The organism is Streptomyces sp. NBC_01092 (assembly GCF_045039535.1).
In the GTDB taxonomy this organism is placed as follows: domain Bacteria; phylum Actinomycetota; class Actinomycetes; order Streptomycetales; family Streptomycetaceae; genus Streptomyces.
In genome coordinates, this window is record NZ_CP108659.1 from 9229691 (window position 1) to 9345033 (window position 115343).

96 protein-coding genes and 3 pseudogenes (2 of these 99 running past the window's edge) are annotated in these 115343 nt (G+C 70.7%); 40 read left to right on the top strand and 59 right to left on the bottom strand.

Annotated elements, in window-relative coordinates:
- On the bottom strand, positions 1-1766 hold the 5' portion of the coding sequence (gene tkt / locus OG254_RS41740) for a transketolase (RefSeq protein ID WP_405592711.1). 310 nt of this gene lie to the left of the window's left edge; the window shows 1766 of its 2076 coding nt (coding positions 1-1766); it begins with the start codon at positions 1764-1766; its stop codon lies beyond the left edge, outside the window.
- A gap of 195 nt (positions 1767-1961) precedes the next feature.
- On the opposite strand from tkt, the gene OG254_RS41745 reads away from it, so the two are divergent.
- Positions 1962-2852 carry an AraC family transcriptional regulator gene (locus OG254_RS41745; protein WP_405595512.1) on the top strand — a complete coding sequence of 297 codons (891 nt, stop codon included), beginning with the start codon at positions 1962-1964 and terminating at the stop codon, positions 2850-2852.
- Between the two features lie 63 nt (positions 2853-2915).
- Positions 2916-3353, top strand: a complete 438-nt coding sequence (locus OG254_RS41750) for a spore germination protein GerW family protein (protein WP_405592713.1) — start codon at positions 2916-2918, stop codon at positions 3351-3353.
- A gap of 54 nt (positions 3354-3407) precedes the next feature.
- Here OG254_RS41750 and OG254_RS41755 read toward each other — a convergent pair whose 3' ends face one another.
- Both OG254_RS41755 and OG254_RS41760 read right to left on the bottom strand, forming a co-directional pair.
- Complete coding sequence (locus tag OG254_RS41755; RefSeq protein WP_405592715.1) at positions 3408-4802, bottom strand: glycoside hydrolase family 16 protein; 1395 nt, start codon at positions 4800-4802, stop codon at positions 3408-3410.
- 163 nt (positions 4803-4965) lie between these two features.
- Entirely contained in the window at positions 4966-6219 is a 1254-nt protein-coding gene (locus OG254_RS41760; protein WP_405592717.1) for an Ig-like domain-containing protein, read from the bottom strand.
- A 135-nt stretch (positions 6220-6354) separates the two neighbouring features.
- Between OG254_RS41760 and OG254_RS41765 the strand changes: the two genes are divergently transcribed.
- A complete protein-coding gene (locus tag OG254_RS41765) occupies positions 6355-6642 on the top strand; it encodes a DUF1905 domain-containing protein (RefSeq protein ID WP_405592719.1) in 288 nt (95 codons plus the stop codon).
- Positions 6643-6662: 20 nt separating this feature from the next.
- On the opposite strand, the gene OG254_RS41770 is transcribed toward OG254_RS41765, so the two are convergent.
- The 5 genes from OG254_RS41770 to OG254_RS41790 all read right to left on the bottom strand — a co-directional run bounded on the left by OG254_RS41770 (position 6663) and on the right by OG254_RS41790 (position 12059).
- A complete protein-coding gene (locus OG254_RS41770; RefSeq protein WP_405592721.1) occupies positions 6663-8768 on the bottom strand; it encodes an MMPL family transporter in 2106 nt (701 codons plus the stop codon).
- Positions 8769-8899: 131 nt separating this feature from the next.
- Positions 8900-9568 carry a response regulator gene (locus OG254_RS41775; RefSeq protein WP_405592723.1) on the bottom strand — a complete coding sequence of 223 codons (669 nt, stop codon included), beginning with the start codon at positions 9566-9568 and terminating at the stop codon, positions 8900-8902.
- Positions 9565-10758: a sensor histidine kinase gene (locus tag OG254_RS41780; protein ID WP_405592725.1), complete on the bottom strand. Its 1194-nt coding sequence runs from the start codon at positions 10756-10758 to the stop codon at positions 9565-9567. Before OG254_RS41780 ends, OG254_RS41775 begins: the two co-directional genes overlap by 4 nt.
- 97 nt (positions 10759-10855) lie before the next feature.
- Entirely contained in the window at positions 10856-11629 is a 774-nt protein-coding gene (locus OG254_RS41785; RefSeq protein WP_405592727.1) for an IclR family transcriptional regulator, read from the bottom strand.
- A 4-nt stretch (positions 11630-11633) separates the two neighbouring features.
- Positions 11634-12059, bottom strand: a complete 426-nt coding sequence (locus OG254_RS41790) for a MarR family winged helix-turn-helix transcriptional regulator (RefSeq protein ID WP_405592729.1) — start codon at positions 12057-12059, stop codon at positions 11634-11636.
- 231 nt (positions 12060-12290) lie between these two features.
- On the opposite strand from OG254_RS41790, the gene OG254_RS41795 reads away from it, so the two are divergent.
- From OG254_RS41795 to OG254_RS41810, 4 genes are read left to right on the top strand one after another with little or no spacing between them, the layout of a single operon-like run.
- Positions 12291-13208 carry an SDR family NAD(P)-dependent oxidoreductase gene (locus OG254_RS41795; protein WP_405592731.1) on the top strand — a complete coding sequence of 306 codons (918 nt, stop codon included), beginning with the start codon at positions 12291-12293 and terminating at the stop codon, positions 13206-13208.
- Between the two features lie 23 nt (positions 13209-13231).
- A complete protein-coding gene (locus OG254_RS41800; protein WP_405595514.1) occupies positions 13232-14107 on the top strand; it encodes an amidohydrolase family protein in 876 nt (291 codons plus the stop codon).
- A gap of 10 nt (positions 14108-14117) precedes the next feature.
- Positions 14118-15632 carry an o-succinylbenzoate--CoA ligase gene (gene menE, locus OG254_RS41805; RefSeq protein ID WP_405592733.1) on the top strand — a complete coding sequence of 505 codons (1515 nt, stop codon included), beginning with the start codon at positions 14118-14120 and terminating at the stop codon, positions 15630-15632.
- Positions 15629-16084: a MaoC family dehydratase gene (locus OG254_RS41810; RefSeq protein WP_405592735.1), complete on the top strand. Its 456-nt coding sequence runs from the start codon at positions 15629-15631 to the stop codon at positions 16082-16084. The genes menE and OG254_RS41810 overlap by 4 nt, the downstream gene beginning before the upstream one ends.
- Before the next feature lie 23 nt (positions 16085-16107).
- On the opposite strand, the gene fxsT (OG254_RS41815) is transcribed toward OG254_RS41810, so the two are convergent.
- The 4 genes from fxsT (OG254_RS41815) to OG254_RS41830 are packed head-to-tail and all read right to left on the bottom strand — an operon-like array spanning position 16108 to position 22863.
- Complete coding sequence (fxsT, locus tag OG254_RS41815; protein ID WP_405592737.1) at positions 16108-19956, bottom strand: FxSxx-COOH system tetratricopeptide repeat protein; 3849 nt, start codon at positions 19954-19956, stop codon at positions 16108-16110.
- The gene (locus tag OG254_RS41820) at positions 19940-21217 is read right to left on the bottom strand and encodes a TIR-like protein FxsC (RefSeq protein WP_405592739.1); all 1278 of its coding nucleotides are present in this window, start codon (positions 21215-21217) and stop codon (positions 19940-19942) included. Before OG254_RS41820 ends, fxsT (OG254_RS41815) begins: the two co-directional genes overlap by 17 nt.
- A 27-nt stretch (positions 21218-21244) precedes the next feature.
- Positions 21245-22120, bottom strand: coding sequence for a macro domain-containing protein (locus OG254_RS41825; protein WP_405592741.1), 876 nt, complete (start codon positions 22118-22120; stop codon positions 21245-21247).
- A complete protein-coding gene (locus tag OG254_RS41830) occupies positions 22117-22863 on the bottom strand; it encodes a TIR domain-containing protein (RefSeq protein WP_405592743.1) in 747 nt (248 codons plus the stop codon). The genes OG254_RS41825 and OG254_RS41830 overlap by 4 nt, the downstream gene beginning before the upstream one ends.
- Before the next feature lie 167 nt (positions 22864-23030).
- Between OG254_RS41830 and fxsT (OG254_RS41835) the strand changes: the two genes are divergently transcribed.
- A complete protein-coding gene (fxsT, locus tag OG254_RS41835; protein WP_405592745.1) occupies positions 23031-27086 on the top strand; it encodes an FxSxx-COOH system tetratricopeptide repeat protein in 4056 nt (1351 codons plus the stop codon).
- A 69-nt stretch (positions 27087-27155) separates the two neighbouring features.
- On the opposite strand, the gene OG254_RS41840 is transcribed toward fxsT (OG254_RS41835), so the two are convergent.
- The 8 genes from OG254_RS41840 to OG254_RS41875 are packed head-to-tail and all read right to left on the bottom strand — an operon-like array spanning position 27156 to position 38717.
- Positions 27156-28004 (bottom strand): hypothetical protein, encoded by an 849-nt coding sequence (locus tag OG254_RS41840; RefSeq protein ID WP_405592747.1) that lies wholly within the window; start codon positions 28002-28004, stop codon positions 27156-27158.
- Positions 28004-29677: a PHP domain-containing protein gene (locus OG254_RS41845; RefSeq protein WP_405592749.1), complete on the bottom strand. Its 1674-nt coding sequence runs from the start codon at positions 29675-29677 to the stop codon at positions 28004-28006. Before OG254_RS41845 ends, OG254_RS41840 begins: the two co-directional genes overlap by 1 nt.
- Positions 29678-29695: 18 nt before the next feature.
- On the bottom strand, positions 29696-31531 hold the full coding sequence (locus OG254_RS41850; RefSeq protein ID WP_405592751.1) for a LamG-like jellyroll fold domain-containing protein: 1836 nt from the start codon (positions 31529-31531) through the stop codon (positions 29696-29698).
- 45 nt (positions 31532-31576) lie between these two features.
- Positions 31577-34546, bottom strand: a complete 2970-nt coding sequence (locus OG254_RS41855) for a glycoside hydrolase family 2 TIM barrel-domain containing protein (RefSeq protein WP_405592754.1) — start codon at positions 34544-34546, stop codon at positions 31577-31579.
- A complete protein-coding gene (locus tag OG254_RS41860) occupies positions 34546-35382 on the bottom strand; it encodes a carbohydrate ABC transporter permease (protein ID WP_405592756.1) in 837 nt (278 codons plus the stop codon). The genes OG254_RS41855 and OG254_RS41860 overlap by 1 nt, the downstream gene beginning before the upstream one ends.
- Positions 35383-35397: 15 nt before the next feature.
- Positions 35398-36354 carry a carbohydrate ABC transporter permease gene (locus tag OG254_RS41865; protein ID WP_405592758.1) on the bottom strand — a complete coding sequence of 319 codons (957 nt, stop codon included), beginning with the start codon at positions 36352-36354 and terminating at the stop codon, positions 35398-35400.
- On the bottom strand, positions 36354-37640 hold the full coding sequence (locus OG254_RS41870; RefSeq protein ID WP_405592760.1) for an ABC transporter substrate-binding protein: 1287 nt from the start codon (positions 37638-37640) through the stop codon (positions 36354-36356). The genes OG254_RS41865 and OG254_RS41870 overlap by 1 nt, the downstream gene beginning before the upstream one ends.
- A 57-nt stretch (positions 37641-37697) precedes the next feature.
- Positions 37698-38717, bottom strand: coding sequence for a carbohydrate kinase family protein (locus tag OG254_RS41875; RefSeq protein WP_405592762.1), 1020 nt, complete (start codon positions 38715-38717; stop codon positions 37698-37700).
- 151 nt (positions 38718-38868) lie between these two features.
- On the opposite strand from OG254_RS41875, the gene OG254_RS41880 reads away from it, so the two are divergent.
- The 4 genes from OG254_RS41880 to OG254_RS41895 all read left to right on the top strand — a co-directional run bounded on the left by OG254_RS41880 (position 38869) and on the right by OG254_RS41895 (position 45543).
- Entirely contained in the window at positions 38869-39633 is a 765-nt protein-coding gene (locus OG254_RS41880; RefSeq protein WP_405595517.1) for a DeoR/GlpR family DNA-binding transcription regulator, read from the top strand.
- Between the two features lie 190 nt (positions 39634-39823).
- Positions 39824-41164: a 6-phospho-beta-glucosidase gene (locus OG254_RS41885; protein ID WP_405592764.1), complete on the top strand. Its 1341-nt coding sequence runs from the start codon at positions 39824-39826 to the stop codon at positions 41162-41164.
- An 81-nt stretch (positions 41165-41245) separates the two neighbouring features.
- On the top strand, positions 41246-44293 hold the full coding sequence (locus OG254_RS41890) for an alpha-mannosidase (RefSeq protein WP_405592766.1): 3048 nt from the start codon (positions 41246-41248) through the stop codon (positions 44291-44293).
- The gene (locus tag OG254_RS41895; protein WP_405592768.1) at positions 44293-45543 is read left to right on the top strand and encodes an alpha-L-fucosidase; all 1251 of its coding nucleotides are present in this window, start codon (positions 44293-44295) and stop codon (positions 45541-45543) included. Before OG254_RS41890 ends, OG254_RS41895 begins: the two co-directional genes overlap by 1 nt.
- A gap of 205 nt (positions 45544-45748) precedes the next feature.
- On the opposite strand, the gene OG254_RS41900 is transcribed toward OG254_RS41895, so the two are convergent.
- Positions 45749-47431 carry a carbohydrate binding domain-containing protein gene (locus tag OG254_RS41900; RefSeq protein WP_405592770.1) on the bottom strand — a complete coding sequence of 561 codons (1683 nt, stop codon included), beginning with the start codon at positions 47429-47431 and terminating at the stop codon, positions 45749-45751.
- Between the two features lie 144 nt (positions 47432-47575).
- Positions 47576-48709, bottom strand: a complete 1134-nt coding sequence (locus OG254_RS41905) for an ATP-grasp domain-containing protein (RefSeq protein WP_405592772.1) — start codon at positions 48707-48709, stop codon at positions 47576-47578.
- A 310-nt stretch (positions 48710-49019) separates the two neighbouring features.
- On the opposite strand from OG254_RS41905, the gene OG254_RS41910 reads away from it, so the two are divergent.
- Together OG254_RS41910 and OG254_RS41915 are read left to right on the top strand one after the other, a co-directional pair.
- Positions 49020-49880, top strand: coding sequence for a metallophosphoesterase (locus tag OG254_RS41910; protein WP_351192393.1), 861 nt, complete (start codon positions 49020-49022; stop codon positions 49878-49880).
- Positions 49877-50557, top strand: a complete 681-nt coding sequence (locus tag OG254_RS41915; protein ID WP_405592774.1) for a 4'-phosphopantetheinyl transferase — start codon at positions 49877-49879, stop codon at positions 50555-50557. The genes OG254_RS41910 and OG254_RS41915 overlap by 4 nt, the downstream gene beginning before the upstream one ends.
- A gap of 26 nt (positions 50558-50583) precedes the next feature.
- Here the strand turns inward: OG254_RS41915 and OG254_RS41920 are convergent, their stop codons facing one another.
- A complete protein-coding gene (locus OG254_RS41920; RefSeq protein WP_147992980.1) occupies positions 50584-50814 on the bottom strand; it encodes a hypothetical protein in 231 nt (76 codons plus the stop codon).
- Positions 50815-51045: 231 nt separating this feature from the next.
- Between OG254_RS41920 and OG254_RS41925 the strand changes: the two genes are divergently transcribed.
- Positions 51046-52089 carry an alpha/beta fold hydrolase gene (locus OG254_RS41925; RefSeq protein ID WP_405592776.1) on the top strand — a complete coding sequence of 348 codons (1044 nt, stop codon included), beginning with the start codon at positions 51046-51048 and terminating at the stop codon, positions 52087-52089.
- A 35-nt stretch (positions 52090-52124) separates the two neighbouring features.
- Here the strand turns inward: OG254_RS41925 and OG254_RS41930 are convergent, their stop codons facing one another.
- Together OG254_RS41930 and OG254_RS41935 are read right to left on the bottom strand one after the other, a co-directional pair.
- Positions 52125-52649, bottom strand: a complete 525-nt coding sequence (locus tag OG254_RS41930) for a toxin-antitoxin system, toxin component (RefSeq protein ID WP_351192683.1) — start codon at positions 52647-52649, stop codon at positions 52125-52127.
- A 39-nt stretch (positions 52650-52688) separates the two neighbouring features.
- Positions 52689-53339: a helix-turn-helix transcriptional regulator gene (locus OG254_RS41935; protein WP_147992983.1), complete on the bottom strand. Its 651-nt coding sequence runs from the start codon at positions 53337-53339 to the stop codon at positions 52689-52691.
- Between the two features lie 223 nt (positions 53340-53562).
- On the opposite strand from OG254_RS41935, the gene OG254_RS41940 reads away from it, so the two are divergent.
- From OG254_RS41940 to OG254_RS41970, 7 genes are all read left to right on the top strand, one after another.
- Positions 53563-54225, top strand: coding sequence for a hypothetical protein (locus tag OG254_RS41940; protein WP_405592778.1), 663 nt, complete (start codon positions 53563-53565; stop codon positions 54223-54225).
- A gap of 119 nt (positions 54226-54344) precedes the next feature.
- Complete coding sequence (locus OG254_RS41945; protein ID WP_405592780.1) at positions 54345-55496, top strand: NAD(P)/FAD-dependent oxidoreductase; 1152 nt, start codon at positions 54345-54347, stop codon at positions 55494-55496.
- Positions 55493-55795 (top strand): (2Fe-2S)-binding protein, encoded by a 303-nt coding sequence (locus OG254_RS41950; protein ID WP_405592782.1) that lies wholly within the window; start codon positions 55493-55495, stop codon positions 55793-55795. The genes OG254_RS41945 and OG254_RS41950 overlap by 4 nt, the downstream gene beginning before the upstream one ends.
- Positions 55788-57215 (top strand): FAD-dependent oxidoreductase, encoded by a 1428-nt coding sequence (locus tag OG254_RS41955; protein ID WP_405592784.1) that lies wholly within the window; start codon positions 55788-55790, stop codon positions 57213-57215. The genes OG254_RS41950 and OG254_RS41955 overlap by 8 nt, the downstream gene beginning before the upstream one ends.
- A 75-nt stretch (positions 57216-57290) precedes the next feature.
- A complete protein-coding gene (locus tag OG254_RS41960; protein ID WP_405592786.1) occupies positions 57291-58187 on the top strand; it encodes a dihydrodipicolinate synthase family protein in 897 nt (298 codons plus the stop codon).
- A gap of 14 nt (positions 58188-58201) precedes the next feature.
- Positions 58202-59203, top strand: a complete 1002-nt coding sequence (locus OG254_RS41965) for a proline racemase family protein (RefSeq protein WP_405592788.1) — start codon at positions 58202-58204, stop codon at positions 59201-59203.
- Between the two features lie 78 nt (positions 59204-59281).
- Positions 59282-59977 carry a GntR family transcriptional regulator gene (locus OG254_RS41970; protein ID WP_147992990.1) on the top strand — a complete coding sequence of 232 codons (696 nt, stop codon included), beginning with the start codon at positions 59282-59284 and terminating at the stop codon, positions 59975-59977.
- On the opposite strand, the pseudogene OG254_RS41975 reads toward OG254_RS41970, so the two are convergent.
- Together OG254_RS41975 and OG254_RS41980 are read right to left on the bottom strand one after the other, a co-directional pair.
- A pseudogene (locus tag OG254_RS41975) lies at positions 59928-60756 on the bottom strand (MerR family transcriptional regulator). The gene OG254_RS41970 and the pseudogene OG254_RS41975 overlap by 50 nt on opposite strands.
- A gap of 22 nt (positions 60757-60778) precedes the next feature.
- Positions 60779-61642: an alpha/beta fold hydrolase gene (locus tag OG254_RS41980; protein WP_405592790.1), complete on the bottom strand. Its 864-nt coding sequence runs from the start codon at positions 61640-61642 to the stop codon at positions 60779-60781.
- 90 nt (positions 61643-61732) lie between these two features.
- On the opposite strand from OG254_RS41980, the gene OG254_RS41985 reads away from it, so the two are divergent.
- The 6 genes from OG254_RS41985 (at position 61733) to OG254_RS42010 (ending at position 69905) form a co-directional block, all read left to right on the top strand.
- The gene (locus OG254_RS41985; RefSeq protein WP_405592792.1) at positions 61733-62731 is read left to right on the top strand and encodes a LacI family DNA-binding transcriptional regulator; all 999 of its coding nucleotides are present in this window, start codon (positions 61733-61735) and stop codon (positions 62729-62731) included.
- 131 nt (positions 62732-62862) lie between these two features.
- The gene (locus tag OG254_RS41990; RefSeq protein ID WP_351192363.1) at positions 62863-64212 is read left to right on the top strand and encodes a sugar ABC transporter substrate-binding protein; all 1350 of its coding nucleotides are present in this window, start codon (positions 62863-62865) and stop codon (positions 64210-64212) included.
- 6 nt (positions 64213-64218) lie between these two features.
- Complete coding sequence (locus OG254_RS41995) at positions 64219-65175, top strand: carbohydrate ABC transporter permease (protein WP_405592795.1); 957 nt, start codon at positions 64219-64221, stop codon at positions 65173-65175.
- The gene (locus tag OG254_RS42000) at positions 65172-66032 is read left to right on the top strand and encodes a carbohydrate ABC transporter permease (RefSeq protein ID WP_405592797.1); all 861 of its coding nucleotides are present in this window, start codon (positions 65172-65174) and stop codon (positions 66030-66032) included. Before OG254_RS41995 ends, OG254_RS42000 begins: the two co-directional genes overlap by 4 nt.
- 54 nt (positions 66033-66086) lie before the next feature.
- Positions 66087-67688: a glycoside hydrolase family 13 protein gene (locus tag OG254_RS42005; protein WP_405592799.1), complete on the top strand. Its 1602-nt coding sequence runs from the start codon at positions 66087-66089 to the stop codon at positions 67686-67688.
- A 75-nt stretch (positions 67689-67763) separates the two neighbouring features.
- Complete coding sequence (locus OG254_RS42010) at positions 67764-69905, top strand: discoidin domain-containing protein (RefSeq protein ID WP_405592801.1); 2142 nt, start codon at positions 67764-67766, stop codon at positions 69903-69905.
- Here OG254_RS42010 and OG254_RS42015 read toward each other — a convergent pair.
- From OG254_RS42015 to OG254_RS42030, 4 genes are read right to left on the bottom strand one after another with little or no spacing between them, the layout of a single operon-like run.
- Positions 69874-70701: an ABC transporter ATP-binding protein gene (locus OG254_RS42015; RefSeq protein ID WP_405592803.1), complete on the bottom strand. Its 828-nt coding sequence runs from the start codon at positions 70699-70701 to the stop codon at positions 69874-69876. The genes OG254_RS42010 and OG254_RS42015 overlap by 32 nt on opposite strands.
- A 24-nt stretch (positions 70702-70725) precedes the next feature.
- A complete protein-coding gene (locus OG254_RS42020; protein WP_405595519.1) occupies positions 70726-71502 on the bottom strand; it encodes an ABC transporter permease in 777 nt (258 codons plus the stop codon).
- A complete protein-coding gene (locus OG254_RS42025; protein WP_405592805.1) occupies positions 71502-72269 on the bottom strand; it encodes an ABC transporter permease in 768 nt (255 codons plus the stop codon). Before OG254_RS42025 ends, OG254_RS42020 begins: the two co-directional genes overlap by 1 nt.
- Positions 72266-73234, bottom strand: coding sequence for an ABC transporter substrate-binding protein (locus OG254_RS42030; RefSeq protein ID WP_405592807.1), 969 nt, complete (start codon positions 73232-73234; stop codon positions 72266-72268). The genes OG254_RS42025 and OG254_RS42030 overlap by 4 nt, the downstream gene beginning before the upstream one ends.
- A 166-nt stretch (positions 73235-73400) precedes the next feature.
- On the opposite strand from OG254_RS42030, the gene OG254_RS42035 reads away from it, so the two are divergent.
- Positions 73401-74252 (top strand): IclR family transcriptional regulator C-terminal domain-containing protein, encoded by an 852-nt coding sequence (locus OG254_RS42035; protein ID WP_405592809.1) that lies wholly within the window; start codon positions 73401-73403, stop codon positions 74250-74252.
- Here the strand turns inward: OG254_RS42035 and OG254_RS42040 are convergent.
- From OG254_RS42040 to OG254_RS42050, 3 genes are read right to left on the bottom strand one after another with little or no spacing between them, the layout of a single operon-like run.
- On the bottom strand, positions 74167-75105 hold the full coding sequence (locus OG254_RS42040) for a PDR/VanB family oxidoreductase (RefSeq protein ID WP_405592811.1): 939 nt from the start codon (positions 75103-75105) through the stop codon (positions 74167-74169). The two genes, OG254_RS42035 and OG254_RS42040, sit on opposite strands and share 86 nt — an antisense overlap.
- Entirely contained in the window at positions 75102-75305 is a 204-nt protein-coding gene (locus tag OG254_RS42045; RefSeq protein ID WP_405592813.1) for a hypothetical protein, read from the bottom strand. The genes OG254_RS42040 and OG254_RS42045 overlap by 4 nt, the downstream gene beginning before the upstream one ends.
- A complete protein-coding gene (locus tag OG254_RS42050) occupies positions 75302-76372 on the bottom strand; it encodes a Rieske 2Fe-2S domain-containing protein (protein ID WP_405592815.1) in 1071 nt (356 codons plus the stop codon). The genes OG254_RS42045 and OG254_RS42050 overlap by 4 nt, the downstream gene beginning before the upstream one ends.
- Before the next feature lie 283 nt (positions 76373-76655).
- On the opposite strand from OG254_RS42050, the gene OG254_RS42055 reads away from it, so the two are divergent.
- From OG254_RS42055 to OG254_RS42065, 3 genes are all read left to right on the top strand, one after another.
- On the top strand, positions 76656-77174 hold the full coding sequence (locus OG254_RS42055; protein ID WP_405592817.1) for a hypothetical protein: 519 nt from the start codon (positions 76656-76658) through the stop codon (positions 77172-77174).
- Between the two features lie 51 nt (positions 77175-77225).
- Positions 77226-80144 (top strand): M48 family metalloprotease, encoded by a 2919-nt coding sequence (locus OG254_RS42060; protein WP_405592819.1) that lies wholly within the window; start codon positions 77226-77228, stop codon positions 80142-80144.
- 100 nt (positions 80145-80244) lie between these two features.
- Positions 80245-80811, top strand: coding sequence for a hypothetical protein (locus tag OG254_RS42065; protein ID WP_405592821.1), 567 nt, complete (start codon positions 80245-80247; stop codon positions 80809-80811).
- A gap of 79 nt (positions 80812-80890) precedes the next feature.
- Here the strand turns inward: OG254_RS42065 and OG254_RS42070 are convergent, their stop codons facing one another.
- The 3 genes and pseudogenes from OG254_RS42070 to OG254_RS42080 all read right to left on the bottom strand — a co-directional run.
- Entirely contained in the window at positions 80891-81274 is a 384-nt protein-coding gene (locus OG254_RS42070) for an SRPBCC domain-containing protein (RefSeq protein ID WP_405592823.1), read from the bottom strand.
- Between the two features lie 36 nt (positions 81275-81310).
- Entirely contained in the window at positions 81311-82309 is a 999-nt protein-coding gene (locus tag OG254_RS42075) for a pyridoxal-phosphate dependent enzyme (RefSeq protein WP_405592825.1), read from the bottom strand.
- Between the two features lie 28 nt (positions 82310-82337).
- Positions 82338-82818 (bottom strand): annotated as a pseudogene (locus OG254_RS42080) (BtrH N-terminal domain-containing protein); the annotation flags it as partial.
- Positions 82819-82981: 163 nt separating this feature from the next.
- Here OG254_RS42080 and OG254_RS42085 point away from each other — a divergent pair.
- Positions 82982-83503, top strand: coding sequence for an ATP-binding protein (locus OG254_RS42085; protein WP_405592827.1), 522 nt, complete (start codon positions 82982-82984; stop codon positions 83501-83503).
- Positions 83504-83603: 100 nt separating this feature from the next.
- Here OG254_RS42085 and OG254_RS42090 read toward each other — a convergent pair whose 3' ends face one another.
- From OG254_RS42090 to OG254_RS42105, 4 genes are all read right to left on the bottom strand, one after another.
- Positions 83604-84128 carry a hypothetical protein gene (locus OG254_RS42090; RefSeq protein WP_405592829.1) on the bottom strand — a complete coding sequence of 175 codons (525 nt, stop codon included), beginning with the start codon at positions 84126-84128 and terminating at the stop codon, positions 83604-83606.
- Between the two features lie 62 nt (positions 84129-84190).
- Complete coding sequence (locus OG254_RS42095) at positions 84191-84574, bottom strand: PPOX class F420-dependent oxidoreductase (protein ID WP_405592831.1); 384 nt, start codon at positions 84572-84574, stop codon at positions 84191-84193.
- A gap of 17 nt (positions 84575-84591) precedes the next feature.
- Positions 84592-85881, bottom strand: a complete 1290-nt coding sequence (locus tag OG254_RS42100; RefSeq protein WP_405595521.1) for an aldehyde dehydrogenase family protein — start codon at positions 85879-85881, stop codon at positions 84592-84594.
- A 144-nt stretch (positions 85882-86025) separates the two neighbouring features.
- The gene (locus tag OG254_RS42105) at positions 86026-87672 is read right to left on the bottom strand and encodes an MFS transporter (RefSeq protein ID WP_405595524.1); all 1647 of its coding nucleotides are present in this window, start codon (positions 87670-87672) and stop codon (positions 86026-86028) included.
- Between the two features lie 115 nt (positions 87673-87787).
- Between OG254_RS42105 and OG254_RS42110 the strand changes: the two genes are divergently transcribed.
- Both OG254_RS42110 and OG254_RS42115 read left to right on the top strand, forming a co-directional pair.
- Entirely contained in the window at positions 87788-88204 is a 417-nt protein-coding gene (locus OG254_RS42110) for a MarR family winged helix-turn-helix transcriptional regulator (RefSeq protein ID WP_405592833.1), read from the top strand.
- Positions 88205-89234: 1030 nt separating this feature from the next.
- Positions 89235-89885 (top strand): class I SAM-dependent methyltransferase, encoded by a 651-nt coding sequence (locus OG254_RS42115; RefSeq protein WP_405592835.1) that lies wholly within the window; start codon positions 89235-89237, stop codon positions 89883-89885.
- Between the two features lie 334 nt (positions 89886-90219).
- Here the strand turns inward: OG254_RS42115 and OG254_RS42120 are convergent, their stop codons facing one another.
- The 3 genes from OG254_RS42120 to OG254_RS42130 all read right to left on the bottom strand — a co-directional run bounded on the left by OG254_RS42120 (position 90220) and on the right by OG254_RS42130 (position 93032).
- Positions 90220-91194: an NAD(P)H-quinone oxidoreductase gene (locus OG254_RS42120; RefSeq protein WP_405592837.1), complete on the bottom strand. Its 975-nt coding sequence runs from the start codon at positions 91192-91194 to the stop codon at positions 90220-90222.
- Between the two features lie 372 nt (positions 91195-91566).
- Positions 91567-92262: a type 1 glutamine amidotransferase domain-containing protein gene (locus OG254_RS42125; RefSeq protein WP_405592839.1), complete on the bottom strand. Its 696-nt coding sequence runs from the start codon at positions 92260-92262 to the stop codon at positions 91567-91569.
- A 71-nt stretch (positions 92263-92333) separates the two neighbouring features.
- Entirely contained in the window at positions 92334-93032 is a 699-nt protein-coding gene (locus OG254_RS42130; RefSeq protein WP_405592841.1) for a type 1 glutamine amidotransferase domain-containing protein, read from the bottom strand.
- A gap of 166 nt (positions 93033-93198) precedes the next feature.
- Here OG254_RS42130 and OG254_RS42135 point away from each other — a divergent pair, with 166 nt between their 5' ends.
- On the top strand, positions 93199-94116 hold the full coding sequence (locus tag OG254_RS42135) for a LysR family transcriptional regulator (RefSeq protein ID WP_405592843.1): 918 nt from the start codon (positions 93199-93201) through the stop codon (positions 94114-94116).
- A 66-nt stretch (positions 94117-94182) separates the two neighbouring features.
- Here OG254_RS42135 and OG254_RS42140 read toward each other — a convergent pair whose 3' ends face one another.
- Positions 94183-94596 (bottom strand): DUF4345 domain-containing protein, encoded by a 414-nt coding sequence (locus OG254_RS42140; protein WP_405592845.1) that lies wholly within the window; start codon positions 94594-94596, stop codon positions 94183-94185.
- Positions 94597-94638: 42 nt separating this feature from the next.
- The gene (locus OG254_RS42145; protein WP_405592847.1) at positions 94639-95400 is read right to left on the bottom strand and encodes an SDR family NAD(P)-dependent oxidoreductase; all 762 of its coding nucleotides are present in this window, start codon (positions 95398-95400) and stop codon (positions 94639-94641) included.
- A gap of 132 nt (positions 95401-95532) precedes the next feature.
- Between OG254_RS42145 and OG254_RS42150 the strand changes: the two genes are divergently transcribed.
- Entirely contained in the window at positions 95533-96141 is a 609-nt protein-coding gene (locus OG254_RS42150; protein ID WP_405592849.1) for a TetR/AcrR family transcriptional regulator, read from the top strand.
- Between the two features lie 634 nt (positions 96142-96775).
- The gene (locus OG254_RS42155) at positions 96776-98827 is read left to right on the top strand and encodes a phosphocholine-specific phospholipase C (RefSeq protein ID WP_405592851.1); all 2052 of its coding nucleotides are present in this window, start codon (positions 96776-96778) and stop codon (positions 98825-98827) included.
- 39 nt (positions 98828-98866) lie between these two features.
- On the opposite strand, the gene OG254_RS42160 is transcribed toward OG254_RS42155, so the two are convergent.
- Together OG254_RS42160 and OG254_RS42165 are read right to left on the bottom strand one after the other, a co-directional pair.
- Entirely contained in the window at positions 98867-99832 is a 966-nt protein-coding gene (locus OG254_RS42160) for a DMT family transporter (RefSeq protein WP_405592853.1), read from the bottom strand.
- Complete coding sequence (locus OG254_RS42165; protein ID WP_405592855.1) at positions 99829-100647, bottom strand: phosphatase PAP2 family protein; 819 nt, start codon at positions 100645-100647, stop codon at positions 99829-99831. Before OG254_RS42165 ends, OG254_RS42160 begins: the two co-directional genes overlap by 4 nt.
- Before the next feature lie 235 nt (positions 100648-100882).
- On the opposite strand from OG254_RS42165, the gene OG254_RS42170 reads away from it, so the two are divergent.
- Positions 100883-101497 carry a TetR/AcrR family transcriptional regulator C-terminal ligand-binding domain-containing protein gene (locus OG254_RS42170; RefSeq protein ID WP_351192286.1) on the top strand — a complete coding sequence of 205 codons (615 nt, stop codon included), beginning with the start codon at positions 100883-100885 and terminating at the stop codon, positions 101495-101497.
- Positions 101498-101645: 148 nt separating this feature from the next.
- On the opposite strand, the gene OG254_RS42175 is transcribed toward OG254_RS42170, so the two are convergent.
- The 3 genes from OG254_RS42175 to OG254_RS42185 form a co-directional block, all read right to left on the bottom strand.
- Positions 101646-102689: a DUF2510 domain-containing protein gene (locus OG254_RS42175; protein WP_405592857.1), complete on the bottom strand. Its 1044-nt coding sequence runs from the start codon at positions 102687-102689 to the stop codon at positions 101646-101648.
- 97 nt (positions 102690-102786) lie between these two features.
- Entirely contained in the window at positions 102787-103941 is a 1155-nt protein-coding gene (locus OG254_RS42180; protein WP_405592859.1) for an anhydro-N-acetylmuramic acid kinase, read from the bottom strand.
- Positions 103941-105236: an MFS transporter gene (locus tag OG254_RS42185; protein ID WP_405592861.1), complete on the bottom strand. Its 1296-nt coding sequence runs from the start codon at positions 105234-105236 to the stop codon at positions 103941-103943. Before OG254_RS42185 ends, OG254_RS42180 begins: the two co-directional genes overlap by 1 nt.
- Positions 105237-105498: 262 nt before the next feature.
- Between OG254_RS42185 and OG254_RS42190 the strand changes: the two genes are divergently transcribed.
- On the top strand, positions 105499-108168 hold the full coding sequence (locus OG254_RS42190) for an ATP-binding protein (protein WP_405592863.1): 2670 nt from the start codon (positions 105499-105501) through the stop codon (positions 108166-108168).
- Positions 108169-108271: 103 nt separating this feature from the next.
- Here OG254_RS42190 and OG254_RS42195 read toward each other — a convergent pair whose 3' ends face one another.
- From OG254_RS42195 to OG254_RS42230, 8 genes and pseudogenes are all read right to left on the bottom strand, one after another.
- Entirely contained in the window at positions 108272-109063 is a 792-nt protein-coding gene (locus OG254_RS42195) for an SDR family NAD(P)-dependent oxidoreductase (protein ID WP_405592865.1), read from the bottom strand.
- Positions 109064-109127: 64 nt separating this feature from the next.
- Positions 109128-110261 (bottom strand): 3-oxoadipate enol-lactonase, encoded by a 1134-nt coding sequence (gene pcaD / locus OG254_RS42200; protein ID WP_405592867.1) that lies wholly within the window; start codon positions 110259-110261, stop codon positions 109128-109130.
- Positions 110258-111556 (bottom strand): 3-carboxy-cis,cis-muconate cycloisomerase, encoded by a 1299-nt coding sequence (pcaB, locus tag OG254_RS42205; RefSeq protein ID WP_405592869.1) that lies wholly within the window; start codon positions 111554-111556, stop codon positions 110258-110260. Before pcaB ends, pcaD begins: the two co-directional genes overlap by 4 nt.
- Complete coding sequence (gene pcaG, locus OG254_RS42210) at positions 111553-112158, bottom strand: protocatechuate 3,4-dioxygenase subunit alpha (protein ID WP_405592871.1); 606 nt, start codon at positions 112156-112158, stop codon at positions 111553-111555. Before pcaG ends, pcaB begins: the two co-directional genes overlap by 4 nt.
- Positions 112159-112164: 6 nt before the next feature.
- Positions 112165-112938: a protocatechuate 3,4-dioxygenase subunit beta gene (gene pcaH / locus OG254_RS42215; protein ID WP_405592873.1), complete on the bottom strand. Its 774-nt coding sequence runs from the start codon at positions 112936-112938 to the stop codon at positions 112165-112167.
- An 18-nt stretch (positions 112939-112956) separates the two neighbouring features.
- A pseudogene (locus tag OG254_RS42220) lies at positions 112957-114160 on the bottom strand (thiolase family protein).
- Positions 114157-114801, bottom strand: a complete 645-nt coding sequence (locus OG254_RS42225; protein WP_405592875.1) for a CoA transferase subunit B — start codon at positions 114799-114801, stop codon at positions 114157-114159. The pseudogene OG254_RS42220 and the gene OG254_RS42225 overlap by 4 nt, the downstream one beginning before the upstream one ends.
- A 1-nt stretch (position 114802) precedes the next feature.
- Positions 114803-115343, bottom strand: the 3' portion of a protein-coding gene (locus OG254_RS42230) for a CoA transferase subunit A (RefSeq protein WP_405592877.1). The gene runs 239 nt beyond the window's last position; the window shows 541 of its 780 coding nt (coding positions 240-780); its start codon lies beyond the right edge, outside the window — the gene reads right to left on this strand; its stop codon occupies positions 114803-114805.

The following is a 115343-nucleotide window of genomic DNA, read 5'->3' on the forward strand; positions in this document are numbered from 1 at the left end:
GCGACGGCGAGGTGGACCTCGGAGCCGGTCGCGATGAGGACGACCTCGGGGGCCTCGGTGGACGAGTCCTGAAGCACGTAGCCGCCCTTCGCCGCCTCGGAGTCGGGCGCGTACGTCGGAACACCCTGGCGGGTCAGCGCGAGGCCGTGCGGGGCCGGGTCGGTGGAGTGCCGACGCAGGATCTCGGCCCAGACGATCGCGGTCTCGTTGGCGTCGGCCGGGCGGACGATGTTCAGGCCCGGGATGGCGCGCAGCGCGGCCAGGTGCTCGACCGGCTGGTGCGTCGGGCCGTCCTCGCCGAGGCCGATGGAGTCGTGCGTCCAGACGTACGTCACCGGCAGCTGCATCAGCGCGGACATGCGCACGGCGTTGCGCATGTAGTCGGAGAACACGAGGAACGTGCCGCCGTAGACACGGGTGTTGCCGTGCAGCGCGATGCCGTTCATCTCGGCGGCCATCGAGAACTCTCGGATGCCGAAGTGGACGGTGCGGCCGTAAGGGTCGGCCTCGGGCAGCGGGTTGCCCTTCGGCAGGAACGAACTCGCCTTGTCGATGGTGGTGTTGTTCGACCCGGCGAGGTCGGCGGAGCCGCCCCACAGCTCGGGGAGGACCCTGCCCAGGGCCTGGAGCACCTTGCCGGAGGCGGCGCGGGTGGCGACCGACTTGCCCTCCTCGAAGACCGGGAGGGAGGACTCCCAGCCCTCGGGCAGCTGACCGGCGACGATCCGGTCGAACAGCAGGGCGCGCTCGGGGTGGGCGGTGCGCCAGGTGCCGAGCTGCTTGTCCCAGGCCGCGTGCGCCTCGGCGCCCCGGTCGAGGGCGCGGCGGGAGTGGGCGAGGACTTCGCCCGCGACCTCGAAGGACTGCTCCGGGTCGAAGCCGAGGATGCGCTTCGTGGCGGCGATCTCGTCGGCGCCGAGCGCGGAGCCGTGCGAGGCCTCGGTGTTCTGCGCATTGGGGGCGGGCCAGGCGATGATCGTGCGCATCGCGATGATCGAGGGGCGCTCGGTCTCGGCCTGCGCGGCCTTGAGCGACGCGTACAGCGCGTGGACGTCGATGTCGCCGCCGAGCTCCGGCTCGATCCGCTGCACATGCCAGCCGTAGGCCTCGTAGCGCCCCAGCACGTCCTCGGAGAACGCGGTCGCGGTGTCGCCCTCGATGGAGATGTGGTTGTCGTCGTAGAGGAAGACGAGGTTGCCGAGCTTTTGATGGCCGGCCAGCGAGGACGCCTCGGCGGAGACGCCCTCCTGCAGGTCACCGTCGGAGACGATCGCCCAGATGGTGTGGTCGAACGGGGACTCGCCCTCGGGAGCCTCCGGGTCGAACAGACCGCGCTCGTAGCGGGCGGCCATCGCCATGCCGACGGCGTTGGCGACACCCTGCCCCAGCGGCCCGGTCGTCGTCTCGACCCCTGCCGTGTGGCCGTACTCGGGGTGACCCGGCGTCTTCGAACCATGGGTCCTGAACGCCTGGAGGTCGTCGAGCTCCAGCTCGTACCCGGCGAGGAACAGCTGGGTGTAGAGGGTCAGCGAGGTGTGCCCGGGGGAGAGGACGAAGCGATCCCGCCCGGTCCACTCGGGGTCGGCGGGATCGTGCCGCATCACCTTCTGAAAGATCGTGTACGCGGCGGGCGCGAGGCTCATGGCGGTGCCCGGGTGGCCGTTACCGACCCGCTGCACGGCATCGGCCGCGAGAAGACGGGCCGTGTCGACGGCACGCCGGTCGAGTTCGGTCCATTCGAAACTGTCCGGAGTCTGCGTGCTCATCTTCAAAAAGTCCTCGATCGGAGCGAAGTAGCTGGTCCAACGCGTTCAAAAGTAAAAGTCTGACTTTTACGAGGGAAGGTCGCCGTGTGTCAGGCTGTGGTGAAAGTGGGACACCGCGACGAGCGCCGCGCACGCCTGAGCGGGAGCCACGCACGAGTGAGACGGCACGAGACGGACATGGCGGGCATGGCGGATATGGCGGACGCGAGGGTTCAACGCGGCGATGCGATACGGACGTTTCCGTTCCCGGTCGATCTGAGCGTCCTCGGCGTCGGCATGCAGGTCGGCCCGATGGGCGCCGGCCGCACCTGGCACGCCGCCGACGCACCGCTGGAACGCGTCCACCGCATCGACTTCCACGTCGTGATGCTCTTCAGCGAGGGCCCCGTACGCCACATGATCGACTTCGCCGAGTACGAGGCGCGGGCCGGCGACCTGCTGTGGATCCGCCCCGGCCAGGTCCACCGCTTCTCCGGAACCGGCGCCTACCGGGGCACCGTCCTGACCATGCAGCCCGGCTTCCTGCCCCGCGCCACCGTCGAGGCCACCGGCCTCTACCGCTACGACCTCCCGCCCCTGCTTCACCCCGAGGAAGGCCAGCTCACCGCCCTGCGCTCGGCGCTCGCCCAGCTCCAACGTGAATACGAGGACACGACGACCCTTCCGCTGAGCCTGCACACCGCAGTCCTACGGCACTCGCTGACGGCGTTCTTGCTGCGCCTGGCCCATCTCGCCGCGAGCTCGGCGGAGGCGGCGCGCCATCAGGGCGACACGACGTTCACCCTCTTCCGGGACGCGGTGGAGCAGGGCTTCGCCACCAACCACAGCGTCAGCGCGTATGCCGATCAGCTCGGTTACTCCCGGCGCACCCTGGTGCGCGCCGTCCGCGCCGCGACCGGCGAGACACCCAAGGGGTTCATCGACAAGCGGGTGATCCTGGAGGCGAAGCGGCTTCTGGCCCACACGGACATGCCGATCGGCCGGGTCGGAGTGGCGGTCGGGTTTCCGGACGCCGCGAACTTCTCCAAGTTCTTCCATCAGCACACGGAGATGACACCGGCGGCGTTCCGGGCGGAGCTTCGTTGACATGACCTCGGAGTTGCGGCGAGGTCCCTTGACAGGGGAATCCCGTGTGCCTACGAAACCTGTATGACAGCCGATAAAGAAGACAATCCGGACTCCACTTCCGTGTCCCTGCCGCATCCGGACGCCCCGGCGGCCGACGCCTCCGCCACCCTCCTGGAACGCCTGGCCGACAAGCTCGGTGGTCGAGCCTCCGAGGCGGTCGCCGCCGTCTACGGCAAGCCCGTCACCGTCGACGGCGTCACCGTCATCCCGGTCGCCAAGGTCTCTTTCGGCTTCGGCGGCGGTGCGGGGCGGGCGGTCGAGGCCGGCAGGACCGGGGACGGTGGAGGCGGCGGGGGAGGGGCCGAGGCCAGGCCCCTCGGCTACATCGAGATGCGCGGTGGCGTCGCCACGTACAAACCGATCCGGGACCCCTGGAGCGACGTCGTCCTTCCCCTGACCGCTCTCCTCCTCGGCACGGCCCTGCCGAAGGTCGTCCGCGCGCTGCGACGCAGGCACTGAGCGCACCGGTGCCCCGCGAGGACCTCCCTCGCGGGGCACCGGCCGACACGGCCGTCAGTGGCCGAAGTTGAACCAGTTGACGTTCACGAAGTCCGCCGGCTGGCCGCTGGTGAAGGTGAGATAGACGTCGTGCGTGCCGCTCACCCCGCTGATGTTCGCCGGGACCGTCCGCCACGACTGCCAGCCACCTGTGTTGCCCACCGCGAAACTGCCGACGGGCGCATTGCTGCGGCTGTCCAGGCGCACCTCCACCAGTCCGCTGACGCCGCCCGCCGCACCGCTCGCCACCCGGCCGACGAACTGAGTGGCCGCCGAGGAACCGAAGTTGACGCCCCGGTACAGCGCCCAGTCGCCGCCCGCGAGAGCCCCGAGGTTCTGGCCGCCGCCCGAGTCGGAGGTGGACTCGGTGCTCACCCCGCCCTGGCTGTCGTAGGACTCGGCCTGGATGGCGCTGTAGGCGTCACGGTTGCCCGTCGGCGGGGGAGTCGTACCGCCCCCGCTGGACAGCACCTGGACGTAGTCGACGACCATGGAGTGGCCGGGCACGGTCGCGCCGTCCGGGCCGCCGCCGAACGCGTCGACGAAACCGCCGCCCATCGCCACGTTCAGGATGATGTAGAAGCCGTGGTTGGTGGCGTTGTTCCAGGTCGTCGCGTCGACCTGATCGGCCCGCACGGTGTGGTAGTTGATGTCGTCGACGTAGAAGCGGATCTGCTCCGGGCTCGTCGAGCGGTCCCATTCCACCGCGTAGGTGTGGAAGCCCGCCTGGCAGGTGCTGCCGGGACAGGCGCGGGAACCGCCGATGCCCGTCGTCTCGTTGCACGGCCCGCCGGGGCTCGTGCCGCAGTGCATCGTCGACCACACGGTGTTGAGGCCCTGGACGTTCTCCATGATGTCCAGCTCGCCGACGCTCGGCCAGTTCCAGTAGTTGCCGCGGTAGGGCGCGCCCAGCATCCAGAACGCCGGCCAGTAGCCGCGTGCGGCCGCGCCGGTGACGTTCGGCATCTGGATGCGGGACTGGACCCGCAGCTTGCCGCCCGCCGGGGGCTGGAAGTCGGTGCGGTTGGTCTCGATACGACCGGAGGTCCAGTTGCCGGAGCCGTCCCGGCGCGGGGTGATGCGGAGGTTGCCGCTGCCGTCGAGCGAGACGTTGTCCGTGCTGTTCGTCATCGTCTCGATCTCGCCGGTGCCCCAGTTGGAGGGGCCGCCGGGATAGCCCTTGCCGGTCGCGTACTGCCAGTTGGAGGTGTTCACGCCGGAGCCCGCGGCGCCGTCGAAGTCGTCCAGGAAGACCTGCGTCCAGCCCGACGGGGGCGTGGGCGCGGAGGCGTTGGCGGACGGGACGGCGACGGTGGCGGCGGCCGCCACCAGGCCGAGCGTGCCGAGCACGGCGAGGAGCGCGCGCCTTGGGGAGCGGCGTCTGAGGTGTATGCCGGAGGGGTCACTCATGGGGGTGCTGCCTCTCGGTGTACGGAGTGGGGAGTGGGTGAGTGCGCTGTCGAGGGCGCTTGGAGACGGTTCTGAGAGCGCTCTCAAAGTGTCGCCAATGTGCTCCCCGGCACTCCGGTCGTCAAGAGGTGAAGCAGAGAAATCCCTTGCATCACAAGGAAGTTCACTCTGTGAAGGCGGACAGGTCCTGGAGCGCGCTGCCCGCCTTCCACTGCGCCCAGGACAGGTTCCAGCCGTTCAGCCCGCCCGCCGGATCGACGGTCCGCTCGCCCGAGTTCTCGACGACGACCACGTCGCCGAGCATGGAGCTCTCGTAGAACCTGTAGCCGTCGGCCGATGCGTCGCTCGCGCCCTTCGCGTCGTGCAGGCCCACACAGCCATGGCTGGTGTTCTCGTTGCCGAACACCGAGGCGGACGCCCAGTAGTTGCCGTGGACGAAGGTGCCGGACGTGGTCAGCCGCTGGGCGTGCGGGACGTCGGAGATGTCGTACTCGTCGCCGAGACCGACCGTGGAGGACTCCATCCGCGTCTGCTCGAACCGCTCGCTGATCACCATGATCCCGGACCAGGTGGTGTGCTCGGCGTCGCCGCCGCTGACCGGGTAGGTGGCGACGGCCGCGCCGTCCCGGACGACCGTCATCTCCTTGGCCGCGAGGTCTACCGTGCTGATCTGCTCGCGGCCGATGTGGAAGGTGACGTCCTTGGACTGCACGCCGTAGACCTCGTCCGAACCCTCGACGTCCTTCAGCCGCAGGCTGACCGTGGTCCCCGCCGCCCAGTACGACTCCGGCCGGAAGTCCAGCCGGGTGTCGCCGAACCAGTGCCCGACGACCTCGACCGCGGGCTCGGCGGTCACCGTGATCGCTTTCTCGACGGCAGCCTTGTCGGCGACGGCGTGCGTGAAGTCGATCGACACGGGCATGCCGACGCCGGAGGTGGAGTCGGCCTCGGGGGTGAAGTAGCCGACGAAGGTGTCGGCGGGGGAGTCGGTGGTGAAGGTCGTCGTCCGCGCGTCCGTGCCCTTCGCCCGGGCCGTGACGGTGTACTTGGTGCCGGAGTACGGGTTCGTCGCCGAAGTCCACTTCGTACGGGTCTCGTTGAAGGCCCCGTCGAGTGCGGAGCCGTCGCTCCCGGTGACCTTGACGGAGGTGAGCGTGCCGTCGGTCACGGTGACCTCCACGGGACTGGTGAAGTCGGCCTTCTCGGTGCCGTCGGCGGGGGTGACCGAGATCGACGGCTCCGGCGCGGACGAGGCCGGTTTCGCGTCCGCCGAGTTGTCCGGGGATGCCGCGTCCGCCGACCCACCGCACCCGGTCAGTACCGCGGCCGGCACCACCCCGAGGACCGCGAGCACGCCCCGCCGGGACCACCGTCCCGGCTGCGGCTCGGACGGGTTCGATATGTGCGGGACGCCCACGGCACGCCTTCATGAGTTCTGTTGCGGTACGCGTGCATCGTGCGTTTTCTTCCTGGGGCGATCCTTTGAAACCAGGCAGGGCAGTCTGAGATTTTTGTGAGGGACGACTCGGCGGACAGAAGGAGCCCGGACCGTATGGAACTCGCCTTCACCGGCTCGGTGATCGAATGGCGCGGACCGGCGCCGTACTACTTCGTCCCGGTCCCGGACCAGGAGTGCGCCGACATCCGGGAGGTGGCCGCGATGGCCACCTACGGCTGGGGCGTGATCCCGGTCGAGGCGACGGTCGGCGAGGTCGCCTTCGCGACCTCGCTCTTCCCCAAGGACGGCGGCTATCTGCTGCCGCTCAAGAACGCGGTGCGGGGGCCGCAGGGTCTCGGGTCCGGTGACGAGGTGACCGTGAGGATGACCGTCCGCCTCTAGAGCGACGCACTGCGCAGGCGTCAGGCCTTCGTCGTCACCGGGGGCGCGGGCGCGGGGGCCTGCTCGTGCAGCCCGAACCGGTCGTGCGCCCGGCGCAGCGGCTTCGGCGCCCACCAGGCACGCCGGCCGAGCAGCGCCATCGTCGCCGGGACCAGCAGCATCCGTACGACCGTCGCGTCGATCAGCACCGCCAGGGTCAGCCCCAGACCGATCTGGAGGATGGGCGCGAAGCCACCCGTCATGAAGGCGCCGAACACCACCGCGAGGAGCAGCGCCGCACAGGTGACCACACGGCCGGAGCGGCGCAGACCCGTGACCACGGCCTCCTGGTCGTCCCCGGAGAGCTGCCGGGCCTCGCGCATCCGGGCCAGGATGAACAGCTCGTAGTCCATCGCGAGCCCGAAGGCGATCGCCACGATCAGCGGCGGCGCGGTCAGGCTCAGCGCGTCCAGGCCCTCGCCGCCCAGCAGCCCGGCCAGGTGCCCGTCCTGGAAGACCCACACCACCACGCCGAGCGCGGCACCCAGGCTGAGCAGCGTGGTGAGGATCGTGCGCAGCGGGATCAGCAGCGAGCCCGTGAAGGCGAAGAGCAGGGCGAAGATGCCGGCCAGGACGGTGATCGCCGCCCAGGGCGCCCGCTCGGCGAGCATCTCCCGGAAGTCCACCAGCCGCGCTGCAGCTCCGGTGACCTCGACCGGCTGGTCGCCGCGCACGTCCCGTATCCGCTCGACCAGGGCGGTGGCCTCCGCGCCGTCGACGCTGCCCGGCGGTTGGACGCGGACGACGGTGGCGCCGCCGGGCAGCTCGTGGGACTCGGCCGTCGGCGACAGGGCCCGGATGCGCTCGGCGGTCGCGGTGTCCGTCCCAGGCTTCATCACGACGGTGATCGGGGAGACGCCGGTGCCGGGCGGGAAGTGCGCGTCGACGGTGTCGTACAACTGCCGTGCCTCGGTGCTCGCGGGCAGCTGCTTGGCGTCGCCGAGGTTGATCGTCATGCCGGTGACGGGCAGCGCCAGCACCAGCAGGACCGGGACGACGGTGGCCACGACGGCGACCCGGCGACGGGCCGAGAAGCGGGCCAGGCGCGCGAAGACACGGCCCTCCTCGCCGTCCGGCCGGACCTTCGCCGGCGGGATCTTCCCGCCGAACCTGGCGAGCAGGGCGGGCAGCAGCGTGAGCGCGGCCAGCATGTCGACGACCACCACGGCGGCGACGGCCAGGCCCATGCTGCGCAGGAAGACACTCGGGAACACCAGCAGCCCGGTCAGACTGACGGCCACCGTGACCCCGGAGAACAGCACGGTGCGGCCGGCCGCCGCGACCGTACGGTGCACGGCTTCCGTCACGTCCTCGGTGTTCCGGCGTTCCTCACGGAAGCGGACCACCATCAACAGGGCGTAGTCCACGGCGAGTCCGAGCCCCAGCATGGTGGTCACCTGGATCGCGTACACCGAGATGTCGGTGACCTCGCTGAACAGGAACAGCGCGAGGAACGCCCCCGCGATCCCGCTCACCGCGATCACCAGCGGCAGCGCCGCCGCACGCAGCCCGCCGAACACCACCAACAGCAGGGCGAGGACGACCGGCAGCGAGATCAGCTCCGCGTTCCGTACGTCCTCCTGGGCCCGCTCGGCGATCTGCGTGCCGAGCAACGGGCCGCCACTGACATGGACTTCGGGCGCGTCGATCTGCCGGATCCGCTCGGCAGCCGCGTCCACGGCGTCCTCCTCGGCGGCGTCGTCGAGGCCGCCTTCGAGGGTGACGGGGATGATCAGGGCCCGCCCGTCCTCGGCGGTCAGGCCACGGGTGGCGTACGGGTCGGGTACGGCAGCCACCCCGTCGACGGCCCGCACATCGGCGACGGCCCGCTCGACCTGGGCCCGCAGGGCGGGGGCGGAGACGGCGGTGCCCTCGACGACGCCGGTGATCGACTCCCCGGCGGGGTCGGCGCGGGCCAGATACTGCGCGGCGGCCTCGGACTCGGTGCCCGGGATGTCGGCCACGTTGTCCGAGAGGCGGCTGAAGACGCCCGTCCCGAGCCCGAAGCCGAGCAGCAGGAAGAGCACCCACAGAGCGATGACGGTGAGCGGGCGGCGGGTCGCCGCCCGGGCGAGTGTGGAGAGCACGGTCCCTCCCGGCAGGACGGTCGGTTGCGATCGCCCTCAGACTCGCGCCGCGGGGGTGGTCACCGGAATCGCCGGTGGGAGCGGTTTGCGGGCCTCCGTCGCACGGGGGAGAGGCGCCGGCAACTCCCTCGCTAGGGGGATCCCGGAGCGACGAGCCCCGTCTCGTAGGCGCAGATCACCGCCTGTACCCGGTCCCTGAGAGCGAGCTTGCTCAGCACGTTGCTGACATGGGTCTTCACCGTGTGCTCGCTGACGAACAGGGTGGTGGCGATCTCCGCGTTGGACAGCCCGCGCGCCAGCAGCCGCAGGGTCTCCACCTCGCGCGCCGTCAGCACGTCCAGGCGCTGCGGGGTGACCTCGGCCGCGGCCTCCTCGCGGCGCCGGCGCACGATGTCCGCGACCAGCCGCCGGGTCACCGTCGGCGCGAGCAGCGAGTCACCGGCCGCGACGACCCGCACGGCGTGCACGAGGTCGTCGCGCCGCACGTCCTTCAGCAGGAAGCCGCTCGCGCCCGCGCACAGCGCCTCGTACACGTACTCGTCCAGGTCGAACGTGGTCAGCATGACCACCTTGCAGCTCGACTGCCCGCACACCCGCCGGGCCGCGTCCAGGCCGTCCATGACCGGCATGCGGATGTCGAGCAGCAGCACGTCGGGCGTGTGCCGCTGCACCGCCGCGACCGCCTCGGCGCCGTCCCCGGCCTCGGCGACCACCTCGATGTCCGGCTGCGCCTCCAGGATCATGCTGAACCCGGCCCGCACCAGTTCCTGGTCGTCGGCGACGACCACCCGGATGCTCATCCCAGAGCCGCCTGACGATCGCCGGCCGCCGGCAGCCGTACGACGACCCGGAAGCCGCCCTCCGGCCCGCGCCCGACCCGCGCGCTGCCCCCGCAGGCGGCGGCCCGCTCCCGGATGCCGATCAGACCGTGCCCGCCCTGACCGGACCCCGGTCCCCGTCCGTCGTCCGTGATCGTCAGCGTCAACTCGTCCTCCGTCCAGTCGAGTTCGACGGTAGCGGAGGTGGCGTGCGCGTGCTTGACGGTGTTGGTCAGAGCCTCCTGGACCACCCGGAAGGCGGCGACCTCGGTGTCCGGGGGCAGCGGGCGGGGCGTGCCGGAGGTGCGCAGCTGTACGCGCAGACCGGTGGACTCGCCGACCTGGCGGACCAGACCGGGCAGCTCGGCGACGCCCGGCTGCGGCAACCGCCACGAACCGCCCTTGCCCTGCGGCTCCTTGAGCACGCCGAGGATCCGGCGCAGCTGGGCCATCGCGTCCCGCCCCGCTGCCGCGATTGCGTCGAACGCGGCCTCCGCGCGCGCCGGATCACTGCGCACCACCACCGGTCCGGCCTCGGCCTGCACCACCATCAGGCTTACCGCGTGGGCGAGGATGTCGTGCATGTCCCGGGCGATCCGGGAGCGCTCCTGGGCGATGGCCCGCGCGGTGTCGGCGGCCCGCTCCCGCTCCAGGCGCCGGGCCCGGTCCTCCAGCTCGGCGGTGTAGGCCCGCTGCACCCGGGCGAGCACGCCGAAGCCGTACGCGCACACCACGCTGAGCAGATGGAAGGCGTACTCGAAGGGCCGGGGGTCCTCCTTGTGCAGCATCGTCAGCGATACGCCGACCAGCCAGCCGACCAGCATCACCCGCCGCTGCCAGGGCTTGCCCAGGGTGGCCATCGTGTACAGGACGACCATGCCGCCGTACATCACGTCCGGCGGCGGCGCGTGGTAGACGGCCTGCGCGGGGGTGGCGACGGACACCGCCCACGCGGTCGCGAACGGCGCCCTGCGCCGCCACACCAGCGGCACCGCGGTCGCGGCGCCGATCAGCCAGCCCTGCCAGGTCAGCCGAACGTCGCCGTCGTCGGGGAAGATCCACTGGAGCGAGACGGCGAACAGCACCAGCGCGGCGAGCGCCGAGTCGACGGCGTAGGGGTTGGCCGTGCGCAGGCGTTCGACCACGGGGGCGATCCAGGAACGGGCGGACACGGGCGGCTCCTCGGGGCAAGGGCTCTTTCAGTATCGCCAGGCCACTCGGGGCTCGTCCTCACCGGTGAGAGGGATATCCGCATGGCCGGGCCGCTGTCTACGCCCGCTTCTCCGGCTGCCACCCCAGCCCCCGCGATATCCCCCGGGCCGCCAGCCGCACCGCAGGCACCAGCACCGGCACCTGGGCGTCCGCCTGGGGTACGACGACCGACACGGCGGCGACGACCGCCCCGCCCGGACCGCGCACCGGGGCGGCGACGGACAGCGCGTCGTCGGTGACCTGTCGGCTGCTCACCGCCACCCCCGTGCGCCGGACGTCGGCCAGGATGCGGCGCAGCCGGGCCGGATCGGTGACGGTGTACGGCGTGAAGGAGGTGAGCGGCCCGCCGCCGCAGTACGCCTCCTGTGAGTCCGCGTCGCTGTGTGCGAGCAGCGCGAGCCCGACCCCCGTGGCGTGCAGCGGCCAGCGCGCCCCGACGCGGATGTGCACCCCGACCGCCGAGCGCCCCGAAAGCCACTCGATGTAGACGACCTCGGGCCCGTCCTGGACCGCCAACTGCACGTTCTCGTGCGTCGCCTCGTACAGGTCCTCCAGATACGGCAGCGCGATCTGCCGCAGCGCCAGCCCGCGCGGCGCCAGGGCCGCGAGCTCCCACAGCCGTAGCCCCACGTGGTAGAGCCCGGAGTCGTCCCGCTCCAGAGCGCCCCACTCGGTGAGCGCGGCCACGAGCCGGTGCGCGGTGCTCAGGCTCAGCCCGGCGCGGCGGCTGATGTCCGTCAGGCACAGCGCCGGGTGCTCCAGATCGAAGGCCCCGAGCACGGACAACAGCCGGTCCGGCGCGGAGCGCGCATGCCTGGCCGGTATCGGCATCCCGTCACCCCAGCCCGGACTCGGCGACTCTCTGCAGCAGCGTGTGCAGCTGCTCGCGCTCGTCGGCGTCGAGCGGCCCGACCAGCTCGTTGGTGACGCGCTGCCCGGCCTCGTCGGTGTCCCGCAGGAACGCCCGGCCGCCCTCGGTCAGCACGATGATCCGGCTGCGCCGGTCGTCGGGGGCGGGACGCCGCTCGGCGAAGCCCAGCTTCTCCAGGTCGTCGACCAGGCCGACGATCGCGCTCGGGTCGTAGCCGAGGGACGCGCTCAGCTCGCGCTGGAGCGCGCCCGGGGTGGTGGCGAGGAACCGCAGCAGCGCGTAGTGGCGCAGGCGAAGGCCGGACTCCTGGAGGAAGGAGTTGAACAGCTGACCGGAGCGCAGGCCGAGGCGGTACAGCAGATAGCCCGTGTCCGCGTGCAGTCCGCGCATCCACGGCTCGTCGGCGTCGATCGGTGCGGGGTTCGTGGTCTGCCGGCTGGCGATGGCGGGCTCCCTGGTCGAGGCCCCGGGTGGGGCGTGCGGACGTACCGCCCCAGCATGACGCAAGGACGAGTCAGCAACAACTATTGACGTCAACAACTATTGTTCTTACCTTCGATCTCGCACCGCTCCTACATCGACTCGCACCCCACTCGAACCCCCATCCGAAGGGACCCGCCCGTGCCCAGCATCGATCTCACCGGCAAGGCCGCCGTCGTCACCGGCAGCGGCCGGGGCCTCGGCCTCGCCTACGCCCATGCCCTGGCCGCCCACGGCGCCCGCGTGGTCGTCAACGACGTCGACGAGGCCGTGGCCGAGGCGGCCGTGAAGTCCATCAGCGAGGCGGGCGGCACCGCCGTGGCCGAGGTCGTCCCGGTCGGAACGAGCGAGGCAGCGGACCGCCTGATCAGCAGGGCCGTCGAAGAGTTCGGCCGACTGGACATCCTCGTCACCAACGCGGGCATCCTGCGCGACAAGGTCCTGTGGAAGATGACCGACGACGACTTCGACGCGGTGCTCACCACCCACCTCAAGGGCACCTTCACCTGCGCCCGCGCCGCCGCGGTCCGCATGCGCGAGCAGGGCGAGGGCGGCACCCTGATCCTGGTCGGCTCCCCGGCCGGGCAGCGCGGCAACTTCGGGCAGACGAACTACGCCGCCGCCAAGGCCGGTATCGCCGCCTTCGCCCGCACCTGGTCGATGGAGCTGGGCCGCGCGAACATCACCGTCAACGCGATCGTGCCGGTCGCCGCGACCGCGATGACCGAGACCATCCCCGCCTTCGCCCCGTACGTCGAGGCGATGAAGAACGGCGAGCCGCTGCCGGACTTCCTGCGCAAGGGCGAGGGCTTCGGCACCCCCGAGGACTGCGCCGCCCTCGTCCCCTTCCTCGCCTCCCAGGCCGCCCGCGGCATCACCGGCCAGGCCATCGGCATCGGCGGTGACAAGGTGGCACTCTGGTCGCATCCGCAGGAGATTTCGGCGGCCTTCGCGGACGGCGGCTGGACCCCCGACACCCTGGCCGACGTCTGGCCCACCTCGGTCGGCGCCGAACTCCAGTCGGTCGGCATTCCGGCCCCCAAGTTCCCGGAGGCGTGATGGCCACCTCCGTGCCCCCCTCCATGAACCCCGACGAGCTGGTCGCGATCGACGTCCACACCCACGCGGAGGTCTCCTCCAACGGCCGCTCCTCCCTGGACGACGACCTCCATGACGCCTCCTCCGCCTACTTCAAGGTCGAGGGCAAGCGCAAGCCGACCCTGGAGGAGACCGCCGCCTACTACCGCGAGCGGAAGATGGCAGCGGTGATCTTCACGGTCGACGCCGAGTCCGCGACGGGCACGCCACCCGTCCCGAACGAGGAGGTCGCCGAGGCGGCCGCCGCCAACGCCGACGTCCTCATCCCCTTCGCCTCCATCGACCCCTTCCGGGGCAAGGCGGGCGTGAAGCAGGCCCGCCGCCTGGTCGAGGAGTACGGCGTGCGGGGCTTCAAGTTCCACCCCAGCATCCAGGGCTTCTTCCCCAACGACCGCTCGGTGGCGTACGCCCTCTACGAGGTGATCGAGGAGACGGGCACCATCGCCCTGTTCCACACGGGCCAGACGGGCATCGGTGCGGGAGTCCCGGGAGGCGGCGGCATCCGCCTCAAATACTCCAACCCGCTCCACGTGGACGACGTGGCGGCCGACTTCCCGCACCTGAAGATCATCCTGGCGCACCCGTCCTTCCCCTGGCAGGACGAGGCCCTCGCGGTCGCGACCCACAAGCCGGGCGTGCACATCGACCTGTCCGGCTGGTCGCCGAAGTACTTCCCGCCGCAGTTGGTGCAGTACGCCAACACCCTGCTGAAGGACAAGGTCCTCTTCGGTTCCGACTTCCCCGTCCTCACCCCCGACCGCTGGCTCGCCGACTTCGCGAAGCTGTCGATCAAGGACGAGGTCAGGCCGAGGATCCTCAAGGAGAACGCCGCCCGACTGCTCGGGCTGACGAAACCGTAAGGGGCGTGACATGCGCAACGAGGGACTGGGGTCGTGGCCCGCACGCCGGGCCCGCAAGACCCCCCACCGCACCGCCCTGATCCACGGCGGGACACCGACGTCGTACGCCACCCTGCACGACCGCACCACCCGCCTGGCCCACGCCCTGCGCGACCGTGGCGTCCGCCGCGGCGACCGCATCGGGTACCTGGGCCCGAACCACCCGTCCTACCTGGAAGCCCTCTTCGCCGCCGGCACGCTCGGCGCGGTCTTCGTCCCCCTCAACACCCGCCTGGCCGGCCCCGAGATCGCCTACCAACTGTCCGACTCCGGAGCCAAGGCCCTGCTCTACGGCCCGTCACACGCCGGTCTGGTCGCGGGACTCCCGGGCAGCACCGACATCCGTACCTACGTCGAAGTGGGCCCCGAATACGAGGCGGCCCTGGCGTCGGCGTCCGACGAACCGATCGACGCCCCCGTCACCCCCGACGACACCTGCATCATCATGTACACCTCGGGCACGACAGGCCGCCCCAAGGGCGCGATGCTCACCCACGGCAACATCACCTGGAACGCCCTCAACGTCCTCGTCGACATCGACCTCATCGCCGACGAACACGCCCTGGTCTCGGCCCCGTTGTTCCACACGGCGGGCCTGAACATGCTGACGCTCCCGGTCCTGCTCAAGGGCGGCACCTGCGTCCTGGTCGAGGCCTTCGACCCGAACGCCACCTTCGACCTGATCGCCCGTCACCGCATCACCTTCATGCTCGGCGTACCGACCATGTTCGACCAGTTGGCCCGCCACCCCCGCTGGCCGGAGGCGGACCTGTCGTCCCTGCGCATCCTGACCTGCGGCGGCTCCCCGGTCCCGACGCCGCTGATCGCCGCCTACCAGGAGCGGGGCCTGACCTTCCTCCAGGGCTACGGCATGACGGAGGCGGCCCCGGGGGCACTCTTCCTGGACGCGGAGCACGCGGTGAGCAAGGCCGGCTCGGCGGGCGTACCGCACTTCTTCAGCGATGTGCGCGTCGTACGGCCCGATCTCGCGCCCGTCGACGTGGGCGAGACCGGCGAGATCGTCGTCCGCGGCCCGCACGTCATGCCCGGTTACTGGGGCCTGCCCGACGAGACCGCCGCGTCCTTCGCCGAGGGCTGGTTCCGCAGCGGGGACGCGGCCCGTATCGACGAGGACGGCTACGTCTTCATCGTCGACCGCATCAAGGACATGATCATCTCCGGCGGCGAGAACATCTACCCCGCCGAGATCGAGGACCTCCTCCTCGCCCACCCCGACATCGTCGAATGCGCGGTCATCGGCGTCCCCGACGACAAGTGGGGCGAGGTCCCGCGCGCGGTCGTCGTCCCCCGCGAGGGGGCCACCGTCGACCCCGACGAGGTGTTGGCCTCCCTGTCCGGCCGCCTCGCCAAGTACAAGATCCCGAAGTCGGTGGTCCTCGCGGACGAACTCCCGCGCACGGCCTCCGGAAAGCTCCTCAAGTCCCGCGTCCGTACCCGGTACGGCAAGAGTGAAGGAACCGCATGACCATCACCGTGAACGGCCTCGCCGAACTGAAGAAGCTGTCCGGCAGCGACCTCGGCACCAGCGAGTGGATCGAGGTCACCCAGGACCGCATCAACACGTTCGCCGACGCGACGGGGGACCACCAGTGGATCCACGTCGACCCGGAGAGGGCGGCTGAGGGGCCCTTCGGCGCGCCTATCGCCCATGGCTACCTCACCCTCTCCCTCTTCATCCCCCTCTTCACCGAGCTGCTGGACGTCCAGGGCGTCACCACGAAGGTCAACTACGGCCTGAACAAGGTGCGTTTCCCGTCGCCAGTGAAGGTCGGCTCGCGCATTCGGCTGGTCGGGAAGCTGGCCGAGGTCGAGGAGGTTCCGGGCGGGGCGCAGATCAGGGTGGACGGAACGATCGAGATCGAGGGCGGGACGAAGCCGGCCGCGGTGTTGCAGAGCCTGTCGCGGTTCTACGCCTGAGCCGGAAGCCCCCTTCGAGACGGCTACGCGGGCAACAGCGGTTCGAGGTCGCGGTCGATCCGTTGCCAGTTCCGTGCCGCCTTCGTCCAGGGGTGGCCGGCTCCCAGCCGGCGGGCGAAACAGTCCACCACCCCGTCCCGCAGCCGTGTGGCCTCCGGGATTCGGCCCACCGAGCGCAGCGTGACCGCCAGGTCGAGGTCGGCGATCAGACTGTCGGGATGGTTGGCCCCGAGGCAGTCCTGCAGAGTCGCCGCACAGGAGCGTGACACTTCTTCGGCCTTGTCGAACTGCTCCAAGTCACCCAGCACGTTGGCGAGCGTGAGTCTGGCGCAGAGGGTGTACGGATGAGTGTCGCCGAGGCACGCGCCGAGGGACCGCACCGTCCGATCGGCTGTCGCCAGTGCTTCGTTGGCCTCCCCGGCCGCGCGGAGGCAGACCGCGAGATTGTGGTCGCACACCGCGAGGTCGGGGTGCTCGGGGCCGCGGAGCCGGAGGAAACGGTGCTGGAGGAGGCTGATCGCGGTGCGTGCGGCGGCCAGGTCCCCGACGTCGGCTGCCAGAACGGCCAGATTGAGCCCACAGGCCAGTCGATCGGGATCATCCCTGTCCCACCCGGAGTTGTACTCCTGGTCGGCCGCGGAGGCGAGTGCCTCGGCCTCCTTCAGCTCGCCCGTGCGGCGAAGTGAAACCGAGAGGCTGACGGTCGCACGCAGCGCGCTGCGCGTGTTGTGTCCGCGCAACTCGTTCAGAGCCGGCCGCAGTACGGCCACGGAACCGGCGTAGTCACCCACTTCGCGCAAGTCCCGGCCGAGCCCGAGTGTGGACACCAGGGCCGACGGATGACCGTTGCCCAGTACCTCGCGCCTGCGCTGCAGCGCGGCCAGACTCTTCTCCCGGGCGGCCGCGTAGGCGCCCGTCAGGGACAACGACCTGGCGAACGCCTCGGACGCGGACAGTGCCTGCGGGTGTTCCTCACCGAAGGAATCCTGGAACCCGGCCGACACCTCACGGGCCAGTCGCAGGGCCTCGCTGACGCGGCCCAGCGCCCGCAGATCCTCCGCCAGGCCCGCGGCGGTCATCAGCGCGTGCACGTGGCCCGGCGGCAGCAGCTCGCGCTGACGGCCCAGCGTGTCGGCGTCGAGACCGGATGCCTCCGCATAAGCGCCCAGGCTCCGCAGCGCGGCCGCCTGATGGGTGCGCAGACGAAGTACCTGGTGTTCGGCTTCTCCGCCGCCCCGACTCCAGCACTGGTCGAGTCGACGCCCCAGTTCCAACGCGCGGTCCGGCAAGCCGAGTCGTACGGTGCTGCCCAGTCGCTCGATGAGCATGTCGCGGATGTCGTCGTCCCCGCACTCATCGGCCCGCGTCTGATCGAGGTGCGGCCACAACTCCTCGGACGTAGCGTCGTCGCCGTCGGCGCCGGACCCGTCGCGGCGCGGTCCGGCGGCGCCCAGCAACAGGTGTGCCTCGTGGCGGACTTCTTCGTCCTCGGACTCGGGCACCGCGCCGCGTACCAGGGCCTGCACCACGCGGTGCACTCTCAGCGTGTGACCGGCCTGGTCCACCTCGGTCAGGCCGAGCCGGCTGAGTTCCTGCACCGCCTTGCTCACCAGCAGCCGCTCGTGCACGCCGGGGTCGTGAGGGCGCAGAAGACGCAAGGTCGTGTCGGTGTACAACGGCGCCAACGGCACTGGCAATGGGGCGAGATGGGAGCACAGCACGAGCAGCCGCAGCGCCGCGGGAGCACGCTCGCGCAAGGTGGCCAGAGCCAGCCGGGTAGTGGCCGCGACCGCACCGCCGGGCGGGGTCGACGGTGGTGAGTGCCGCTGCTCGGCGAGTTGTAGGAGGTAGTGCTCCACTTGTGGTGTCTGCGCCAGCCACGACGACGCCTGCGCCACCGCGAGCGGCATGTCCTCCACGGCCGTGGCGATCCGGTTGGCGTCGTTGGGAGCCAGCACCGGCACCCGCCGACGCAGCAGCTCGACGCTCTGTTCCCGGGTGAAGGCGTCGACCTCCACGGTGTCCATCGTCCCGGTCCAGCGGCGGTCGCGGGAGGTGACCAGCACGTGCCCATGTGCGCCGGAGGGCAGTAGCCCGTCGAGACTCTGCGGGCCGCCGGCGTTGTCGTAGACCAACAGCCATCGGTCATACGGTGTGCCCGAGCCCAACTCGTCAAGGGTCCGACGAGCGGCTTCGGGCACGCTGTCGCCGTGACGCAGCCCAAGGCGATCGGCCAGCCGTGCCAGCGACAGCAATGTCGACTCCGGGCTCTGCGCCCGCACCCACCACACCAGGTCGTATGCCGCCTGAAACCGATGGGCGTACTCCACGGCGAGCTGTGTGCGCCCGCAGGCGCTGAGGCCTTGGCGGGGCAGTATGGCGGCCTGACGACGGCTGACGTCGAGGATGGCGTGCAACTGGTCCAGATGCCTGTCGCGGCCCACGAAGAACGGATTGCGTGGCGGGGCCTGCCATACGGCGGGCGTGCGGCCGGGAAACCGGGGCCGGGCCGACTCCAGCGGTCGCAGGGTCGCCTCGCCGGAGAGACCGACGCTGCGCAGGACGGTCTGCGCGGTGTGCGACTCGTTGAGCGAGGTCAGGTCGACCGGACCGTGGTCGCTGAACGGCGGCGCGAGGGTGATTGGCTCGATACGGAACGGGACCAACTGCCCGCGCGAGCCGGGTCCGGGCGGGTCGAGGCGCTGCCACAGGGTCCGGGACCGCGTCGAGCGCAGAAAGGCTGAGGACAGCAACGCCACCGTGCGCGGGCTCGTGCCTGTGGGTGTCGGCTCGGCATCGGCATCCGGGGCGAGCACTTCGAAGCCCGAGCGGGTGAGTACCCAGCGGACCCAGTCGGCCCACATCCTGTCCTCCGGCGCGTGCCACAGCATGAGGGGCGTCGCGATGGGTGACAGCGGTCGTACGTACGAGGTGAGGTGACGTCTGCGGAGGTCGTCATCGAGGGGCGGGAAGCTTCCCACGCGCCCGGCGGTGATCTGGCCCGTCAGGCGTTCGAGTGCCGTCAGCAGGCTGTCGGGGGCGCCGGGCGCGTCGCCGAACACGGCGAGTATCTCCTCGTAGGCGTAGTCCTGCCGATGCGGGATCTCCAAGCAGGCCCGGTTGCCGGCCGGCCGGCCGGGGAAGGAGACGCGAACCAGCTCCCGCGCCGCGGTAAGCCGTTCACCTCGCCCCTCGGCGACCCGCATGGCCACGGGCAACACCTGGACGTCGCGCGGTCTTGCGTTCCGCCGGATGGTCCGGGCCATGGCCGCCGCGCCCGAGATGCTCTGCGAACTGAGCGTGAAGCAGTTCACCACCACGTCCGGCAGGTCCATGGTGCACAGGGCGACCAGGTCACTGACCCCGCAACGGCTGTCGATGAGGGTGTAGTCGTAACTGCTCCTCATGTCGCTGCGCAACGCCTCAAGGAACCGCACGCCACCGAGGAACTCGGTGAAGTTTCCCCAGCTGAAGCCCATCAGATGCGTCAGGTACTCCGCGTCCCGTCGCCCCGCGGGCATGTAGTCGAGGGTTCCGCCGCCAGGGAAGGTCCAATCGACCGAAACGGAGTGCGGCAGCACGCTGGCATGACGGCGTATCACGTCCGCCTCCGGTTCGGTGCCGCTGCCCCGGTCCACCACATAGTCCGCGAAGAGATTGAGCACTCCCGTCGTCGCGCCGGAGGTCGCGGCGTCGAGGAACGGGTGGAAATAGCGGTGCAGGCCGGGCGCCTCGATGTCCCAGTCCGACGCCAGGACGCGGTAGCCGTTGGAAGCGAGGATCCAGGCCACATTGGCCAGTGCCATGGTCCGTCCGGTGCCGCCCTTCTGGGAGTAGAAGGTGATGATCTGTCCGTCAAGGTCGGCGGTCATCGGATGCCTCCTCGACGGGTCCTCCCAGCCGGAACCGGCGGGTCGTGGAACCCGGGGGCGGATGGCTCGGGGTGAACCGGAGGAACTGGGCGGCTGCCCACTGGATCACATGGGGCAGGAGGGCGTCGAACTCGGCCAACGACGGAACTCCGGCCATCGCCGCCCGCGGGACACTCCGGACCCGCCTGACGGTTCGGGGCAGCGTCTGCTTCAGGGCCGTCTGCAACTCGAGTCCGGTCTTGTCGTCCGAGTCAGCCGGATTCGACGGCACGATCACCCCGAGCCACGGCGGCGCCGCCTCGTCCATGCGGGCCAGCAGCGCCTGCCGCTTCGGGTCGGAGAGGGCCCATTGGTCCAGCAGCATCAGTGTCGGACCGTCCGGTCGCCGCTCGGTGAGCAGACCGCCGACCGCCTCGTCGAGTGATTCGACCGTGTATCGGTAGTCGAGCCGTTCGGCGATCGTCGCGGCGATCTCAGCGAGTGGCCGGGTGGTGTCCGTGTCGCTCTCGCGGTAGGGATTCCAGTCGAGGGCGGAGGGGCCGTAGCACTGTTCGGGGCGCCCAGGCGGCAGCTCCTGGCGGCTGGGCGCGGCCACCACGATGCGAAGAATCCGACGCGCGCTGGTGCGTTGTTCGAAGGCGCTGGGCAGCTGTGCGAAGTCCAGGGGGCGTCCGACAGGGAGGGGGTTCACCTGCGCGGTGGCGGCGATCGTCTGAGCCAGCAGGAAGGTGATCTTCTCGTACTGCTGGCGGAACGACCGCAGCTTCATCAGGCCGTAGAGGCCGAAGGTGGCGTATTCGCGGCCGAACCGCTCGTGGTCGTACGGCAGGCTCTGCGCGGCGTGGGGGAGGTTGTGGGCCGGTACGGGGGCCCAGAGCGCCGGCACGATGACCGGGAGTCCCGGCGACGACATGCTGTGGTCTGCCTGGCGTTGGGAAAAGGCCGACCACTCGCGGCCGCATGTGTCGTTGATGAAGTAACGGGGCGAGTACAGAGGGACGAACACCCGGCAGGTGGCGAGTGCCTCGGACCTCCGGTGGCTCCAGATCTCACCGGCTCTCGTCTCACGATCCATGAAACCGATTTGCACGCCAACGGGGGAGTCCGTCATATACATGACGTACTCGCACAGGTCTCGGAACAGCCGGTGCACCCACATGTCAGGATCAGGGGCGTCGTTGAAGTCGAGGCGCGGAGTGTGCGCGTAGCTCAGAAAGAAGTAGGGCCCGGTCGAATCCGCCCCGCTCCGTTTCTGCTCCACGCGAAGTCCTCCTCACGGGTCCGATGGTCAGAGCGTCCGCAGGAACGCGGCCAGCTCCAACATGTCGACGCGCTCATACTCCTCCGGACGGACGACGATCGTCAGCTCTTTGCAGATGACCGACTGCCGTGATCCGGTGACGAAGGACAGCAGGATCAGCTTGATCAGGCCGGCGTGGTCCAAGCTGTCGATGCGGGCCAGGTCCGAGCCGATGACCGGCATGGCCACCGTCTCGCGCCGGGCGTGCACATGCACCGCCCGCCACAACTCGCCCAGACTGTGCCAGATCTCGTCAGGCCCCGAGCCGACCGTCAGGTCGCCGCGCATGGTGCCGTAGGCGCTCAGGAAATAGCGCCGGGCGGAGAGGCCCAGGACGGCGACCGTACCGACCGGATAGCGGGACAGCTTGCCGGCCCGCTTCGCCGCCCGTTCCTCCACTCCGACGGGCTGCTTCCCTGCCAGTGCGACCGCGAGTTCACCGTCCAGCCGGTCGACCTCCCCGGCATAGACCCGATGCAGGAACTGGCCCTGCACACTGCGCCGCGCGATCACCAGATCGTCGGTGGTGTCGGTGTCGAACACGTCGTTGAATCCGATGACGAGATGACACGGCTGGTCGAAAAGGTCGCCGACCGTCACGGTCACGCCGAATCCCGGATGGGTGAACTCGTGGCTGACTCTGTTCCGGGGCCAGGAGTGCACAATGCCTCCGGCCAGCGCCACACCCGCCAGGACAAGGAACGTCGTACCGCGCGGTAAGCGGCTGTCCGGCCAGAACGTCAAATACAGCTGGGCGGCACCCGACAGCACGCCGAACTGCACAGCGCACGCCCGTCCGGCCGTCGACAGCCCGAGACGCGTGCCGAACAGGGTCCGCAGCCGGTGCCCGAGCCCCGGGCTCATCCCGCCTCGTCCTGGTCAGAGGTCTCCGCCGTGGCAGCGACCGGGCCGACGGGCTCGTCGTAGACACCCACGAATCTGGTCAGCTTCCTGGGGGACGTGCCATGACCGTTGCGGAGGGCGTCGACCGCTCGTTCCAAGTCGGTGATACGGCTGATCTGTTCCTTCAGCAGCGAAGCCAAATCCTCCAGGATCTCCGTCTGCGACCGACGTGGTGGCCCGTACCCGTCGCCGTCCGCCGTCAGGTCGATCGCAGCCAGGGCATCGCTCAGATCGGGCCACGCTTTGTCGAACCGTTTCGTGAGTCGAGTGTCGTCGGGATGGCGTCCCGCGGACCTGCAGAGGACCTCGTTGATGGTCCGCACCAGCCTCAGTACATCCTCTTTGTCGTGTGCCCGAGTCGACTGGAACTGGCGGAGCGGACTGCTCGCGGCCTCCAGATCGGCGTGGCTGCCTTCGAGGAGGAAAGGCACGACTCTTCCCTCGTGCTCATTGACCTCCTTCGACAGGGCTCCCGATTCGAAAGTGATCCATGGGGCGTCAAGGTTGGAGTGGGTGATGCAGGCGATACCGAAGGAACTCTTGTCGAGCTGTTCCTTCAGCTCGTCCAGGCCACGTGCTCCCTTCCTGATGCTGTCCGAGGAGACGAAGGGCTCGATCTCGTCACTGAAGAACGGCAGCCATTCGGCGAGTAGTTCGGCGCACTTTTGAGAGGCGCCTCCGGACCAGCTCAGAAAGATCTTCATGCCCCGTCCCCCTGGGTCTGCCGCCCGCTGCGAGGATAAGCCCCGCTGAGGCCAACTGCCCCTGGACGGAAGCAGATAGCCGCCCCGACGGCTAGTCTGGAGGAGTCGGCGCGCTACACCCGAAGCGGCCACGGTACGGGTCCGACACGGCATGGCGGGGAGCGGCGATGACCGATGACCGTGACGGGCGCATTGTCACCTTCTACTCGTACAAGGGCGGTACGGGACGCACGATGGCGTTGGCCAACGTCGCCTGGATCCTCGCCGCCAACGGCAAGCGGGTGCTCGCGGTGGACTGGGACCTGGAGGCACCGGGCCTGCACCGCTTCTTCCACCCGTTCCTCGATCCCGCCACCCTCGGCGCCACCACCGGCGTCATTGACATGCTCAAGGAGTACGCCTGGGCGGCCGTCGGCGACGGATTCGACGGCATCGACGAGCGGCCGCCGGACTGGCATCTGGACTACGCCCGAATCCAGCGCCACGCCGTCTCCCTGGACTGGCCGTTCCCCGAGCCCGGCACCCTCGACATGGTTTCCGCGGGACGACAGGACCGCGACTACTCGGCCCTCGTGAGCACGTTCGACTGGGACCACTTCTACGACGATCTCGGTGGCGGACTCTTCTTCGACGCGCTGCGCGAGAACATGCGCCAGAACTACGACTACGTCCTCATCGACAGCCGCACCGGCCTGTCCGACATCGCCGACATATGTACCGCCCACCTGCCCGACGTCCTGGTCGACTGCTTCACCCTCAGCAGCCAGAGCATCGACGGCGCCGCGTCCGTCGCTCATGACATCCACGACCGGTTCCGACGCCGCCGTATCCGCATCCTGCCCGTCCCCATGCGTATCGACGAGGGCGAGAAGGAGAAGGCGGACGCCGGGCGTGCGCTGGCCCGTGCCAAGTTCGACGGGTTCCCCTCCGGTATGACCGAGGACGAACTCACCAGCTACTGGGGGTCGGTGGAGGTTCCCTACCGGCCTTACTACGCCTACGAGGAGACCCTGGCCACGTTCGGCGACGAGGCCGGTAACGCGACGTCTCTGTTGTCCGCCTTCGAGCGGCTCACCGGTGTGATCAGCGACCAGGCCGTGATCGGCCTGCCGCGCATGCCCGAGGACGTGCGCGCGAGGGTCACGGCGCAGTTCACCCGCCGTCGGCCGGCGCTCCCCTCCGACCTGCACCTCAGCTATGTGTCAGAGGATCGCATGTGGGCCGACTGGATCAGCTTCCTGTTGTCCCGGGCGGGGTTCAAGGTGTCGCGCCGGTGCGTGGGTGACGAAGGGGACGGTGCCGAGAAGCCCGCCGACCGGACCGTCTTCGTCCTCTCCTCGGCTTTCCAGCGCTCACCGAGGGCCCGTCAGGTGTGGGACGCGGCCACCGGCGGTGACCTCTCGGGCAGCCGTCAGGTGCTCCCCGTCCGGGTCGGTGATCTGCGTCCGGGGCCCGCGTTCGGAGATGTGCCCTCGATCGACCTGGTGCGTACCAGCGAGCGGATCGCCTCCTCCGCCCTCTTGCGGGCGCTCGGCAGGCCGCCGCTTCCGGCCGACCTGACCGACGAGGCAGCGCGCTGGGACGCCCGCTTCCCCGACACGATGCCCAAGTTCTGGAACATCTCGCCCCGCAACTCCGCCTTCACCGGCCGCGGCGCACTCCTGGAGAGGCTCCGCGACGGGCTCGGGAGCAGCAACTCGGGCGGCTCCGGGGCGCCGTACGCCCTGCATGGGCTGGGCGGTGTCGGCAAGACGCAGATCGCGCTGGAATATGTGCACCGCTTCGCCGCCGACTACGAACTGGTGTGGTGGATACCCTCCCAGCAGAACGAGCTCGTGGTCTCCTCTCTCGCCGACCTCGGGCACAGGCTGGGCCTGCGGGTCGGCGACGACGCCGCGCGGACCGCGCAGGAGGTCCGCGACCATCTGCGCCAGTCGTCCGCCACGCTGCGCTGGCTGCTGGTGTTCGACAACGCCGACGAGCCCGCGGAGGTGAGCAAGCACTTCCCCGGTGGCGCCGGCCATGTGCTGGTCACCTCCCGCAACCAGACCTGGCTCCAGTTCGGCGAGGCCCTGGAGATCGACCCGTTCCTGCGCGAGGAGAGCGTCGAGCACCTGCTACGCCGGGCCGCGGACCTCACCACGGAGGACGCCGACCGGGTTGCCTCCGCCGTGGGTGACCTGCCCCTCGCCCTCGACCAGGCCGGCGCCTGGCTGGACGAGACCGGCACGCCCGTCGACACCTACCTCGCCGAGCTGGAACACCAGGCGGAGCGGGTGCTGTCGCTCAGCCGGCCCGCCAACTACCCCGAGCCGGTCGCCGCCACCTGGAACGTCTCCATCGAGCGGCTGAAGGAACGCTCCCCGGCCGCGGTGAGGCTGCTCCAACTGTGCGCCTTCTTCGCTGCCGAACCCATCTCGATGGAGCTGTTGTACGGCGACGAGATGACGAGCGTCCTGGCCACGCTGGACCCGTCGCTCCAGGAGAGGATGGTGCTCGGTCGGGTGATCCGGGAGGTTTGCCGGTTCGCCCTCGCCAAGGTGGACCGGGCCACCGAATCGATCGAGGTGCACCGGCTGGTGCAGGCGGTCATCCGGTCCCAGCTCACTCCCCAGGAGCAGGAGGACGCCCAGCACGTCGTGCACCGCATCCTGGCCGGCGCTCGCCCGGTGGGTGAGGAGCCCATCGACGGCCCGGAGAATCAGCCCGCCTTCGCCGCGATCTGGCCGCATCTGGAGGCCTCCGAGGCCGGCGCCTGCGACGACCCGAAGACCCGGCAGCTGCTCATGGACCGCGTCCGCTACCTGTGGAAGCGCAGCGACCTGAACGCCGCGCTCTCCTTCACCCACGGCCTGCGGCAGCTGTGGGAGCAACAGTTGACGGTCAGCCGTTTCCGGATCGCCGACCTCGAGAGGCAGGAGCCGGCCGAGCGGGCACCGGCGCCCGAGCCGGCCGGCCTGGGCAACCCGCGAGCCCCGCGCACGCTCGCCGAGGAGCGCCGCTACGCGACGGAACTCCAGACCCAGCTGCTGCACCTTCGGTTTCACATCGCCAACGTGCTGCGCTCGCTGGGCAAGTACGTGGAGGCGGAGGAGCTGGGTTCCGACACCCTCACCCAACAGCGTGGCCTGCTGATGCCCGGCCATCCGCACATCCTGATGACGGCCAGCGGCCTCGCCATCGACCTGGGCAGCATCGGCCGGTTCGAGGAGGCGCTGGAGCTGGCGACCGAGGCGTACCACGGCTTCAAGGAGACCTTCGGCGAGGACCATCCCCGCACCCTCAGCGCCAACAACAACCGTGCTGTGTGCCTCAGACTTCTCGGCCGCTTCAGCGAGGCTCTGGAGGTCGATCAGGAGATCTACGATCTGCGGCGCAACGACCTCGGCGCCGCGCACGCGCACACCCTGACCAGCATCACCAACCTGGGCCGCGACCTGCGCGAGACGGGCGACTATGAGGCGTCCATCTCGCTGCTGAGCAGCAGCTACGAGTCGTACGGGCGACTGTTCGGCGAGGCCTACCCCGAGACCCAGCGGAGCGCCAAGAGCCTGGCGGTGTCGCTGCGCAAGGCGGGGCGGGTGGACGAGGCGCGGGCGCTCACCCACCGGACCCGGGAGCTCTACCGGCTGCGCGAGACCCCCGCGTCCACCCCGGACGTGCTGGACTGCACCCTGAACTACGCGACCGACCTGTACGTCACCGGGGCGCGCGAGGAGGCTCTGACCCTGGCGCAGGACATCGTGCGGCAGTACCGCACGGCACCCGGCGAGCGGCATCCGGCCACCCTTGCCGCCGTCAACAACCTCGGGATCTTCCTACGCGGTTCCGGCGAGGTCAGCCGGGCGCGGGCGCTGCTGGAGAAGAACCTCGACACCCTGCGGGAGGCGCTCGGCGACCGGCACCCCTACACGCTCGCCGGTGCCGTCAACCTCGCCAATGTGCTTGCGGAGCTGGACGAGTTGCGCCAGGCGGAGGAACTGGAGCGGCTGGCCGTCGCCGGCTTCCAGTCGACCCTCGGCCACGAGCATCCGGACACCATCGTCTCGCGCGCCAACCTGGCCGTGACCCTGCGGGCTCTGGGCCGCTCTCCCGAGGCTGAACAGCTTCAGGAGAGCAGCCATGCCGAGTTCGCCCGGATGCTGGGCGTGGACCATCCGCACACGGTGAGCGTCCGCGAGGGCAAGCGCATCCATCGGGACCTGGAGCCACCGGCGGTGTGACCGGTGCGGCTAGAGGACGCAGAGGGCGGCGGTCCCTTCGGTCGTCGCCGCCTCTGCGCCACTCGTGGATCAGCCCGCGACCTGCCGGTACGAGTACACAGCCGTGGCCACCGCGCACACCCCGGGCGGAATCATCTCCGCCCGCAGCGTCCCGCTGTTCGCGTCGTAGTCCACGCCCTCCGTCTCGAACGCCCCCGTGCACACGCTGCGTTGCGGCAGTGCGAGCAGGGACTTCACCGCGGCGGTGATCGGCTGACCGTCCACCTTGCGGGGCAGGTCCACCTGGAGGAGTGGGCGGGGTTCGGGGAAGAGCGTGCCCGTGGCGTCGTTCGAGGCGCACAGCAGGCGGGTGTCCGTGACGAAGTCGCAGCCCTGGATGTCGCGTACCGGCTTGTCCAGGGTGATCTGCCAGGCCTCGTTCAGGCCGCCGCCCGTCGGGGACGTGGCCGGGTTCAGCAGGGGAGCCGGGAAGACCTGGAGTCTGCGCTGCTCTCCCCACTCGCCCGACACCAGCCACTGCCCGTCGGGCGAGACCGTGGCGAAGGAGTTGTTGAGCTTCTCGCCCGGGTTGAGCTGGTGGACGTACTCGTAGCGCTTCCCGGCCGGTGTCGTCACCGCGTACATCTTGGACGTGGCCGTGTCCGGGCCCTGGTAGGCGTCGAACACGTACCCGTTCGCGATGTCCGGGTCGCCCACGTGGTTCCAGCCCTTGATCCGCAGGCCCAGCGGGATGTCCACCAGGCCCCGGTACAGGAGCGAGCCGTCCGCCCGGGTGGCGAGCCCCTGCCCGCCGCCCAGGGTGTCGGTGGACGCCGTGCCGGTCTCGGTCCAGTGCGGGTCACCGGCGGCCGAGGCGGTGCCCGCGCCGAGCGCGAGGGCACCCACTAAGCAAACCGGGGTGACGAGATGACGTCTCATCAGGCTCCTGCCACGTCGACGAACACGGGGTTCGAATAGAACCACGTATCCGTCCACGGGTCACCGTCTCCGGGCGTGTGCGGGATCGGCCCGTGCGGGTCGACCGACGCGCCGAGGTAGCCGGCGCCGCCCCGGTTGCCGTCGCTGCCGCGCAGGCGGACGTAGAAGGGCTCGTTCCCGGCGGTCAGCGGGATCCGCAGGGTGTACGTCCCCTTGCGGCCGGACACGTCCTTCGTCGCCACGACCTTGGTGTCCGGCGCCTGCCAGGTGTCCCGGTCGGCGACCGGGCCGCGCACCGCGCCCCGGATGACGTCCACGTGCGCCAACTCCGGCAGGATTCCGTGCGGGTTGGGGCGGGAGGCCGTCGTGACCGTGATGGTCAGCGTGAGCTTCTCGCCCTTGCGGACACGCAGCCGGCCGCCCAGCGTCACGCCCCGGCCGTGGTCGCAGTCCCGTTTGAGGCGGACGTCGAGGCCGTCGAGGAGGTGGCCGTGGTCGAGCCAGACCCGGCCCGCGCGCAGGCCCGCCATCACGGCGCGGTAGCCGTAGCGGGTCACGCCGACGTGGGTGCGGCTGAACTGGCCCGGCCAGAAGTCGCTGCCCGGCTGCGGGGTGTCGGTGTTCACCGGGTCGGGCAGCTTGCCGGTGTTGTCGAAGTTCTGGCCCGCCGGCCAGTCGCCGTTGCGCCAGGTGTCGAAGACGATGCGGTGGGCGTCGGAGTTCGTGGTGATCGAGAACAGACGGCCTTCCGCCAGCATCGAGTCCCACAGGCCGCCCACCGTCGCGGTCGCCCAGTCGAAGCCGCCGTACGTGAGGTACGCCCCAGCCGGATAGCCCGGCCAGGACTGCGCGGACGGCTTGTTCTCGTACTCGCCGCGCATCGACGTCGCACCGCGCCAGCCGGGGATCGCCGCGCCCTGGGCGCCGGGCGCGCCCTCCATGCCGATCATGATCTCGGGGGCCGCGTCCCGCCAGCCCCGCATCTCGTGCGGGGAGTCGATGCCGAGGCGCAGCGGGTGGTTGGCGAGGACGAGGACGTCGTCCACGTAGCCCGTACGGCGCTGTTCGGCGAGCCACTTGAGGGCCTTGACCGCGTGGGCCTCGTTGCGGGCCGTGTCCGCGGCCCCCGGGGCTCCCTCGGTGTAGCCGAGCAGCTTGCCGTCGTAGGCGCTCTCGAACTGCGTGAGCAGGTCCACCTCGTGCCGGCCGGGCGCCGCGAAGACCGTGCAGTGCTCGGCGGCCGGGATGTACCACTCCAGGCCCTGGAAGATCAGCTGGCGCGGGTTCTCGGCGCGTGCTTCGAGGATCTCCTTGTGCTCCAGCGCGGCGCCGTAGTTGGCGTGCCCGAAGTTGGAGTGCTCGGTGAACACCATCCAGTCCAGGCCGTACTTGGCGCCCGCGGCGGCCAGCTGGGAGAACGTGTACTTGGCGTCGTGGCTGTAGACGGTGTGGATGTGGTGATCGCCGACGAGGTAGGCGAGGCGGGGGTCCTCGCCGCCCAGACGACGGTCGCCCGAAGACGCCATCGCGGGGACGGCCGTCGAGCCCAGCGCGAACGCGGCGCCGAACAGGCCCGCGCGGTGCAGGAGTCCGCGTCTGGAGACGCCCTGCGGGTCGAGGGCGGCGGGGGAGACGGACGGGTCGGCCCAGGTGGGCAGCTGCTGCTCAGTCATGGTCATCCTCGGCAGGCGTCAGTGGTTCATGAAGGACGTGACGGGCAGCGCCCGTTCGACGACGCGGACGTCGCCGAGGCGGCCGTAGTGGATCTGGTCGATCCTGCCGCCGTACTCGTAGCCGCCGAGCAGCCAGGGCAGGCCGACCGAGGTGAGGCCGATCGCGGTGGCGTGCGGGTTGCGGGCGACGGGGCAGCCCTGGACGTACAGCGTGGTGTGCCGGCCGTCGTTGACGACGGCGACGTGCCACCAGGTCTCCCGCGCGGTCTCGTCGCCCCAGTTGGTGGCGATGCCCTCCTGGTTCAGCGGCCGGACCGCCCACTGCGGGCCGGGACCGTCGGAGAGGGAGAGCGTGGCCAGCGGCTCGTCGGGGTCGCCCTCGGTCTTGCCGGCCGCGCCGCCCGTGCCCGTACGGCTGATCAGGCCGCCCCAGGCGTTGTGCGAGGCGTCCCAGTCCGCGGGAACACGGTAGAAGGCCTCGATCGTGTAGCCGTTCCTGAACGTCGCCGAGTTCAGCGGGGCGCCGTCGACCGTGCGCAGGTACGCGCCCCTCAGCGGCGACTTGAAGCCGGTGAACTCCAGGCTGCCGTGGCCGGGCTGGTCGGGGTGGTGGTCGGCGGACCAGCCGAGGGTGCCGCCGCCGACGGAGACCACGGTGAGGTCGTTGCCGCGGCCGGACAGGTCGCGGACGGTGCCGGAGACGGGGGAGTCGAAGCGCCAGTAGGCGGCCGTGCCCCGGATCAGCATCTTCGACGCGGGGCGCGCCGGGCGGGCCGGCAGCGGGGAGAAGCCGGAGAAGCGGTCCGCGAAGTCGATGTCGACCGAGAACCGGTCGGCGTCACCGCTCAGCTCGATCTCCTGCCGCTCCAGCTCGCCCAGGCCCTTCGCGGCGCGGCCCAGGATCCACGGGGAGACCGTCTCGACGTCGATGACGTCGCGGTCCAGGTCGAAGTGGTAGAGGCGGATCATCGCCGCGCCGCCGAAGTAGCGGTTCTGGTAGTTCGTCAGATGCAGGTGGACGTCGTTGCCCGCCGCGTTTTGGCGCACGGCCCGGCCCGCCGGCCAGTAGTGGCCGTTGAGGGTGAGGAAGATCTGGTCGTGGTCCTTGATCAGCTGGTCCCACAGCTGCTGGCCGTACGACGACAACGCGTCGTCGTCGACGACCAGTTCGTGCGTGGTGAGGATGACGGGCGTCTTCGGGTGCCGGGCGAGGACGTCCTTCGCCCAGGCGTAGCCCTGCGCAGACAGCCGCCAGTCCAGCGCGAGCACCATCCACTCGCGGCCGGCCGCCTTGAAGAGGTGGTAGCTGTTGTAGCCGTCCGAAGAGGCGCCCCCGAAGGTGGACTTGCCCTGGAACCGCCGCGGGCCGAACGTGTCCAGGTACGGCGTGGCGCCGCGCTGGTCGTTCGTGGACGACTTCACGTCGTGGTTGCCGGCGAGGACGCTGTAGCCGACGCCACGCCGGTCGAGCAGCTCGAAGGCTTTGCCGATCGCGGCGAACTCCTCCTTCGCGCCGTTCTCGGTGAGGTCGCCGAGGTGGGACAGGAAGACGATGTTCTCGTCCCGGCCGTGCTCCAGGAGATAGCGCAGGGACGCCTCGATGGGCGCCGGGTTGATGCTCGGGCCGTCGAAGAGGTACTGGGTGTCGGGCATCACGGCCAGCGTGAAGCGTCGGCTGTCGGCGTTCGGACGCCAACCGGCGGGCGTGGCCGCCGTGGACGCCTCGGCCACGGTCGGCAGGGCGACCCCGGCCGTGGCCGCGGCGCCGAGCAGCGCGGTCGCGCGCAGGAAACCGCGTCTTCCGGCACCGGCCTGCTCGGCCTCGCCCTGGGCATGATCATGCGAAGTACACACGTGTGCTCCGTGAGAAGAGGTGACAGCGAAGGGCGTGGGGGGAGTTCAGAGAACGCGCAGGGTCCAGCTCCAGCGATGGATGCCCGGTGCGACGAGATACGAAGATGAGGTGTCGGGCCCGCAGGAGGCGGTGCCCAGACCGCGGTGCGCGGCGTCGATGTGCACCACGCAGCCGGGCCGCGCGACCAGCTCGTCGTGGTGGCCGGCCGAGGCGAGGTCCTCGGCGCGGTAGCGGGTCACCGACACCTGGCGGGGTTCGTCCAGGGCGACCGAGAGCCCGGTGGCATCCGGCGCCGACAGCGTGAACCGCCGTACGCCGTGCCGCCCACCGCTCTCCTGGGGCCGCAGATAAGGGGTGAACAACTCGTCGACCGGTACGCGGTGATGGCCGACGGGCGCGCCCGTGCTGCGGTCGGGATACGACTCCCACGGCCCCTGCCCGAACCAGTCCAGCAGATCGAGCCCGTCGACCGTCTCGAAGACCGTGCCGACCCGGGCCACGTCGTCGAACGCCGCCGGCAGCTCGGCCTCCTCGTCGACCCGGACGCCGCCCTCGACGGGCGTGAGCACCTGCCGGTGCCGTACGACACCGGTCGTGCCCGCGTACTCCGCCTCCACGGTCACGCTCCCCCAGCCTTCGGCCGGGGGGACCCCCATCTCGCTTCGCTCGCCGCCCTCGCGCACCGACACGACCTTGCGGACCAGCGCGTCCAGCCCCCAGCTCCGCCAGCGCTCAGCCATGCCGCCGAGCTGGTCGTTGTCGGTGGGCGCCCGCCACAGCGAGAGGGTGGGCGCGGCCGTCAGCAGCGGGTGGACGAGGAGTCCCTCGCCGTCGACCTCGATCTGCCGGTCCACCGGAACATCCGGGGCCACGGCGGGCCCGCGCAGCCGCACCTGCGGCACGCACACCTCGGTGCCGCGCGGCGCCCACGGCTGGTCCTCGGCCACCGTCACCCGCAGTGTCAGCCAGGCCTCGCCACCGTCGCGCGGCACCTCGAAGGGCAGCGGTACGGCGGCCGTCTCGCCGGGGCACAGCTTGGGCAGCTGCGCCGGGCCGGTCAGCGTCGTGCCGTCGGCGAGGTGCAGCCGCCACTCGCCGGCGAGCCAGTCCAGGCCGCGGAAGTGCTGGTGGTTGCCGAGCACGATGCCCTCGTGCTTGTAGCACTCGATCCGTACGCACTCGATCCGCAGTGGTGCCGCGATCTCCCGGTGCTCGTACATCGCGGGCTTGGGCGTGCGGTCCGGGAAGACCACGCCGTCCGCGATGAACGCGCCGTCGTGGAGGGTCTCGCCGAAGTCGCCGCCGTACGCCCAGCGGTACCCGGGCGCGGTGACACCGTTGTCGTAGAGCCCGGCGCCCGCGCGCCCGGCAGGTCTGCCATCGCTCACGCGTTGCAGAATTCCGTGGTCCCAGAACTCCCAGATGAACCCGCCCTGAAGACCCGGGGTGGCCTCGATGGCAGCCCAGTGGTCGGCCAGCGTGCCGTTGCTGTTGCCCATCGCGTGCGAGTACTCGCACTGGATGAGCGGCTTGGTCTGCAGGCCCGACAGCGCGTGGGCGACGCAGTCCTCGATGGGTGCGTACATGGGACAGGCGAGGTCGGAGGCGTCGTCGGTCGCCGCCCAGTCGAGCTTGGCCGCGCCCTCGTACTGGACCGGCCGTGTCGGGTCGTGCCGACGCAGCCAGCCGGCCGCCGCGTCGTGGTTCGCGCCGTAGTCCGACTCGTTGCCGAGCGACCAGATGATGACCGACGGGTGGTTCTTGTCGCGCAGCGCCATGCGCGAGACGCGGTCCACGAAGGCGTTCAGATAGCGCGGGTCGTCGGCGATCTCATGGGCGTGGTCGTGGGACTCGATGTCCGCCTCGTCGACGACGTAGAAGCCGAGCTCGTCGGCGAGGTCGTACAGGGCGGGGTCGTTCGGGTAGTGCGCGGTGCGGATCGCGTTGAAGCCGAACCGCTTGAGCAGGACGAGATCGGCGCGCATCTCGTCGTACGACACCGTCCGCCCGGTCAACGGGTGGAAGTCGTGCCGGTTGACGCCCCGGATGAACACCCGCTCCCCGTTGACGAGCAGGTCACGGCCGGTGACCTCGACGTCCCGGAAGCCGATCCGGTGGCGGGAGGTGTCGGCGATCGTGCCGTCGGCGCGGTGCAGGCGGACGGTCAGGTCGTACAGCTCGGGCGTCTCCGCGTTCCAGGTGCGCACGTCCTCGACGGCCGTCCGTATGCGGGCCTCGCCGAGAAAGTCGGAGACGCGCTCGTCCTCGGCGTTGAAACGGTCGAACTCCCGGTCCTGAGCGAGGAGTTGACCGTCCAGCCCCCCGCTGACGTACCACCCCTCGGGCAGCGCACCGCCCGCGTCCCGCACCCGGCAGTCCACCCGCAGCTCCCCACTGAAGGCAGCCCGCACGGTCACGTCCGCGAGATACAGCGGGTCCGTCGTGTACAGCAGCACCGAGCGGGTGATCCCGCCGTGCCACCACTGGTCCTGGTCCTCGATGTGCGAGGCGTCCGACCACTTCACGACCGTCAGGCGTACGGTGGTCCGCTGCCCGGCGCGCACCAGGCCCGTGAGGTCGAACTCAGCAGCCAGGTGCGAGTCCTTGGAGATGCCGACGGGCCGCCCGTCCACATGAACCAGCAGCACGCTCTCGGCGGCCCCGACCTGGAGCACGATCCGGCGGCCGGCCCAGTCGGCGGGCACGTCCACCTCACGCTCGTACACGCCCGTCGGGTTGGCGGCGGGCGAGTGGGGCGGGAAGTCGGGGAACGGCATCCGCACGTTGGTGTACTGCGGCAGGTCGTCCGTGCCCTGCAGGGTCCAGACGCCGGGCACCCGCGACGTCGACCAGGCACCGCCGACCGGCGCGTCCGGAGTCGGCAGCAACTGGAAGCGCCAGTCGCCGTCCAAGGGGAGTCCTCCGGAGCGCCGGTCGACGGCGTTCATGGGCAGTCGCCCCCAGGAGGTCACCTCGGGTGCCTCCCAGGGGCGCAGCCGCAGCAGCGGGTCCATCAGCGGATGGCTCCCTTGCCGAGGTCGCCGATGATCTGCTTGGCGCCGATGGCGAAGACGATCAGCAGGGGGATGAGGGCGAGCAGCGCGCCGGTCATCACCATGCCGTAGTCCGTGGTGCCGTGGACGCCGTTGAGCTGGGACAACGCGACCTGGAGGGTGACGTTGTCCGGGTTGGTGAGGGCGATCAGGGGCCAGGCGTAGTCGTTCCACTGGGCCATGAACGTGAAGATGCCGAGGAAGGCCAGGCCCGGCCGGACGACCGGGAGGGCCACGTGCCAGTACTGGCGCAGGAAGTTCGCGCCGTCGATCTTCGAGGCGTCCAGCAGTTCGTCGTGGATGGCGCTCTTCATGTACTGGCGCATCCAGAAGATGCCGAAGGCGTTCGCCGCCGCCGGCACGATCAGCGCCGTCATCGAGCCGATCCAGCCGATGTTCGCCATCATCACGAACTGCGGGATGATCGCCAGCTGCGTCGGCACCATGAAGATGATCATCAGCAGCGTGAAGAGCAGCCTGCGCCCCGGGAACTCGAACTTGGCGAACACGAACGCGGCCAGCGAGTCGAAGAACAGGACCAGGAAGGTCACCGCCGACGCCACCAGCAGCGAGTTGAGCATGGAGCCGAAGAAGTCGATGTTGTCGAAGAGGCTGCGGACGTTCTGAAGGAAGTGCGAGCCGGGCAGCAGCTTCGGCGGGTACGAGAAGATCTCGGTCGCCGTGTGCGTCGACATGATGACGGCCCAGTAGAACGGGAAGGCCGACAGCAGCAGTCCGATGACGAGTACGGCGTGCAGCGCGATGCCCCGCCTGCGTGTTCCTTGAATGGATGCCATGGTGGTCAGGCCTCCCTAGTCTTCGCCCCGGCGCTGCACAAGGCGCCAGTTGATGATCGAGAAGATGACGACGACGAGGAAGATCCCCCACGCCACGGCGGCGCCGTAGCCGAAGTCGTTGTTGTCGAAGGTCTGCTGGAAGAAGTAGAGGACCATCGTCCGGCCCGCGTGATCCGGGCCACCGGAGAACGTCGAGTCGTTCGAGGTGTTCTGCAGCAGCACCTGCGCCTCGGTGAAGCTCTGCAGGCCGGTGACCGTCGAGACCACCAGCACGAACAGCAGCGTCGGCCGCAGCATCGGCAGCGTGATCCGGAAGAAGGTCTGCACGGGACCGGCGCCATCCACCCGCGCCGCCTCGTACAGCTCGCTCGGGATCGTCTGCAGGCCGGCGAGGAAGATGATCGCGTTGTAGCCGGTCCACTGCCAGGTCATCAGCGTCGCGATGGCGACCTTGATGCCCCAGGGGGTGTTCAGCCACGCCACCTGGTCCAGCCCCACGGCCTGCAACAGGGCGTTCACCAGGCCGAAGTTGGTGGAGAAGACCGAGCCGAAGACGATGGCGATGGCGACGACCGAGGTGACGTTCGGCAGGAAGTACGCGAACCGGTAGACGTTCTTGAAGCGGACCGCGGAGTTCAGCATCACGGCCGTGATCATCGCCAGGAAGATCATGGGGAAGGTGGCCAGCGCCCAGATGATCAGCGTGGTGCCGATCGAGCTCCAGAAGTCGCTGTCGCTGAGCAGGTACTGGTACTGCGAGAGCCCCGCCCACTCCATCGAGCCGAGGCCGTCCCAGCGGTGGAAGGAGAGATAGAGCGAGAAGCCGACGGGGATCAGGCCGAAGGCGAGGAAGAGGAGGTAGAAGGGGGAGATCGCGGCGTAGAGGTGCCAGTACTTACGGAAACCCGAGCGGGGCCCGGCAGTCGATGCCTGCTCCGCCATGACGGGCGGCTTTTCCAACGCGGTGGCCATCAGTAGCTCACCCCCAGGTGCTTCGCGATCCGCCGGCACTTGCTCATGGCGTCACTCCAGGCCTTCTTCGGGTCCTTGCCGAGGACGCCGACGTTCTTGATCTCGTCCTTGACCGGCTGCCCGAGCGCCACGTCGAACGGGCTGTTGTAGGCGACCGCGATCTTCTGCGCGGCCGGCCCGAAGACGTCCGTGGTCACCTGGCCCCCGAAGAAGGGGTCGGGGTCGCGCAGCTGCTTCAGGCCGTACGCGGCGGGCGTCGAGGGGAAGAGGCCCGCGTCGACATAGCCCGAGGCCTGGTTGGACGCGTTCAGCATCCAGGCGATGATCTCGAAGGCCCGCTCGGGCTCCCGGCACGCCTTGGTGATCGACAGGAACGAACCGCCGTTGTTGGACGGCCGCACCGGCATGTCGGCGATCCGCCACTTGCCCTTGGTCTTCGGGTTGCCGTTCTTGATGTCGTACGTCGCCCAGGAGGCGCCGAGCTGGCTCGGGAGCTTGCCGGAGTCGACCGCGGATATCTGGTCCGGGGTGCCGGTGACGAGGTTCGAGACGATCCCGCGCCGCTTGGCCTCCACGGCGAGCGCCCAGGCGTCCCGTATGTGCTCCTGGTCCCCGATGAAGCGCCGGTCCTTGTCGACGTAGCGCTTGCTGCCCTGCTGGACCGCGTTGTCGTAGACGCTGGTGACGTCGGTGAGCAGCGAGGTCCCGGGGATCCGCTTCTTCAGCTGCTCACCCGCATCGAAGAACTTCTCCCAGGTGTTCAGCTCCTTGGAGACGTCGGCGGGCTCGTACGGCAGCCCGGCCTCGCGGAACACCTCGTACTGGTAGAAGTGCGCGACCGGGCCGCAGTCGATCGGGAAGCCGATCATCGTGCCGTCGTCGGCGATGCCCTGGTCCCACTTCCAGTCCAGGTACTGGCTCTTGTACTTGTCGGCGCCCAGTGTCCTGAGGTCGACGAACTGGTCGGCGTTGGGCAGGTAGGACGCCATGTCCTCGCCCTTGAGGCCCGCGATGTCGGGGACGTGGGCGTTGCCGGTCATCGTGGTGATCAGCTTGGACCGGTAGTAGCCGCCGATCTTGATGGCCTGGAGGTCCACGCTGCTCGCGTAGCGGGCCTTGGCCTTGTCGACGGCCGTGTCACCGAGGCCGCCGTCCCAGTACCACAGGACCATGTTCCGGCCGGTCGAGCCGGACGGTACGGCACAGCCGGACGCCAGGCCGCTGAGCGCCGTGGCGGCCGTACCGGCCAGGCCCGCGCGGAGCAGGCCTCTTCGTGAGAGCCGCACAGCTCCCACCGCCTTTCGGATCTTTTCGGGACTTCGCATGAGAGGGGCGTGGGGGGATCAGTGCTGCCGTGCGGGTGGGGTGACGGGGGCGTACGCGACCGGGGGACCGGGATCCGTCGGAAGCCGGTCCGCCAGGAAGCCGTACGCCCGCTTCAGTTCGGGGTCGGCCAGGGAGCGCCACCAGCGGTCGACGCCGTACCAGCCGGGGGCGGCCAGGGCTCCGCCGTGCTGCCCGACCGACAGCCCGGCGGCGAGGACGGCGAACCGCAGCCGTTCCTCCAGGGGCCAGCCGCCGAGCGAGGCCGCGACGAAGCTCGCCCCGAAGACGTCGCCGGCGCCCGTCGCGTCGAGGACGTCGACGTCCAGGGCGGGCACGTCCGCGTACTCGCCGGTCGTCTGGTCGACGGCGAGCGCGCCGGAACCGCCGCGCGTCACCACGGCCACCGGCACCAGCTCGCTGAGCGTGCCGAGTGCCGCGACCGCGCTGTCGGTGCGGGTGTAGGCCATGGCCTCGGTCTCGTTGGGGAGGAAGGCATGGCACAGGGCGAGCTGGTCGAGCAGGTCGGTCGACCACCGCTGGGTGGGGTCCCAGCCGACGTCGGCGTAGATGTGGGTGCCGTTCGCGGCGGCCTTGGCCAGCCACTCGCGGGGTTCGGCCTCGATGTGCACGAGGGCCGTGCGCGCCTCGGGCGGGTCGCCCATCAGCGCGTCCTGCGAGTACGGCGGCTCCTGGCCGTGGGTGACGAGGGCCCGGTCGTGGCCGTAGGCGAGCGAGACGGTGACGGGGGTGGGCCAGCCGTCCGCGGTCCGGGAGAGCGAGAGGTCGATGTCCTCCTGGTCGCACAGGATGTCCCGGCAGTACTCGCCGTACAGGTCGTCGCCGAACACCGTGGCCAGCGAGGTCCGCAGACCGAAGCGGGCGGCGGCCACCGCCAGGTTGGCGATGCCGCCGGGGCCGCAGCCCATGCCGCCGGTCCAGATCTCCTCGCCCGGTGTCGGCGGCTTGCCGAGACCGGTGAGGACGAGGTCGTAGAAGAGCAGCCCGGTCAGCAGCACATCAGGCCGGTCGTCGTCCACGGAAGTGTCCTCTCGCTCAGGACCCGCTCGGAGAGCTCGTCAAAACTCTTCATTTCGGTGACCGGAATCGTGCGCCGCTCCGCGGGATTGGTCAATACCCGAGCAGAAATGAGCATGGCAATGATTGAAGATGACGAGTAGTGTTCACGCCGTGCTGGCAGAACGACGACACCAACTCATCCTGCGGGCCCTGCGCGCCGGTGGCCCCGCGGCCGTGACCGATCTCTCCGAACAGCTGGGTGTGAGCCCGGCCACGATCAGGCGTGACCTGCTCAAACTGGAGGAGGACGGCCTGCTCACGCGGGTGCACGGCGGCGCGGTCGTGGAGGAGGGCGACCAGCCCTTCGCCGAGGTCGCCGGGGTGCGCGTGGCCGAGAAGGACGCCATAGCCGCGCACGCCGCCGCCATGGTCGAAGACGGTCAGTCGGTGCTGCTCGACATCGGCACCACCGCCTTCCGGCTGGCCCGCCAGCTGCACGGCCGCCGGCTCACCGTGATCACCAGCAACCTGGTGGTCTACGAGGAGCTCGCCGACGACGAGGGCATCGAGCTGGTGCTGCTCGGCGGCATGGTCCGCCGTGAGTACCGCTCCCTGGTCGGCTTCCTCACCGAGGACAATCTGCGCCAGCTGCACGCCGACTGGCTGTTCCTCGGGACCAGCGGGGTGCGGCCGGGCGGGCAGGTCATGGACACCACGGTCGTCGAGGTGCCGGTCAAGCGGGCCATGATCAAGTCGAGCGACAAGGTCGTCCTGCTCGCCGACGCGGCGAAGTTCCCCGGGCACGGCATGGCGAAGGTCTGCGGTCCCGAGGACCTGGACGTGGTGGTGACGAACGCGCCGGTCGACACGGCGACGCGGGCCTCTTTGCAGGAGGCAGGCGTCGAGGTCGTCGTGGCGGGAAAGGTGCAGACTTGAACCCTCCCTCAGCCGGAGCGGAGGGATTCCTGGCTCAGGCCGCCTCACCGCTAAGCGAACAGCGAGGTCCTACGCCCTCAACACCAGCCGGGTTGGAACCAGCCCGGGATCTTGAAGCAAGTTCAAGGAGTTGGCGCGTGCTTGGTTCTCGCAACGCGTTGCGCGCAGCCTACCCGATGGGAGCAACCCGGTGAAACTGACGATTCTGGGCGGCGGCGGATTCCGCGTACCGCTCGTGTACGGGGCGCTCCTGACGGACCGCGCCGAGGGCCGGGTCACCCACGTCGTGCTGCACGACGTGGACGGACAGCGGCTCACCGCGGTGACCCGCGTGCTCGCCGAGCAGGCGGCCGGCGTGCCGGATGCCCCCACGGTGAGCGCCACGACCGACCTCGACGAGGCCCTGCGCGGCGCCGACTTCGTCTTCTCGGCGATCCGCGTCGGCGGCCTGGAGGGCAGGGCGAACGACGAGCGGGTCGCGCTCGCCGAGGGCGTCCTCGGCCAGGAGACGGTCGGCGCGGGCGGCATCGCCTACGGCCTGCGCACGGTCCCGGTAGCCGTCGACATCGCCCAGCGGGTGGCACGCCTCGCACCGGACGCCTGGGTCATCAACTTCACCAACCCGGCGGGCCTGGTCACCGAGGCCATGTCCCGCCACCTCGGCGACCGCGTCATCGGCATCTGCGACTCGCCGGTCGGCCTCGGCCGCCGTATCGCCCGCGTGCTCGGCGTGAAGAACCCCGGTGAGGCATGGATCGACTACGTCGGCCTCAACCACCTCGGCTGGGTGCGCGGCCTGCGCGTCGCCGGCCGCGACGAACTCCCGCGGCTGCTCGCCGACCCCGAACTGCTCGGCTCCTTCGAGGAGGGCAAGCTCTTCGGCGTCGACTGGCTCCAGTCGCTCGGCGCGATCCCGAACGAGTATCTGCACTACTACTACTTCAACCGCGAGGCCGTCCGCGCCTACCAGCAGGCCGACAAGACCCGCGGCGCCTTCCTGCGCGACCAGCAGGCCGGCTTCTACGAGCAGATGCGCGACCCGGACGTCTCCGCGCTTCAGGCCTGGGACCGCACCCGCGCCGAGCGCGAGGCCACCTACATGTCCGAGAACCGGGAGACGGCCGGCGCCGGCGAGCGCGACGCCGACGACCTCTCCGGCGGCTACGAGAAGGTGGCGCTCGCGCTGATGCGGGCCATCGCCCGTGACGAGCGCACCACCCTGATCCTCAACGTCCGCAACCGGAGCACACTGTCGGTGCTCGACTCCGACGCCGTCATCGAGGTGCCCTGCCTGGTCGACGCCAACGGCGCCCACCCGGTCGCCGTCGCCCCGCTGCCCGACCACGCCAACGGGCTCGTCTGCTCGGTCAAGGCGGTCGAGCGGGAGGTGCTGGCCGCCGCCGAGTCGGGTTCGCGTACGACGGCGGTGAAGGCCTTCGCGCTGCACCCGCTGGTCGACTCGGTGGGCGTCGCCCGCAGGCTGGTGGAGGGGTACTCCTCCGTCCATCCGGGGCTGGCGTACCTTAAGTAGCGCTCGTCTTCCGAAAGCGCTTTCCCCCGGTCCTGTCCGCCCCTCGCCTCCCCTCCGTTCTCTCCCTCCCTGGAGACCCTGATGCACGACGAACGCCGCCGGATCGAGGAACGCGTCGAGCGCGTCCACAACCAGCGCATCAAGCCCGCGGTCTACTCGGCCACCGTCCCCTTCGAGGTCGAGGCCTGGCAGGCGCCGGGTGAGCCGGTCTCCTTCGAGGAGGCCGCGGCTGCCCGGTACACGCCCTTCGCGATGGACACCCCGTGGGGTCCGCCCTGGGGTACGACCTGGTTCCGGATGCGCGGCCGGGTGCCCGCCGAGTGGGCCGGGCGGCGGGTCGAGGCGGTCATCGACCTCGGCTTCGTGGGGGACTGGCCCGGCAACCAGGCCGAGGCCCTGGTGCACCTGCCCGACGGCCGCCCGCTGAAGGCGGTCAACCCGCTCAACCAGTACGTGCCGATCGGCAACCCGGTCGCGGGCGGCGAGGAGATCGACTACCTGGTCGAGGCCGCCTCCAACCCGGACATCCTGGCGAACGACTTCGCGGCCCCGACCCCGCTCGGCGACGTCCTGACGGCGGGCGACAAGCCCCTCTACACCTTCCAGCGCGCCGACATCGCCATCCTCGACGAGCAGGTCTGGCACCTCGACCTGGACCTCCAGGTGCTGCGCGAGCTCATGGTCCACCTCGGCGAGCACGAGCCCCGCCGCCACGAGATCATGCACACCCTCGACCGGGCCATGGACGTCCTCGACCTGGACGACATCCCGGGCAGCGCGGCGGCCGTACGCGAGGTACTCGCCCCCGTCCTGGCCAGGCCCGCGCACGCCAGCGCGCACACGATCTCCGGCGTCGGCCACGCGCACATCGACTCCGCGTGGCTGTGGCCCATCCGCGAGACCAAGCGCAAGACGTCCCGCACCTTCTCGAACGTCACGTCGCTCGCCGACGAGTACGACGACTTCATCTTCGCCTGCTCTCAGGCCCAGCAGTACGAGTGGGTGCGCGACAACTACCCGCACGTGTGGGCCCGGATCCAGGAGTCCGTGAAGAAGGGCCAGTGGGCGCCGGTCGGCGGCATGTGGGTCGAGGCCGACGGCAACCTGCCCGGCGGCGAGGCCATCGCCCGCCAGCTCATCCACGGCAAGCGGTTCTTCATCGAGCACTTCGGCGTCGAGACCAAGGGCGTCTGGCTGCCTGACTCCTTCGGCTACACCGCCGCCTATCCGCAGCTCGCCAAGCTCGCCGGCAACGAGTGGTTCCTGACCCAGAAGATCTCCTGGAACCAGACCAACAAGTTCCCCCACCACACCTTCTGGTGGGAGGGCATCGACGGCACCCGCATCTTCACCCACTTCCCGCCGGTCGACACCTACAACGCCCGCTTCAGCGGCGAGGAGATGGACCGCGCGGTCCGCAACTACTCCGAGAAGGGCGGCGGTTCGCGCTCCCTCGCCCCCTTCGGCTGGGGCGACGGCGGTGGCGGCCCCACCCGCGAGATCATGGAGCGGGCGCGCCGGCTCGCCGACCTGGAGGGCTCGCCCAAGGTCGTCATCGAGCACCCGGACGAGTTCTTCGCCAAGGCCCGCGCCGAGTACGAGGACGCCCCGGTCTGGAACGGCGAGCTCTACCTGGAGCTGCACCGCGCCACCTACACCTCCCAGGCCCGCACCAAGCAGGGCAACCGGCGCAGCGAACACAAGCTGCGCGAGGCCGAGCTGTGGGCGACGACCGCCGCGCTGCACGCGCCGGGATACGCCTACCCGTACGAGAAGCTGGACCGACTGTGGAAGACGGTCCTGCTGCACCAGTTCCACGACATCCTGCCGGGCTCCTCGATCGCCTGGGTGCACCGCGAGGCCGAGGCCGAATACGCCCGCGTGGCAAAGGAGTTGGAGGCGCTGACGGCCGAGGCGGTCGCGGCACTGGGCGGGGGAGAGGCCCGCGTCTTCAACACGAGCCCGTACGCGCGGGCCGAGGTGGTCCGTACGGCCGAGGGCGCACCGGCGTATGTCGAGGTGCCCGCGAGCGGCAGCGCGCCGCTGACCGACGCCGAGCCCGCGCAGCCGGTGAAGGTCGAGGGCCGGGTCCTCGACAACGGGCTGGTGCGCGTCGAGGTGGCGCAGGACGGCACGCTCGCCTCCGTGCGGGATCTGCGCGTCGGCCGCGAAGTCCTCGCCGACAAGGGCAACTTGCTGCGCCTGCACACCGACCTCCCGAACTACTGGGACGCCTGGGACATCGACAAGCACTACAAGAACCGCTACAAGGACCTGCTGGAGACGGAGTCGCTGACCGTCGTCGAAGAGGACCCCCTCGTCGGCGCGATCCGTGTCACCCGCTCCTTCGGCAAGGGTTCGAAGCTCACCCAGACGATCACGGTCCGCGCCGGCAGCCCCCGTATCGACTTCGAGACCGAGATCGACTGGCACGAGGCCGAGAAGATCCTCAAGGCGGGCTTCCCGGTCGACATCCGGGCCCCGCACTCCTCCGCCGAGATCCAGTTCGGCCACATCCAGCGGCCCACCCACACCAACACCAGCTGGGAGGCGGCCCGCTTCGAGGTCTCCGGCCACCGCTGGGTGCACATCGCCGAGCCCGGCTACGGCGTCGCGGTCATCAACGACTCGACCTACGGCCATGACGTCTCGCGCACGGTCCGCGAGGACGGCGGTACGACGACCAGGGTCAGCCTCAGCCTGGTCCGCGCCCCGCGCGTCCCGGACCCCGAGGCCGACCAGGGCATGCACCGCTTCACCTACTCCCTGCTCCCCGGCGCGAGCATCGAGGACGCCGTCGCCGAGGGCTACTCCCTCAACCTCCCCCTGCGGGTGGCGGACGCGGCGGGCGCGCCCGAGCCGGTCGTCTCCGTGGACGGGGACGGCGTGACCGTCGAGGCGGTCAAGCTGGCCGACGACGAGTCCGGCGACGTCGTGGTGCGGCTCTACGAGTCGCGGGGCGGCCGGGCACAGGGCGTCGTGCGCACCGGGTTCCCGCTGGCCGGCGCGCAGATCACCGACCTCCTGGAGCGCCCGCTGGAGGCCGCCGAGATCGACGGCGGGGTGCCGGTGTCGCTGCGCCCGTTCCAGGTGCTGACCCTTCGCCTCCAGCGCGCCGAGGTGAGCTGATGGCGATGCAACCCTGGTTCACCGACGCCAAGTTGGGGATCTTCATCCACTGGGGCATCTACGCCGTCGACGGCGTCCAGGAGTCCTGGTCGTTCTACGACGACATCGTCCCGTACGACCGGTACATGTCCCAGTTCGACCGCTTCACCGCCGCCCGCTACGAACCGCGCGACTGGGCGAAGCTCTTCGCGCGGGCCGGCGCCAAGTACGCCGTCCTCACCAGCCGCCACCACGACGGCGTGGCCCTGTGGGACACGGCCCACGGCGACCTGAACGTGGGCCGCGACCTGATCGGCGGCTACGCGGACGCCCTGCGCGAGCAGGGCCTCAAGGTCGGCCTCTACTACTCCCACTCGGACTGGAGCCACCCCGACTACGCCTCCACGCGCAAGCCCGGCCGCCCGCCGGAGCTGGAGGACAACCGGTACTCCGAGGTCGCGGCCGAGGACGAGGACTTGGACGCCTGGGAACGCTTCCTCGTCTACCGGGACGGTCAGATACGGGAGTTGACGTCCCGTTACAAGCCGGACCTGTTGTGGTTCGACGGCGAGTGGGACCGCAGCGAGGAGCAGTGGCGCATCCCCGAGCTGGCCGCGCTGATCCGCTCCGAGGTGCCGGATGTCGTCTTCAACGCCCGCATGCTCAGCGAGGGCGACTACGCGACGCCCGAGCAGGGCGCCCCGGTCGTCCCGCCCGAGGGCCCCTGGGAGCTGTGCCTGACGGTCAACGACTCCTGGGGCCACCAGCACCACGACCGCAACCACAAGTCGGTCGACCAGCTGATCCGGTACTTCACGGAGACGATCGGTGGGGGCGGCAACCTGCTGCTCAGCGTCGGCCCCCGCGAGGACGGCACCATCCCGCAGGAGCACGTCGAGCGTCTGGAGGGACTCGGCGACTGGATCGCGAAGCACGCGGAGGCGGTGTACGGCACCGAGCGCGGCCTCCCGGCCGGCCACCACTACGGCCCGAGCACCCTCTCCAAGGACCGCCGCACCCTGTACCTGATCCTCTTCGACGCCCCGCGCGCCGAGATCAACGTACGTGGACTGCTCGGTGGTGTACGCCGGGTCACGGTGCTCGGCAGCGGGCGGGAACTGGCGCACCGCGTCACCGGCGGTCTGCACGAGACGCCCGGGGTGCTCTGGATCGAGCCGCCCACCGGGGCGGACCTCGACCCGCACGCCACGGTGCTCGCGGTCGAGTTGGACGGGGAGCTGGAGCTGTACCGCGGATCGGGCCGCTTCTGACCCGGGACTGCGGGAACTACTTCGGGCCGGTCGGCCGCCACCCCCGTCGACAGCGGTCGGCCGACCCGAAATCCCCCGTGCTTCCCCCGTGGTGGTGCTGTCCCCCGTTGTTCCCCCGTTGCCTTTCACCCTTATGAGCGCGCGGTCGGCGCCCTGATACACCCTCCCGGGAAAAAATTTCCCGGGAGGGATGACGAAGGCGACCTCAGCCGGTGAATCCGGCCGTGATGGACGTGAACTGCCAGTTGCTCTGGCTGATCCCGGAGCAGTTGCTCGTCACGCCGCCGCCCGGGCACGGCCGGTCGCGGTTGACCGACCAGAACGCGAGACGGGCGATGTGGTGGGAGTTCGCCCAGTCGCGGATCTGGGTCCAGGTCGCGGGCGAGGTGAGCTCCTGTTGGTCGGACAGGCCGTTCATGCCGGAGATGCCGATGTGCGCGTAGGCGGTGGCGTCGTCCCAGCCGAAGGTGGACTTCAGCTTGTTCTTCAGCCCCTCCGAGGCGTTCACGGTGTTGCCGTACATGTCGGCGCCGCCGCCGAAGTCGAACGGCATGATCGTGAAGACGTCGATGTCCGCGTTCAGCGCCTTGGCCTGCTCGATGAGCCGGTTGCCCCAGTACGTCGGCCCGGTCGTCGAGGTGCCGAAGGTGAGGACGGTCCGCAGGCCCGGGTTGTTCGCCTTGACGATCTTCAGGGCGTTCAGGATCCGGTCCTGCACGGTGGCGTTCTCGAATTCGTCGGTGTTCTCGATGTCGACGTCGATCGCCTTCAGCCCGTAGGCGTCGATGACCCTCTGGTACGCACCCGCGAGCGCCTCGGGCGTCGAACAGTTCGGCCCGAGCTTGTTGCCGCTCCAGCCGCCGATCGACGGCACGATGTCACCGCCGGCGGCCCGGATGGAGTTGATGACGCTCTGGTCGTTGCCGCCGGTCAGCGGTCGCGATCCGTCCCAGGCGGGGTTGCAGCCGCCGGAGGAGAGGATGAACGCCATCGTGTACCACTTGACGCCGGTCGCGCTCATCACCGAGGCAGCGCTCGGCGGATCGCCCCAGCCCAGGTACAGATAGGGCGCGGCCTGCTTGAAGCCGGTACCGCCACCGCCGCCGGTGTCCGTCGTGACGGTGACGGCGTTGGAGGCCGCCGACACGTTCCCGGCCGCGTCCCGTGCCTTCACCGTGAAGGTGTAGCCCGTGCTGGGCGACAGTCCGCTGACCGTGGCACTCGTACCGGAGACGCTGAGCACCTGGCTGGAGCCGCGGAAGATGTCGTACCCCGTCACCCCGACGTTGTCCGTCGAGGCGTTCCAGGCCAGCGACACACTGGACGAGGTCTTGCCGGTGGACCGCAGGCTGCCCGGCACGCTCGGCGCCTGGGTGTCCGAGCCGCCGCCGGGCCCGTCGAGACTGATGTCGTCGGCGTAGTAGGTGCCCTGGGCGTACCAGCCGTGGACGTACACGGTGGCGCTGGTCTGGGAGGCGCCGGTCGTGAAGGACAGCGACAGCCGGCTGTACGCCGACGGTGACGTCGTCCAGGTGGAGGCACCGCCGTCCACACCCAGGTAGACGTAGGACCCGCGCACCCAGCCGCCGAGGGTGTACGTCGTGTTCGGCTGGACCGAGACGGTCTGGCCGCACTTGGCGATGTCACTCGAACTGACCGCCCCCGCAAGGGCCTTGGACCCGCTGTTCACGGGGGAGGAGACGACGGACCCGAGACTGCCGGTGCAGGACCACGGGGAGAGCCCGCCCGACTCGAAGCCGGCGTTGGACAGGACGTTGGCCGCCTGGGCCGTACCGGGAAGTGCGACGGCTCCGGTGAACGCGAGAGCGGCGGAGCCGAGCAGAGCGAGGAATCGACGCCTGAGGCGTCTGAGGGGTTGCTTGCGCACGCGATCTCCCTGGGAAAAGTGGGGTGTTCGGGAGTGCACGAGGTGCAGAAGTGCGCGAACCAAATTGGTATGGACCAACCCCGCTGTCAAGCGTTGATGCCGGGATTGGTCCAGACCGACGGCAACCCGTATGGGGCCGACAACCTAGAGCGGCAGAACCTGAGCCGCCCCACTCCCGACCGAGTCGACCGGCGCGGGCGCCGGCATCGCCGGCAGCAGCGGCTCTTCCACTTCCGCCCGCTGCTGCGGAATGGACACCGCCCGCACCGGCCGCGGCCCGGACACGATCGTGTAGTCCTGGCCGAGGAACGGCGGCACCACCACCCCGGGGTCCTCCCCGAGCGCCAACTGCACAGCCAGCCAAGGCACGTTGACCCCGCACAGCGACAGCTGATGCAAGCCCCCGGCCGGCCGCGTGTTGACATCCATCAGCACCGGAGTGTCCCCGAACATCCGGAACTGGATGTTCGACAGATAGTGCAGCCCGAACCCCTCCGCGATCAGTCGCGCCGGCTCCAGCCACTGCTCCTGCAGCGTGAACCCACGACGGCGACCGTTCTTGATCCGGCCGATCGCCAGCCGCACCCGGTTGTCCGGCCCGGTCAGGCAGTCCACCGACACCTCCGGCTGCTCCAGCCGCGGCATCACCAGCCAGTCCACCGGCTCGTCGGTCCGCCGCAACGCGTCCAGCACCAGATCCAGCTGCACATACGGAGTCGGGAACCCGCTGAGGTGCAGGAGCGAGAAGGGGGAGCGCGTGATCATGCGGAAGCCCACCCCGCCCGCACCGGACGCCGGCTTGAAGCACGCCTTGTGCCCGGCGGCCTCCAACTCCTCCACGGCGGCGACGAGTTCATCGGCGTTGCGCACCCGCCACCACGGCGGCACCGGCACCCCGACGGCCTGCACGGCCTCGTACGCGATCACCTTGTCCTGGAAGACCGCCACGGCCTCCGGCGGCGGCGCAAGCAGCGCCGTACCGACCGCTTCGAACTCCGCGCGGTGCGCCACGATCGCCGACTGGTGCAGCCGGGGCACGAACACGTCGATACCGCGGCGCCTGCACTGGGCGAGGGCGTACTCCACGTACCCGGCCGGCGACAGGCCCTCCGGCTCCAGCTCGGCGGTGTCGGCGGCGGCGAGCACGGGTGAGTCGGCGTCCCCGTGCGTCGCATGGATCTCCACGGCCCGATCGCTGGGATTTCGTCGCAGCTGATCCATGAAGAACACGTTCTCCGCGTACGTGCGGTTGAGCCAGACGCGTACGCGAGAGACCATGCAGGGCCGTCCTTTCGGGGTTCGCGGGCAGGGCGAAGCAGGCCCGTGCCCGGGCAGGGTGGTTGGAGGGACACCAAATCGCCCCTTGCGAGGGGACGCTGATTGCCGTGGTGTTGGGGCGATCATACGGGTTTCAAGGGGAGCCGCGTGCAACGTACGTGTTACGGAATTGAGGATGCTTCCTGACCGTCAGGAACACCCCCGGCGCCCCTCCCGGCGACGACGTGATCCGGCCTTGTACCGGTGGGGCACTCTGTGATCTCGTGGTCCTGTTCGTGTGATCGTTCCGTGTGATCGGAAGGGGCGAAGGGTGACGTCGACGGCCCGCGGTGCCGGACAGCTGCTGGCCATCAGCGACCTGCACATCGGATACGAGGAGAACCGCGCCCTCGTCGAGAAGATGCGCCCCGACTCGGACGACGACTGGCTGCTCGTCGCCGGCGACGTGGCGGAGACCGTCGCCGACATCCGCTGGGCCCTGAAGACGCTCGCCGGCCGCTTCAGCAAGGTCGTCTGGGCCCCCGGCAACCACGAGCTGTGGACCCACCCGAAGGACTCGGTCACCCTGCGCGGCGTCGAGCGCTACGAGCACCTGGTCGAGGTGTGCCGGGAACTCGGCGTGACGACCCCCGAGGACCCCTACCCCGTCTGGGAGGGACCCGGCGGCCCGGTCGCGGTGGCGCCGCTGTTCCTGCTGTACGACTACTCCTTCCTGCCCTCCGGCTGCACCACCAAGGAGGAGGGGCTGAAGTACGCGCACGGCACCGGGATCGTGTGCAACGACGAGTACCTGCTGCACCCCGACCCCTACCCGTCCCGCGAGGCCTGGTGCGAGGCCCGGGTCGCCGAGACCGAGCGCCGGCTCGCCGCACTGCCCGAGGACCTGCCCACCGTCCTCGTCAACCACTACCCGCTGGACCGGCATCCGACGAACGTGCTGTGGTACCCCGAGTTCGCCATGTGGTGCGGCACCCGGCTGACCGCGGACTGGCACCGCAGGTTCCGCGTCGAGACGATGGTCTACGGCCACCTCCACATCCCGCGGACCACCTATCACGAGGGCGTCCGCTTCGAGGAGGTCTCGGTGGGGTACCCCCGCGAATGGCGCAAGCGACCGGACCCGCCGGGCCGGCTGCGCCGCATTCTGCCGAAGGAGGGTGCGGCCCGGTGATCGAGGAACTGCTGCCGGACCCCGTGGTCACCGTCGAGGCGTACGGCCATGACGAGCACCCGGGCGCCGCCCTGTACCCCGAGGAGGAGGCCGTCGTCGCCAAGGCGGTCGACAAGCGCCGCCGGGAGTTCGCCGTCGTACGATCCTGCGCCCGCCGCGCCATGGAGAAGCTGGGTGTGCCCCCGCAGCCGATCCTGCCCGGTGAACGCGGCGCCCCCGGCTGGCCGGCCGGTCTGGTCGGCAGCATGACCCACTGCGACGGCTACGCCGCCGCCGCACTGGTTCGCGCCGCCGATCTGGCCTCCCTCGGTATCGACGCCGAACCCCACCAGACGCTCCCGGAGGGAGTGCTGCCCGCCGTCGCCCTGCCCGCCGAGGAGGAGCGGCTGCGCCGGCTGGCCGGCGACCACCCCGATGTCCACTGGGACCGGCTCCTGTTCAGCGCCAAGGAGTCCGTCTACAAGGCGTGGTTCCCCCTCACCGGAAAGTGGCTCGACTTCGCCGAGGCCGACATCGACGTCTTCGCCGACGCCGGTGAGCGGCACAGCGGCGGTCTGCACGCCCGGCTCCTCGTGCCGGGCCCGCGGGTGGGCGAGCGCCGGATCGACGTCTTCGAGGGCCGGTGGACCGTCCAGCGGGGGCTGGTGGCGACCGCCGTCAGCGTGCCGCACCCCTGAGCCCCCTCCCGGCGCAGGTCGGCCCGCTAGGGCTCCGCCGGGCACCAGCTCGTCAGCAGCCGGAAGAACGCCTCCTCGTTGCCCGTCAGACCCGCGTCCGCCAGCGCCTGTTCCGCCTCGGCGAGGACGGCGGGCGGCACCACGGTTGGCCGGCCCTTCCCGGGTGGACCGTCGAACGCGGCTCGTACGGTGTGCAAAAGCCGCAGGTACGCCTGGACTGCGGTGCGCTCGCGATCGGTCAGTACGGCAGTGGGCATCGGTCGGCTCTCCCCAAGTCGGCGTCATCGCGTCACGCCCGCACATGAGGGCGCACCACCAGCTTGCCGTCCACCACTGACAATCGGGTCCGACCACATCTGCGTTCGTCCGCTTAGCGGAGCCGAAACCTCCCCGAAATCCCTGGTGGGAAAGGCGTTCTACGCTGAGGGGAGGGGCTTTTGGCCGCGCCGCTCGCGGCCGGGGAACGCGGCAGGAACGGAGGTGGGTGCGTGGCCGACGTCCAGGGACTGAGCCCTGCGCGCGCCGTACGGCTGCGTTCGGTGGGCGACGGGGAGCTCGCGTTGCAGTACCGCGTCGTGCACGGCTACCGGCGCGCCTTCCGCATGGCCGGTGAGGGGCCGGTCCTGGTGCTGATCCACGGCATCGGGGACTCCTCCGACACCTGGGCCGAACTGATCCCCGACCTCGCGCGCACGCATACCGTGATCGCCCCCGACCTGCTCGGCCACGGCGCCTCGGACAAGCCGCGCGCCGACTACTCGGTGGCCGCGTACGCGAACGGCGTGCGCGACCTGCTCACCACGCTCGGCGTCGAGTCGGCGACCCTGGTCGGGCACTCGCTGGGCGGGGGAGTGGCGATGCAGTTCGCCTACCAGTTCCCCGAGCGCACCGAACGGCTGATCCTGGTCAGCGCGGGCGGGGTGGGGCGCGAGGTCAATCCGGTGCTGCGGCTGGTGTCGCTGCCGGGCGCGCACCTGATGCTGTCGGCGCTGCGGCTGCCGGGAATGCAGCTGCAAGTGGGGCTGGCGGTACGGCTGATGAGGCTCCTCGACACCGATCTCGGGCAGGACGCGCCGGAACTGCTGACCCTCGTCGACGCGCTGCCCGACGAGACCTCGCGCAACGCGTTCATCCGTACCCTGCGGGCGGTGGTCGACTGGCGCGGACAGGTGGTCACGATGCTGGACCGCTGCTATCTGACCGAGGGCATGCCGACCATGTTGCTGTGGGGCGACCGGGACAGCGTGGTGCCGGTGCGGCACGCTCTCGGCGCGCACGAGGCGATGCCCGGCAGCCGGCTGGAGATCTTCGAGGGGGCGGGGCACTTCCCGTTCCACACCGACCCGGCCCGTTTCGTCGCGCTGGTCGAGGAGTTCACCAGCGGCACGGCCCCCGCCGACTGGAGCCGCGAAAACTGGCGCGAGATGCTGCGGGCGGGGCGGCCCGGCACGGCGGCGGGGCAGCCGGACACGGTCCGTTCCCGCGAGGTCGAACGGGAGCTGCGGGAGGCGAGCGAGCGCAGCGCGACCTGACCCCGGGCAGCCGGACACCGCCCGACGCCCCTCGATCAGCCCTGCGGTCCCAGATAACCCAGTGACGCCTCGATCCGCCCCGCCAGATGGTCCCGCTGCCCCCGCACCGACGAGTCCGCCAGCCAGGTGCGGCACTTGCTGGCCAGCAGCAGGCCGAAGCTCTCGGCCTCCTTCTCCTCGGCCTCGTCGAAGCGGCTGCGGGCGGCGACCTTCAGCACCGTCGAGCGCAGATCGGCGTCGTCGCTGAGCAGCCTGGCCGCCACGGTGGCGCCCTCGATGCTGTGGGTGCAGTGACCGGCCTTCATGTGCCACAGCTCGTGACCGAGGATCACCAACTGGTGGTCCGGCGCGGTGCGTTCCTCGATCACGACCAGGTCCTGGTCGGCCATGTCGAGCCACAGCCCGCTGGCGGTGTCGGCCGGGAAGGCGGCCGTACGGAAGTGGACGGGACGGCCGCGGCGTCTGCTCATCGCGTCGCACAGCGCGCCGTACAGCCTGTCGGGGGCCGCGGGCGCGGGGAGCGTCAGCTCCGCGACCAACTCGCCGCACAGGCGGCGCATTTCCCTACCGATGCCCACTGCTCTCCCGTTCTCCCCGGATCACGACTCGGGTCGCTTGACGCTCTCCAGGAGCATGTCCAGCCACTCCGCGACCTTGTCGCGGTGCTGGTCGGTGGGCAGTTGGGCGGCCCGCCAGGCGATGCCGCGCACTCCGTGGTCCTGGAGGAGCTTCTCCAGCGGGTCCTCGGCGGCCTGGGCGGCCTCGCGCTCCGCGAGCTTTTGGAGCAGGTCCTGCTCGGTGCGCTGGAGGGCGCCGGCCAGCGCCTCGGGGTCCTCGGCCGTGAGGAATCCGGCGTGCACCCGGAAGAAGCGCTGGATGGCGTCGCAGTGCTCCATGGTGGGGCGCCGGTCGCCGTTGATCAGGGCGCCGGCCTGCTGCCGTGACATGCCCGCGCCGTCGGCGATCTCCTGCTGGGTGTACTTGCGGCCGTTCGGCTTCACGCGGGTGCGGCGCAGCAGGTCGAGCCGCTGGAGGAAGCGGGCCTGCACGTCGGGCTCACCCGCGGGGCGGCCGCTCAGCAGGGCCCTGACGACGGGTTCCGTGACGCCGCAGGCGACGGACAGCCGCCCGGTGTGGAGGACCTCCGTGTGCGGCACGCCGAGCCGGTCGGCGAGCGCGGTGACACGGGCGACGACGGCCGGCAGCGCTACCGTCGGCGTGGCGCCCGACCCCTCGAAGCCATCCGTCACCGGCAGATCTCCTACGTCTCTCACAGGCTTCTCACAAGCCCTTCCCGTGAACTTGACGGAGATTACCGGGTAGTTCGAACTCACATCCAGGTCTCGCCACAACTGTGGCCAATTTCAGCCGTCAACAGGCACGAAATGCCACGATAGTTGACACGACTCGGGCTCGGGCAGCAGGATCGGGGCGCCGCGTGAAGGCCGCATAGGCAAGAGGGGTGACCTCCCGATGGCATATCAGGCAGGTGGGCAGCGGTCCGAACCGCGACCCGTCCCCGAGAGGCCGGAGGCCCAGGCGTATCTGCGGGACTATGCCGCACTCGTGGAGGCCGTGCCCTTCCCGTCCGTCGTGCTCGACCACTGCTGGGACGTCGTCCTGGCGAACACCGCTTTCGCGTCACTTTTCCGCGGCGTGGGCCCGCATCCGACGGCCATGCCCGGCGACAACTTCCTCAGATTCGTCCTCTTCCACCCGGACGCGAGCACCGTCCTCGGCGAGCACGAGTCCAGCTGGTGCCTGCCGATGCTGGCCCACTTCGCCGCCGCCGTGGAGCGGCAGGGCCATGACCACGGGTTGCAGGCCATCCGCCGGGAGATCGCGCAGGATCCGATCATGGAGGCCGCCTACCGGCAGGGCCTGCCGCACTGGATCCGCGCGGTCGGCGAGCAGGCCGTCGCCCGGGACGGTGCCGTACGTCCGCTGCTGCACCCCGACCCGCGCTGGGGCGCCACCGAGTGCCGCGTCGTCGACGAGACGCCCATGACCCTTCAGGAGATGGGCTACACCCGGCTGACGCTGGTGCTGCGCGAGGTGCGCCGAGACCGGCCCCGGACGCGTACGGCGCGCCGCGGCGCCGCCCATCTGCGCGTCGTGCCCGTCACCGAGAACTGAACGGGGCACCGTCGGCGTTCAGGTCGCCGGCGGCGCCCCGTCAGCGCGCTGTCGTATTTCTGTGAAGCGGTCACTGTCGCGTCATTCCGTCCGAGGGTGGTGTGTGACATAGTACTGGCGTGAGCGAGCGACTGACCTGCGACGTCGTGGTCGTCGGAGCCGGCATGGTGGGCGCGGCCTGCGCGCTGTACGCGGCCCGGGCGGGCCTCGACGTGATCCTCGTCGACCGTGGCCCGGTGGCCGGCGGCACCACCGGCGCCGGCGAGGGCAACCTCCTCGTCTCCGACAAGGAACCGGGCCCCGAGCTGGATCTCGCCCTGCTGTCCGGCCGGCTCTGGGGCGAACTGGCGCGGGAGTTCGGGACGGCCGTCGAGTACGAGGAGAAGGGCGGTGTCGTCGTGGCCTCGTCCCCGGACGGACTCGCGGCGCTGGAGCGGTTCGCCGACGGGCAGCGCGCCGCCGGAGTCGTCGCCGAACCGGTCCCGGGCGACGCCCTGTACGCCCTCGAACCCCACCTCGCACCCGGCCTGCCGGGCGGCGTCCACTACCCCCAGGACTGCCAGGTCATGCCCGCGCTGGCCGCCGCCCACCTCGTCCGCGGCTCGGGCGCCCGCCTGTTCACCGGCCGGACGGTGACCGACGTCCTGCGCGCCCCGGACGGCGCGGTGCGCGGCGTCCGCACGGACCGGGGCGACATCCACGCCCCGGCGGTCGTCAACGCGGCCGGCACCTGGGGCGGTGAACTCGCCGCACTCGCGGGCGCCCCTCTCCCCGTCCTCCCGCGCCGGGGCTACGTCCTGGTCACCGAACCCCTCCCGCGCATGGTGCGTCACAAGGTCTACGCCGCCGACTATGTGGCCGACGTCGCCAGCGACTCGGCCGCGCTCCAGACCTCCCCGGTCGTCGAGGGCACCGCGGCGGGCCCGATCCTGATCGGCGCGAGCCGGGAACGCGTCGGCTTCGACCGGACCTTCTCGCTGCCCGTAGTCCGGGCGCTGGCGGCGGGCGCGACCCGGCTCTTCCCGTTCCTGGCCGACGTCCACGCGATGCGCGCCTACCTCGGCTTCCGCCCGTACATGCCCGACCACCTGCCCGCGATCGGCCCCGACCCCCGCGTGCCCGGACTGCACCACGCCTGCGGCCACGAGGGCGCCGGCATCGGACTGGCCACCGGCACCGGCCACTTGATCGCGCAGGCACTGACCGCGAAGACGCCCGACCTGGACCTGACGCCGTTCCGCCCCGACCGCTTCGCCCAGGAGGCCGCATGAGAACCCCTCTGGAGCTCGCCGACGCCCACCCGGGCCCGGCCTTCACGGTCACCCTCGACGGCCGTGAGATCCAGGCCCTGCCCGGCCAGACGGTCGCCGCCGCGCTGTGGGCGGCCGGGGTCACCTCCTGGCGGACCACCCGGGGGGAGGGCCGTCGGCGCGGCGTCTTCTGCGGCATCGGCGTCTGCTTCGACTGCCTGATCACCGTCAACGACCGCCCGAACCAACGGGCCTGTCTGGTGCCATTGCACCCCGGCGACGCGATCCGGACGCAGGACGGGACGGGGCACGATGACTGACCGCGACAGCGACCGTGAGCGGGTGGCGGCCCCCCACCTCGCCGTGATCGGCGCGGGGCCCGCCGGGCTCGCCGCGGCCGTCGCCGCCGCTGCCCGAGGGGTCAGGGTCACCCTGCTCGACTCGGCGGCGGAGGCGGGCGGCCAGTTCTACCGGCAGCCGGCCGCCGGGCTTCGGGCGCGCAGCCCGCAGGCCCTGCACCATCAGTGGCGGACGTGGGAGCGACTGCGGGACGGGCTGGCCGCCGACGTGGCGGCAGGCCGCGTACGACATTTGACGGATCATCACGTCTGGTTCGTCGAGCGCCGCCCCGACGGCGGATTCACCGTGCACGCCCTGCTCGGCCCCGAACAGCACGACCCGGCCGAGGTGCGCGCCGATGCCGTGCTGCTCGCCACCGGCGGTTACGAGAAGGTGCTGCCGTTCCCCGGCTGGACCCTTCCCGGCGTCGTCACGGCGGGCGGTGCCCAGGCCATGCTCAAGGGCGCCCTCGCCGTCTCCGGACGCACCGCGGTCGTCGCCGGGACCGGGCCGCTGCTGCTCCCCGTGGCGACCGGGCTCGCCGCCGCCGGGGTCGAGGTGGCGGCGCTCGTGGAGTCCGCCGACCCGAAGGCGTTCGTGCGGCGCACCCGAGCGCTGGCGGCCCAACCCGGCAAGGTCGTCGAAGGCGCGCAGTATGTCTCCCAGTTGCTGCGTCACCGTGTGCGGGTGCTCCCGCGGCACACCGTCGTCGAGGCGCACGGCACCGAGCGGCTGGAGGCGGTGACCGTCGCGGCGCTCGACGCCGACGGGAGGGTCAGGCCCGGCACCGGGCGCCGTATCCCCTGCGACACGCTCGCCGTCGGCCACGGGATGCTTCCGCACACCGATCTCGCCGAGCCCCTCGGCTGCCGCCTCGACGGACTCGCGGTCCATGTCGACGACGAGCAGCGCACCGACGTGCCCGGCGTCTGGGCCGCGGGGGAGACGACCGGCATCGGAGGCGCGGCGCTCTCGCTCGCCGAGGGACACATCGCCGGGCGGTCGGCCGCCGCCCGTTTGCGCGGTGTGCGGCCCGACCCCGGCGAGTGGATGGCGGCCGCGAGGACCCGTACCCGGCTGCGCGCCTTCTTCGCCGCGCTCGACTCCGTGTACGCACCGCCGGCCCACTGGGCCGAGCAGGTCACCGACGACACCGTCGTCTGCCGCTGCGAGGAGGTCACCGGCGGTGCGATCCGTACGGCCGTCTCCGAACTGGGCGCCGGGGACGTGCGGACCGTGAAGCTGCTGACCCGGGCCGGGATGGGGTGGTGTCAGGGGCGGGTGTGCGGGCCGGCGGTCGCGGGGCTCGCCGGGTGTGCGCTCACGCCGTCGCGCAGGCCCTTCGCCCGGCCCGTGCCGCTCGGGGTGCTCGCGCGGGCGGGGGAGAGCGGGGACGACTGAGCGCCGAAGCCGCCGGGCGCATCGCACAGGCACCTACTCAATGCAATGTCACACTCCACTGAGAGGGAACTCCAGATGACCGTCACCGAGAACCGTCCTTGGCGCGGCGTCCTCGTCGCCACCGCCCTCCCGCTCGACGACGACCTCCGCGTCGACCACGACAAGTACGCCGAACACTGCTCCTGGCTCGTCGAGAACGGCTGTGACGGTGTCGTGCCGAACGGCAGCCTCGGGGAGTACCAGGTGCTCACCCCCGAGGAGCGGGCGAAGGTCGTGGAGACCGCCGTCGCCGCGATCGGCGGCTCGCGGGTGATGCCCGGCGTGGCCGCCTACGGTTCGGCCGAGTCCCGGCGCTGGGCGGAGCAGGCCCGTGACGCGGGCTGTACGTCCGTGATGCTGCTGCCGCCCAACGCCTACCGTGCCGATGAGCGGTCGGTGCTGTCGCACTACGCGGAGGTCGCCAAGGCCGGCATCCCGGCGGTGGCGTACAACAACCCCATCGACACCAAGGTCGACCTCGTCCCCGAACTGCTTGCCAAGCTGTACGGCGAGGGCCACATCCACGCGGTCAAGGAGTTCTCCGGCGACGTCCGACGCGCCTACCAGCTCGCCGAACTCGCCCCGGAACTGGACCTGTTGATCGGTGCCGACGACGTCCTGCTGGAGCTCGCGCTCGCCGGCGCCAAGGGCTGGGTGGCCGGCTACCCGAACGCCTTGCCCCGGTCCAGCGTGGAGCTGTACCGCGCGGCGGTCGGCGGCGACCTGGGTACCGCCAAGAAGCTCTACGAGCAGCTGCACCCGCTGCTGCGCTGGGACTCCAAGGTCGAGTTCGTGCAGGCGATCAAGCTCTCCATGGACATCGTGGGCCGACACGGGGGAAGCTGCCGTCCACCGCGGGTGCCCCTGCTGCCGGAGCAGGAGTCCGCGATCCGCGCGGCCACCGAGAAGGCCGTCGCAGCCGGACTGGCGTGAAGGAGGCTGGACCCATGCGCAGCAAACTCGTCCTGCACGCCGTCGACTCGCACACTGAGGGCATGCCCACCCGGGTGATCACCGGCGGCATCGGGACCGTCCCCGGCGCGACCATGAACGAGCGGCGCCTGTACTTCCGTGAGCACCGCGACGACATCAAGCAGCTCCTGATGAACGAGCCGCGCGGCCACTCGGCGATGAGCGGCGCCATCCTCCAGCCGCCCACCCGCCCCGACTGCGACTGGGGCGTGCTCTACATCGAGGTCTCGGGCTATCTGCCGATGTGCGGACACGGCACGATCGGGGTCGCGACCGTGCTCGTCGAGACCGGCATGGTCGAGGTGGTCGAACCGGTCACGACCATCCGCCTCGACACCCCGGCGGGCCTGGTCGTCGCCGAGGTCGCGGTGGAGGACGGCGCCGCGAAGGCGGTCACCCTCCAGAACGTGCCGTCCTTCTCCGTCGCCCTCGACCGCAAGATCACCCTGGCCGACGGACGCACGGTGACCTACGACATGGCGTACGGCGGCAACTTCTACGCCATCCTGCCGCTGGAGCAGTTCGGGCTGCCCTTCGACCGCTCCCGCAAGGACGACATCCTCCAGGGCGGCCTCTCCCTCATGGCGGCAATCAACGCCGAGGAAGAGCCCGTCCACCCGGAGGACCCGTCCATCCGCGGCTGCCACCACGTCCACCTGATCGCTCCCGGCGCCACCGCCCGTCACTCCCGGCACGCGATGGCCATCCACCCCGGGTGGTTCGACCGCTCGCCCTGCGGTACGGGCACGAGCGCCCGCATGGCGCAACTGCACGCGCGAGGCGAACTGCCGCTGCACACCGAGTTCGTGAACGAGTCCTTCATCGGCACCCGCTTCACCGGCCGGCTCCTCGGCACCACCGAGGTCGCCGGCCGCCCCGCCGTCCTGCCCAGCTTCACCGGCCGCGCCTGGATCACCGGAACCGCGCAGTACCTGCTCGATCCGTCGGACCCGTTCCCTTCAGGGTTCGTGCTCTAGAGGGCGGGCCGCGGGGCGACGAAGCCGGGGATAATGACGCGTACCGCGTGACATTGCACTGCAACTAGGAGACACCGCATGGCCGCCCAGCGCACCGGCGCCCCGTCCACCGCAGCCGCCCCGGCGCTGCCCAGCCTGGGCGGCCAGAAGAGCAGCTACCGGGAGCGGGTCGCCGACGCCCTGCGGGCCGCGCTGATCGCCGGGGAACTGCGCCCCGGCGAGGTGTACTCGGCTCCCACGCTTGCCGCCCGCTTCGGCGTCTCGGCGACCCCGGTGCGCGAGGCCATGCTCGACCTGGTCAAGGAGGGCCTGGTCGACACGGTCCCCAACAAGGGTTTCCGGGTCACCGCCGTCTCCGAGAAGCAGCTCGACGAGTACACCCACGTCCGGGCGCTCATCGAGATCCCCACGGTGGTCGAGCTGGCCCGCACCGCCGACAAGGTCTCCCTGGAGGCGCTGCGCCCCGCCGCCCGGGAGATCGTCCAGGCCGCCGTCTCCGGTGACCTCATCGCGTACGTCGAGGCCGACACCCGCTTCCACCTCGGCCTGCTCGCCCTCGCCGGCAACGCCCACCTCGTCGAGGTCGTCGGCGACCTCCGCAAGCGCTCCCGCCTCTACGGCCTCACCGCACTCGTCGAGGCCGGCCGCCTCCTGGCTTCGGCCGAGGAGCACCTGGAACTCCTCGACGCGCTGATCGCCCGCGACGAGAAGGCCGTACGCGAGGTCATGACCCGCCACCTCGGACACGTCCGGGGGCTGTGGGCAGCGAAGTAGGCGGTCGCAGACCTGAGTTCACGCGCTCGAGCTTGGTCCAGCCCCGCCAGCCTCGCTCCTTCAAGAGCTCGATCAGTCGACGGGCAGGGGGCACGGTGTGGAAGGCCAAGTCGTCCATCAGGGGGATGAGCGGTGGCTCGAGGTCGGTGTCGTCGACGTATTCCTCGCCCTGTTCGTCGGCCAGCCGCGTGAGCCAGGCGGCGAGTTCGTCGGCCAGCTCGACGAGCCGCGCGTCGTCGTCGGCACCGTCCAGTGCCCGGCTCAGGGCGACGTAGAAGCCGGTGAGCCGGGGGTCGGCGAGCTGCTTCCGCTTGCGTGCCATCCACTCAGGGACACGCTCGGGCGAGTGCGCGGCCAGCGGGATCCAACCGTCGTGCTCGGCTTGGACGATCCGATCATCGACGCCGAGGGCCCGCAGCCGGTCGAGATACTCGGCCACCTCCGACGGCAGCGCCAGGTTGTCCCCGGAAGCGAGGCGGGCGATGCGCTCACGGTGGCGCTGCCGCTCCCGGATCTCCGCCCGCAGCCGTTCGTCGATGTCCGCGATCCGCGGCGAATTCTTCCTCGTCGGCCCTCAACAGCTCGTGTACGTGCGCCAACGGGACTCCGGCCTCGGCGAGGGTGCGGATCCTGATCAGCTCGACCACTGCCCTGGCGTCGTACCTCCGATAGCCGGAGTGATCCCGCTCCGGTTCCGGGAGCAGCCCCTTGGCGTGGTAGTGCCGCACCGCGCGCACTGTCACCCCGGCGGACGACGCCAGCTCGCCGATGGTCAGCATGGGACCAGTCTCCTGCAGGTGCTCAGGAGGTGGGCCCGGCGACCGGGCGGTGTCCGCCGCGGATGATGTCGGCGATCTCCCGGGCGTGGGTGAAGACCAGCCGGTGATCGGCGCCGAGCCAGGACGTGGAGATGTGCGGCCGTTCGCGGACGAGTCGCTCGACGCCGGCGCGCCAGAGCCGGTTGTGCCGGGGCGCGCGCCCTTCGGTGCTGCCGCCGGCCATGGACGTCGACATGATCATGTGGATGGGGTGGTCGATCCTTCGGTACCGGTCGAGGATCGCGGAACGGATCACATCGATCTCGACGTTCAGGTCATGGATGTGCTGTGCGGTGAGCAGCACCCGATGCGCGGTGCCCTCGGCTCGCGCGGCTTCGTGTCGTTGCGCCAGCTCGTCCGCCATCGAGCGGAACTCCGCCAGGTCGGCCTCGGTGATGAACGGCTCGGGCAGCGGATTCGCCCTGTCGATGAGCACGAGCCCGCTGACGGCGTCAGGCCGCTCGGCGGCGAAATGGACGGCCAGGTCCGCGCCGAGTGAGTAGCCCACGAGCACGGGTGCCGAAGGCAGGTCGAGCTCCGCGAACACGACGGCGAGGTCGCATCGAAACGCGTCGAAGGAGTACCGGTCGGCGGCCGGGGCGAGGCCGTGTCCCCTGAGATCGAAGGTCACCACGTCGTGGTCGAGCCTGAGGAGTTCGGCCAGCTCGTGCAGGTCGGCCTGCGTCGAGTTCAGCCCGGGGCAAAGGACCAGCGGATGTCCCCGGCCGCCACGGGACACGGGGATCGTGACGCCGTCGTGGTGGACCGTGAAGTGCTGCGTCGTCTCGGGGGCGAGATGCGTCCTGCGCGGTCCAGCGGCCCCGGGCGCGTGGGATTTCGTCGTCATGCCCACCAGGCTGGAGGGTTGCCCCTGCGTCAGGGTCAAACAGCGGATCCCACGCAAGCCGCTTGCATTTCTTGCGCTACTCTTGCGCGCATGACGCGACGACTTGCTGAAGTGGCGAAGAAGGTCGGGGTCAGCGAGGCCACGGTCAGCCGGGTGCTCAACGACAAGCCCGGTGTCTCCGAGGCCACCCGGCAGGCGGTGCTGTCCGCGCTGGACGTCCTCGGCTACGAGCGGCCCACGCAGCTGCGCGGCGAACGCGCCCGGCTCGTCGGCCTCGTGCTGCCCGAGCTGCAGAACCCGATCTTCCCGGCGTTCGCCGAGGTGATCGGTGGCGCGCTCGCCCAGCTCGGACTGACGCCGGTGCTGTGCACGCAGACCAAGGGCGGGGTGTCCGAGGCCGACTACGTCGCGCTGCTGCTGCAACAGCAGGTGTCCGGGGTCGTGTTCGCCGGCGGTCTGTACGCCCAGGCCGACGCACCGCACGACCACTACAAGGAGCTCGCCGACCGCAACATCCCGGTGGTGCTGGTCAACGCGGCCATCGAGCACCTCGGCTTCCCGGGTGTGTCCTGCGACGACGCCGTGGCCGTCGAACAGGCCTGGCGGCACCTGGCCTCGCTGGGGCACGAGCGCATCGGCCTTGTGCTCGGGCCGGGCGACCACGTGCCGTCGGCGCGCAAGCTGGCCGCCGCGCGAAGCGTCGCCGGGGAGTTGCCCGAGGAGCGCGTGGCGCGGGCCATCTTCTCGATCGAGGGCGGTCACGCCGCCGCCTCCCGGCTGATCGACCGTGGCGTCACCGGCATCATCTGCGCGAGCGACCCGCTGGCGCTCGGGGCGATCAGAGCCGCCCGCCGCAAGGGGCTGCGCGTTCCGTCGGAGATCTCCGTGGTCGGCTACGACGACTCGGCGTTCATGAACTGCACCGAGCCCCCGCTGACCACCGTCCGCCAGCCCATCGAGGCCATGGGGAGGGCGGCCGTGGAGCTGCTGAACGCGCAGATCGGCGGCACCGCCGTACCGGCGGAGGAGCTGCTCTTCGAGCCGGAGCTGGTGGTGCGGGGGTCCACCGCCCAGGCGCCCCGCCCCTGAGATCCATCGGCTCACCCCCTCGATCCACCTAGCTGTTCAAAAATTTCAAATTTCGCGCGACATCTTGCGGACCGATGTCGCCGGTGCTTGAGTGTGCGGCGCCCACCGCTCCTGCCCAGAGGGGTCCACCGATGAGAAGCACCGGGTTCCGCCGTAGCCTTGCCGCGCTGAGCGTCTGCTCCCTCGCCCTGGCCGTCTCCGCCTGCGGGTCGGGCGGTGACGACTCGGCGAGCGGAAAGACCCGTATCACGGTCAACTGCATGCCGCCCAAGAGCGCCAAGGTCGACCGCCAGTTCTTCGAGCAGGACATCGCGTCCTTCGAGAAGGCCAACCCGGACATCGACGTCGTCGCGCACGACGCGTTCCCCTGCCAGGACCCGAAGACCTTCGACGCCAAACTCGCCGGCGGGCAGATGGAGGACGTCTTCTACACGTACTTCACCGACGCGGGGCACGTCGTCGACATCAACCAGGCGGCCGATCTCACCCCGTACGTCAAGGAGTTGAAGAGCTACGGGACCATCCAGCAGCAGTTGCGCGACATCTACACCGTCGACGGCAAGATCTACGGCATCCCGCGCACCGGCTACTCGATGGGCCTGATCTACAACAAGGCGCTGTTCGAGAAGGCCGGCCTCGACCCCGAACAGCCCCCGGCCACCTGGGACGAGGTGCGCGCCGCCGCCAAGAAGATCGCCGGTCTCGGCAACGGCACCGTCGGCTACGCCGACTACAGCGCCCAGAACCAGGGCGGTTGGCACTTCACCGCCGAGCTCTACTCGCAGGGCGGCGACGTCGTGAGCGCCGACGGCAAGAAGGCCACCGTCGACACCCCCGAGGGCCGCGCCGTGCTCCAGACCCTGCACGACATGCGCTGGACCGACAACTCGATGGGCAGCAAGCAACTCCTCGTCATCAACGACGTCCAGCAGATGATGGGCTCCGGCAAGCTCGGCATGTACCTCTCCGCCCCCGACAACATCCCGATCCTGGTCAAGGAGAAGGGCGGCGACTACAAGGACCTCGCGCTCGCCCCCATGCCCGGCGGCCAGGGCACGCTCATCGGCGGCGACGGCTACATGTTCAACAAGAAGGCGAGCCCCGAGCAGATCCGCGCCGGCCTGAAGTGGCTGGACCACATGTTCCTCACGCCCGGCGACGGCTTCCTCGGCGACTACGCCCGCGCCAAGAAGAACGACGCCCCCGTCGGACTGCCCGAACCCCGCCTGTTCACCGGCGCCGCCGACGCCAAGGATCAGCAGGTCAAGGAGGCCAACGCCAACGTCCCGGTGGAGAACTACCAGGCCTTCCTCGACGGCAACCAGAGCCTCGACATGAAGATCGAGCCGCCCAGCGCCCAGCAGATCTACTCCGTCCTGGACGGCGTCGTCTCCTCCGTCCTCACCAAGAAGGACGCCGACATCGACCAGCTCCTGAAGGACGCCTCGGGGAAGATCGACGGCATCCTGGCCCGAGGCTGACGGGCCATGACCAGGACGGCTCAGCGACGGACCGTCGCGAAGGTCGCGGTCCGCCCGATGCAGGCGCCGCCCCCGGCAGGGGACCGGAGGCGGCGCCGCCTCGCCGACCAGGCCCGCGCGTACGGCTTCCTCGTGGGCGGCCTCGTCTGCTTCGCCCTGTTCTCCTGGTACCCGGCGATCCGCGCGGTCGTGATCGCCTTCCAGAAGTACACGCCCGGCAGCGACCCCGAGTGGGTCGGCACCGCCAACTTCACCCGCGTTTTCGCCGACCCGGAGTTCGCCGCCGCCTGGCGCAACACCCTCACCTTCACGCTGCTCGCGCTCCTGATCGGCTTCGCGATCCCCTTCGTACTCGCTCTGGTCCTCAACGAGTTGCGGCACGCCAAGGCGTTCTTCCGGGTCGTGGTGTATCTGCCGGTGATGATCCCGCCGGTGGTCAGCGCCCTGCTGTGGAAGTGGTTCTACGACCCAGGGACCGGCCTCGCCAACGAGGCGCTGCGCTTCCTGCACCTGCCCACCTCGAACTGGTCCAACGGCGCCGACACCGCACTCCTCTCCCTGGTCATCGTCGCCACCTGGGCCAACATGGGCGGCACCGTCCTCATCTACCTCGCGGCCCTCCAGTCCATCCCCGGCGAGCTGTACGAGGCGGCCGAACTCGACGGTGCCAACCTCCTCCAGCGCATCCGCCACGTCACGATCCCGCAGACCCGCTTCGTGATCCTGATGCTGATGCTCCTTCAGATCATCGCCACGATGCAGGTCTTCACCGAGCCGTTCGTCATCACGGGCGGCGGCCCGGAGAACGCCACGGTGACCGTCCTGTACCTGATCTACAAGTACGCCTTCCTCTACAACGACTTCGGCGGGGCCTGCGCCCTCAGCGTCATGCTCCTCGTGCTCCTCGGCGCCTTCTCCGCCGTATATCTGCGACTGACCCGAACCGAAGGGGAGGACGCATGACCACCCGGACCCTTCTCTCCCCGGCGACCCTGGCCCGCCCGCGCGGCAAGGCCGCCTACTGGTCCGTCTTCACCGGCACCGTCCTGCTGTTCACGATCGCCTTCCTCTTCCCCGTGTACTGGATGGTGACGGGCGCGGTGAAGTCACCGGACGAGGTGGCGCGGACCCCGCCCACGGTCGTACCCGAGCAGTGGCATCTCAGCGGCTACACCGACGCCTGGGACCTGATGCAGTTGCCGACGCACCTGTGGAACACGGTCGTCCAGGCCACCGGCGCCTGGCTGTTCCAGATCGTGTTCTGCACGGCCGCCGCCTACGCGCTGTCCAGGCTGCGGCCCGTCTTCGGCAAGGTGCTCCTCGGCGGCATCCTCGCCACCCTGATGGTCCCGGCCCAGGCGCTGGTCGTGCCGAAGTACCTGACCGTGGCCGACCTGGGGCTGCTCAACGACCCGCTCGCCATCTGGCTGCCGGCCGTCGCCAACGCCTTCAACCTCTATCTGCTGAAGCGGTTCTTCGACCAGCTCCCGGGCGATGTCCTGGAGGCCGCCGAGATCGACGGCGCCGGAAGGCTGCGCACCCTGTGGTCGATCGTGCTGCCGATGTCCCGGCCGGTCCTCGGCGTGGTCTCGATCTTCGCGCTGGTGGCCGTGTGGCAGGACTTCCTGTGGCCGCTGATGGTCTTCTCCGACACCGACAAACAGCCGATCAGTGTGGCACTCGTCCAGCTGTCGCAGAACATTCAGCTCACCGTGCTCATCGCCGCGATGGTGATCGCCAGCATCCCCATGGTCGCGATGTTCCTGGTCTTCCAGCGGCACATCATCGCCGGGATCGGCGCGGGCAGCACCAAGGGCTGACGCCCCCGCCTTCCGGACGGCCGCCCTCCTCCTTCCGACAGAAAGGGCCGCACCGTGGCACAGTCCCGTCCTGCCGCCGCACAGTGGTGGCGCTCCGCCGTCATCTACCAGGTCTACGTCCGCAGCTTCGCGGACGGCGACGGCGACGGCACCGGCGACCTCGCGGGCGTCCGCGCCCGGCTGCCGTATCTCGCCGAACTCGGCGTGGACGCCCTGTGGTTCACGCCCTGGTACGTCTCACCGCTGAAGGACGGCGGATACGACGTCGCCGACTACCGCGCGATCGACCCGGCCTTCGGCACCCTGGCCGAGGCGGAGAAACTCATCGCCGAGGCACGTGAGCTGGGCATCCGCACCATCGTCGACATCGTGCCCAACCACGTGTCCGACCAGCACCCGTGGTTCCGCGCCGCGCTCGCCGCCGGCCCCGGCAGTCCCGAGCGCGAGCTGTTCCACTTCCGGCCCGGACACGGCCCGGACGGCGACCTTCCGCCCAACGACTGGCCTTCGCAGTTCGTCGGCTCCACCGAGCCGGTGTGGACCCGGCTGCCGGACGGGGAGTGGTATCTCCACCTGTTCACGCCCGAGCAGCCCGACCTCAACTGGGCCCACCCCGCCGTCCGCCAGGAACACGAGGACATCCTGCGCTTCTGGTTCGATCGGGGCGTGGCCGGCGTACGCATCGACTCGGCCGCGCTGCTCGCCAAGGACCCCGCGCTGACCGACCTCGCCGACGCGCCCCACCCGCACCCCTTCGTCGACCGCGACGAACTCCACGACATCTACCGCTCCTGGCGGACCGTCGCCGACGACTACGACGGCGTCTTCGTCGGCGAGGTCTGGCTCCCCGACCCCGAGCGCTTCGCCCGCTATCTGCGCCCGGACGAGCTGCACACCGCCTTCAACTTCGCGTTCCTGTCGTGCCCCTGGGACGCCGGGCGGCTGCGGGCGTCGATCGACACGACCCTCGCCGAGCACGCTCCCGTCGGCGCCCCCGCCACCTGGGTCCTGTGCAACCACGACGTGACGCGCACGGTGACCCGCTACGGCCGTGCGGACACCGGCTTCGACTTCGCGGCCAAGGCCTTCGGCACCCCGACCGACCTCGCGCTCGGCACCCGACGCGCGCGGGCGGCCGCCCTGCTCTCGCTCGCCCTGCCCGGCGCCGTCTACGTCTACCAGGGCGAGGAACTCGGCCTGCCCGAGGCCGACCTCCCCCTCGACCGCATCCAGGATCCGATGCACGCCCGCTCCGGCGGCACCGACCCGGGCCGGGACGGCTGCCGGGTGCCCTTGCCCTGGGTGGCCGAGTCGCCGTATGCGGGCTTCGGCTCGCGCGAGGAGCCGTGGCTTCCGCTGCCCGCCGACTGGGCCGCGTACGCCGCCGACCGGCAGGCAGCCGACCCCGGCTCGATGCTCGCCCTCTACCGCCGGGCGATCGAACTCCGCACGGAGTTCGGCGACGGCGCCCTCACCTGGCTGCCCGCGCCCGAGGGCGTGCTCTCCTTCACCCGCGCGCCGGGCGTGACCTGCCTGGTCAATCTGGCGGACACGCCCGCCGACCTGCCCGACCACACCGAACTCCTCCTCGCCAGCGGCCCGTTGGACACGGGCGGGCGGCTACCGAAGGACACCGCGGCCTGGCTGCGCGCCTGACCGCGGACCGCTATCCCCGCACCCCCACCACGAAGGGATCAGCACATGCAGTACACGCGCAGATATGTCAGGATCATGCCAACCGCGGTGACGGTCGCCCTCGCCGCCGGCCTGCTCACCACGACGGCCCCCACCGCGCACGCGGCCGCCGGCGCCACCCTCCCGTTCACCTCGGTCGAGGCCGAGTCCGCCACCACGACCGGCACGAAGATCGGCCCCGACTACACGCAGGGCACCCTCGCGTCGGAGGCCTCCGGGCGTCAGGCCGTACGCCTCGCCTCCGGCCAGCGCGTCGAGTTCACCGCACCGAGTGCGGCCAACGCCCTCAACGTCGCCTACAGCGTCCCCGACGGTCAGACCGGCTCGCTGAACGTGTACGTCAACGGCACCAAGCTCGCCAAGACCATCGCCGTCACGTCCAAGTACTCGTACGTCGACACCAGCTGGATCCCGGGCGCCAAGACCCACCACTTCTACGACAACGCCCGGCTGTTGCTCGGGCAGAACGTGCAGGCCGGCGACAAGGTGGCCCTGGAGGCCACGAACGCCCAAGTCACCGTCGACGTCGCCGACTTCGAGCAGGTCGCGGGGGCGGCGAGCCAGCCCGCCGGGTCGGTGTCGGTGACGTCCAAGGGGGCCGACCCCACCGGCCAGGGCGACTCCACGCAGGCCTTCCGGGACGCCATCGCCTCGGCGCAGGGCGGCGTCGTGTGGATCCCGCCGGGTGAGTACCGGCTCACGTCCTCCCTCAGCGGGGTACAGAACGTCACCCTCCAGGGCGCGGGCAGCTGGCACTCGATCGTGCGCACCTCGCGCTTCATCGACCAGTCGAGCTCTTCCGGAGGCGTCCACATCAAGGACTTCGCGGTCATCGGCGAGGTCACCGAGCGCGTCGACTCCAACCCCGACAACTTCGTCAACGGCTCGCTGGGGCCGAACAGTTCCGTCTCCGGCATGTGGCTCCAGCACCTCAAGGTCGGCCTCTGGCTGATGGGCAACAACGACAACCTGGTCGTCGAGAACAGCCGCTTCCTCGACATGACCGCCGACGGGCTCAACCTCAACGGCAACGCGCGCGGGGTGAAGGTCCGGGGCAACTTCCTGCGCAACCAGGGCGACGACGCGCTCGCCATGTGGTCGCTGTACGCGCCGGACACCAACAGCAGCTTCGAGAACAACACGATCACGCAGCCGAACCTGGCCAACGGCATCGCGATCTACGGCGGCACCGACATCACCGTCAGGAACAACCTGGTCTCCGACACCAACGCCCTCGGCAGTGGCATCGCGATCTCCAACCAGAAGTTCCTGGACCCCTTCCACCCGTTGTCCGGCACCATCACGGTCGACGGCAACACACTGGTGCGCACGGGTGCGATGAACCCCAACTGGAGCCACCCGATGGGCGCGCTGCGGGTCGACTCCTACGACAGCGCCATCGAGGCACAGGTGAAGATCACCAACACGACCGTCACCGACAGCCCGTACAGCGCCTTCGAGTTCGTCTCGGGCAGCGGGCGCGGCTTCGCGGCGAAGAACATCACCGTCGACGGCGCCACCGTCCGCAACACCGGCACGGTCGTCGTCCAGGCCGAGGCCCAGGGCGCCGCCACCTTCCGCAACGTCACCGCCACCGGCGTCGGCGCCGCCGGCATCTACAACTGCCCCTACCCGGCCAACTCCGGCACCTTCGCCCTCACCGACGGCGGCGGCAACTCCGGCTGGAGCAGCACCTGGTCCGACTGCTCGACCTGGCCGCAGCCCGGCCAGGGCAACCCCGACCCCGACCCGGTCCGCAACCTCGCCAAGGGCCGCCCGGCCACCGCCACCGGCTCGCAGGACGTCTACACGCCCGGCAAGGCGGTCGACGGTGACGCGAACAGCTACTGGGAGTCCGCCAACAACGCCTTCCCGCAGTCCCTCACGGTCGACCTCGGCTCGTCCGAGGCGGTGCGCCGACTGGTGCTGAAGCTGCCGCCGTCCGCGGCCTGGGGCGCGCGCACCCAGACCGTCACGGTTCTCGGCAGCACGGACGGCTCGAACTTCTCGACGGTCGTCGGCGCCACCGGCTACCGCTTCGACCCGGCCACCGGCAACACGGTCACCGTCGCCCTGCCCGGCAGCACCAACCTGCGCTACGTGCGGCTGTCGGTCAGCGCCAACACCGGCTGGCCGGCGGGTCAGTTCAGTGAGGTGGAGGCGTATCTGACTTCGTGACCTCGTCCTGAGTGACGGCGTCCTGAGGAACCCCGCGCTTCGCCGCCTGGATCTGCTCGTACACACGGGTGCGCAGTTCGGCGAAGCGCGGGTCCACGCGGGTGTGCAACTGGTCGCGCTCGGCGGGCAGATCGACCTTGAGCTGCTCCCGTACGACGGTGGGGGACGCGGACAGCACGATCACCCGCTCGCCCAGGTACACGGCCTCGTCGATGTCATGGGTGACGAACAGGATGGTGATGCCGCGCTCCCGCCACAGCCCCCGGACCAGGTCCTCCAGATCGGCCCGCGTCTGCGCGTCCACCGCCGCGAACGGCTCGTCCATCAGCAGCACCCGGGGCTCGTAGGCCAGCGCCCGGGCGATGGCGACCCGCTGCTGCATACCGCCGGACAGCTGCCACGGATACGCCCCCACGGCGTCCGCAAGACCCACCGACTCCAGCGCGTCCCGCACCAGCTCCCGACGCCGGGCCCTGCCCAAGTCCTTCTGCTTCAGCGGCAGTTCGACGTTCTCGCCGACCCTCATCCAGGGGAAGAGGCTGCGCCCGTACTCCTGGAACACGAACGCCATCCCGGGCGGCGGCCCGCTCACCCTCCGCCCCTCCAGGAGCACCTCACCGCTGGTCGGCGTGAGCAGCCCGCCCATGCACTTCAGCAGGGTCGTCTTGCCGCAGCCCGACGGCCCGACGAGACAGACGAGTTCCCCGGCGTCGACGGTGAGGGTGAGGTCGCGGACCGCCTCCACACGCCGCCCGGAACCCTCGTAGACCTTCTTCAGGCCGCGTACGTCGAGCATGACCCGCCCCTTCACGGTGTTCACTCAGGACCGCCGGGTGGTCGCGCGCAGACCGTGGTACCAGCCGAGCACCCGGCGCTCGACCAGCTGGAACACGACGGAGAGCAGGAAACCGAGCAGACCGAGGACGAGGATCCCGGTCCACATGTCGGGAATCGCGAAGCTGCGCTGGAACTGGACGACGGTGAAGCCGATGCCGTTGTTGGCGGCGAACATCTCGCTGATGACCATCAGGATGATGCCGATCGAGAGCGCCTGACGCAGCCCGGCGAAGATCTGCGGGCTCGCGGACGGCAGCACCAGATGACGCAGCCGGGCGATGCCCGTGACGCCGTACGAGCGGGCCGTCTCCAGCATCACCGAGTCGACCGCGCGCACACCCTCCACGGTGTTGAGCAGGATGGGCCAGACGCAGCCGCTCGCGATCACGACGATCTTCATCGTGTCGCCGATGCCCGCGAACAGCATGATGACCGGGACCAGCACGGGCGGCGGCACCGCCCGCAGGAACTCCAGGACGGGTTCGCACACCGCGCGCACCGCGCGGTAGGAGCCGATGACCGTGCCCAGCGCGACGCCGACCACGGCCGCCGTCGCAAAGCCCGCGAGCAGCCGCAGGAGGCTCGGCACGACGTCCGTCCGCAGCCGCTCAGCCGTCCAGACGTCCGGGAACGTGTTGAGGATCGTGCGCAGCGGCGGCCAGAAGGGATCCGTGCTGCCTGCCGACGCCGCCCACCACACGGCGACCAGCACCACGGGCAGCGCGACGACGAAGAGCAGCCGCAGCAGCAGGCGCCCGATCACACCGCCACCTCCCCGCGCACCGACTGGTGCCAGGCCAGCGCCCACCGCTCCACCGTGCGCGCGCCGACGTTGATGAGCAGCCCGAGCACCCCCGCGACGACGATGAGCGCGTACATCTCCGGCACCGCCTGTGAGGTCTGCGCCACCGCGATCTGCTGCCCCAACCCCGGTGCTCCGATGACGAGTTCGGCGGTGATCGCGAGGATCAGCGCCACCGCGGCGGCCAGCCGCACACCGGTCATGACGTACGGCAGGGCCGTCGGCCACAGCACATGGCGGATCCGCGCCCAGGTGCCGAGACCGTACGAACGCGCCGTCTCCTCGGCGACCGGGTCGACGTCCTGGACGCCGTACAGGGTCTGGATGAGCACCTGCCAGAAGGACGCGTACACCACCAGCAGGAGCACCGACCGCAGTTCGGTGCCGTAGAGCAGCACCGCCAGCGGGATCAGCGCCACCGACGGGATCGGGCGCAGGAACTCGATCGTCGAGGCCGTCGCCGCGCGCAGATACGGCACGACGGAGACGACCACGCCCGCGACGACGCCGGCGCAGACCGCGATCGCGAGGCCCAGCGCCCAGCCGGTGAGGGTGTCGCCGAGCGCCTGCCAGAAGGCGTCGTCGGAGAGTTCGTCCCCCAGGGCCGCGGCGATCCGGCTGGTCGGCGGGAAGTACGCCTCCTTGACCAGACCGAGCCGCGGCACCGCCTCGCCCAGGGCGAGGAAGGCCGCGAGCCCGGCCGCACCCAGCGCGACGTTCCTCACGGGAGGAGCGCGTCCAGGTCGGGCGTCTTCTTGAACAGGCCGTCCTCCTCGCCGAGCTTCATGAGGGCCTCGATGGAGGCGCGGTTCGGCTCGGCCGGCCACTTCGGCAGGATCACCTGGTCCAGCACCGCCTGCGGGATCTTGGTGTACGTGGTGACGATCTGCCGGGCCTCGTCCGGGTGGGCCTCGGCGTAGGCGAGGGACTCGGCGGTGGCGGCCTGGAACTTCTCGACCAGGTCCGGGTGTTGCTGCGCGTACTGCGCCGACGTGAAGTACATCGCGACGGTGAGCTCGGGGGCGATGTCGATCAACGGCGAGGCGATCTCCCGGCCGCCCTGGCTGCGGATGGTGGCGGTCGCCGGTTCGACCACGCACGCGGCGTCGATCTGGCCCTGGTCGAGAGCGGCGGGCATCTGGTCGAAGGCCATCTCGACGAGCTGCACCTTGTCCGGGTCACCGCCCGCTTCGCGCACCGCCTGCCGGACGGCGGTCTCGTTGATGTTCTTCAGCGTGTTGATGGCGACCTTCTTGCCCTCCAGGTCCTTCGCCGACTTGACGGGGCTGTTCTTCTTGACCATGAGGCCGTTGAAGTCCTTGCCCCGCACGCCGGTCGACGCGATGCCGTTGGCGACGGCCTTCACGGGCACACCGTTGGACTGGGCCACCATCAGGGACGTCACATTGCTGAAGCCGAACTGGAACTGACCGCTCGTCACACCCGGCACGATCGCGGCACCGCCCTGAGCGGTGGTGAACTCCAGCTTCAGGCCCTGCTTTTCGAACAAGCCCTTCTTCTGGCCGAGATACAGCGGCGCGACATCGACGATCGGAATCAGCCCGAGCTTGACGGTGGTGACCCCGCCGGACGACGCTCCCGCGTCCGGCGAGTCGCCGTCGGACGAGCCACAGGCCGTCCCGACGAGCAGCAGGGCGCCGGCGGCGAGACCGGCGGACAGACGACGCATGGCTCCTCCTGTACAGACAACGTGCAACGGTGTTCCGACAGGTTGTGCGCAACGCGCACAGTAGTGCGCGGGGTTGCTCAGCGGGAAGGTAGAAGCCTCAATCGCATCCGGTCAATGGGTTCACCAAGGTTCGCCGACAACATTGTTGACACTTCTGGAGGTGGCGATGTCCGCCGAAGCCCGCGCACCGCACTTCGTGAGGTCCTTCGAGCGCGGCCTGGCCGTCATCCGCTGCTTCGACGCCGACCATCCCGCCCGCACGCTCAGCGACGTCGCCCACACCTGCGACCTGACCCGCGCCGCCGCGCGCCGCCTGCTGCTGACCCTCGCCGACCTCGGCTACGTCCACCAGGACGGCCGCCTCTTCCGGCTCACCCCGCGCGTACTGGAACTCGGCTACTCCTACCTCGCCGGTTACACGCTGCCGCAGATCGTCGAGCCGCATCTGGAGCAACTCGTCGCGCAGGTAAGGGAGTCGTCGTCGCTGTGCGTCCTCGACGGCGACGACATCGTGTACGTCGCCCGGGTCGCCACGCGCCGCATCATGACGGCGTCCATCACCGTGGGCACCCGTTTCCCGGCGTATGTGACCTCGGTGGGCCGGGTGATCCTGGCCCACCTACCGGAGGCGGAAGCCGAAGTCCATCTGGAGCGCGCCGAGTTGAAGCCCTTGACCGCCCGCACCCTCACCACTGCGGACGCCCTGCGGGCGGAACTGCGCCGCGTCCGACGGCAGGGTTACGCCGTCGTCGACCAGGAGTTGGAGGAGGGGCTGCGGTCGGTCGCCGCCCCGGTGCGGGATCGCGGCGGCGACGTGGTGGCGGCCGTCAACATCGCCGTGCACGCCGGCCGCAACTCGATGGACTCCGTACGCCGCGACCTGCTGCCGCACCTGCTGGCGACGGTCGGCGGCATCGAGGCCGACCTGCGGATCACAGATCCAGGACCAGCCGCTGCCCCCGGCACCGGGACACACAGATCATCATCGTCTCGCCGCACTCCTGCTCCTCCCGAGTGAGCACGGAGTCCCGGTGGTCCGGGGCGCCGTCGAGGACGTCGGTCTCGCAGGTCCCACAGGTGCCCTCGGTGCAGGAGTAGAGCACCTCGATGCCGGCGGCCCGGACGGTGTCCAGTACGGAGACACTTGGGGTGACGGTCAGGGTCAGCCCGCTCCGCGCCAGCTCGACCTCGAACTCCGTGTTCTCGTCGCCTTCCTGCTCCTTCGGTGCGAACCGCTCCACGTGCAGCAGCCCGGCCGGGCACCGTTCCTCGACCGCGTCCAGCAAGGGACCGGGCCCGCAGCAGTAGACGAGCGTGCCGTCGGGCACCTCGTCCAGCACCGAGGCGAGGTCCAGCAGTCCCGACTCGTCCTGCGGAGCGATCGCGACCCGATCGCCGTACTGCCCCAACTCCCCGGTGAACGCCATCGATTGACGGTTGCGACCGCCGTACAGCAGCGTCCACTCGGCGCCCGCCGCCTCGGCCGCGGCGAGCATCGGCAGGATCGGGGTGATGCCGATGCCACCGGCGATGAAGCGGTAGCGGGGAGCGGGCTCCAGCCGGAAGTGATTGCGCGGGCCGCGCACCCGGACCTTGTCGCCCTGCCCCAACCGCTCGTGCACATGGGCGGATCCGCCGCGCCCGTCCGGCTCCCGCAGCACGGCGATCCGCCAGGCGTCACGGTCCGCCGGATCACCGCACAGCGAGTACTGGCGCTCCAGCACCGGCCCGAGCAGGACGTCGATGTGAGCGCCGGGTTCCCAGGCGGGAAGCTGCTCGCCCAGCGGGTGGCGCAGGGTGAGGGCGAGGACGCCGTCGGCCGCGAACTCCCGGCGGTGGACGACGAGTTCGGCTTCGTACACGTCGCTCATGAACTGTTCCCTTGTGGCTCGCGTCCTTGCGGCTGCTGTCCCTGGGGCTGGTGCCCCTGGGGGTGGGCGAGCATCCACTCCCACATCTCCACCGGGTCCTGCGCGGTGTGCTCGCGGCCGCAGTGGCAGGTGCCGTGCAGGACGTCGGTGCCCGGCAGCCAGTCGATGCGGTAGATCTCGCCGGTGGGACCGGCGCTCACAGGACCTTCTCCACGGGCTTGTCGCCCTCCTCGACCAGGCGGGCGAGGATACGGCGGGCGGCCAGGCCGCCGGTGTCGATGTTGATGCTCAGCTCCTGGTAGCCGTGGCGCTCGGTGCCGAGGGTCTTCTGGAGCAGGTTGAGGGCGGTGACGTCCTGCATGACGACCGTGTGGTTGTTGCCGCGCAGGAACTCGGTGACCTCGTCGTCGTCCGTCGCCCAGTCCCGCGAGACCGCCCAGAAGTCGTACACCTTGCCGTCGCCGGACGGAGTGATGGCGTAGGTGACCTCGGTGTGGAAGCCGCCGGGGTCGCTGCCGTCCGGCTCGGGCACCACGCCGACGGGCGCGACGCGGCTGTGCAGCAGATACAGACAGGGGGCGTGGTACTCGATGTCCTGCCAGCGGGTGATCCGGCCCTCGATACCGGTCGACCTGGCGTAGAACGGCGGGCACTCGGCGTCGTCCATGTGCCGGCTCACCCGGACGATCCCGGCGCCTTCGTCGACCTCCGTGGTGATCGGCGTCTCGGCGACCTCGGGGGTGCCGATGTAGCCGCCGTGGAGGTAGGTCTCGTGGGAGAGGTCGAGCAGGTTGTCGACGAGGAGCCCGTAGTCGCAGTCGATGGGCTCCATGCCGCGCACGGTGACCCAGCCGGGGGAGTCGAGGTGCCTGGCCCGCGGGATGCCCTGCGGGTCGGCGAGCGCCGGGTCGCCGATCCACACCCAGATCAGGGAGTCCTGCTCGACGACCGGGTACGAGGCCACGCGCGCCGTCCGCGGGACGCGTTTTTGCCCCGGCACGTACACGCACGTACCGGTCGTGTCGTACGTGAACCCGTGGTACCCGCACACGATCCGGTCACCGTCGAGCCGGGTCGGCGCCTCGGAGAGCGGGTAGCGCCGGTGCACACAGCGGTCGTGCAGCACGACGGGTGTCCCCTCCTCCTCGGTGCGGTAGAGGACGAGGGTCTCCCCGAGAATGGTCCGACCGAGCAACTCCCGCCCGACCTCGTGGCTGTAGGCGGCGACGTACCACTGGTTCCTGGCGAAGGCGGTGGTGTGCGGCATGGGGGCGGCTCCCGTCTTTGGGTGGTGGGGACATCGTCGGGACGGGCTGAACGGGGGCGCAATACCGCTTCCGTCTCCCGGAAGGCTGGTGGGAGGGAGCCTGGTCAGAGGGGTGAAGAGGTGGTGTTGCTCATCTCGGTGATCGTGGATGGCTCATTTGTGCCGGTTGTGATCGCGTGAATCCGTGCTGATTCTTCGGATTCCGTGCCAGAGTTTGCATTCGCGCGCGACTTGGCCGACTTGATGGGTAGCGAGCTTTCGGGGGACGGACATGGGTTCTGGGATGACCGCGCCGGTCGGCAGGAGTGTGCGCGACGTCGTACGTGAGGTGGTCGGGGACGTGGCGTCCGACGAACTTCCGCTCGTGGACGGGCTGTTCCAGTTCGATGACGGCACGGTCGTACGGCGGCTGAGGGGACGGGGTCGTCGACGGGAACCGCTGGGGTTCGGCTGGGGTGAGATCGCGATCCTGGTGACACCGGTCGTCTGGCTCACGGTGGACCAAGCGGCCAGGCGATTCAGCGACGTGATCGCCGAGGGAGTGGTGCAGCGAATCATGGCCGGCCTGCGCGGCGTTCTGCGCCGTCGCCCCGCTCCCGTCGTCGTCCCGCCGCTCACCCGCGAGCAGCTCGGGCAGGTGCGCGAGCAGGTGCTGCAGGCTGCCACGGAACGGGGCCTGTCCGAGCGGCGCGCCAAGGAGATCGCCGACGCCGTGGTGGCCCGGCTGGTGCTGGCAGAGGCGGGCGACCCACCGCAGCAGCCGGACAACCCGGCCGGCGGCAGCACCCCGGGCCAGGACTGAGCGATGGCTACGCCGGATCCCCGGGCGCCGCTTGCCGAGCGGGTGATTGGCGTGGGCACGACAGTTCGGTTCGCGATGCTGGTGATCCTGTTGCTGACGGCCAGCGGCGCGATGATCCTGCCCGTCCTCCAGGCGTTCCAGAGTGCGAACACCCTGAACTGCAATCTCGCGGCCGGGGTGGATCCCGCCAACATCGGCAACGGACCCGCCCTGGTCAGTGCCCTCAGCCAGGCCGTCCCGTACATAGCCTGTATGGCCGAGTACGCTCCACCGCCCCCATGGTGGGGGATCGCCGGGTGGCCGGTCCTGCTGTCCGGCGCGGCAGGCGTGCTGTTCCTCGTCCTTCCGGCCTGGAAGGGCAGACGCGGCCGGCTCGTGCCCCTGGAGTCGGTCGACCATGACGGCGAACTCGGCCGCCTGCTCGACGACTTGGCGGCGACGGCCGGCCTGGCCCGTACGCCGCGGGCTGTCGTCGACCCGGCAGCCGCTTCCACCGGCGCGGTGGTGTTCGGACGCAACGGCCGTCCGATCGTGTGTCTGCACGGCGGTCTCCTCGCCCGAAGAAGCGTCGAGGCCCAGCGCTTCCGGGCGGTGCTGCTGCATGAACTCGCGCACATCGCCAACCGGGACGTGACCCTCACCTACGTCACCATCTGCTTGTGGCGGGTGTTCCTCGCCATGGTGCTCGTGCCCTACCTGGTCTGGGAGGGCGACGTGATCTACGGGACCTACTTCGAGTTCGGGGCGTCGGACTGGCTCAGCGGCCTGCCGGCGACGACGCGGGGTGTGCTGCTTCCCGTCGTGATGGTGGCGCTGGTGTACCTCGCTCGATCGGACGTGCTCCACAGCCGGGAGGTCTACGCCGACCTGGCGGCCGTCCGCTGGGGCGCGGACCCGAAAGGCTGGGCCGTCACGGAGCCGGAGCCGGCGCCGACGGACAGCGCGCTGCGGCGGGCTTTCGCGTCGTTCCTGGACGTGTGGCGTACCCACCCGCGATGGGAACTGCGCCGTGACGTCCTGGCCGATCTCTCGCCGCTGTTCGGCATCCGCGCGCTGTCGATGTTCCTGACCGGGACCGCGGCGACACTGATCCACTCCTATGTGCTGAGCTACCTGTCGCCGTACTACCTGGCCGGCGGGTGGCTGAACCAGGCGGTGTTCCTGGCCTCGGCAGTCCTCGTCACCGGGGTGGCCGGGATCGCGCTGTGGCGGGCGGTGGTGCACGCCGCCCTGACGGCGGGCCGACCGCCCTCGGGAGTGCGGGCGGGGCTGTGGCTCGGCGCCGGGATGGCGGCCGGCAACCTGATCACCGGGTTCGGCTCGGGCGCCGAGTGGTTTCCCAGCCGGCCGCAGTTCCTGCTGCTCGTCGTATGCGCCGGCGTGGCATACGCCTGGTGGGTCACCCAGTGCGCCCGCCTGTGGACCAGAACCTGGCGGGGGCGGACGCTGCGCCCGGTGCTGCTGCTCAACCTGGCGGCCGGCGCCTTGGTGCTGTGCTGCTGGCTTGCCTGGTGGGGGCAGGCCGGGGCGCCGTACGCGAGCGGATTCTCGTTCTCTGCCGCCGGGGTGCACGCGGCCCTGCAGTACGACTTCCCCGGCTCGTTCACAGGGCACCCGGCCATGTTGTCCGCGATCACCGCGGTGCTGCCGCCGGTCCTGAACGCGCTGGGTCCACCCCTGCTCCCCGCCGCGGTCGCGGTGTTCTGGGTGGTGCCACTGCTGGCCTGGGCGATCGGGCCGAGCACGGCCACGCCCCGCTGGGCCGAAGGCGCCCTGCCCGACACCGGCGTCCTCGTGCAGCCGTCCGGGGAAGGCCTTCCGCCGCTGGGGCGGGTGCTGCGGGCGGGAATGGTGGGTGGGGTCGTCGCCTGGATCGCCGTCGTGGGTGTGCAGGCGTACATGCACACCTGGCAGCCCGGCCCCCAGCAGCGCGGGGGCATTTTCGTGTGGAGCTATCTGGCTTGGCTGTTCGTGGCCCTGGTGTTCGCGACGGTGATCGCGGCCGGCGCGGCAGCAGCGAGAAGCGGTCCCCACCGGCTGCTCGGCACGCTGATCGCAGCTGAGACGGCGGCCCTGGTGGGACTCGCGGGGCTGCTTCTGCTCGTCTCTTCGGACGGTTGCGTTGGGCCGCTGAACACCCTTGAGTCCGGCTGTACTTGGACACCTGCCTGGCAGCTGCTGGGGTCGGCGTTCCTGACCTTGGTGAACGGCACACTGCTACTCGCTGCCGTCCTGGCCGTGCTCGTGGCCGCTGTCGGATCAATCTGCCGGCGCCTACGGCCGTCCCCGCCACGGCGGTCGGCACGGACATCCCCTCCCCTCAGGAATGACCCGCGGGCGGTTCGCGCTCTGCGGATCGGCGTGAGCGTGCTCTGCGTGGCGGCGGTGGGGATCGCCGCGACGGACACCGTCAGGCAGGCGCGGCAGAAGGTCCGGGTCGTCACCCCGGTGGCCGCACAACGATCCACGCAGCAGTGGGGAGGGGTCGCCGATGCGCCGGTGCCCGCCGACACACGAGCGCGACAGGTGTACGCCTGGTACCGCCTCGGTGGGCATTACCTGATCTGGCACGCCAATGCCCACTCCACCTACCTCGTCACCCAGCTGCGGGCCATCGCGGCTGCCAAGGACGCGAGCATGACCTCCCTGCGCCGGGTCCGCCCCACCTGCACCAACCTGAGCAACGTCGCGCGGTGGGCGAACGGCTCCTACTTCCGGATCCCCGATCCGCAGGCTCGGCTGCTCTGGCAGCAGTTCGGCGCCCAGGCGTCCAAGGGCAGCCAGGACTGCCAGAAGGCCCTGGACGAGCAGAACCTCGACCTCTTCGTCACCGCCGCAGGGGAACTCGGCCATGCGAGGAGGAGCGCGACAGCGGTCAAGAAGAGGGTCGACAAGGTGCTGCTGGACGCGGACTACGCGGCCCCCAGACATCCCGACTGGTACTTTGCCGAACCGCCCGGTGCTCGATGACGCCGGCTCGGTACCGCGCCCTCGGTCGGGTCGGCAGGCGGTCGGCAACACGCCCTGACGTGGCGTCAGACCTCCCCCACCGAACACCTACGCTCACCCCATGGGCCACGACGACTCCGAGGGCGCCGGGCGCCCGCCCCTCCCGGCCGGCGGGCCCGCGGCCGTAGCCGGCAACGACCCGCGGACCACGGCCGATTGGCTGAACTGGCTCAAGGAGCGGCTGTACGCGACCATCACCATGATCTCCGTGGTGATCGGCGTCTCGGCGGCCGAGCACCCCACCCCCGCCGGGGCAGCGGTCAGTGTGGCGACCGCGGCGGTCGGGCTCTGGCTGGCGACGCTCGTCGCCGACGAGCAGGCCCACCGCACGGTGCACGGCAGGGTCGCCACGGGCTCGGAGCTGCGCCGGATGCTGTGGGTCAGCAGCCCGCTGCTGCTTTCAGCGGTCGGCCCGCTCGTCCTCATCGGCTCCGCGGCCCTGGACGTGATGGACTTGGAGACCGCGCTGTTCGCCGCGGCCGGGGTCAGCGTGGCCGGCCTGTTCGGCTGGGGCTGCTACGGCGGCATCCGGATGGGCAACGGCACCACGGTCGCCCTGCTGGCGGGCGCCGTCGACGCGGCGATCGGAGTGGCTGTCGCTCTGGTCAAAGCCGCCGCCGGCCACTGAGGCTCGGGGGCCACACGCCGGTCCTGTGGACCTGGGCCCGGCGGCCGGCCCGGTGGCCCCGGCGGCGGTGACGGCGCGATCACCGCTGTTGGGCCTGGGCGAGCTCGCTGAGCAGCGAGAGGGAGTTCCTCCAGGCCATCGCGCTGGTGGCGGCGTCTTCCAGCGCGCCGCTCTCGGTGATCCGTACCAACGTTCCGGCGTCTTGAGCCGAGAGGGTGATCTCGACGAGGTCGCCCGGTTCCGGCAGCCACCGGAAGGCGAAGCGGTGGCCGGGGTCCACGGCCTCCACCCTCGCGGGAAACGCTCCGTGCTCGTCCCAGCGCAGGAGCATCGCGCCGCCGGGCGCCAACTCGATGTCCGCGCCGCCGAATGCGTACCACTGCTGGACGTACCGAGGATCGGTGACGAGCCGCCAGGTGTGGTCGGGGTCGGCCGGGACGAGGGTCTCTTCGGAGATCTCCATGCCCCGACCATAGGACTGACGCCTCGCTCCGTCTCGTCAGTCCTCGGAGATGAGTGCGGCCTGAGCTCTCGTCAGTGTGGCCTGGTGACCGAACAGCCCCGGCAGGCCGCCCGAGTGCAGGAAGACGGTGCGCTGCCCGGGGCGGATGTCGCCGTCCTCCACCGCCGCGGCGAGGCCGGCCATCGCACGCCCCGTGTAGACGGGGTCGAGCACGATGCCTTCGGTACGGGCGGTGAGGGTCAGGGCGGACATGACCGGCTCGGTCAGAGCGCCGTATCCGTCGCCCACCTGGTCGAGCCTCAGGCGCAGTGCGTCCGGGGCGCCCTGATGTGCGTCGGACAGTCCGGAGACGAGCTTGGACACCGATCCGGCAGGGTCGGGGACGGCCCCGCAGTGGACGCCGAGGACGCGCCCGGCACCCAGTGCGCCGACCAGGCCGGCCATCGTCCCGCCGGAGCCCAGCGCGACGACGACGGTGGTCAAGTCCGGGGCCTGCGTGAGGAGTTCACGCCCGCACTCCTCATAGCCGCGCGCACCGGTCACGCTCGAACCACCGAAGGGGATCAGCGCCGGGACCTCGCCCTGACCCCGTAGCCGCTCCGCCTCCTGAGCCGCCGCGGCGACGAGCGCATCGCCACCGGCGGAACCCGCCCAGACGACCCTGGCGCCGAAGAGCCCGTCCAGCGCGAGGTTGCCGGGAGCGGAGGTTGCCGACGATCCGGGTGTGCCGGCGAGCACGAGCACGGCCCGCAGCCCCAGTCGGGCCGCGGCCGCGGCTGTCAGTCGCGCGTGGTTGCTCTGTGGCGCGCCCGTGGTCACGAGGGTCGTCGCGCCGTCGGCCAGGGCCGCGCCGCACAGCCACTCCAGCTTGCGGATCTTGTTCCCGCCGCCGCCCAGTCCGGTGAGATCGTCCCGCTTGATCCACAGGTCGTCCGGGCCGAGACCGAGCGCACGGGCAAGGCGCGGTGCGGGTTCGAGCGGGGTGGGCCAGGTGCCGAGTGAGGCGCGCTCGGGGGTACGGCCGTCGGAGGTCATGGTCACCACCCTGTCAGACCGTCGTCGGCCGCTCGGCTCTGGCCCTGGCCAGGCCGGCGAGGGTGGTCGAGACGGCTCCGCCCTGCGGGTCGGTGTCCACCAGGTAGGCGTCCTGTTCGTCGTAGCCGTACATGGCCACGATGTGCCCGCCGAAGTGCACCTTGGTGCTGAAGTAGTCCAGGTGGTAGCTGTCGAGCTGAAGGCCGACCGGCGTCGATGGGCGCCGCCACGTTCTGCCATGCCTTGCGCGCGGAGGTGGTCTCCCCGACCAGCAGCTCAAGCCCGAGTACGGCGGCCAGGTTCCTGGTGAGCTCGAACGGCTTGACCCGGCCTCCCAGAAAGGGAAAGCCCATGCCTTTGCGGCCCCGGTAGATGAAGGACAGCCCGGAGCCGAGCCCGAACAGCATGGGCTCGGACAAGTCGAGTCCCTCATGCCGCAGCGGCACGCCCAGCGCCGTCGTCTCGCAGTGCTGCATACCGCGGACATCGATGTCCTTCACCATGGTCATGCCGCAAATTCTCCTCCCTCACCAGACGACACCGCCGCAGATGGGCGTGCCAGATCACCGCATCCCAGGCATGATCCACCGGACAGGGGCATGAGAAACGCCGAAGCCGTACCGGATTTCACCGTGCCCGTTCCCACGCCCGCACAGCGTTAGCATCGGTCCCGTGATCGTATGGCTCAACGGCACCCACGGCGCAGGCAAGACAACGACCAGTGCACTCGTGCAGCAACTGATCCCGGATTCACGGGTGTTCGACGCCGAGAAGGTCGGCGAGACGCTCATGGACATCACGCCGGGGCTGCCCGGGGCGGACAACTTCCAGCACTGGCCGCCGTGGCGGCCGCTCGTCGTCGAGACCGCTCGCCACGTACTCGACTACACCGGCGGCACTCTGGTGATGCCCATGACCGTCCTGGTCGAGCAGTACTGGCGCGAGATCAGCACGGGCCTCGCCCACCATGCCATCCCGGTACGGCACTTCGTCCTCCACGCCGACCAGGACACCCTGCGAGGGCGCATCGAGGGAGACACTCTTCTTGGCCCCTCCCCATTTCGCCTCAAATACCTTGAGCCCTACGCCGAGGCGGCCCGCACCTGGCTGCACGACGAGGCCGAGGTCATCGACACCACTCATCTCACGCCCGCCCAGGCCGCCCTACTGATCGCAGAGGCCGTCAAGAGTTGAGGTCCCCCCCGGGGAACCGGCCCCGCCGCTGGGCGTGATGGGGACGTCGGTCCACGGCGAGGCTGCCCGTCCCGCGTAGTGGCCCGGCCCGGCGGAACGGTCAGGCGGCGCGGCCCAGCACCACTGGCCCGGCGGATGCCGCGGCGCGGGCCGCCGTCGCGTGCACGGGACGGGCGGTGCGGACGGTGGCCGCGACCTGCGAGCGGCTCCGCGCAAAGACAACGAGGCGCAGCACCGCGAACCGCGCGACACCGGCGAGTGCGGAGGCGGACAGGTAGACGACCTGCTCGAGCACCACACCGGGTGCCGCCGCCAGTTGCCGCAGGACAAGCATCGCCGCGGAGGTCACCGCATACGCGGCCGCCGCGGAACCGGCCGACTGCGCATGCTGGCGCCAGGTCGCGCGCCCGCCTGCGCCGAAGGTGAAGCGGGCATGCAACTCGGTGGCGAGGAGCGTGGAAGCCGCGGTGATCAGAGCGTTGGCCAGGCCCCAGTAAATCCAGGAGGCGAGGGCCGCCACGGCGAAGCTGGAGGCGAGCCCCACTCCGCCGCCGAAGAGTACGAAGCGGGTGAAGGCGGTGAAGGTGCCGGGTGCCGCCAGCTGCTGACTCTGCGCTGTCTCCATAATCCGACCCCCTTGATCGCTCGCTCGGCCCCTGATGCGGGAGTAGACGGTGCGTCACATCGTCACGGGGTGAGCCGCACGCGGATGCCCAGCGTCCGGTTCGCTCCCCGCAGCCAGCTGTCGAAGATCATGAGGCGGCCGACGATGCCGTACTTGCGGGCGATGAGTGAGCGGTAGCGGGCGCCGGTCGCCGCGTCGGTGACCTCGGCGGTGGCCGGGACCGGGTCGCCCGTCGGGTTGCCGCGCAGGTCGCAGGGGCCGACGAGGATGTCGCCGCGGGCCTGGATCCGCTTGACCTTCCAGGAATCGGCCGGGGTTCGCACGCCCAGCGTGTCTCCGTCGCGCACCACCCATACCGGGGTGGCGACCGGGGTGCCGTTCTTGCGGTAGCTGGTGATCAGCATGTACTTGCCGGCGGCGAGCCGCTCCAGCAGCGTGTCGTCCATGGTGCGATTCCGTTCCTTCAGCTCAGCGGGACGTCGAGGACCGCCTTGCGGTGGCTGAACGTCTCGATGGAGTAGCGGCCGTGGTAGTTGCCCATGCCGCTTTCGCCGACACCGCCGAAGGGAAGCGTCGGCACGGAGAGGTGGCGCATCGGCAGGCCGAAGTTGAGGCCGCCCGAGGAGGTCTCGGCGGCGAGGCGGCGCTTGGTGGTGTTGTTCTCGGTGAAGGCGTACAGGGCGAGCGGCTTGTCGCGGTCGTTGATGAACGCGATCGCCTCGTCCAGGTCCGCCACGGTCACGATCGGCAGGATGGGGCCGAAGATCTCCTCCTGCATCACGGGCTCGTCGGGCCGGACATCGGCCAGGACGGTAGGGGCGATGTACGTGTCCGCGCGGTCGGTCTGCCCGCCGGTGACGGTGCGGCCGGAGCGCAGCAGCGCGGACAGCCGGTCGAAGTGCCGCTGGTTGATGATCCGTCCGTAGGCATCGGAGGTCTGCGGGTCCTCACCGAACAGCCCCTTGATCGCGACGACGAGCGCGGCCTGCAGTTCGGTCGCGGTGTCCGGGTCGGTCAGGACGTAGTCGGGGGCGACGCAGGTCTGTCCGGCGTTGGCGAACTTCGTCCGCGCCAGGCGCTGCGCGACCGTGGTGATGTCGGCGTCCCGGTCCACGAACACCGGTGACTTGCCGCCGAGTTCGAGGGCGACGGGGGTGAGGTTCTTCGCGGCGGCGGTCATCACGATGCGGCCGACCGTGCCGTTGCCGGTGTAGAAGATGTGGTCGAAGTGCTGCTCCAGGAGCACCGTGGTCTCCGGCGCGCCGCCTTCGACGACCGCGGTCGCGTCGGTGTCGAGATACGCGGGCAGCAGCTCGGCCAGCAGTGCCGAGGTGTGGGCGGCGTATTCGGCGGGCTTGATGACGACCGCGTTCCCGGCGGCGAGCGCGCCCGCGACGGGCACCAGCAGCAGATTGATCGGGTAGTTCCACGCCGAGATGACCAGGGCGACACCCAGGGGGTCGAGCACGGTGCGGGCGGTGCTCCCGGGGACTCCGCGGACCGTCACGGGGACGGGCTGCGGGGCGGTCCACTCCTCCAGGTGCTCCAGGTAGTCGTCGATCTCGACGATCGTGGTGTCGATCTCCATGGCGTCGGCCTCGGCGCGGTTCTTGCGCAGGTCGGCGTAGAGGGCGTCGGCTATCGCCGCGCGGTTGTCGGTGAGCAGGTCGCGCAGGCGGGTCAGCTGTTCCCGCCGCCAGGCCAGGGGCTTGGTTCGGCCGGTGCGGAAGGTGGCGCGCAGCCGGTTCACCAGCGCGCTGGCTTCGGCGGCGGTGAAAGTGTCGTCGAGGGTGAAGGCTGCCTTGGTGTCGGTCACAGTCGTGTCCTGTTGGGTTGAGGGAGGGAAAGCCGGTCGGCATCCGGGGGAAGGGAAGTCGCGGCCGTGCAGGTGGTGCGGTCAGACCGTGGCGGTCGTGCGTGCGGTCGTGGCTTCGCCGTCGCCGGACGGGGCCGGTGTGGCTTCGCCGTCGCCGGACGGGGCGGGTACGGCTTCGCTGTCGCCCGACACGGCCGGCGTGGTCTCGCTCTCGTCTGACGGGGCGAGCGTGCCGGTGGCGGGCGAGGGGGATCCGCGGCGGATCGCCAGGCCGACCATGGCCACGCCGATGACCAGCACGAACGCCATGCCGGCGAGGGCGAAGCTGAGGGTGTACTGGCTCTCGGCGGGCAGCGCGGGGACTCCGGCGGGCAGGTTGTCGAGCGTGTTGGAGGCGAGCAGCGAGGTGATGACCGCGCTGCCGATCGCGCTGCCGGTGGAGCGGGAGATGGAGTTGATGCCGTTGGCGATGCCGGTCTGGTGGTGGGGAACGCCGGCCACGATCAGGGCGGGCATAGCGGCGTAGCCGAAGCTGATGGCAACGCCGACGACCATGCCGGCCAGGATCACCGACGCGGTGGTGTCGTGGGCGAGGGTCAGCCAGGCGAACCCGACGACGCCGAAGACGGCACCGACGGCGAGGGTGAAACGCGCACCGATGCGGCGCACCAGCACGCCTCCGAACTGGGCGGCCACGAGTGAGACGAGGGCGGAGGGCAGCAGGTAGAGGACGGAGGCGCGCAGGACGGAGGCGCCGAAGCCGTAGCCGGCGATCTCAGAGGGCGTCTGGACGAGGTAGGAGACGCCGATGAACTGCGCGAACATGGCGAATCCGACGAGCAGTCCGGCGACGTTGGTGAACAGGACCGGCCGGTGGACGAACATCTTCATGTCGACCAGCGGGTCGCGGACCTTGCGTTCGACGAAGACCCAGAGGACCGTCGTGACGGCGGCACCGGCGAACAGGCCTAGCGTGCGGGCCGAGGTCCAGCCCCAGCTGTGCCCCTGCGAGATGGGCAGCAGGAACAGCACGAGCAGCAGGGCGAGACCGGCGGCGCCGAGCCAGTCGGTGCGCCCGCCCGTCCGGGTGCGGGGCGCGGGGACGGCGACCGCAACCGCGATCAGCGCGGCGGTGGCGAGCGCGGCGGCCAGCCAGAAGACGAGGTGATAGTCGGGGTTGGCACCCGTGGTCAGCAGGCCGGCGCTCACCAGGGCGAGGCCGCTGCCGAACCCGAGCGTCCCGCTGACCAGGGCCATGGCGCCGGGCAGCCGCGCGGGTGCGACCTCCTGGCGCAGCACGGACAGCGCGAGCGGGAAGATCGCGGTGGCGGCGCCCTGCATCACGCGAGCCACGATGAGCCACAGCATCGAGCTCGTGGTCGCGGCGAGCACGGATCCGGCGACCATCACCACCAGCACGCCCAGCAGGGTCGGCTTCGTGCCGTGCTGGTCGCCGAGGCGGCCCAGGAGTGGCGTGAAGACGGCGGCCGACAGCAGCGTGGCGGTGGTGACCCAGCTGACCTGGGCCGTTGTGGCGCCGAGGTCGTTCTGGATGATGCCCAGGATCGGGATGACCAGGGTCTGCATCATCGACACGACCATGGCGGCGAGGCCCAGAACCAGGACGAGGCTGAGGCTGCCGGTGCGGCGCTCCGGCGCGGTGGCAAGGGAGGACTTCACGGTCTTCTTTCCGGTGGAAGGTTGTGGTTGCCCGAAGGGCGAGAGCATCGATGGTCGAGGAGTCAAACCATTGAGGTACTCGATGCTTGAGGACATCAAACAATATGACGCCGGTAGATGTCAAAGGTTGAGATGCTCAAGCTTTTGGCGGTACTCTCGACGCATGCCACCCACCCCGTCCAAGGCACAGCTCATGGAGCTGCTCGCCCATTCGGTCAGTACGCACTACGCCGACTTCACGGCCGCCGCCACCGAGATGAGCCTCACTTCCAGTCAGGCGAAGACCCTCACGGTGCTGCGCCGCGCGCCCGCCTCGATGCGCTCGCTCGCGCACACCCTCGCCTGTGACGCTTCGAACATGACCGGGATCATCGACCGACTCGAAAAGCGCGACCTGGTCCACCGCGAAGTCAGCACCACCGACCGCCGCGTGAAGAACGTCGCCCTCACCGAGGCGGGCCAGAAGGCGATCGACACGATCCGCGAGCAGATGGAGCAGACGCAGACCGGCCTGGACAAGCTGTCCGACGAGGACCGCGCCGAGCTCTTCCGCCTGCTGACGGTCGTATTCCCGCGCTGATGTGCGCAGGTGCCGTTCCGTCGAGCGGCCGAGCGGTGGCTGAATAGTCGAGACCTGTGCGTCGGATGGCTCGCGTCCGTGGGGTGGCGGAGGCGAGGACGGTTCTCATCCCTTGGCCCTCGTCTCCGTCCGGGTCGCGGCGGTGGTGGCGCCGGCCGCATCGGCGGACCGATGGCGGGGGACGCGTTGCCGGCATGTTCTGACTGATCGCCGCACCCTCGCCAGTCGCAATTCGAACACCTGGGTCGAGATCGCCCGGTTGGGAAGCGACGCCGCCAGACGCGCGGCGGTGAGTGCCGGGACGTGTACGGCGTCCGTACCCGATGACGGTCACTCGCAGTTCCGGGCGCCTTTCGCCGGCATGCACGGCGAGCCGAAGCCGAAGAGATGCCGGCGTTGATCCGCGAGGCTCGGTGTCGCGCAATCGTCGACTGACGATGCTCGGGTCGAGGCGGACTGTGGCGAAGGTGGACTCAGCGGGCTTGGTCGTCCGCAGCTGGATCCAGTGTTCGGCGGGGAAGTCGTAGAACACCAGCAGCTCGCCCTCGTCGTCAGTGATCTTCTTGACCACCTTGGGTACTTCGCGTTGCAGAGCTGGATGAACGTCTGGACCCGCCCGACTCGTGGTAGCCGTCCTCGAGCGCGAATAGCTCCTGGCGCTAGTCCGCATGTACGCCGACAAGGACGAGTACGCAGGCTCTGGCCTCTTCCAGGCGGACGTTGAGGTGGATGCCGTCGGCTCACGCATGGACGCCGTCGACCTCCGCGGCAGCACCTCGCTGATCTTCGGGTTCGTGCAGCATCAGGAGGTCTGCCATGTCGGTGGTGGACGGGTGGGGGATGCCTCAATCGGGCCCCGAGTGCTGGCGTCAGGCCGCCGGGATGAGCTATCGTCAAGCGTCAGTAGAGTTACCGGTCATTCTACCCGTGAGGGGCGGGCAGTCCGTCCGGCGGGAACGCCTCCGGGCGGACGGCTGCCACGGGGTTCCCGGTGCGCGTCGAACAGGGATGAAACAGCGAGGGCATCGACATGACCACCAGCACCGCGCGCCGCACAGCCCGGCAGTGCCGTCTCTGCCGGCCCTCGCAGGTGCCGAACGAATACACCCTGTTCCTGCGGCAGTGGGTGCGCTCACCAGCCCGCATGGGAGCCATCGCGCCCAGCTCGCGGCACCTGGCCGAGGCGGTCTGCGCCCCGGTGCCCGAACGCGGTGAGCCCGTCGTGGTGGAACTGGGTGCCGGCACCGGGCCGTTCACCGCCGAGATCCAGCGCCGGCTCGGCGGACGCGGCCGCCACCTGGCCGTCGAGATCGATCCAGTCCTCGCCCAGCGCCTGCGCCACCGCCACCCGGGTGCGGAGGTGATCCAGCGGGACGCCGTGCATCTGCGCCATCTGCTGGATGAGCGTGGCATCGAGAGCGCCGACGTGGTGGTCAGCGGCCTGCCCTGGGCCCTCTTTCCCACCCCCACCCGGCACCAGCTCATGGACGCGACAGCCGCGGTGCTCGCCCCGGCGGGTGCCTTCACCGCGTTCACCTACCTCCACGCCGTTCCCCTCACCCCCGCCCGCCGGTTCCGCGACCTGCTGGCCGACCGCTTCGAGGAAGTCGTCCCCAGCCGCACCATATGGCGCAACACACCCCCGGCCTTCGTCCTTCACGCACGTAGACCCCGCACGTGAACCCCTTGAACAAGGGCGGGCGCGACGCCACTTGGGGTCGCGATGGTGATCTCCCGCTGACGGCGAGCACCCTCGGACCACATTCGCGGTGCCCGTGAGCGAGGGCCCGGTCGCTGACGAGGCGGTCGGGACCGGGCTGCTGGTCGCCGTGGTCGTTTGCCCCCAGAATCCAGGCCACCGAGCTGACCACGACGTCGGCGCACCGCTGCCGGCCAACTTGCTCGCCGGCGTCTTCGGGGGCGCGCCGTCCGGCCACGCTCCTCGGCCCGCCTTCCGGCGCGCACGACAACCCAGCCTGCGGCTTCGTGCGCGACAGCGGGACAGCGCGTCGGCGTTACGCGATGTCGGGGTTGATCAGAACGATCTTGCCGATGTGGTGGGAGTCCAGGATCCGGTGCGCCTCGGCAGCCTCGGCAGCCTCGGTCATGGGCAGGGTCCGGTCGATGACCGGCTGTACGGATCCGTCCTCGATCAGTGGCCACACGTGGTCCTGGACCTCGGCCACGATGGCGGCTTTCTGCCCGGTCGGGCGGGAACGCAGAGTGGTCCCGTGTACGGACGCGCGCTTGAAGAGGAGTTCGGCGAGGTTGAGTTCGCCCTCCAGGCCGTTCTGCAGACCGATGACGACCAGTCGTCCGTCGGGGGCCAGGGAGTGGACGTTGCGCTGGAGGTAGTGGCCGCCGATGACGTCGAGGATCACGTCGTACGGGCCGTGCTCGGCGAAGTCCTCGGTGCGGTAGTTGATCGCGAGGTCGGCGCCGAGGGCTCGCACTCTGGCGGCCTGGTCGGGGCCACCGACCGTGGTGACGACGCGGGCGCCGCGGGCCTTGGCGAGCTGGACGGCCATCGTGCCGACGCCGCCGCCTCCACCGTGCATGAGGAAGGTCTCGCCCGCCTTCAGAACACCGGTCATGAAGACGTTCGACCACACCGTGGCGGCGGCTTCGGGCAGGGCCGCAGCTTCGACAAGACTGATGCCCTTGGGCACCCTGAGCAGCTGCCCGGCAGGGACGGCGACCTTCTGCGCGTACCCGCCCCCGGCAAGCAACGCGCATACTTCGTCACCCGGCTGCCACTGGGTCACGCCCTCGCCGATGGCGCTGATCCGGCCGGAGACCTCCAGTCCCGGGTAGGGCGATGCTCCCGGCGGGACCGGGTACCAGCCCATCCGCTGTGCGACATCCGCTCGGTTGACCGCACCGGCCACCACGTCGACGATGACCTCGCCCGCAGCCGGGGACGGGTCCTCGACTTCGATCCACTCCAGGACTTCCGGGCCCCCGGGTTCCTTGATCGAGATTGCTTTCATGTCTTTCCTTTCCGAGCACCTGACGGGTCGGGGGCGCACCCCTGCTGAAGAGGGATTTCAAGGAGATGAGTGGGACGTCCATGTCGCGCAGAACGTACAGACAAGGACGAACGAGGGATCGCCTACGAGACGCAAGTCCTACGGCGACGGAGGCCCCGTAGTAGTTGCAACGCAGGGGGTCAGGCGAAATGCAGAACACCTCAACGGTGCTTTGTCTGCTCTGACGGCATCTGGTGGGTGCCGAAGCCGAGGATGGACATCTCGACGTCGTTGGCTACACCGATACCTTCCGTACGGAGACGGAAGCGCATGCCAACGCGGGCGGCGGTCAGCGCAGCCAGGGACCACACTGCTCCGGTCTGGATTCGTGGGTCAGGCCAGCTTCTTGAGCATTTCGGCTGCGGCCGGACCGGCGGAGGCGGGGTTCTGACCGGTGACCAGGTTGCGGTCCACGACCACGTTCGGGGCCCACGGCTCGCCCTCCTGGTAGTCGGCGCCGATCTCGACCAGGCGGTCCTGGAGCAGCCACTTGGCGATGGCCGCCAGGCCGGACTGGGTCTCCTCGGCGTTGCTGAAGCCGGTGAGCCGGTAACCGGCGAAGGCGTTGCCGCCGTCGCCCTCGGTGGCGGCCAGCAGGGCGGCCGGAGCGTGGCAGACCACGCCGAGCGGTTTGCCCGAGGCGAGGGCGTCGATGAGGAGCTTGCCGGAGGTGGCGTGGACGGCCAGGTCCTCCATCGGGCCGTGGCCGCCGGGGTAGAAGACGGCGGCGTAGTCGGCGAGGTCGACGTCCTCCAGCTTGATGGGGTGCTGGATCTCGCTGATCGAGGCGAGGGCGTCCGCCATCGTCTTCGCGCCCTCCTCGCCGCCGTTGAACTGCGGCGCCAGGCTGACCTGGTCCAGGGGTGGCACGACGCCGCCCGGCGTGGCGATGACGATCTCGTGGCCGGCGGCCGTGAATGCCTGGTACGGGGTGACGGCCTCCTCGGCCCAGAAGCCGGTCGGGTGCTTGGTGCCGTCCGCCAGCGTCCAGTGGCCGGCGCCGGTCATCACAAAGAGGATCTTCGACATGGTGCGGTTTCCTAGAGTTCGGTTTATCGGGTGCGTCCCGCAGAAGTGGGCGCCCCAGGTTTCTGTACCGGTTATTCGGTCTCGGCCAAGGCAGCGAGAATCAAGTCGCTGACGGCTTTGGTGGACACCGGGTTCTGGCCCGTGATCAGGCGGCCGTCACGCACGGCATGCGGCGTCATCGGGACAGTGGAGCGCACATACTTGGCTCCCTTCGCGCGCAGTTCGTCCTCCAGGAGGAACGGCACCCTGCCCTTCACGCCCGCCAGTCTTTCCTCGACCGTCGCGAAGCCTGTGACAGTGCGGTTCTGTACGAGCGGACTCCCGTCGGTGTCATGGAGGTTGATGAGGGCGCAGGCGCCGTGGCAGACCGAGGAGACGATGCCGCCCCCGGCGTAGATGGCCTCGGCTGTTTCCCGCAGGTCGGCACTGTCGGGAAAGTCCCACATGGTGCCGTGCCCACCCGTGAAGAAGATCGTGGAGTAGTCGTCCGGATCTGCGTCGGCAATGGAAGCGGTGGACTTCAGGGAGGCCATGAAGTCCGGGTCGGCTCGATAATTGCGAACCGTCTGGTCGGCGAACAACCGGCCGAGGCTTCGGGGGTCGAGGGGCACCTCGCCGCCCGCCGGGCTGACCACATCCACAGTGTGGCCGTCCCTGACGGCCTTGTCGTAGAAATGGACGAGTTCACCCAGCCATAGGCCGGTGCGATGCTCGCTCGCCCCATAGGTGGCCTGATTGGTCACGACCGCCAAAATCTTTTTCTGTCTCACTTTTCACACGTCTCCTATAGAACCCAGTGCTCTGAGGTTTCAAAACTAAAGCTGCTGAAGTATCCGCGCCAATGAAGAGACCGATGCCTGGTATCGGTGACCCGATGACCCGTCCCCGTGGACGGGTGGCATGTGGCTGTCACACGTATCTCGTAGGCTCGGGGCCGTGAGCGATCACGACACTCGTGGGTCCGGCGCGCTGGACCTGAACCTGCTGCGAACCTTCCTCGCGGTGCACCGCCTGGGCTCCTTCACCGCCGCTGCACGCCGGCTGGGCCTGTCGCAGTCCACCGTCACCACGCAGATCCGGGCACTGGAGAACCGCCTGGGCCGCGAGCTGTTCGAGCGCCGGGCGCAAGGGGTCACCCCGCTGCCCCACGCGGACGAACTCGCCACCCGGCTGTCGGCCCCCCTCGATCAGTTGGCCGTCATCACCGGCGAGGAGCCGAGCAGTGCCGTGGCACCGGTGCATCTGGCGGGACCCGCGGAGTTCATGAGCGTGGCAGGCCTGAAGGTGCTGGCCCCGCTGATCGCGCAAGGCGTTCGGCTGCGGGTGGCCATCGGTCTGGCCGAACCGCTGCTCGAAGAACTGCGGGCCGGACGCCACGACCTCGTCGTCGCCACCCGGCGGCCCCGCGGCCGTTCGCTGCACTTCGAACTCCTCGCCGACGAGGAATTCGTCCTGGTCGCCGCTCCCGCATGGGCCGAACGGCTCAAGGGGCAGGGGCTGCCCACCGCGCTGGAGAGCCTCCCCCTGATCACCTATGCCGAGGACCTGCCCATCGCCCGCCGCTACTGGCGCCATGTATTCGACCGCCGCCTGCACGCCCAGGCCGCCATCACCGTCCCCGACCTGCGCAGCGTCCTCACCGCCGTCACCGCCGGCGCCGGCTGGAGCGTCCTGCCCAGCTATCTGTGCCTGAGCGAACTCACCTCCGGCGCCCTCCGGTTGCTGCACCAGCCGGAGGACCCGCCGATCAACACCGCCTACTTGGTGCAACGCCCGGGCAGCTCCACCAACCCGCACGTGACACTCGTCCGGGAGCACCTTCTGGCCGCGGCGAGAATCTGGGAGCCGACCTAGCAACGCCGGGTTCAACTCGACGCAGCGTGCCGCCTGCCTGCCGGTCTGCCGCCCGGGATCGCTGCCTCAGGCGGCGGCCGGCACTCGTCTGGACCTGAGTGCGGTGGAGTGTGCCCAGACGATGACGACCGGGAGGATGAACTCCAGGAGGGCGGAGGCGAGGAAGACTCCCGCCGGGCTGGGCATGCCGTCCCGGGCGAAGGAGACCAGCCGCCCGACGCCACCGAGGAAGATCGGGACGGCCAGGAAGTAGACGAGTACTCCCTGCCATCGGATCGTTGCCGCCGCCCAGGCGAACAGGGGAGCCCAGCCTACGTACACACCCGCCAGGAAGCCGTGCGCGTTGTCCGCGTCCGCTGTGCCCGCCGGGCCTCCCTGCGCCAGTTGCTGCAGGCCGTCTCCGAGCGCGATGGCGGCGGCCAGCAGCAGGCTGACACGGACGATGGTGTTGGCTGCTGTCACAGGGGTGCCGGCCGCCATCAACGCTCCTTGCTCGTCTCGGAGTTGGCCCGGACCTGGTGTTCAGGCCTGCTCGGTGGGGCGTACGAGCAGTTCGGCGACGGCCACGTGCCGCGGGCGGGTGACGATGTAGCCGACGGTGTCGGCGATGTCCTGGCTCTGCAGCCGCTCGATGTCGCCGAGGGCGGCGACGATGTGCTGCTGGATGACGTCGGGGTTGTGCGTGCGCAGTTCGGTGTCGACGCTGCCCGGCTCGATGACCGACACACGGACGTGCTGGCGTGACAGTTCCTGGCGCAGCGCCTCGCTGAAGGCACCGACGCCGAACTTGGTGGCGCTGTACACGGCGGACATGGCGTAGGCGTTGCGGCCGGCGAGCGAGCCGACGTTGACGATGTCGGCGACCCGACGCGGCTCCTCGGCGGCGGCCTTGACCAGGTGGGGGACGGCCGCGTGGGCCGTGTACATCAGGGCCATGAGGTTGATGTCGATCATGCGCCGCCAGTCGTTCAGGTCCGCACCGGGGGCGGGCCCGAGCAGCATGAGGCCGGCGTTGTTGACCAGCGTGTCCAGGCGGCCGAGGCCGTTGACAGTCCGCTCGACCGCTTCCGCGGCGGCCTCGGCGGTGGTGATGTCGGCGGGCACGACCAGGGCCTTGCCGCCGGAGTTGGAGATCTCCGCGGCGAGGTCGGTGAGCCGGTCCTCACGTCGGCCGACCAAGGCCACGGAGGCACCCTCGCGGGCAAGCTCCAGGGCGGTGGCGTGGCCGATGCCGCTGGATGCTCCGGTGACCAGGGCGACGGTTCCTTCAAGACGACGAGTCATCGTTCAAGCCTTTCGATACGCGGCACGGCCACCTTGCTGCGAGCCGTGCGGGATAAGGGGGATGCGGCCCTGCCGGTGGGGCCGTACGGGGGTGCAGGCCGCTCAAGGCCGGGCCGAGGGCACAATGGGGAAGTGAGCATCACTGGGAAGAAGACCGCCGACGCCGGACATCAGGGGACCAAGACCGTGGCAGACCTCCCGCCTCGCGAACGCCTGGTGCAGGCCGCGTCGCGGCTGTTCTATTACGAGGGCGTACGCGCGGTCGGAGTGGAGCGGCTGATCTCCGAGGCCGGGGTGACGAAGGTGACCTTCTACCGGCACTTCGCCTCCAAGGACGACCTGGTCGTGGCCTATCTGCTGACCAAGGACGCCTACTACAAGGAGGTGGCCGAACCGCTGGCCGCCGGGCACCCGCCGGCGGAGGCGATCGACCTGATCTTCGAGGCGATCGCCGAGCACGCCCGCGAGCGTGGCTTTCGCGGATCGCCGTTCCTGAACGCGGCCGCCGAGTACCCGGACGCCGACCATCCGGTCCGCGGCCTGGTGACGTCCCACCGGGACTGGATCCGCACCCTCTTCCAGGACCTGCTCACCCGGCTCGGCCACACCGAACCGGAGTCGGCCGCCGGTGCACTGCTGATGCTGTACGACGGTGCGATGGCAGCCGGCTACCTGGACGACTCGACGGCCGCCCACAAGACCCTGCTGGACGCGGTCCGGCTGATCCGGTCGGGAGGCTGACCTCACCGAGGCCGCGCGAAGCACCGGCACTCTGTTGAACCCCCGGCATGCCGGGGCGCGGATTGGCTTCATGAAGCTTGTCATCTCTGTTCGACGTGCACCGGGACCCACTGGCAGTTGCTTGCCTGGTTGGCAGTCCCGCCGGGAAGGCCGAGACGCCCCTACGAGGTAGGGTTACCGGTCATTCTACCTATCGACCATAACCCCCTCGGCGTCCACGCGCCAGCGGGGTGGTCCGTGTGTGGGATCCCCCACGGGCTGCTGCTGCCCGGAGGGCCTTCCCGGCTTGCGTGGCCGAACTCGCCTGCTCTGCTGCTGCCCGCGTCTCGGCCCGGGAGGCCAGGCGTAGTCGCGCGGATGTTCCCGGCTGCAGGTCAGCTGATGTCAGTGGCGGCGCGCGGCGACGAGCCGGCGTACGGGCCGTGAACTCGGCGGGGAATCCGTGCGCGTCGTCTCTGTCGTGATCGCGACCGCCCCCGCCCCGGCCCCGGCACACCTCACGTACCCACGACTTTCACACGAGCGCCACCGGACCCTTCCCTGACGTTTGGTGCTCCTGGAACACTCCTTCCGCGCGCATTCCGTCACATGCCGTTCGGTCAAATCACCCCTAATGGGAAGAGGTCCCTCACTCATGCCCGAAGTCAATCGCCGCAGGTTCCTCCAAGTCGCGGGCGCGACCACGGCGTTCACTGCTCTGTCGAGCAGCATCCAGCGGGCCGCCGCCATCCCGGCGAACTACCGCACCGGGTCGATCGAGGACGTCGAGCACATCGTCGTCCTGATGCAGGAGAACCGTTCTTTCGACCACTACTTCGGCAAGCTGCGCGGCGTCCGCGGCTTCGGCGACCCGCGCCCGGTGGCGCACGACAACGGCAAGTCGATCTGGCACCAGTCGAACGGCACCAAGGACATCCTGCCGTTCCACCCGGACGCCGACGACCTGGGCATGCAGTTCCTGGAGGGCCTCCCGCACGGCTGGACCGACGGCCAGCAGGCCTACAACCGTGGCAAGTACGACAAGTGGATCCCCGCCAAGGGCACCACGACGATGGCGTACCTGAACCGCGAGGACATCCCCTTCCACTACGCGCTCGCCGACGCCTTCACCATTTGCGACGCCTACCACTGCTCGTTCATCGGCTCCACCGACCCGAACCGCTACTACATGTGGACGGGTTACACGGGCAACGACGGCCAGGGCGGCGGCCCGGTCCTCGGCAACGACGAGCTCGGCTACGGCTGGACGACCTACCCCGAGCGCCTGGAGCAGGCCGGTATCTCCTGGAAGATCTACCAGGACATCGGCGACGGCCTGGACGCGGCCGGTTCCTGGGGCTGGATCGACGACGCCTACCGGGGCAACTACGGCGACAACTCGCTGCTGTACTTCAACAAGTACCGCGAGGCCAAGCCCGGCGACCCCTGGTTCGACAAGGCCCGCACCGGCACCGACGTCAAGAACGGCGACGGCTACTTCGACCGGCTGAAGGCCGACGTCAAGGCCGGCAAGCTGCCCCAGATCTCCTGGATAGCCGCCCCCGAGGCCTTCTCCGAGCACTCCAACTGGCCCTCGAACTACGGCGCCTGGTACATCGCCCAGGTCCTGGACGCCCTCACCTCCAACCCGGAGGTCTGGTCCAAGACGGCCCTGTTCATCACCTTCGACGAGAACGACGGCTTCTTCGACCACGTCGTGCCGCCGCTGCCGCCGAAGGACGCCTCCCAGGGCAAGTCCACCGTCGACGTCTCGCTCGACCTCTACAAGGGCGACAGCAAGCGCCCGGCCGGCTCCTACGGCCTCGGCCCGCGGGTGCCGATGCTGGTCGTCTCGCCGTGGAGCACGGGCGGCTACGTCTGCTCCGAGACGCTCGACCACACCTCGATCCTGCAGTTCATGGAGCGCCGCTTCGGCGTCAAGGAGACGAACATCTCCCCCTGGCGCCGAGCCATCTGTGGCGACCTGACCTCGGCGTTCGACTTCTCCCGCAAGGTCAGCCGTCCGGCTGACCTGCCGGAGACTGACGAGTACGAGCCGCAGGACCGCGAGCGTCACCCCGACTACAAGCCGACGCCGCCGGCCGATGTCGCCATGCCGAAGCAGGAGCGCGGTCTGCGTCCCGCCCGCCCGCTGAAGTACGCCCCGCACGTGGACGGTTCGGTGGACGCGGTGGCCGGCAAGTTCACGCTGTCCTTCGCCTCCGGCGCCAAGGCCGGTGCCGCCTTCCACATCACGTCCGGCAACCGCACGGACGGCCCGTGGATGTACACCACCGAGGCCGGCAAGGGCATCGCGGACACCTGGAACTCGGCGTACTCGGGCGGCTCGTACGACCTGACCGTGCACGGCCCGGCCGGTTTCGTGCGCTACTTCAAGGGCTCGAACAAGACGGCCGGCCCCGAGGTCACCGCCCGCCACAAGGGCGACGACATCGAGCTGACCTTCACCAACAAGGGAACGGCGAGCGCCCGCCTGAAGATCGCCAACGGGTACGGCGGCCGCCCCGCGACAGTGACGGTACGGCCCGGCGCCACCGTGCGGCACTGCGTCGACCTCGCGGCGAGCCGTCGCTGGTACGACCTGACGGTCACCTCCGACGCCGACTCGGCGTTCCTGCGGCGCTTCGCCGGGCACGTCGAGAACGGGCGGCCGGGCGTGAGCGACCCGGCGATCGTCATGGAGTAGTGCGGATCGGAACGCTCCGAGCGCTGCTCCGAGTAACGCTCAGAGTGCTGTGAGGTGCCCCGGCTCCGGCTGCCGGGGCACCAACGCGGGTTCCGGCGCCGCCGACTCGGGCTCCAGGGCCAGTACGGCGGCCACGGGGTGCTCGTCGGCCGGTGCCGCAACGGCGTGCTCCGCCTCGGGGGCGGGCTTCGGCGTGGCCCGGCTCAGCAGCACCACACCCCAGGAGGCCAGGCCCGCTCCGGCCAGCGCGAGGAGGATGCCCGCCGCGCCGCCCTGGAGGCGCTCGCCGAGCAGGACGAGCCCGATCACCGCGGCCGCCATCGGGTTCGCCAGCGTCACCATCGCGAGCGGGGCGCCGAGGCCGCCACGGTAGGCGGTCTGCGACAGCAGCAGGCCGCTCGCCGCGAGGGCCGCGACCAGCAAGGCCACCCCGATCACCTGAAGGCTGAGCAGCGGCGCCGAGTGGTCCGTCGCGGCCACCGTCACCGTCTGCGTGAGCGCCGAGGCCACCCCGGAGGCGAAGCCGGACGCGGTCGCGTGCCGCAGCCCCGGCCGGGCACCCGGCCGCGACAGCATGCCGATCAGGGCCACCGTCACCGCCGCGACCGCCACCGCCTCGGACGTGCTCAGCACGTCGTCGGGCGCCGGCCCGGACGCCGTCACGAGGATCGCGCCCAGTCCGGCCAGGGTCAGCGCCGTACCGCGCCACTCGACCCCGCTGACCCGCCGCCCCGCGAGCCGCGCGCCCAGCGGCACCGCGGCCACGAGGGTGAGCGCGCCGAGCGGCTGCACCACGGTCAGCGGACCGTACTTCAGGGCCACGACGTGCAGCAGCGCACCCGAGCCGTTGAGCAGGACCGACCCCCACCAGGCGCCGGAGCCCAGCAGCCGCAGCAGGCCCGAGCCCGAGGCGCGGGAGGCCAGCCGCTCCTGGGCGACGGCCGCGGCGGCATAGGCGACGGCGGAGAACAGCGACAGGACGACGGCGACGACGGTGGCGTTCATCGGCCCGCTCCCACGAGTACGGCGTCCTCTTGGACGGCTTCCGGGCTCCGGGCCTCGGGTACGAGCTTCCCGGCGCCGCGACCGGCCGTCGTCGCCGTGCGCTGCTGCAGGCGCATCGACGCGAGCGCGATGCCGAGCATGGCCGTCGCCACGATCGCGTCGAGCCAGTAGTGGTTGGCCGTGCCCACGATGACGACCAGGGTCAGCAGCGGGTGCAGCAGCCACAGCCAGCGCCAACGCGACCGGGTCGCCACGATCAGGCCGATCGCGACCATCAGGGCCCAGCCGAAGTGCAGGGACGGCATCGCCGCGAACTGGTTCGACAGATGGTCCGTCTGGGGCGAGCCGTACACGGAGGGGCCGTACACCTGCGCGGTGTCGACCAGCCCGGTCGCGGCCAGCATCCGCGGCGGGGCGAGCGGGAACGTCAGATGCACCACCAGGGCGCCGGCGGTGACGGCGGCGAGGACGCGGCGGGCCCATACGTAGTGCGTGGGGCGCCGCAGATACAGCCAGACCAGGAAGGCCGCGGTGGCCGGGAAGTGGACGGTCGCGTAGTAGGTGTTCGCGGTGTGTATGAGTGTGTCGCCGTGCATCAGCAGGCTTTGCACCGAGCCCTCGCCGGGCAGACGGACCGCCCGTTCCAGGTCCCACACGCGGTCCGCGTTGCGGAAGGCCTCGCCGGTGTGGCCCGTGGCCAGCTGCCGGCCGAACTTGTAGACGAGGAAGAGCCCTGCGACGAGCAGGAGCTCCCGGACGAGCGGAGGCCGCGCTATCGCGGTCTCCGCCTCTGCAGGCTCGGTGCGGGCATTCATTCCCCCGGCCCTTTCGTTCACGTGGGTGGTGCTGGCTGAGCTTGTCGAGCTGTTGACTCCACGGGCTCGGCAAAGTCATCGATACGGCGACGTACCGAAACGCCACTGTACCGATACGACACTGTACCGATACGCCAGCGTTCCGGTACAGTGACGTTTCGATAGACGTGCGCCACACTGGACACCGAGCCTCCGCGGACAGCGGGGCGTGGCACCCGAGCGAGGAGACGAGCACATGACGTCGCAGGCCGCGGACGGACCGGAGACGGTCGCCGCCTCGCGCCGCTCCAAGATCACGCCCGAGCGTGAGCAGGAGTTCTTCGACGCCGTGCTCGAACAGGTCCGCGCCTGTGGCTACGACTCCGTCACCATGGAGGGCGTCGCCGCCAGCACGCGCTGCAGCAAGGCCACGCTCTACCGGCAGTGGAAGACGAAGCCGCAGTTCGTGGCGGCCGCCCTGCGCGCCAGCCGGCAGACCCGCTTCGACGGCATCGACACCGGCACGCTCGCGGACGACCTGAGAGAGGCCGCCCGGGCTGCGGGGGCATGGTCGGCCAAGGACACCCGGCTGTTGCAGGCCCTCGGCCACGCCGTCATGGAGGACCCGGAACTCAAGAAGGCGCTGCGCGAGGCGCTCATCGACCCCGAGATCGACGCGCTGCGGCAGATCCTGCGGCGCGGTGTCGAGCGGGGGGAGGTGGCCGCCGACCATCCGGCGCTTGAGTACATCCCCGCCCAGATCTTCGGCGTGCTGCGCGCCCGTCCCGTGCTGGAGGGCGAGGACGCCGACCCGGAGTACATCGTCCGGTTCGTGGAGGCCGCCGTGCTGCCGACGCTCGGCCTCACCTGAGACTCAGGCCGCCGTCCACGGGATGACTGGACGGTGACCTGTTCCGCGCCGACCCGTGGGGACGGGGGCGGCGCGCACCCCCCGGCCGGGTGGGGCTCCTCTTGAGCGGAGGGGAGCCCCGCCCGGCCGCTTTCGTGTCTGCGACGGGTCAGACGTCCTGGCCGTTGCCGCCGCCGGTGGACGCCTTGATGCCCTTGGCGATCTCGTCGAGGACCGACTGCCCCTCCTCGACGTCGACACCGGTACGGACCACCACCATCTGCCGCGCACTGACCGGCGAGGGGAAGGCGAGCGACTCGACGTAGCCGTCGGCGCCCTTGCTCGTGACCGCCTTCCAGCGGACCAGGTAGCCCTTCTGCCCGGCCACGGTCACCGCCTTCGAGGCCAGCACCTCGTGCGAGGTGATCTCGCCGTACCCCTTGCCGTACGACTCCTCGGCGTTCGCCGCGATGTCCGCCTTCGCGACCGCCTCGGCCGTGTCGCCCTTGGTGCCGAGCGCCAGCGCTGGAGCCGAGTAGGCGCCGCCCTTCTGGCAGGTCTGCGAGGTCTCGGAGGGGCACTTGTACGTCTCGTCCGACGCCACGTGCGCGCCCCAGTTGATCTGCTGGCCGTACCAGCCGTCCGGGATGGGGATGCTGATGCCGCTCACCGGGTCGGTCACCGAACCGCTGTCCACCTTCGGCGCCTCGGACTCGTCGGGGGAGGGCGACTGCCCACCGGACCCGCCATTGCCCCCACCGGACCCGCCATCGCCCCCGCCGGATCCGCCGTTCCCGCCGCCGGAGTCCCCGAAGGGGCCGCCCTGACCGCCGCCGGGGCCGCCCTGTCCCTGTTGCTGGGAGTTGGCGCCGCCGTCCGAGCTGTCGTTCGCGGTCAGCGCGTACACGCCCACGCCGATGCTCGCCAGGACGACCACCGCCACTCCCACGGCTATGCCGGTGCGCAGACCGCGCCGCCCGCCCGACTGCACCTGGCCGGGATAACCCGGGTGCACCGGATACCCGGGATATGCAGGGTGGGCCGAGGCGTCCCCGCCCGCCGGCTGCTGCTCCGGCGGACTCCACGCGTCGGCCCCACCCGCGGGCCGGACCTGGTCCGTCCATGCCTTGCCGTCCCACCAGCGCTCGGTGGGCGGACCGTCACTTTGCCGGCCGGGATCGGGGTACCAGCCGGGAGGAGTCGCCTGCGTCATGGGTCCACCGTATGAGGCGTCGGTGAAAGCGGGATGAGAGGCCCAGGCTTCGGGACCCTGGCACGCCCGCATCCCGCAGCCGTGCCACCCCGGAAGGTCACTCCAGGACGAGCCGCCTCGGCCGCTCCCCGGCAGGTGGCGGAAGCCGCAACCCCTCCCGGCCCGGTGTGATCGAACCGAGTACGCGCGCCTGCCGGGCGCCGGTGGCCGACGGCTCGGTGCCGGGCAGCCCGTGCGCGGTCAGGAACCCCAGGACGGCGAAGGCGTACGCCTCCTTCGCCGCCGACGGCAGACCCAGCCCGTCGGAGGTGCGCAGCGCCACCCCGGGCAGCCGCTGCCCGAGCATCCTCATCAGCGTCGGGTTACGAGTCCCGCCCCCCGAGGCGATGACCTCGGTGGCGCCCAGCGTGCGCACGGCGTCGGCGACCGTCCGTGCCGTGAGCATGGTCAGCGTGGCGACGACGTCCTCGGCGGGCAGGGTGCCGACACCGGACAGCGCGTCCCGCAGATGGCCCAGGTGGAACAGCTCCTTGCCGGTCGTCTTCGGCGCGGGCAGCGCGTAGTACGGCTCCTCCAGCAGCCTGCGCAGCAGCGGCTCATGGACGCCGCCGCGACCGGCCAGCGCCCCGTCCACGTCGTACGACAGCCGCCCGCCGCTGAACCCCCGCGCCGCCGCGTCGATCAGCGCGCACCCCGGCCCGGTGTCGAAGGCCGTGCCGTCGGGTGCGGTGAGGTTGGCGATGCCGCCGAGGTTCAGGGCGACGGGAGTGCCCGGCCGGCCCCGCAGCCACAGCAGGTCGACCAGGCTGACCAGCGGCGCTCCCTGGCCACCGGCGGCGATGTCGCGCGACCGGAAGTCGGCGACCACAGGCAGCCCGGTCGCCTCGGCGATCCACCCGGGCTGCCCGAGCTGGAGCGTGCCGTACACCCGGCCGTCCTCGGCCCAGTGGTACACGGTCTGCCCGTGCGAGGCGATCAACTCCGCCCGTCCGTCGCACAGTTCACGCACCGCCCGCACGGCCGCCGCCGCGAAGGCCTGCCCGATCCGCGTGTCGAGCCGGCACACCTCGGCCATCGAGGTCGCCCCCGGCGGCAGCGCGGCCGTGAGCGCCTCCCGCAGTGCCTCGTCGTACGCCTCGCTCACCAGCCCCAGCGGCTCGAGGACAAGGCTGTCGCCGTCGAGGCTCAGGTCGACGGCGCCGGCGTCGATGGCGTCGTAGGACGTGCCCGACATCAGGCCGATCACCCGCATCAGCTCAACTCACCCTCCATGACCCCCACTTGCTTCCGCCGCGGCCTCCAGGCCAGCGCCAGGACGCTCACCGCGCATGTCGCCGCCGCGTAGTACGCGGGGATGTCCACGCTCCCCGTCCGCTCGATCGTCTCCGTGATGATGAGCCCGGCGCACCCCGAGAACAGCGCATTGGACAACGCGTAGGCGAGTCCCAGCCCCGTGTAGCGCACATGGGTCGGGAACAGCTCCGCCAGCATCGCCGGACCCGGTCCCGCCATCAGCCCCACCACGGCACCCGCGCCCCACACTGCCGCACCCTTCACGCTGAGGGAAACGCCCGGGTCCTGAAGAAGGTTGAGCAGCGGCACCGCGAGCACCACCACGAGCACCGCACCCGTCAGCATCACCGGCCGCCGCCCGAACCGGTCGCTCAGCCATCCCGCCGGCACGATCGTCACCGCGAACCCGAAGTTGGCCAGCACCGTGGCGATCAGCGCCTGCTGGAAGGTCGCGTCCAGCGTGGACTGGAGATACGACGGCAGCACGACCAGGAAGGTGTATCCGGCCGCCGCCCACCCCATGATCCGCCCGGCACCCAGCGCGATCGCGCCCGCGACCTCCCGCGCGGGCGGCCGCTCGTCCTGCCGCTCCTCCCGGAACGCCGGCGTCTCCTCCAGCCGCAGCCGCAACCACAGCGCGCCAAGACCCAGCGGCAACGTCAGCAGGAACGGCAACCGCCATCCCCAGGAGCCGAGTTGCTCCTCGGTCAGCACAGTGGCGAGCAGCGCCGCCACCCCCGCACCTCCCAGCAGCCCCAGCGCGACCGTGAACGACTGCCACGAGCCGTACAGCCCGCGCCGCCCGGGTGGCGCGAACTCGGTCATCACCGCCACCGCGCCCCCGAACTCCCCGCCCGCCGACAGCCCTTGCAGCACCCGCAGGAACGTCAGCAGCCACGGCGCGAGGGCGCCGACCGTGGCGTACGTCGGCAGCGCGCCGATCAGCGTCGTCGCCACCGTCATCAGCGTGATCACCAGGATCAGCACCGGCCGCCTGCCGATCCGGTCGCCGAGCCGGCCGAACAGGGCCGCCCCGACCGGCCGGAAGAAGAACGCCAGCGCGAACGAGGCGTACGTCTTCACCAGCGCCTCGACCTCGCCGCCGCCCTCCGGGGTGAAGAAGCGCGCCGCGATGATCGTCGCGAAGTAGCCGTAGACACCGAACTCGTACCACTCGATGAAGTTGCCCACCGACCCCGCGACCAGGGCCTTGCGGGACCGGACCGTGCTTCGCTCGTGGATGGTCAACGTCAACCCCGCGCCTTCGCTGGTCGTCCGAAGGCCGACAGGACATCGAGGGGACATCGACCGGATGTCGAGTGAATGTCGGTTCGGCCGTCGGTTTTTGACTGTCGGTCAGTTTTCCAGGGGCAGGTGGCGGGCCCTTCGCGTCGCCTGCCCGCACCCACTGTCACCCATCACGGCAACAGCTGCCCGGACCGGCCTCCACTTAGGCAGCCGGAGGACTACGCTCGATGTCTGTACGTCGGCAGGGCGACACTGGGGAGGTAGCGGGATGACGCAGGTACGGCCCACACTGGCCGCCTCGGCTTCCCTGTGGGAGCGCGACGAGGAACTCGCCGCGGTCGAGGGGGCCCTCGACACACTGTGCGCCGACAACTCCTCCTCGGGCAGCCTCCTGGTGCTCCGGGGCGAGGCGGGGCTCGGCAAGACGGCGCTGCTGGCCGAAACCCGCCGCATCGCAGAGTCCCGCGGCTGCACGGTCTGGTCCGCCCGCGGCAGCGAGACCCTGAGCTCGGTCCCTTTCAACGTCGTACGGCAGCTGCTCCAGCCCGCGCTGCTGTCGCTGATGCCGGAAGAGGCGCGCGAGTACCTCGGCGACTGGTACGACATCGCCGGACCCGCCCTCGGCATAACGGACCCCGGCGAGCGCCAGGCCGACCCGCAGGGCGTGTGCGACGGCCTAGTCGCCGCCGTCCGCAGACTGGCCCGGCGCGACTGGCCGCTGGTCCTGCTGATCGACGACGCGCACTGGGCCGACCAGGAGACCCTGCGCTGGCTCGCCGCGTTCTCCGAGCACGTCGGCGAACAGAACGTGCTGGTCCTCGTCGCCCGCCGCCCCGGCGAGATCGGCGGCGACAGCGCCCGCCACCTCGACACCGTCGCCGCGGCGGGCTCCTCCGTCGCCACCCTGAGCGCCCTCACCCCGGACGCCACCGCAGGGCTCACCCGCGCCACCCTGGGCGTGCACGCCGACGCCCCGTTCTGCCGCGAGGTCTGGGCCGTCACCGGCGGCAACCCGTACGAGACCGTCGAGCTCCTCGCCAAGGTGCAGGACAGCGAGTTCGAGCCGACCGAGTCCGCGGCCGGCGAGCTGCGCGCCCTGAACCGCGAAGCACGCGGCGGCGGCCTCGTGGCCCGGCTGGAGACGCTCGGCATCGACGCCACCCGGTTCGCCTGGGCGGCCGCGATCCTCGGCACCGGCATCAGCGTCGACCTGGTCGCCGAACTCGCCACCATGAGCCCGGACGAGGCCGTGCGCTGCGCCGCGCTCCTGCGCACCGCCCGCATCCTTACCGAGCCCGACCCGGCGGGTGTCCAACCGGACGACGGCGAGCTCCAGTTCGTGCACCCGCTGATCGCCAGCGCCGTCTACAACTCCATCCCGGACGCCCTGCGCACCGCGATGCACGGCATCGCCGCCCGCGTCGTCACCGACAACGGCCACGGCGCCGCGGTCGCCGCCCGCCACCTCCTGGAAGTCCACCCGGACGACGACGAGGAACTCGTCGAGCAGCTGCGCGAGGCCGCCCGCGAGCACCTCGCCGTCGGCGCCCCCGACGCGGCCCGCCGCTGTCTGGAGCGCGCCCTGCTGGAGCCGCCCCTGCCCGCGGTCCACGCGCACGTGCTCCACGAACTCGGGTGCGCCACCCTCCTGACCGCGCCCGCCAGGACCATCGACCACCTCCAGACCGCCCTGGCCATGCCCGGCCTCGAAGGCGACGAACGCGTCGACGCCGTCTGCCGCCTCTCCCAGGCCCTCCTCCACAACAACCAGGTGGAGGAGGCCGTCCGCACCGTCGAGGCGGAGGCCGCCCGGCACCCGGCCGGACCGGCCAGGCTGCGGCTCCAGGCGGTGCAGTTCATGTGGGAGGGCATCCACGCGGGCGAGGCCGCCTCGCCCGGACGCTCCACGCGCCTCGCCGAACTCGCCAGGACCTGCACCGGCCGCGACAACCCCGAGCGGGCCCTGCTGATCCTGCGCGGCTTCGACGCCATGGCCCGCGGCGAGAACGCCGAGGAGGTCGCCGAACTGTGCGACCGCGCCCTCGTCAACGGCCGCCTTGCCCCCGGACTCGGCTGGACCGACCCGCAGTGGGGCATCGAATTGCCGATGATGCTGGCCAGCGCTTACGCCTACACCGACCGGCTCGACCGGGCCGAGGCCCTCTACAACGAGGCGCTGCGCGCGTACGAGTCCGCCGGCTGGAGCGGCGGCCATCTCTCCCTGGCACACGCCTACGTCGGACTCGGCCTGCGCAGGCGCGGACGGCTGCGCGAGGCGGAGGCGTCGCTGCGCAAGTCGCTGGCGCTCGCCGAGCGCGTCGGCCGCAGGCTGCCCCTGCACTGGTCCGCCACCTGCAACCTCGTCGACACGCTGCTCGCCCGCGGCCATGTCCAGGAGGCCTGGGAGATCGCCGAAGAGTACGGCTTCGCCCCGCCCTACCCGTCGACGATCGTCCTGCCGGACCCGCGCTCGGTCCGCGGCCGCCTGCTCCTCGCCGTCGGCCGCACCAAGGACGGCATCAACGAACTGGAGGCCGCGGAGAAGGCGGCGGACGTACGCGGCCACCACAACACGGTGCTCGTCCCCTGGGCCGTCGACCTGGCCCGGGTCCTCGCGAGCGAGGACCCGGCGCGCGCCGCCCGGCTGGCCACCGAGGTCCGCCGGCAGGCCGAGCGCCTCGGCACGGACACCGCGATCGGCGAGGCCCTGCGGTGCGCTGCGCTCCTGGAGACCGGCCAGCGCGCGGTGCGCCTCGCCGAACAGGCCGTCGCCTACCTGGAGGCCTCGCCCTGCCTGTACGAACACGCGGCGGCCCGGGTCGAGTACGGCATCGCCGCCCGCTCGTCGGCGGAGCTGCGGCGCGGGATCACGCTGGCCCGGTCGTGCGGTGCGGACGGGCTCGTGCTCCAGGCGGAGGCGGCGTTGGCGCTCCGCTAGGGGGCCGGGCGGGGTCGTTTTTCGGCTGCGGCGCCGTTGGGGCTGGTCGCGCCCACGCGGCGGAGCCGCACATCGATACAGCCCCGCGCCCCTATGGGGCGCGTCAGAGCTTGAGGAGTTGATCGGTGACCGCAGCCAGTCGCCGCTGGACGCCCGCGTCGTACGTCCCCTCGTGCGCCCGGGACGGGCTCGTGCCGTCGAAGTACCTGCCCGTGCCCAGGTCCTGTGTCGCGAGGGCCAGGACGCCCGGGGCGCCGTCGGCGACCGTGTTCCACGGCGTGATGCCGCCCTCGCGGACCATGCCCGTGTCCATGTACGTCGCCGGGTGCAGCACATTGACCGCGACCCCGGTGCCCGCCAGCTCCTCCGCGAGGGTGAACGTATGGGCCGCGAGCGCGAACTTGCTGCGCCAGTACGCCGAGGCACCGGTGTAGCCGCGGGTCAGCTCCGGGTCGTCGAAGTCGAGCGGTTCCTGACCGGCCGAGCCCACGTTCACGATCCGGGCGGGCGCGTTCGCACGCAGCACGGGCAGCAGAGCGCGGGTCAGCGCGACCGGCGCCAAGTAGTTCACCGCGAGGCGCAGTTCGTGCCCGTCGACGCTGAGCTCACGGCCCGTGCCGGGCGAACCGAAGCCCACCCCCGCATTGTTGATCAGCACGTCCAGCTCGGGATGCTCCCCGGCGACATGCGCCGCCAGCTCCCGCACCTGCCCGAGCGAGGCCAGGTCCGCCACGAACCCCTCGGCCTCGCCCTCGCCCCGCAGCTCCTCGACGAGCGCCTCCGTACGGCCCGCGTCCCGCCCGTGCGCGAGGACGCGATGCCCCGAACGGACCAGCTCGAAGGCGACGTGACGGCCGAGACCCGAGGTGGCGCCGGTGATCAGAATCGTGGACATACCTCCACCGTAGGCACGGGGTGGAGGCATGTGCGAGGCGCTGCTGAACCTACGACCGCCAGGGTCACCCTCGGGCGCCTGCGTCCGGCCCGGCTTCCTCGGCGAGCACCCGCTGGGCCGTCGCGAACGCCGCGTTCGCCGCCGGGACCCCGCAGTACACGGCCGTCTGGAGCAGTACGGCGCCGATCTCCTCCGGCGTCAGCCCGTTCCGCCGGGCCGCCCGGACGTGCATGGCCAGCTCGTCGTAGTGGCCGTGCGCGACCAGCGCCGTCAGGGTGATCATGCTGCGCTCGCGGCGGGTGAGCGTCGGGTCGGTCCAGATCTCGCCCCAGGCGTAGCGCGAGATGAAGTCCTGGAAGCGCGCGGTGAACGGCGTCTGCCGGGCCTGCGCCCGGTCCACGTGCGCGTCGCCGAGGACCTCGCGCCGCACCTCCATGCCGCGCCTCGCGCCCCCGTCGAAATGCGCCCGCAGTGCCGTGAGCACGGCCTGCGGGCACTGTGCCGGCGCCAGGTGCGAGGCCCCCGGGATCTCCACGAGCGCGGCACCGGGCACGGCGTCCGCGATCTCGCGCAGGTGGACCGGCGGGGTCGCGGGGTCCTCGCGCCCGGCGATCAGCAGGGTCGGGGAGGAGATCTCGGCCAGCCGGTCACGCAGGTCGAAGGCGGCGAGGGCATCGCAGCAGGCGGCGTAGGAGCCCGGGTCGGCGTCGCGGTGGTCGCGCACCAGCTCCGGCACGGTGAACCCGGGCGTGAACCAGCGGCTGTTCGCGCTCTCGGCAAGCCCCGCAAGCCCTTCGCGCCGCACCAGCGCGGCCCGCTCCTCCCAAGGCTTCGAGCCGTTGAAGTGCGCCGACGAACAGATCACGGCCAGGGAGCCGACCCGCTGGGGATGGTGCACGGCCAGATGCAGGCCCACCGCACCGCCGAGCGAGACACCCGCGTACGCGAACCGCTCGATGCCGAGCGAGTCCGCGAGCGCCAGCACCAGACCGGCGAGGTCACCGACGGTCGCGCCCGCCCCGATGAGATCGGCGGCCGAACCGCCGTGACCCGGCAGATTCCAGCGGACCACCCGATGGGTGATCGACAGCTCGGGCGCGACCTTGTCCCACAGGGCGTACGACGTGCCGAGCGAGGGTCCGAGCAGCAGCGGGGGCGCCGAGGCGGGCCCTTCGGCACAGTGGTCGAGGAGTTTCAACGTCGCTCCAGAGCGCGGTCGGTGAGGGCTCCGGCGGAGCCGGTGTAGTGGGTGGGATCGAGGTCGACGTCGGCCAGCTCCGGCGCCTCGGCGAGCGGACACCCCTCGGCGGCGAGCCGAGTCAGCAACTCCTTGGCGCGGGCCCGGCCCAGCACCGGGGCCAGCTCGGCCGACAGCCGCTCGGAGACGATCAACCCATGGGTGAGATCGAGGTGTTCGCGCATGACATCGGCCCTGACCCGCAGCCCCTCGGCCAGTTCCACGGCGTCCCGGGCGGCCCCGCCGACCAGCCGCAGCAGATCCCTCAGCGGCTCCCACTCGGCGTGCCAGGCACCGGCCGGCCGCTCGTCCTCGGCCGCCAGCGACCCGTACAGCGTCGCCGCGAGCTGAGGCGCCCGCCGTGCGGCGGAGGCGATGAGCGTGGACCGTACGGGATTCGACTTGTGCGGCATGGCGGAGGAGCCGCCGCCGCTGCCCTCCGCGACCTCGGCGATCTCGGTCCGGGAAAGGGTGAGGACGTCCACGGCGGCCTTGCCGAGGGCGCCCGCCGTGAAGGCGAGGCACCCGGCGAGATCGGCGACGGGTGTGCGCAGGGTGTGCCAGGGCAGGTCGGGCGCCCGGAGGCCGAGCTCGCGGGCGTACGCCGCCGGCAGAGCGGTCGGTTCGGCGGCGCCGTACGCCGCGAAGGCCGCCAACGTCCCCGCCGCACCCCCGAGTTGGGCCGGAAGCGAGTCCCGTACGGCCCGTAGCCGGTCCCGCGCGTCGAGGACCAGCGCCCGCCACCCGGCCGCCTTCAGCCCGAACGTCGTCGGTACGGCGTGCTGGGTGAGCGTCCGCCCCGGCATCGCGGTGTCGCGGTGCTCGGCGGCCAGCCGCGCGAGGGCCCGCTCGGTGCGGTCGAGGTCGCCGAGGATCAGGTCGAGCGTGCGCGAGGCGACCAGCATCGTCGCCGTGTCCATGATGTCCTGGCTGGTCGCGCCCCGGTGGACGTAGGGGCCGTACTCCTCGCCGACGGCCTTCGTCAGGTCGCCGGCCAGCGGGATGACCGGGTTGCCGCCGGCGCGGGCGCGTTCGGCGAGGGACCGTACGTCGAAGCGTCCGGCGTCCGCCGCCTCGGTCACCGCCACCCCGGCCTCGGCCGGGGCGAGGTCCAGGGCGGCCTGGGCGCGGGTGAGGGCGGCCTCCGCGTCGAGCAGGGCCTGGAGCCAGGCCGTGTCGCCGGTCGCGCAGGCGGCGGGGGAGCCTGCCCACCCGGGGGCGAGCAGGCCGGTGTCGTCGGAATCGACAGAAGTCACTGGAACTCCAGGAAGACCGTCTCGCCTTCGCCCTGAAGGCGGATGTCGAAACGGTATGTGCCCCGGCCCTGGTCCTTTGCGATCAGCGTGTCGCGTCGCGCCTCGTCCAGCCCGGCGAGCAGCGGGTCGGCGGCCAGAGCCGCGTCGTCGCCCGGCAGATAGATCCGGGTGAACAGGTGCATCAGCAGCCCGCGCGCGAACACGCACACGCTCAGGTACGGCGCGCTGCGCCCACGCGCCCCGGGCCGCAGCGTCCGTGCGGTCCAGTAGCCGCTCGCGTCCGTCTGGACGCGCCCCCAGCCGGTGAACTCCACGCCGCCCCGGCCCAGGAAGCCGCCGCTCGCCGGGTCGCGCCGCATCGATCCGTCGACCTGCGGGACCCGGCCGTCGGGGTCGGCGCCCCACAGCTCGAAGAAGGCGTCCGGGAGCGGGTTGCCCTCGCCGTCGAGGACGTGGCCCTGGAGCGCGATCGTGTCCGGGTGGCCGACCGGCGCGATGTCGCCGCCGCCGGGGAAGGGCAGGGCGTGGCCGTAGAAGGGGCCGACCGTGTGCGACGGGGTCGGGAGCACGGTTTCCGGACGGCTCGTGTCGATCTTCGTCATGGCAGGTCAGCGTCCCTCTTCGATCCAGGTGGCGTGGGGTCCGTCCAGCACGATGTCCCAGTGGTAGCCCATCGAGAACTCCGGCACCGACAGGTCGTGGTCGTACGTCGCGACCAGGCGTTGGCGGGCCGCGTCGTCCGTCACCGACTGGATGATCGGGTCGTACGGGAAGAGCGGGTCGCTGGGGAAGTACATCTGCGTCACCAGTCGCTGGGTGAACGCCGTTCCGAACAGCGAGAAGTGGATGTGGGCCGGGCGCCAGGCGTTGACGTGCTGGCGCCACGGGTACGGGCCCGGCTGGACGGTGGTGAAGCGGTAGAAGCCGCTGTCGTCGCTCAGCGTGCGGCCCACCCCCGTGAAGTTCGGGTCCAGCGGGGCGTCGTGCTGCTCGCGCTGGTGGGCGTAGCGGCCGGCCGAGTTCGCCTGCCAGATCTCGATCAGCTGGCCGCGGATCGGGCGCCCGTCGCGGTCGAGGAGGCGGCCCTCGACGGTGATGCGCTCGCCGATCGGCTCACCGGTGTGCTGCCGGGTGAGGTCGTTGTCGATCTCGGTGATGTCGCGCTCGCCGAAGGCGGGGGAGTGCAGCTCCACCAGCTCCGGGTCCTTGCTGACGTCGATGGTGATCGGCGGCTGCTTCGGGTGACGCAGGGCGGAGGAGCGGTACGGGGCATAGCCGCGCCGCGGGTGGTGCTCGACGGGGGCGCCGTCGGCGATCCGCTTCTCGTACGCGGCGTGCTCGGCCGCGATCTCCTGGTCGATGTCGTGCTGGGTGAGAGTCATGGGAGTTCCTCGGGGTTCCTAACGCTCCAGGACGAGGGCGAGGCCCTGGCCGACGCCGATGCAGAGGGTGGCGACGCCGACTCCGCCGCCACTGCGGGCCAGTTGGTGGGCGACCGTACCGGCGAGGCGGGCACCGGAGGCGCCCAGCGGGTGGCCGAGGGCGATGGCGCCGCCCTGCGGGTTGAGGATCGCCGGGTCGAACTCGGGCCATTCGGCCACGCAGCCCAGCACCTGGGCGGCGAAGGCCTCGTTGAGTTCGAGCACGTCCAGGTCGCCGAATCCCTTGCCCGCCTTGGCGAGCGCCCGGTTGACGGCCTCGACGGGCGCGAGGCCGAAGTAGTGCGGGTCGAGGGCGGAGACGCCGGTGGCGGAGATCCGGGCGAGCGGCTCTCGGCCGGTGGCCCTCAGGCCCTCCTCGTCGGTCAGCAGCAGGGCGGCGGCGCCGTCGTTGAGCGGGGAGGCGTTGCCCGCGGTGACCGTGCCGTTCTCGGTGCGGAACGACGGCTTGAGCCTCGCCATCGCGGCGAGGGAGGCGTCGGGGCGTACGCTCTCGTCGGCGGCGAGGACGACCGGGTCGCCCCCCCCGCTGCGGGATCGACACGGGCGCGAGCTCGGCGCCGAACAGCCCGGCCTGCTGGGCGGCGGCGGCCTTGTGGTGGGAGGCCAGCGCGTACTCGTCCTGCTGCTCCCGGCCGATCTTGTGCTTCTCGGCGATCAGCTCGGCCGACTCACCCAGCGGGACCGTCCACTGAGGCTCCATCCTCGGGTTGACCATGCGCCAGCCGAGCGTGGTGGAGTACAGCTCCGTGTGGGCTGCGGGGAACGGCTTGTCGGACTTGGGCAGCACGTACGGCGCCCGCGTCATCGACTCCACACCACCGGCCACGGCGATGGAGGCGTCCCCGACGGCGATCGCACGGGCCGCCTGGATCACCGCTTCGAGGCCGGAGGCGCACAGCCGGTTGACCGTCACGCCGGGCACGGAGGTGGGCAGACCGGCGAGGAGGGCGGCCATGCGGCCGACGTTACGATTCTCCTCGCCCGCCCCGTTGGCGTTGCCGAAGTAGACGTCCTCGATCCGGGACGGGTCCAAGTCGGGCGTACGGCCCATCAGTTCGCGGATGGCGTGGGCGGCCAGGTCGTCCGGGCGCACGCTCGCCAGGCCGCCGTTGTAGCGGCCGACCGGGGTGCGCACGGCGTCGACGACGTATACGTCTCTCACAGCAGTCCCTCCGCGACGGTCAGCTTGGCGTCGGTCCTGGCGACGATCTCGTCGACGCTCACACCGGGTGCGGTCTCGGTCAGCACCAGCCCTTCGGACGTCACGTCCAGCACGCCCAGGTCGGTGATGATCCGGTCCACGCATGCCTTCCCGGTGAGGGGCAGCGCGCACTCGGTGCGGATCTTCGCCGAGCCGTCCTTGGCGGTGTGGGTCATCACGACGATGACCGTGCGGGCCCCGTGCACCAGGTCCATCGCCCCGCCGATCCCGGTGATCATCTTGCCGGGGATCGCCCAGTTCGCCAGGTCGCCCGTCGCCGAGACCTGCATGGCGCCGAGCACGGCGACGTCGATGTGCCCGCCGCGGATCATCGAGAACGACAGCGCCGAGTCGAAGAAGGAGGCGCCGGGCAGGACCGTCACGGTCTCCTTGCCCGCGTTGATCAGGTCGGGGTCGACCTGGTCCTCGGTGGGGTAGGGGCCGGTGCCCAGGATGCCGTTCTCGGACTCCAGGATCACCTCCACGCCCTTGGGGAGATAGTTCGGGATCAGCGTCGGCAGACCGATCCCGAGATTGACGTACTGGCCGTCCTGAAGCTCGCGTGCGGCCCGCGCCGCCATCTCTTCCCGCGTCCACGCCATGTCAGCTCTCCGTCCCTCGTGCTGCAGGCACGGAAATCGTGCGTTGCTCGATGCCCTTGTCCGCGGCCTGCTCGGGGGTGAGCGCCACGACCCGCTGGACGAAGATGCCCGGCAGGTGTACGGCGTCCGGGTCGATCGCGCCGGGCTCCACGAGTTCCTCGACCTCGGCGATCGTCACCCGCCCGGCCATCGCGGCCAGCGGGTTGAAGTTCCGGGTGGACTTGTTGAACACCAGGTTCCCGTGCCGGTCGCCCTTCGCGGCCCGCACCAGCGCGAAGTCGGTCCGGATCCCGCGCTCCAGCACGTACTCGGTGCCGTCGAACTCCCGCACCTCCTTCGGCGGGGAGGCCAGCGCGACCCCGCCGGAGCCGTCGTAGCGCCAGGGCAGCCCGCCCTCGGCGACCTGGGTGCCCACCCCGGCCGGCGTGTAGAACGCGGGGATCCCCGCCCCGCCGGCCCGCAGCCGCTCGGCCAGCGTGCCCTGCGGGATCATCTCGACCTCCAGCTCACCGGCCAGGTACTGGCGGGCGAACTCCTTGTTC

Bases quoted from the DNA above. Each gene is read 5' to 3' on its own strand.
- OG254_RS41750 (WP_405592713.1), top strand. From the start codon at position 2,916: ATGACAGCCGATAAAGAAGACAATCCGGACTCCACTTCCGTGTCCCTG.
- menE (WP_405592733.1), top strand. From the start codon at position 14,118: ATGCGCAACGAGGGACTGGGGTCGTGGCCCGCACGCCGGGCCCGCAAG.
- pcaG (WP_405592871.1), bottom strand. From the start codon at position 112,158: ATGACGAAGATCGACACGAGCCGTCCGGAAACCGTGCTCCCGACCCCG.
- OG254_RS42030 (WP_405592807.1), bottom strand. From the start codon at position 73,234: ATGCGTCGTCTGTCCGCCGGTCTCGCCGCCGGCGCCCTGCTGCTCGTC.
- OG254_RS42180 (WP_405592859.1), bottom strand. From the start codon at position 103,941: ATGCGGGTGATCGGCCTGATGTCGGGCACGTCCTACGACGCCATCGAC.
- OG254_RS42195 (WP_405592865.1), bottom strand. From the start codon at position 109,063: ATGTCCACGATTCTGATCACCGGCGCCACCTCGGGTCTCGGCCGTCAC.
- OG254_RS41785 (WP_405592727.1), bottom strand. From the start codon at position 11,629: ATGCCGATACCGGCCAGGCATGCGCGCTCCGCGCCGGACCGGCTGTTG.
- OG254_RS42165 (WP_405592855.1), bottom strand. From the start codon at position 100,647: ATGAATGCCCGCACCGAGCCTGCAGAGGCGGAGACCGCGATAGCGCGG.
- OG254_RS41860 (WP_405592756.1), bottom strand. From the start codon at position 35,382: ATGGCATCCATTCAAGGAACACGCAGGCGGGGCATCGCGCTGCACGCC.
- OG254_RS41845 (WP_405592749.1), bottom strand. From the start codon at position 29,677: ATGACTGAGCAGCAGCTGCCCACCTGGGCCGACCCGTCCGTCTCCCCC.
- OG254_RS42190 (WP_405592863.1), top strand. From the start codon at position 105,499: ATGACGCAGGTACGGCCCACACTGGCCGCCTCGGCTTCCCTGTGGGAG.
- OG254_RS41855 (WP_405592754.1), bottom strand. From the start codon at position 34,546: ATGGACCCGCTGCTGCGGCTGCGCCCCTGGGAGGCACCCGAGGTGACC.
- OG254_RS42110 (WP_405592833.1), top strand. From the start codon at position 87,788: ATGCCACCCACCCCGTCCAAGGCACAGCTCATGGAGCTGCTCGCCCAT.
- OG254_RS41745 (WP_405595512.1), top strand. From the start codon at position 1,962: ATGGCGGACGCGAGGGTTCAACGCGGCGATGCGATACGGACGTTTCCG.
- OG254_RS41765 (WP_405592719.1), top strand. From the start codon at position 6,355: ATGGAACTCGCCTTCACCGGCTCGGTGATCGAATGGCGCGGACCGGCG.
- OG254_RS42010 (WP_405592801.1), top strand. From the start codon at position 67,764: ATGCCAACCGCGGTGACGGTCGCCCTCGCCGCCGGCCTGCTCACCACG.
- fxsT (WP_405592745.1), top strand. From the start codon at position 23,031: ATGACCGATGACCGTGACGGGCGCATTGTCACCTTCTACTCGTACAAG.
- OG254_RS42160 (WP_405592853.1), bottom strand. From the start codon at position 99,832: ATGAACGCCACCGTCGTCGCCGTCGTCCTGTCGCTGTTCTCCGCCGTC.
- OG254_RS42095 (WP_405592831.1), bottom strand. From the start codon at position 84,574: ATGGACGACACGCTGCTGGAGCGGCTCGCCGCCGGCAAGTACATGCTG.
- OG254_RS41920 (WP_147992980.1), bottom strand. From the start codon at position 50,814: ATGCCCACTGCCGTACTGACCGATCGCGAGCGCACCGCAGTCCAGGCG.
- OG254_RS41980 (WP_405592790.1), bottom strand. From the start codon at position 61,642: ATGACGACGAAATCCCACGCGCCCGGGGCCGCTGGACCGCGCAGGACG.
- OG254_RS42225 (WP_405592875.1), bottom strand. From the start codon at position 114,801: ATGGCGTGGACGCGGGAAGAGATGGCGGCGCGGGCCGCACGCGAGCTT.
- OG254_RS42145 (WP_405592847.1), bottom strand. From the start codon at position 95,400: ATGACTCGTCGTCTTGAAGGAACCGTCGCCCTGGTCACCGGAGCATCC.
- OG254_RS41965 (WP_405592788.1), top strand. From the start codon at position 58,202: ATGCGCAGCAAACTCGTCCTGCACGCCGTCGACTCGCACACTGAGGGC.
- OG254_RS41955 (WP_405592784.1), top strand. From the start codon at position 55,788: ATGACTGACCGCGACAGCGACCGTGAGCGGGTGGCGGCCCCCCACCTC.
- OG254_RS41895 (WP_405592768.1), top strand. From the start codon at position 44,293: ATGGCGATGCAACCCTGGTTCACCGACGCCAAGTTGGGGATCTTCATC.
- OG254_RS41960 (WP_405592786.1), top strand. From the start codon at position 57,291: ATGACCGTCACCGAGAACCGTCCTTGGCGCGGCGTCCTCGTCGCCACC.
- pcaH (WP_405592873.1), bottom strand. From the start codon at position 112,938: ATGACTCTCACCCAGCACGACATCGACCAGGAGATCGCGGCCGAGCAC.
- OG254_RS41755 (WP_405592715.1), bottom strand. From the start codon at position 4,802: ATGAGTGACCCCTCCGGCATACACCTCAGACGCCGCTCCCCAAGGCGC.
- OG254_RS41930 (WP_351192683.1), bottom strand. From the start codon at position 52,649: ATGCGCCGCCTGTGCGGCGAGTTGGTCGCGGAGCTGACGCTCCCCGCG.
- OG254_RS41800 (WP_405595514.1), top strand. From the start codon at position 13,232: ATGAACCCCGACGAGCTGGTCGCGATCGACGTCCACACCCACGCGGAG.
- OG254_RS41970 (WP_147992990.1), top strand. From the start codon at position 59,282: ATGGCCGCCCAGCGCACCGGCGCCCCGTCCACCGCAGCCGCCCCGGCG.
- OG254_RS42015 (WP_405592803.1), bottom strand. From the start codon at position 70,701: ATGCTCGACGTACGCGGCCTGAAGAAGGTCTACGAGGGTTCCGGGCGG.
- OG254_RS42065 (WP_405592821.1), top strand. From the start codon at position 80,245: ATGGGCCACGACGACTCCGAGGGCGCCGGGCGCCCGCCCCTCCCGGCC.
- OG254_RS41990 (WP_351192363.1), top strand. From the start codon at position 62,863: ATGAGAAGCACCGGGTTCCGCCGTAGCCTTGCCGCGCTGAGCGTCTGC.
- OG254_RS42050 (WP_405592815.1), bottom strand. From the start codon at position 76,372: ATGCCGCACACCACCGCCTTCGCCAGGAACCAGTGGTACGTCGCCGCC.
- OG254_RS41905 (WP_405592772.1), bottom strand. From the start codon at position 48,709: ATGGTCTCTCGCGTACGCGTCTGGCTCAACCGCACGTACGCGGAGAAC.
- OG254_RS41995 (WP_405592795.1), top strand. From the start codon at position 64,219: ATGACCAGGACGGCTCAGCGACGGACCGTCGCGAAGGTCGCGGTCCGC.
- OG254_RS42000 (WP_405592797.1), top strand. From the start codon at position 65,172: ATGACCACCCGGACCCTTCTCTCCCCGGCGACCCTGGCCCGCCCGCGC.
- OG254_RS42070 (WP_405592823.1), bottom strand. From the start codon at position 81,274: ATGGAGATCTCCGAAGAGACCCTCGTCCCGGCCGACCCCGACCACACC.
- OG254_RS42120 (WP_405592837.1), bottom strand. From the start codon at position 91,194: ATGAAAGCAATCTCGATCAAGGAACCCGGGGGCCCGGAAGTCCTGGAG.
- OG254_RS42075 (WP_405592825.1), bottom strand. From the start codon at position 82,309: ATGACCTCCGACGGCCGTACCCCCGAGCGCGCCTCACTCGGCACCTGG.
- OG254_RS41810 (WP_405592735.1), top strand. From the start codon at position 15,629: ATGACCATCACCGTGAACGGCCTCGCCGAACTGAAGAAGCTGTCCGGC.
- OG254_RS42040 (WP_405592811.1), bottom strand. From the start codon at position 75,105: ATGAGCGACGTGTACGAAGCCGAACTCGTCGTCCACCGCCGGGAGTTC.
- OG254_RS42170 (WP_351192286.1), top strand. From the start codon at position 100,883: ATGACGTCGCAGGCCGCGGACGGACCGGAGACGGTCGCCGCCTCGCGC.
- OG254_RS41825 (WP_405592741.1), bottom strand. From the start codon at position 22,120: ATGAGCCCGGGGCTCGGGCACCGGCTGCGGACCCTGTTCGGCACGCGT.
- OG254_RS42155 (WP_405592851.1), top strand. From the start codon at position 96,776: ATGCCCGAAGTCAATCGCCGCAGGTTCCTCCAAGTCGCGGGCGCGACC.
- OG254_RS41985 (WP_405592792.1), top strand. From the start codon at position 61,733: ATGACGCGACGACTTGCTGAAGTGGCGAAGAAGGTCGGGGTCAGCGAG.
- OG254_RS42175 (WP_405592857.1), bottom strand. From the start codon at position 102,689: ATGACGCAGGCGACTCCTCCCGGCTGGTACCCCGATCCCGGCCGGCAA.
- OG254_RS42140 (WP_405592845.1), bottom strand. From the start codon at position 94,596: ATGGCGGCCGGCACCCCTGTGACAGCAGCCAACACCATCGTCCGTGTC.
- OG254_RS41940 (WP_405592778.1), top strand. From the start codon at position 53,563: ATGGCATATCAGGCAGGTGGGCAGCGGTCCGAACCGCGACCCGTCCCC.
- OG254_RS42105 (WP_405595524.1), bottom strand. From the start codon at position 87,672: ATGCTCTCGCCCTTCGGGCAACCACAACCTTCCACCGGAAAGAAGACC.
- OG254_RS41840 (WP_405592747.1), bottom strand. From the start codon at position 28,004: ATGAGACGTCATCTCGTCACCCCGGTTTGCTTAGTGGGTGCCCTCGCG.
- OG254_RS41865 (WP_405592758.1), bottom strand. From the start codon at position 36,354: ATGGCCACCGCGTTGGAAAAGCCGCCCGTCATGGCGGAGCAGGCATCG.
- OG254_RS41890 (WP_405592766.1), top strand. From the start codon at position 41,246: ATGCACGACGAACGCCGCCGGATCGAGGAACGCGTCGAGCGCGTCCAC.
- fxsT (WP_405592737.1), bottom strand. From the start codon at position 19,956: ATGACCGCCGACCTTGACGGACAGATCATCACCTTCTACTCCCAGAAG.
- OG254_RS42035 (WP_405592809.1), top strand. From the start codon at position 73,401: ATGTCCGCCGAAGCCCGCGCACCGCACTTCGTGAGGTCCTTCGAGCGC.
- OG254_RS41830 (WP_405592743.1), bottom strand. From the start codon at position 22,863: ATGAAGATCTTTCTGAGCTGGTCCGGAGGCGCCTCTCAAAAGTGCGCC.
- OG254_RS42055 (WP_405592817.1), top strand. From the start codon at position 76,656: ATGACCGCGCCGGTCGGCAGGAGTGTGCGCGACGTCGTACGTGAGGTG.
- OG254_RS41790 (WP_405592729.1), bottom strand. From the start codon at position 12,059: ATGCGCGGACTGCACGCGGACACGGGCTATCTGCTGTACCGCCTCGGC.
- OG254_RS41775 (WP_405592723.1), bottom strand. From the start codon at position 9,568: ATGAGCATCCGGGTGGTCGTCGCCGACGACCAGGAACTGGTGCGGGCC.
- OG254_RS41950 (WP_405592782.1), top strand. From the start codon at position 55,493: ATGAGAACCCCTCTGGAGCTCGCCGACGCCCACCCGGGCCCGGCCTTC.
- OG254_RS42125 (WP_405592839.1), bottom strand. From the start codon at position 92,262: ATGTCGAAGATCCTCTTTGTGATGACCGGCGCCGGCCACTGGACGCTG.
- OG254_RS42090 (WP_405592829.1), bottom strand. From the start codon at position 84,128: ATGGAGACAGCGCAGAGTCAGCAGCTGGCGGCACCCGGCACCTTCACC.
- OG254_RS42115 (WP_405592835.1), top strand. From the start codon at position 89,235: ATGACCACCAGCACCGCGCGCCGCACAGCCCGGCAGTGCCGTCTCTGC.